Annotated in this window: 95 protein-coding genes and 2 tRNA genes (1 of these 97 running past the window's edge); 48 read left to right on the top strand and 49 right to left on the bottom strand. The window is 63.1% G+C overall.

Going from position 1 to position 92,923, the window contains the following annotated elements; all coding sequences use genetic code 11:
- The first annotated feature begins 346 nt into the window (after positions 1–346).
- Positions 347–1,111 carry a GIN domain-containing protein gene (locus NDK18_RS16795; RefSeq protein ID WP_250626560.1) on the top strand — a complete coding sequence of 255 codons (765 nt, stop codon included), beginning with the start codon at positions 347–349 and terminating at the stop codon, positions 1,109–1,111.
- 29 nt (positions 1,112–1,140) lie between these two features.
- Here the strand turns inward: NDK18_RS16795 and NDK18_RS16790 are convergent, their stop codons facing one another.
- The 5 genes from NDK18_RS16790 to NDK18_RS16770 all read right to left on the bottom strand — a co-directional run bounded on the left by NDK18_RS16790 (position 1,141) and on the right by NDK18_RS16770 (position 5,572).
- A complete protein-coding gene (locus NDK18_RS16790; protein WP_250626559.1) occupies positions 1,141–1,872 on the bottom strand; it encodes a LytR/AlgR family response regulator transcription factor in 732 nt (243 codons plus the stop codon).
- Positions 1,869–2,963 (bottom strand): sensor histidine kinase, encoded by a 1,095-nt coding sequence (locus tag NDK18_RS16785; RefSeq protein WP_250626558.1) that lies wholly within the window; start codon positions 2,961–2,963, stop codon positions 1,869–1,871. The genes NDK18_RS16790 and NDK18_RS16785 overlap by 4 nt, the downstream gene beginning before the upstream one ends.
- A 60-nt stretch (positions 2,964–3,023) precedes the next feature.
- Complete coding sequence (locus tag NDK18_RS16780; protein WP_250626557.1) at positions 3,024–3,527, bottom strand: nuclear transport factor 2 family protein; 504 nt, start codon at positions 3,525–3,527, stop codon at positions 3,024–3,026.
- Positions 3,528–3,675: 148 nt separating this feature from the next.
- The gene (locus NDK18_RS16775; protein ID WP_250628435.1) at positions 3,676–5,172 is read right to left on the bottom strand and encodes a YifB family Mg chelatase-like AAA ATPase; all 1,497 of its coding nucleotides are present in this window, start codon (positions 5,170–5,172) and stop codon (positions 3,676–3,678) included.
- A 145-nt stretch (positions 5,173–5,317) separates the two neighbouring features.
- Entirely contained in the window at positions 5,318–5,572 is a 255-nt protein-coding gene (locus NDK18_RS16770; protein ID WP_250626555.1) for an accessory factor UbiK family protein, read from the bottom strand.
- Between the two features lie 171 nt (positions 5,573–5,743).
- Here NDK18_RS16770 and NDK18_RS16765 point away from each other — a divergent pair, with 171 nt between their 5' ends.
- Positions 5,744–6,082, top strand: coding sequence for a P-II family nitrogen regulator (locus tag NDK18_RS16765; RefSeq protein ID WP_250626554.1), 339 nt, complete (start codon positions 5,744–5,746; stop codon positions 6,080–6,082).
- Here NDK18_RS16765 and NDK18_RS16760 read toward each other — a convergent pair.
- Both NDK18_RS16760 and gpmA read right to left on the bottom strand, forming a co-directional pair.
- Entirely contained in the window at positions 6,079–6,624 is a 546-nt protein-coding gene (locus NDK18_RS16760; RefSeq protein ID WP_250626553.1) for a CcdC protein domain-containing protein, read from the bottom strand. The two genes, NDK18_RS16765 and NDK18_RS16760, sit on opposite strands and share 4 nt — an antisense overlap.
- Before the next feature lie 107 nt (positions 6,625–6,731).
- Positions 6,732–7,472, bottom strand: coding sequence for a 2,3-diphosphoglycerate-dependent phosphoglycerate mutase (gpmA, locus tag NDK18_RS16755; RefSeq protein WP_343219730.1), 741 nt, complete (start codon positions 7,470–7,472; stop codon positions 6,732–6,734).
- Positions 7,473–7,619: 147 nt separating this feature from the next.
- Here gpmA and NDK18_RS16750 point away from each other — a divergent pair, with 147 nt between their 5' ends.
- On the top strand, positions 7,620–8,273 hold the full coding sequence (locus NDK18_RS16750) for a DUF4097 family beta strand repeat-containing protein (protein ID WP_250628434.1): 654 nt from the start codon (positions 7,620–7,622) through the stop codon (positions 8,271–8,273).
- Positions 8,274–8,276: 3 nt separating this feature from the next.
- Here the strand turns inward: NDK18_RS16750 and hemF are convergent, their stop codons facing one another.
- Both hemF and NDK18_RS16740 read right to left on the bottom strand, forming a co-directional pair.
- A complete protein-coding gene (gene hemF / locus NDK18_RS16745) occupies positions 8,277–9,179 on the bottom strand; it encodes an oxygen-dependent coproporphyrinogen oxidase (protein WP_250626550.1) in 903 nt (300 codons plus the stop codon).
- Between the two features lie 45 nt (positions 9,180–9,224).
- Positions 9,225–9,938, bottom strand: coding sequence for a YdcF family protein (locus NDK18_RS16740; RefSeq protein ID WP_250628433.1), 714 nt, complete (start codon positions 9,936–9,938; stop codon positions 9,225–9,227).
- Positions 9,939–10,021: 83 nt separating this feature from the next.
- On the opposite strand from NDK18_RS16740, the gene NDK18_RS16735 reads away from it, so the two are divergent.
- The 5 genes from NDK18_RS16735 (at position 10,022) to NDK18_RS16715 (ending at position 15,200) form a co-directional block, all read left to right on the top strand.
- Positions 10,022–11,224, top strand: coding sequence for a beta-ketoacyl-ACP synthase (locus NDK18_RS16735; RefSeq protein WP_250628432.1), 1,203 nt, complete (start codon positions 10,022–10,024; stop codon positions 11,222–11,224).
- On the top strand, positions 11,224–12,021 hold the full coding sequence (locus NDK18_RS16730; protein WP_250628431.1) for a beta-ketoacyl synthase chain length factor: 798 nt from the start codon (positions 11,224–11,226) through the stop codon (positions 12,019–12,021). Before NDK18_RS16735 ends, NDK18_RS16730 begins: the two co-directional genes overlap by 1 nt.
- Positions 12,018–12,761, top strand: coding sequence for a glycosyltransferase family 2 protein (locus NDK18_RS16725; RefSeq protein WP_250626546.1), 744 nt, complete (start codon positions 12,018–12,020; stop codon positions 12,759–12,761). The genes NDK18_RS16730 and NDK18_RS16725 overlap by 4 nt, the downstream gene beginning before the upstream one ends.
- A gap of 84 nt (positions 12,762–12,845) precedes the next feature.
- The gene (locus NDK18_RS16720; protein ID WP_250628430.1) at positions 12,846–14,432 is read left to right on the top strand and encodes an NAD(P)/FAD-dependent oxidoreductase; all 1,587 of its coding nucleotides are present in this window, start codon (positions 12,846–12,848) and stop codon (positions 14,430–14,432) included.
- Between the two features lie 45 nt (positions 14,433–14,477).
- Positions 14,478–15,200 (top strand): DUF6445 family protein, encoded by a 723-nt coding sequence (locus tag NDK18_RS16715; protein WP_250628429.1) that lies wholly within the window; start codon positions 14,478–14,480, stop codon positions 15,198–15,200.
- Here the strand turns inward: NDK18_RS16715 and NDK18_RS16710 are convergent.
- The 7 genes from NDK18_RS16710 to NDK18_RS16680 are packed head-to-tail and all read right to left on the bottom strand — an operon-like array spanning position 15,197 to position 20,790.
- Entirely contained in the window at positions 15,197–15,631 is a 435-nt protein-coding gene (locus NDK18_RS16710; protein ID WP_250628428.1) for a hotdog family protein, read from the bottom strand. The genes NDK18_RS16715 and NDK18_RS16710 overlap by 4 nt on opposite strands.
- The gene (locus tag NDK18_RS16705) at positions 15,615–17,933 is read right to left on the bottom strand and encodes an MMPL family transporter (protein WP_250628427.1); all 2,319 of its coding nucleotides are present in this window, start codon (positions 17,931–17,933) and stop codon (positions 15,615–15,617) included. The genes NDK18_RS16710 and NDK18_RS16705 overlap by 17 nt, the downstream gene beginning before the upstream one ends.
- A gap of 16 nt (positions 17,934–17,949) precedes the next feature.
- Positions 17,950–18,570, bottom strand: coding sequence for a LolA-related protein (locus tag NDK18_RS16700; protein WP_343219784.1), 621 nt, complete (start codon positions 18,568–18,570; stop codon positions 17,950–17,952).
- Positions 18,512–19,459, bottom strand: a complete 948-nt coding sequence (locus NDK18_RS16695; protein WP_250628426.1) for a lysophospholipid acyltransferase family protein — start codon at positions 19,457–19,459, stop codon at positions 18,512–18,514. The genes NDK18_RS16700 and NDK18_RS16695 overlap by 59 nt, the downstream gene beginning before the upstream one ends.
- Positions 19,456–19,743 (bottom strand): ApeI family dehydratase, encoded by a 288-nt coding sequence (locus NDK18_RS16690; protein ID WP_425600652.1) that lies wholly within the window; start codon positions 19,741–19,743, stop codon positions 19,456–19,458. Before NDK18_RS16690 ends, NDK18_RS16695 begins: the two co-directional genes overlap by 4 nt.
- A 2-nt stretch (positions 19,744–19,745) precedes the next feature.
- Positions 19,746–20,462 (bottom strand): xanthomonadin biosynthesis protein, encoded by a 717-nt coding sequence (locus NDK18_RS16685; protein WP_250628424.1) that lies wholly within the window; start codon positions 20,460–20,462, stop codon positions 19,746–19,748.
- Positions 20,463–20,520: 58 nt separating this feature from the next.
- Positions 20,521–20,790, bottom strand: coding sequence for a phosphopantetheine-binding protein (locus NDK18_RS16680; RefSeq protein ID WP_250626538.1), 270 nt, complete (start codon positions 20,788–20,790; stop codon positions 20,521–20,523).
- A 93-nt stretch (positions 20,791–20,883) separates the two neighbouring features.
- On the opposite strand from NDK18_RS16680, the gene NDK18_RS16675 reads away from it, so the two are divergent.
- The 6 genes from NDK18_RS16675 to NDK18_RS16650 all read left to right on the top strand — a co-directional run bounded on the left by NDK18_RS16675 (position 20,884) and on the right by NDK18_RS16650 (position 26,625).
- On the top strand, positions 20,884–21,915 hold the full coding sequence (locus NDK18_RS16675; protein ID WP_250628423.1) for a chorismate transformation FkbO/Hyg5 family protein: 1,032 nt from the start codon (positions 20,884–20,886) through the stop codon (positions 21,913–21,915).
- A gap of 269 nt (positions 21,916–22,184) precedes the next feature.
- Positions 22,185–23,255: an acyltransferase domain-containing protein gene (locus NDK18_RS16670; protein ID WP_250628422.1), complete on the top strand. Its 1,071-nt coding sequence runs from the start codon at positions 22,185–22,187 to the stop codon at positions 23,253–23,255.
- Positions 23,239–23,547: a phosphopantetheine-binding protein gene (locus tag NDK18_RS16665; protein WP_250626535.1), complete on the top strand. Its 309-nt coding sequence runs from the start codon at positions 23,239–23,241 to the stop codon at positions 23,545–23,547. The genes NDK18_RS16670 and NDK18_RS16665 overlap by 17 nt, the downstream gene beginning before the upstream one ends.
- A gap of 2 nt (positions 23,548–23,549) precedes the next feature.
- Positions 23,550–24,371: an alpha/beta fold hydrolase gene (locus NDK18_RS16660; protein WP_250626534.1), complete on the top strand. Its 822-nt coding sequence runs from the start codon at positions 23,550–23,552 to the stop codon at positions 24,369–24,371.
- 56 nt (positions 24,372–24,427) lie between these two features.
- Complete coding sequence (locus tag NDK18_RS16655; RefSeq protein ID WP_250628421.1) at positions 24,428–25,561, top strand: glycosyltransferase; 1,134 nt, start codon at positions 24,428–24,430, stop codon at positions 25,559–25,561.
- A 137-nt stretch (positions 25,562–25,698) separates the two neighbouring features.
- Positions 25,699–26,625 carry a class I SAM-dependent methyltransferase gene (locus NDK18_RS16650; protein WP_250628420.1) on the top strand — a complete coding sequence of 309 codons (927 nt, stop codon included), beginning with the start codon at positions 25,699–25,701 and terminating at the stop codon, positions 26,623–26,625.
- Here NDK18_RS16650 and glmU read toward each other — a convergent pair.
- The 12 genes from glmU to queD form a co-directional block, all read right to left on the bottom strand.
- Positions 26,615–27,979: a bifunctional UDP-N-acetylglucosamine diphosphorylase/glucosamine-1-phosphate N-acetyltransferase GlmU gene (gene glmU / locus NDK18_RS16645; protein ID WP_250626531.1), complete on the bottom strand. Its 1,365-nt coding sequence runs from the start codon at positions 27,977–27,979 to the stop codon at positions 26,615–26,617. The genes NDK18_RS16650 and glmU overlap by 11 nt on opposite strands.
- A gap of 70 nt (positions 27,980–28,049) precedes the next feature.
- Complete coding sequence (locus NDK18_RS16640) at positions 28,050–29,126, bottom strand: DUF748 domain-containing protein (protein WP_250626530.1); 1,077 nt, start codon at positions 29,124–29,126, stop codon at positions 28,050–28,052.
- A gap of 122 nt (positions 29,127–29,248) precedes the next feature.
- A complete protein-coding gene (locus NDK18_RS16635; protein ID WP_250626529.1) occupies positions 29,249–29,671 on the bottom strand; it encodes a F0F1 ATP synthase subunit epsilon in 423 nt (140 codons plus the stop codon).
- A 51-nt stretch (positions 29,672–29,722) separates the two neighbouring features.
- Entirely contained in the window at positions 29,723–31,135 is a 1,413-nt protein-coding gene (gene atpD, locus NDK18_RS16630; RefSeq protein WP_250626528.1) for a F0F1 ATP synthase subunit beta, read from the bottom strand.
- A 72-nt stretch (positions 31,136–31,207) separates the two neighbouring features.
- Entirely contained in the window at positions 31,208–32,104 is an 897-nt protein-coding gene (gene atpG, locus NDK18_RS16625; RefSeq protein WP_250626527.1) for a F0F1 ATP synthase subunit gamma, read from the bottom strand.
- Positions 32,105–32,164: 60 nt separating this feature from the next.
- Positions 32,165–33,715, bottom strand: a complete 1,551-nt coding sequence (atpA, locus tag NDK18_RS16620; RefSeq protein ID WP_250628419.1) for a F0F1 ATP synthase subunit alpha — start codon at positions 33,713–33,715, stop codon at positions 32,165–32,167.
- A 28-nt stretch (positions 33,716–33,743) separates the two neighbouring features.
- On the bottom strand, positions 33,744–34,277 hold the full coding sequence (locus NDK18_RS16615; RefSeq protein ID WP_250628418.1) for a F0F1 ATP synthase subunit delta: 534 nt from the start codon (positions 34,275–34,277) through the stop codon (positions 33,744–33,746).
- Between the two features lie 2 nt (positions 34,278–34,279).
- Entirely contained in the window at positions 34,280–34,750 is a 471-nt protein-coding gene (locus tag NDK18_RS16610; RefSeq protein WP_250626524.1) for a F0F1 ATP synthase subunit B, read from the bottom strand.
- An 85-nt stretch (positions 34,751–34,835) separates the two neighbouring features.
- Positions 34,836–35,114, bottom strand: coding sequence for a F0F1 ATP synthase subunit C (gene atpE, locus NDK18_RS16605; RefSeq protein ID WP_250626523.1), 279 nt, complete (start codon positions 35,112–35,114; stop codon positions 34,836–34,838).
- 95 nt (positions 35,115–35,209) lie between these two features.
- Positions 35,210–36,052, bottom strand: coding sequence for a F0F1 ATP synthase subunit A (gene atpB / locus NDK18_RS16600; RefSeq protein WP_250628417.1), 843 nt, complete (start codon positions 36,050–36,052; stop codon positions 35,210–35,212).
- A 3-nt stretch (positions 36,053–36,055) separates the two neighbouring features.
- Positions 36,056–36,421, bottom strand: a complete 366-nt coding sequence (locus NDK18_RS16595; RefSeq protein WP_250626521.1) for a hypothetical protein — start codon at positions 36,419–36,421, stop codon at positions 36,056–36,058.
- A 176-nt stretch (positions 36,422–36,597) separates the two neighbouring features.
- Complete coding sequence (gene queD / locus NDK18_RS16590; protein ID WP_250626520.1) at positions 36,598–36,969, bottom strand: 6-carboxytetrahydropterin synthase QueD; 372 nt, start codon at positions 36,967–36,969, stop codon at positions 36,598–36,600.
- A 44-nt stretch (positions 36,970–37,013) separates the two neighbouring features.
- Between queD and NDK18_RS19490 the strand changes: the two genes are divergently transcribed.
- Complete coding sequence (locus NDK18_RS19490; RefSeq protein WP_425600648.1) at positions 37,014–37,706, top strand: addiction module antidote protein; 693 nt, start codon at positions 37,014–37,016, stop codon at positions 37,704–37,706.
- Between the two features lie 48 nt (positions 37,707–37,754).
- Here the strand turns inward: NDK18_RS19490 and NDK18_RS16575 are convergent.
- A tRNA-Met gene (locus tag NDK18_RS16575) sits at positions 37,755–37,831 on the bottom strand.
- 159 nt (positions 37,832–37,990) lie between these two features.
- Between NDK18_RS16575 and NDK18_RS16570 the strand changes: the two genes are divergently transcribed.
- The 8 genes from NDK18_RS16570 (at position 37,991) to ampE (ending at position 42,878) form a co-directional block, all read left to right on the top strand.
- Positions 37,991–38,500 carry an RNA pyrophosphohydrolase gene (locus NDK18_RS16570; RefSeq protein WP_250626517.1) on the top strand — a complete coding sequence of 170 codons (510 nt, stop codon included), beginning with the start codon at positions 37,991–37,993 and terminating at the stop codon, positions 38,498–38,500.
- Positions 38,501–38,566: 66 nt separating this feature from the next.
- Positions 38,567–38,770: a (2Fe-2S)-binding protein gene (locus NDK18_RS16565; RefSeq protein ID WP_250626516.1), complete on the top strand. Its 204-nt coding sequence runs from the start codon at positions 38,567–38,569 to the stop codon at positions 38,768–38,770.
- Positions 38,771–38,887: 117 nt separating this feature from the next.
- Positions 38,888–39,367: a bacterioferritin gene (bfr, locus tag NDK18_RS16560; RefSeq protein ID WP_250626515.1), complete on the top strand. Its 480-nt coding sequence runs from the start codon at positions 38,888–38,890 to the stop codon at positions 39,365–39,367.
- Between the two features lie 73 nt (positions 39,368–39,440).
- Positions 39,441–40,184 (top strand): DUF6776 family protein, encoded by a 744-nt coding sequence (locus NDK18_RS16555; RefSeq protein ID WP_250628416.1) that lies wholly within the window; start codon positions 39,441–39,443, stop codon positions 40,182–40,184.
- Entirely contained in the window at positions 40,171–40,602 is a 432-nt protein-coding gene (locus tag NDK18_RS16550; RefSeq protein WP_250626513.1) for a bactofilin family protein, read from the top strand. Before NDK18_RS16555 ends, NDK18_RS16550 begins: the two co-directional genes overlap by 14 nt.
- 22 nt (positions 40,603–40,624) lie before the next feature.
- A complete protein-coding gene (gene erpA, locus NDK18_RS16545; RefSeq protein WP_250626512.1) occupies positions 40,625–40,993 on the top strand; it encodes an iron-sulfur cluster insertion protein ErpA in 369 nt (122 codons plus the stop codon).
- A gap of 77 nt (positions 40,994–41,070) precedes the next feature.
- Entirely contained in the window at positions 41,071–41,973 is a 903-nt protein-coding gene (gene nudC / locus NDK18_RS16540; protein WP_343219726.1) for an NAD(+) diphosphatase, read from the top strand.
- A gap of 38 nt (positions 41,974–42,011) precedes the next feature.
- Positions 42,012–42,878, top strand: a complete 867-nt coding sequence (gene ampE, locus NDK18_RS16535) for a regulatory signaling modulator protein AmpE (protein WP_250628415.1) — start codon at positions 42,012–42,014, stop codon at positions 42,876–42,878.
- Between the two features lie 10 nt (positions 42,879–42,888).
- Here ampE and NDK18_RS16530 read toward each other — a convergent pair whose 3' ends face one another.
- The 8 genes from NDK18_RS16530 to NDK18_RS16495 form a co-directional block, all read right to left on the bottom strand.
- Entirely contained in the window at positions 42,889–44,757 is a 1,869-nt protein-coding gene (locus NDK18_RS16530; RefSeq protein ID WP_250628414.1) for an MFS transporter, read from the bottom strand.
- A gap of 109 nt (positions 44,758–44,866) precedes the next feature.
- Positions 44,867–46,840: an RICIN domain-containing protein gene (locus NDK18_RS16525; protein WP_250628413.1), complete on the bottom strand. Its 1,974-nt coding sequence runs from the start codon at positions 46,838–46,840 to the stop codon at positions 44,867–44,869.
- Between the two features lie 134 nt (positions 46,841–46,974).
- On the bottom strand, positions 46,975–48,252 hold the full coding sequence (purD, locus tag NDK18_RS16520) for a phosphoribosylamine--glycine ligase (protein WP_250628412.1): 1,278 nt from the start codon (positions 48,250–48,252) through the stop codon (positions 46,975–46,977).
- Positions 48,253–48,331: 79 nt separating this feature from the next.
- Entirely contained in the window at positions 48,332–49,699 is a 1,368-nt protein-coding gene (locus tag NDK18_RS16515) for an AMP-binding protein (RefSeq protein ID WP_250628411.1), read from the bottom strand.
- Between the two features lie 36 nt (positions 49,700–49,735).
- Positions 49,736–50,305: an L-threonylcarbamoyladenylate synthase type 1 TsaC gene (tsaC, locus tag NDK18_RS16510; RefSeq protein ID WP_250628410.1), complete on the bottom strand. Its 570-nt coding sequence runs from the start codon at positions 50,303–50,305 to the stop codon at positions 49,736–49,738.
- A gap of 2 nt (positions 50,306–50,307) precedes the next feature.
- Positions 50,308–52,836: a DNA topoisomerase I gene (locus tag NDK18_RS16505; protein ID WP_250628409.1), complete on the bottom strand. Its 2,529-nt coding sequence runs from the start codon at positions 52,834–52,836 to the stop codon at positions 50,308–50,310.
- A gap of 95 nt (positions 52,837–52,931) precedes the next feature.
- The gene (gene dprA, locus NDK18_RS16500) at positions 52,932–54,077 is read right to left on the bottom strand and encodes a DNA-processing protein DprA (protein ID WP_250628408.1); all 1,146 of its coding nucleotides are present in this window, start codon (positions 54,075–54,077) and stop codon (positions 52,932–52,934) included.
- Between the two features lie 67 nt (positions 54,078–54,144).
- Positions 54,145–55,278 (bottom strand): LysM peptidoglycan-binding domain-containing protein, encoded by a 1,134-nt coding sequence (locus NDK18_RS16495; RefSeq protein WP_250628407.1) that lies wholly within the window; start codon positions 55,276–55,278, stop codon positions 54,145–54,147.
- Positions 55,279–55,477: 199 nt separating this feature from the next.
- On the opposite strand from NDK18_RS16495, the gene def reads away from it, so the two are divergent.
- The 6 genes from def to NDK18_RS16465 are packed head-to-tail and all read left to right on the top strand — an operon-like array spanning position 55,478 to position 61,258.
- On the top strand, positions 55,478–55,981 hold the full coding sequence (gene def, locus NDK18_RS16490; protein ID WP_250628406.1) for a peptide deformylase: 504 nt from the start codon (positions 55,478–55,480) through the stop codon (positions 55,979–55,981).
- Between the two features lie 2 nt (positions 55,982–55,983).
- The gene (gene fmt, locus NDK18_RS16485; RefSeq protein WP_250628405.1) at positions 55,984–56,922 is read left to right on the top strand and encodes a methionyl-tRNA formyltransferase; all 939 of its coding nucleotides are present in this window, start codon (positions 55,984–55,986) and stop codon (positions 56,920–56,922) included.
- Between the two features lie 4 nt (positions 56,923–56,926).
- Positions 56,927–58,249, top strand: coding sequence for a 16S rRNA (cytosine(967)-C(5))-methyltransferase RsmB (rsmB, locus tag NDK18_RS16480; RefSeq protein ID WP_250626499.1), 1,323 nt, complete (start codon positions 56,927–56,929; stop codon positions 58,247–58,249).
- Between the two features lie 15 nt (positions 58,250–58,264).
- Complete coding sequence (locus NDK18_RS16475; RefSeq protein WP_250626498.1) at positions 58,265–59,263, top strand: glycosyltransferase; 999 nt, start codon at positions 58,265–58,267, stop codon at positions 59,261–59,263.
- Complete coding sequence (locus NDK18_RS16470) at positions 59,250–60,269, top strand: glycosyltransferase (protein ID WP_250626497.1); 1,020 nt, start codon at positions 59,250–59,252, stop codon at positions 60,267–60,269. The genes NDK18_RS16475 and NDK18_RS16470 overlap by 14 nt, the downstream gene beginning before the upstream one ends.
- Positions 60,266–61,258, top strand: coding sequence for a glycosyltransferase (locus tag NDK18_RS16465; protein WP_250628404.1), 993 nt, complete (start codon positions 60,266–60,268; stop codon positions 61,256–61,258). The genes NDK18_RS16470 and NDK18_RS16465 overlap by 4 nt, the downstream gene beginning before the upstream one ends.
- Here the strand turns inward: NDK18_RS16465 and NDK18_RS16460 are convergent.
- Both NDK18_RS16460 and NDK18_RS16455 read right to left on the bottom strand, forming a co-directional pair.
- Positions 61,255–62,160, bottom strand: a complete 906-nt coding sequence (locus NDK18_RS16460) for a glycosyltransferase family 2 protein (RefSeq protein WP_250628403.1) — start codon at positions 62,158–62,160, stop codon at positions 61,255–61,257. The genes NDK18_RS16465 and NDK18_RS16460 overlap by 4 nt on opposite strands.
- Positions 62,161–62,267: 107 nt before the next feature.
- The gene (locus tag NDK18_RS16455; RefSeq protein WP_250628402.1) at positions 62,268–63,068 is read right to left on the bottom strand and encodes a glycosyltransferase family 2 protein; all 801 of its coding nucleotides are present in this window, start codon (positions 63,066–63,068) and stop codon (positions 62,268–62,270) included.
- Between the two features lie 50 nt (positions 63,069–63,118).
- Between NDK18_RS16455 and NDK18_RS16450 the strand changes: the two genes are divergently transcribed.
- Genes NDK18_RS16450 through NDK18_RS16440 form a run of 3 tightly spaced genes read left to right on the top strand, consistent with a single transcriptional unit; the run spans position 63,119 to position 66,218 of the window.
- Entirely contained in the window at positions 63,119–64,168 is a 1,050-nt protein-coding gene (locus NDK18_RS16450; protein WP_284691668.1) for a CDP-glycerol glycerophosphotransferase family protein, read from the top strand.
- Between the two features lie 35 nt (positions 64,169–64,203).
- The gene (locus tag NDK18_RS16445; protein WP_250626492.1) at positions 64,204–65,910 is read left to right on the top strand and encodes an ArnT family glycosyltransferase; all 1,707 of its coding nucleotides are present in this window, start codon (positions 64,204–64,206) and stop codon (positions 65,908–65,910) included.
- Positions 65,907–66,218 (top strand): tetratricopeptide repeat protein, encoded by a 312-nt coding sequence (locus NDK18_RS16440; protein WP_250626491.1) that lies wholly within the window; start codon positions 65,907–65,909, stop codon positions 66,216–66,218. The genes NDK18_RS16445 and NDK18_RS16440 overlap by 4 nt, the downstream gene beginning before the upstream one ends.
- Here NDK18_RS16440 and NDK18_RS16435 read toward each other — a convergent pair.
- Positions 66,208–67,113 carry an LpxL/LpxP family acyltransferase gene (locus tag NDK18_RS16435; RefSeq protein ID WP_250628401.1) on the bottom strand — a complete coding sequence of 302 codons (906 nt, stop codon included), beginning with the start codon at positions 67,111–67,113 and terminating at the stop codon, positions 66,208–66,210. The two genes, NDK18_RS16440 and NDK18_RS16435, sit on opposite strands and share 11 nt — an antisense overlap.
- A gap of 44 nt (positions 67,114–67,157) precedes the next feature.
- On the opposite strand from NDK18_RS16435, the gene dtd reads away from it, so the two are divergent.
- The 3 genes from dtd to NDK18_RS16420 all read left to right on the top strand — a co-directional run bounded on the left by dtd (position 67,158) and on the right by NDK18_RS16420 (position 70,911).
- The gene (dtd, locus tag NDK18_RS16430) at positions 67,158–67,598 is read left to right on the top strand and encodes a D-aminoacyl-tRNA deacylase (protein WP_250628400.1); all 441 of its coding nucleotides are present in this window, start codon (positions 67,158–67,160) and stop codon (positions 67,596–67,598) included.
- Positions 67,599–67,775: 177 nt separating this feature from the next.
- Positions 67,776–69,638: an RNA polymerase sigma factor RpoD gene (rpoD, locus tag NDK18_RS16425; protein ID WP_250626488.1), complete on the top strand. Its 1,863-nt coding sequence runs from the start codon at positions 67,776–67,778 to the stop codon at positions 69,636–69,638.
- A gap of 139 nt (positions 69,639–69,777) precedes the next feature.
- Positions 69,778–70,911 (top strand): glycosyltransferase, encoded by a 1,134-nt coding sequence (locus NDK18_RS16420; protein WP_250628399.1) that lies wholly within the window; start codon positions 69,778–69,780, stop codon positions 70,909–70,911.
- Between the two features lie 46 nt (positions 70,912–70,957).
- Here the strand turns inward: NDK18_RS16420 and NDK18_RS16415 are convergent, their stop codons facing one another.
- From NDK18_RS16415 to NDK18_RS16400, 4 genes are all read right to left on the bottom strand, one after another.
- Positions 70,958–71,329 carry a nuclear transport factor 2 family protein gene (locus NDK18_RS16415; protein WP_250626485.1) on the bottom strand — a complete coding sequence of 124 codons (372 nt, stop codon included), beginning with the start codon at positions 71,327–71,329 and terminating at the stop codon, positions 70,958–70,960.
- Between the two features lie 112 nt (positions 71,330–71,441).
- Complete coding sequence (locus NDK18_RS16410) at positions 71,442–73,415, bottom strand: SPFH domain-containing protein (protein WP_250628398.1); 1,974 nt, start codon at positions 73,413–73,415, stop codon at positions 71,442–71,444.
- A 152-nt stretch (positions 73,416–73,567) separates the two neighbouring features.
- Positions 73,568–74,095, bottom strand: a complete 528-nt coding sequence (locus NDK18_RS16405; RefSeq protein ID WP_250626483.1) for a DUF2170 family protein — start codon at positions 74,093–74,095, stop codon at positions 73,568–73,570.
- 222 nt (positions 74,096–74,317) lie between these two features.
- On the bottom strand, positions 74,318–74,521 hold the full coding sequence (locus tag NDK18_RS16400) for a hypothetical protein (RefSeq protein ID WP_250626482.1): 204 nt from the start codon (positions 74,519–74,521) through the stop codon (positions 74,318–74,320).
- Positions 74,522–74,649: 128 nt separating this feature from the next.
- On the opposite strand from NDK18_RS16400, the gene NDK18_RS16395 reads away from it, so the two are divergent.
- From NDK18_RS16395 to NDK18_RS16355, 9 genes are all read left to right on the top strand, one after another.
- Positions 74,650–74,725: transfer RNA gene (locus NDK18_RS16395), tRNA-Ile, on the top strand.
- A 350-nt stretch (positions 74,726–75,075) separates the two neighbouring features.
- On the top strand, positions 75,076–76,101 hold the full coding sequence (locus NDK18_RS16390) for a hypothetical protein (RefSeq protein WP_250628397.1): 1,026 nt from the start codon (positions 75,076–75,078) through the stop codon (positions 76,099–76,101).
- Complete coding sequence (locus NDK18_RS16385; RefSeq protein ID WP_250628396.1) at positions 76,101–76,610, top strand: hypothetical protein; 510 nt, start codon at positions 76,101–76,103, stop codon at positions 76,608–76,610. The genes NDK18_RS16390 and NDK18_RS16385 overlap by 1 nt, the downstream gene beginning before the upstream one ends.
- Positions 76,611–77,037: 427 nt before the next feature.
- Complete coding sequence (locus NDK18_RS16380; protein ID WP_250628395.1) at positions 77,038–78,159, top strand: hypothetical protein; 1,122 nt, start codon at positions 77,038–77,040, stop codon at positions 78,157–78,159.
- Between the two features lie 235 nt (positions 78,160–78,394).
- Positions 78,395–80,293, top strand: a complete 1,899-nt coding sequence (locus tag NDK18_RS16375) for an HAD hydrolase family protein (protein WP_250628394.1) — start codon at positions 78,395–78,397, stop codon at positions 80,291–80,293.
- A gap of 1 nt (position 80,294) precedes the next feature.
- Positions 80,295–81,440 (top strand): phosphoribosyltransferase-like protein, encoded by a 1,146-nt coding sequence (locus NDK18_RS16370; RefSeq protein ID WP_250628393.1) that lies wholly within the window; start codon positions 80,295–80,297, stop codon positions 81,438–81,440.
- Between the two features lie 5 nt (positions 81,441–81,445).
- Complete coding sequence (locus tag NDK18_RS16365) at positions 81,446–83,383, top strand: hypothetical protein (RefSeq protein WP_250628392.1); 1,938 nt, start codon at positions 81,446–81,448, stop codon at positions 83,381–83,383.
- Positions 83,380–84,519 carry a hypothetical protein gene (locus tag NDK18_RS16360; RefSeq protein WP_250628391.1) on the top strand — a complete coding sequence of 380 codons (1,140 nt, stop codon included), beginning with the start codon at positions 83,380–83,382 and terminating at the stop codon, positions 84,517–84,519. The genes NDK18_RS16365 and NDK18_RS16360 overlap by 4 nt, the downstream gene beginning before the upstream one ends.
- The gene (locus NDK18_RS16355) at positions 84,498–85,493 is read left to right on the top strand and encodes a PfkB family carbohydrate kinase (protein WP_250628390.1); all 996 of its coding nucleotides are present in this window, start codon (positions 84,498–84,500) and stop codon (positions 85,491–85,493) included. Before NDK18_RS16360 ends, NDK18_RS16355 begins: the two co-directional genes overlap by 22 nt.
- Here NDK18_RS16355 and NDK18_RS16350 read toward each other — a convergent pair.
- The gene (locus tag NDK18_RS16350; protein WP_250628389.1) at positions 85,468–85,839 is read right to left on the bottom strand and encodes a hypothetical protein; all 372 of its coding nucleotides are present in this window, start codon (positions 85,837–85,839) and stop codon (positions 85,468–85,470) included. The two genes, NDK18_RS16355 and NDK18_RS16350, sit on opposite strands and share 26 nt — an antisense overlap.
- A 61-nt stretch (positions 85,840–85,900) precedes the next feature.
- Between NDK18_RS16350 and ybiA the strand changes: the two genes are divergently transcribed.
- The 4 genes from ybiA (at position 85,901) to NDK18_RS16330 (ending at position 90,027) form a co-directional block, all read left to right on the top strand.
- Entirely contained in the window at positions 85,901–86,422 is a 522-nt protein-coding gene (ybiA, locus tag NDK18_RS16345) for a riboflavin biosynthesis intermediates N-glycosidase (protein WP_250628388.1), read from the top strand.
- Positions 86,423–86,666: 244 nt separating this feature from the next.
- A complete protein-coding gene (locus tag NDK18_RS16340) occupies positions 86,667–88,226 on the top strand; it encodes a recombinase family protein (RefSeq protein ID WP_250628387.1) in 1,560 nt (519 codons plus the stop codon).
- Complete coding sequence (locus NDK18_RS16335) at positions 88,223–89,119, top strand: plasmid partitioning protein RepB C-terminal domain-containing protein (RefSeq protein WP_250628386.1); 897 nt, start codon at positions 88,223–88,225, stop codon at positions 89,117–89,119. Before NDK18_RS16340 ends, NDK18_RS16335 begins: the two co-directional genes overlap by 4 nt.
- Entirely contained in the window at positions 89,116–90,027 is a 912-nt protein-coding gene (locus tag NDK18_RS16330; RefSeq protein WP_250628385.1) for a plasmid partitioning protein RepB C-terminal domain-containing protein, read from the top strand. Before NDK18_RS16335 ends, NDK18_RS16330 begins: the two co-directional genes overlap by 4 nt.
- Before the next feature lie 132 nt (positions 90,028–90,159).
- On the opposite strand, the gene NDK18_RS16325 is transcribed toward NDK18_RS16330, so the two are convergent.
- The 4 genes from NDK18_RS16325 to NDK18_RS16310 all read right to left on the bottom strand — a co-directional run.
- Positions 90,160–90,810 (bottom strand): hypothetical protein, encoded by a 651-nt coding sequence (locus NDK18_RS16325; protein ID WP_250628384.1) that lies wholly within the window; start codon positions 90,808–90,810, stop codon positions 90,160–90,162.
- A 527-nt stretch (positions 90,811–91,337) separates the two neighbouring features.
- Positions 91,338–91,607 (bottom strand): hypothetical protein, encoded by a 270-nt coding sequence (locus NDK18_RS16320; protein WP_250628383.1) that lies wholly within the window; start codon positions 91,605–91,607, stop codon positions 91,338–91,340.
- A gap of 320 nt (positions 91,608–91,927) precedes the next feature.
- Positions 91,928–92,218 carry a hypothetical protein gene (locus NDK18_RS16315; protein WP_250628382.1) on the bottom strand — a complete coding sequence of 97 codons (291 nt, stop codon included), beginning with the start codon at positions 92,216–92,218 and terminating at the stop codon, positions 91,928–91,930.
- A gap of 29 nt (positions 92,219–92,247) precedes the next feature.
- Positions 92,248–92,923, bottom strand: the 3' portion of a protein-coding gene (locus NDK18_RS16310) for a TniQ family protein (RefSeq protein WP_250628381.1). Its footprint extends 620 nt past the window's final position; 676 of the gene's 1,296 nt are visible here — the last part of the coding sequence; its start codon lies beyond the right edge, outside the window; it ends in the stop codon at positions 92,248–92,250.

The following is a 92,923-nucleotide window of genomic DNA, read 5'->3' as shown; positions in this document are numbered from 1 at the left end:
CCCCCCCCCCCCCCCCCCCCCCCCCCCCCCCCCCCCCCCCCCCCCCCCCCCGCTCCCGCCCTAGCCGCAAAAAAGGCCGGGCCTCGGTACCAGAGCGGGGGAGGGAGGGTATCTGGTACCGAGGCGGGGCAGGCAGTCCATTAAAGAACTGCTCGGTACAGGATTATAGGGCTGGGATTCCCGGCGTCAATAGGATCGATCTAAATTCTTTTTCATCAATGGCCGGAAACCGGCATGGCACGGGGCCCGCCCTGCCACTGGGCATGGGGACTTTCGGGCCATTGCGGCCGCTTGGGCTATGGGGGTATCCCTATGCGGTACGCCTATCCCTTATGGAACCCATCTCATGCGCAAGTACGCACTGCTCGCCCTCGCCTTCGCCCCGTTTGCCGCGGCGCACGCCGATCAATGCACGCACTCGGCTGACCGTTCGCTGGATGCGGACCTGCGCGGGGTGCGCACCGTTCGCCTGGAGACTGGCAGCCATGAGCTGAAGATCAACGCCAGTGGCAGCGGCACGTCGCTGGCGGCGCGCGGCAAGGCGTGTGCTTCCAGCGAGGATGCGCTGGCGGAACTGGTGATCACCCAGCATCGTGAGGGCGACACGCTGGTGGTGAAGCTGGGCGACGATCGCAGCCATTGGCACATCGGCTACACCCAGCAGTCCTTCAAGGTGGACGTATCCATGCCCGCCAACCTGCCCGTCGATCTGCAGGTAGGCAGCGGCGATGGCGAGACGCATGGCGTGGCGAGCCTCGTGGCCCACGTCGGTTCGGGCGACGCCAAGCTCTACGACACGGCCGGTGAGCTCAGTGCCACCGTGGGCTCCGGCGATCTCACGGCGGAAGGCGCCGGCAGCGTGAAAGTCGACTCCGTCGGATCCGGCGACGCGAAGCTGCGCAACATCCGCGGTGCGGTCAGCGTGGGCACCGTCGGCTCCGGTGACCTGGACATGCGGGGCGTCGGCGGCAATGTCGAGGTGGATTCGATTGGCTCGGGCGATGTCAACGTCGATGACGTGCGCGGCGACCTCACCGTGCACTCCAAGGGCAGCGGCGACATCAGCCACTCGCGGGTGACCGGCAAGGTTTCGGTGCCGTCGCGGGACTGATCGCCCCGGAAGCATGCGGGTAACCGGCCTCAGCGCGCCGCCAGTGCGGCGTGCAATTGCTCGACATACGTGCGGCTGGCCCGCAGGGGCGTGCCATCGCGCAGGCGGAGCAGGCAGTCGCGGTTGGAGAGCGCCTCAAGCTCGGCAATGCGATCGATGCGCACGATGGTGGAGCGATGGATGCGCGTGAACCGCCGAGGATCCAGGCGCAGACTGAGTTGATGCAGCGGCTCACGCAGCAGGTATACCCGCGTTCCCACATGCAAGCCTGCGTAGTCGTCGTTCGCTTCGATCCAGTCGATGTCGTTGGCGTCAACCACGGCAATGCGTTGGCCGACGCGCACCGTGAAACGCTCGGCCCAGGGCGGTGGCGTCCCGGCTACGCCGTCATGGGCGCGGGAACGCAAGGCCGCCCGCGCGCGGTCGAGCGCTTCGCGAAAGCGCTCATCGTCGATGGGCTTGAGCAGGTAATCCAGCGCCTGAAGCTCGAACCCGGCCACGGCGAAATTCTCGTAAGCGGTAAGCAGGACGGCCAACGGGCGCTCGGCTGGCGCGATCCGGCGCAGGGCGTCGATGCCGCTCATGCCGGGCATCTGCACGTCCATGAATACGAGGTCGGGCCGCGATTGCCCGATCATCTTTATCGCAGCTTCACCCTCCCCCGCCTCGCCGACCAGGCAGATGTCCTTATGCCGGGCCAGGCGGGCACGCACGCCATCGCGAGCAAGCGGTTCGTCATCCACCACCATCACGCGCATCATGCGCTGTCTGCCTGCAAGGGAGGCGTGGCGGTGGCGAGGCGAAGCGGCAAGGCCACGCGTACCGTGCACGCGCCGTCCGCGGCCACTGCGACATCCACGGCGTGATTTCCCGGATACAACGCTTCCAGCCGTTGCCGCACGTTGTTAAGCCCGATGCGGGTGGAACGATGCGAAGGATCGTCGATGGGACCTGCCACGCCATCGTTGTGCAACTCGATCACCAGCCTGTCGCCGTCGCTGCCGATGCCAAGCCGCATCGCCCCGCCGTCGGCGCGTGGCGCGATGCCGTGGCGGATCGCGTTTTCCACCAGCGGTTGCAGCAGCAGGGGCGGCACCAGGGCCTGCAACACCCCGGCACCAACGCGCATGTCGACCTGCAGGCGGTGCCCCAGCCGGGCCTTCTCGATATCCAGGTAGTGGTCGGTAAGCGAGAGTTCCTCGGCAAGCGTCACCTCGCGTACATCGCTGCGTTCCAGCGTGGCCCGCAGCAGATCGCCCAGGCGCGCGATCATGCGGGTGGCGCCACTGGCCCGGCCATCCACCACCATGGAGGAAATGCTGTTGAGGGTGTTGAACAGGAAGTGCGGATGCAGCTGGTACTGCAGTGCGCGCAGCTCCGCTTCGCGGGCCAGGGCCTTGGCCTCCGCTTCGCGACGGTGCGATCGTTGCAGCGCATCGTACTGGTGCAGCAGCGCATGAATGGCGCAATAGACGATGAGCGCAAGCCAGCAACCATCAAGCCCGGCGAAGATGCGAACGAATGAGTAGCCCGGCACCAGGTGCCAATGCACCGCTACGGCCTGCGCAACGGCATTGTTGATCGCCGAGGGCACGTAGGTGGCCAGCAGCAGCACCGCGATGGTTACCAGCCCGGGCACGCCACGCCGCCACATGGCGCGCTGTAACAGGGCGATGGGTACCACCCAGAAGAGATAACAGGCGGCATAGAAGGCACGGAACGCGCCTGCATGAATCTGGCCTAATTCGGGCAGCGCCATCACACCCATGCAAAGCGTGACAGGCAACGCTGCCAACAGCGAAATCCGCAGCGGCAAGCCGATGGGCCGTCCAGGGAACAAAGCGCGTGTCATCGTGATACCCGTGGGGCGCCGACCCCGCTGCCGGACGCCCCAGGCACCGTATATCGAACCTCAGCCGTTGTCATCCATGATGGCCGAGTACAGCATGGCGCTGATTTTCCAGCCCTCGTCGGTGTGCACCAGCTGCCAGGTCTCCGCACCGTGGTTGGTGGCCTTGCCTTCCACTTCGAAGCGGTAGTCGAAGTACACCGTGCCGACGATACCGTCGGTCTGGATGCGCACGTTGGAGAAGACTTCCTCGATCGGCTTGGGCGCGCTACCGACGAAGCCAGCGAACTCCTCGTAGCTGCCCGGCACGAGCTGTTTGGCTTCCGGATGCTTCGCACGGACCTTCGCCAACCCGGCCTTGTCCATGGCCATCAGCCAGGAGCCGCCCGGCAGGAACATTCCGCGCACGGCCTTGCCGTCCTTGGCGATGATGGCCGCCTTGAAACCGTCGACGACCCTCTGTATCTGCGCACGGTCGGCGGCATGCGCGTCGGCGGGCGCATCGCTGGCACGGACGGCCGCGGTGAACGACAGGGCAACGAACAGGACAGAAAACAAAGACCTCATGGCGCAACTCCATCGGTAGTGGGCTGTTGCGCGATTAAGGCCGCCCTTTCTTCGTGGACGCCACTGATTTGCGGCTGGCCGTGCACGGGACGCGGTAAGTCGTGATGAAGGTGCCGCCACCGGCACCTGACCGCAGCCAGGCTAAAGCTCACGACCGATATTGCAACGCCTCGGCCAGGTGCATGCGGCCCGGTGGCGATGCCGGATCCCCGGCGAGATCCGCAATGGTCCGGCCGACACGGAGGATGCGGTGGAAGGCGCGGGCTGAACCGCCCAGGCGTTCGACAGCCGCTTCCAGCCATTGGCGATCCGATGGCATGAGTGGGCAGTGACGTTCCACGCCACGCGCATCGAGTGCAGCGTTGGCGCATCCCTGTCGCGCGACGGCTGCCTCGCGCGCGCGCCTTACCCTCACACGCACCGTGGCCGTGCTTTCGTCGTGCGGCCCGGGCTCGCCGCGCAATTCGTTGAGTGGCACGCGTGGCACGGGAACGTGCAGGTCGATGCGATCGAGCAAGGGGCCGGAGATCTTGCCGCGGTAGCGGGTGACCTGGTCCGGCGTGCAGGTGCAGCGGCCGTGCGGATCGCCGGCGTGGCCGCAGGGGCATGGGTTCATCGCCGCCACCAGCTGGAAGCGCGCGGGGAACGTGGTTCGGCTGGTGGCACGCGAGATCACCACCTGGCCGGACTCGAGCGGCTCGCGCAGGGCTTCAAGCACGCTGCGCCGGAACTCGGGCAGTTCATCGAGGAACAACACACCTTCGTGGGCCAGTGATATCTCGCCGGGCCGCGGACGCGAACCGCCGCCCACCAGTGCCGCCGCGGATGCCGAATGATGCGGCGCACGGAAAGGACGGTAGCGCCACGACGCAGGTGCCGGCAGCTGGCCGCCGACCGAGCGCACGGCGCACGAGGCCAGGGCTTCGTCTTCGCTCATGGTGGGCAACAGGCCCGGCAGGCGTTCGGCGAGCATCGTCTTGCCGGTGCCCGGCGGCCCGGACAGCAGGACGTGGTGGCCACCGGCGGCGGCGATCTCCAGTGCGCGTCGCGCCTGGTACTGGCCGCGGACATCGCACAGATCCGGGTAGCTGGACTCCCCTTTGGCGTCCAGCAACGGTGGCGCATCCAGATCGCCGGTTTCGGTGAGCCAGGCGCAGACATCGCCCAGCGAATCGGCCACCAGCACGCGCATGCCACCGACCATGGCCGCTTCCCCGGCGTTGGCGCGGGGCACGATGGCGATACGGCCAGATTCGCGCGCCTGCAATAGCGCAGGCAGCAGACCGTTGACCGGGCGCAGCTCGCCCGATAACGCCAGTTCCCCTAAGAATTCGCAAGCCGCAACGCGTTCGGCCGGCAAGTGCTGCGCCGCGGTGAGCAGGCCCACCGCCAGCGCCAGGTCGAAGCGCCCGCCTTCCTTGGGAAGATCGGCCGGCGCCAGGTTCACGGTGACCCGGCCGTTCGGTGTTTCAAAGCCTGTGTTGCGCAGTGCCACCCAGACACGGTCGCGAGCCTCGCGCACGGCGGTCTCGGCCATGCCGACCATATAGAACGCCGGCAGGCCGCCGCCCAGGAAAACCTCGATGGTGACCTCGGGAGCCAGGATGCCATCCTGCGCGCGGCTGTAGGCCACGGCGAGGGTCATGGGGTGGAGCGCCCGGCAGCGGGTGTGGTTTCAAACATGGCGCCTTCCTTAGCGCAGGCTTTTTCCCTACGTACTTCCAATCAACCGCCCCCGGCTCTTCGATCTCGGGGTGAGTGACAAACCGGGGGCGGCTCCCGGGAGCTGACTAATGCCCGCGTGCGCCCTGGGACGCTTCGAGGTCCGCAATCCGTTGCTCCAGCTCATCGATCCGTGCGCGGGTGCGCGCTAGCAGCTGTAGCTGGACGTCGAATTCTTCACGGGTAACGAGGTCGAGGCGGCGCAATCCCTGCGCCAGGACATCACGGAAATTGACCTCCAGGTCGTTGCGTGCCTGAGCAAGACCGGGCGGGACCAGCGATGCGAGGCGCTGGGCCAGCTGATCGATACTTTGCACATCCATGAGGATTCACCCCGAATTCGTAAGTTCAGTCTAGGAAGCCGTCCGCAGCCCGGCCATCAGGTAATGCCGACTCATCTTGTAGGGTTTTTCCTACAAATCACGTCGGGCCATGGAGGGTATCCCAACCGGGTGGCACAATGATCCCCCGCCGCATACCCCACGGAGCAGGACATGAAGCTGGTCGTCGCCATCATCAAGCCTTTCAAGCTGGACGACGTCCGCGAGGCCCTGGCCGAGGTGGGCGTGCAGGGCGTGACGGTGACCGAGGTCAAGGGCTTCGGTCGCCAGAAGGGCCATACCGAGCTCTATCGCGGCGCGGAGTATGTAGTTGATTTTCTTCCGAAGATCAAACTGGAAGTGGCCGTCACCGAGGATATGGTGGAGCGCGTGGTGGAGGCCATCGGCAACGCCGCGCGCACCGGCAAGATCGGCGACGGCAAGATCTTCGTCAGCCCCCTGGAGCAGGTGGTGCGCATCCGCACCGGCGAACTCGACGGCGACGCGCTTTAGTCCAGCGCCACTGCGCCCGCCGGTGCGGTCGCCTTCCAGCGGCGGTGGTGCACCAGCAGGCCCGCGTAGTAACAGATGTAGTAGCCGAAGGTCAGGCCCAGCACGAGCATCGTGAGCGGGCTATTGCCAATGGGTGGATGGCCCTGCGCGGCCACGGCGGTGGCGCCGGTGGAGGCCACCACGAACCGGTAGGCCACCCGGCCCAGGAACAGCGCCGTGACCACCGCACCCAGCCATGGGTTGGGGATGAAGCGATCGCCTTCAGGCGTGGTCTCAAATCGCGTGAGCCTCAATCCCGCATAGCCCACGAGCGAGCCAACAAGCAGTCCCCCGAGAAGGCCTTCGACCAGTTGCACGCTGGCCAGTGGGCCGACCACCGCTGGAATGGCAAAGCCCACCACCACCAGCGACAGGATCACGATGCGCGCGACCATGCGCTTGGTGCGGATCGGCTGGCGGCCGAAGCTGCTGCGCACGCGGCGGTAGATGCCCCAGGCCATCAGCGGGACGGATATCAGCATGCCGATCAACTGCGGGTTCATGGGAGCAACCATGGGAAAGCCTCGGGCGGTTCTTGAAGTGGGGCCAGCTTAGGGTGCCGATCCACCCCGAACCATGGTCGAGCGCCATGACATCGGGGTGACGGCTGTCATTTGGCTTTGCCCTGCGCCGCCACGGCCGCCATTTTGGCTTCGATCGCGGCTGCGTCGCCCAGGTAGTAGTGCCTGATGGGCTTCATGTCGGCGTCGAACTCGTACACCAGCGGCACGCCGTTGGGGATATTCACGCCAACGATCTCATCGTCGGGAATGTTGTCCAGGTACTTCACCAGCGCCCGCATGGAATTGCCATGGGCCGCCACCACCACGCGCTGGCCCGAACCCACGGCAGGCTTGAGCACTTCGTGCCAGTAGGGCAGCACGCGCGCCACGGTATCTTTCAGGCATTCGGTCAGCGGCACCTGGCCGGGTGCGAGCTTCGCGTAGCGCGGATCGTCGATCTCGGTGCTCTTTTCCAGCGCCGGCGGCGGGATGTCGTAGCTGCGGCGCCAGATGTGAACCTGCTCCTCGCCGTATTTACTTGCCGTCTCGGACTTGTTCAGGCCCGTAAGCGCACCGTAGTGGCGTTCGTTGAGGCGCCAGTGGGTCACCACCGGCAACCACATCTGGTCCATGGTTTCCTGCACGTGCCACAGGGTACGCACGGCCCGCTTCAACACCGAAGTGTGGGCGACATCGAAGGAAAATCCTGCGTCCATCAGCAAGCGCCCGGCCTCGATGGCCTCTTCGATGCCCTGCTCGCTCAGGTCGACGTCGGCCCAGCCGCTGAAGCGGTTCTCCAGGTTCCATTGCGACTGGCCATGGCGGATGAGGACAAGCTTGTGCATGATCTTCCGGTGCCTCGGGGCTAAAGAAGTCGATGGTGGAGCGGGCCGGGCCCTGGCGTCAAATTCCGCTCCCCTGCCATGAGTCACACTAAACGCAGGGCCTTCCGCAGGCATCCTATGCCTACATCAGATCAGAAAAGGGAAACCATCATGAAGCGCAGCCTGATAGTCTTGGCCATGGGCGTAGCCCTTTCGTGCACCGCCTGTGCCGGCGGCAGCGACACGGACAAGGTCAATGGCTCGGTATCGGTCGCAGCCGGCCAGCCAGCCACCGACGTAAGCACGGTCAACGGCGCGGTCCACATCGCCGACAATGCCCAGGTGAAGGGCGCCAACACCGTCAATGGCGGCATCACCATGGGCGACGGTGCTCAGGCCACTGGACTGGACACTGTCAATGGCTCGATCACCCTGGGCGCCAAGGCCACGGTCAGTGGCGAGGTCGAAGCCGTCAACGGCGGCATCCATCTCGCCAACGGCGCGGACATCAAGGGCAAGCTTTCCAACGTCAACGGCGATATCAACCTCGAAAGCGCGCATATCGGCGGCGGCATCGAAACCACGGCGGCCGACATCACCATCACCGGTTCGTCGAAGGTGGAAGGCGGCATCCACGTGCAAAAGCCCAGCGGCATGAATTTCGGCGGCAACAACAAGGTGCCGAAGATCGTGATCGGCCCGGGTGCCACCGTCACCGGTGCACTGGACTTCGAGCGCGAAGTGGAACTGCACGTAAGCGACCGCGCCACGATCGGTGCGGTGCGGGGCGCCACGGTGCAGAAGTTCTCCGGCGACAACCCGTAAGGCTTATATCCAGTCGCGTGGCTTGAGGTATCCGGCCAGGCGCGCTTCGGCGCTGCCTGGCTCGGGCTCATAGCCATACTCGAAGCGCACGCGCGGCGGCAGGCTCATCAGGATCGACTCCGTGCGTCCGCCCGATTGCAGTCCGAACAGGGTGCCGCGGTCCCACACCAGGTTGAATTCCACGTAGCGGCCGCGACGGTACAGCTGGAATTCCCGCTCGCGTTCGCCATGGGGCGTGTCGCGGCGGCGCTCGACGATGGGTGCATAGGCATCCAGGAAGCCGTTGCCCACGGCTTTGGTCAGGCCGAAGCAACGCTCGAAACCGCCTTCGTTCAGATCGTCGAAGAACAATCCGCCCACCCCGCGCGTTTCCTGCCGGTGGCGCAGGTAGAAGTATTCATCGCACCAGGCCTTGTACCGCGCATAGACGTCGTCGCCAAAGGGCGCGCACAGGTCGCGTGCGGTGCGATGCCAGTGGATGACGTCTTCGTCCACCGGGTAGAACGGGGTGAGGTCGAAACCGCCGCCGAACCACCACACCGGTTCCACGCCTTCCTTGCGGGCTTCGAAGTAACGCACGTTGGCATGCGTGGTGGGCACATGCGGGTTGTTCGGGTGCAGCACCAGCGATACCCCGGTGGCGATGAAGCTGCCGCCGGCCAGTTCCGGCCGGTGTGCCGTGGCTGCCGGTGGCAGCGTGTCGCCATGCACGCGCGAGAAATTCACCCCGGCCTGTTCGAACACCGCGCCATTGCGCAGCACGCGCGTGCGCCCGCCACCGCCGGCCTCGCGGACCCAGGCATCCTCGGTGAATCGCGCCTGGCCGTCGAGGTTTTCGACGGCCGAGCAGATACGGTCTTGCAGGTCGCGCAGGAAGGTCTCGACGAGGTCGGCCTGATGGCTCATGGCGGTGCCGGTACGGGTGTAGGGAACGGCAGAGGATAGCAAGCGTCAGCTGACGCGGTCGGCCATGCGCCGATGGCCGATCAACCTTGCCCAGCGTACGGCGATGTCGATCCACATCAGGTAGCCGGCTTCCAGCGCAATCCGCCTGAGATAACGGACGTTGCGCGGCAGGGCGGCCTCGGCGCCCACCGTTTCGACGTCGAAGCCGAGCCTGCGTGCCAGCAACTGGCAGCGCGCCAGGTGGTAGCGGCTGGTCACCAGGCATACCGGCGGCAGGCTCTCGTCGTCCCGTGCCAGCAGGCTACGGGCGTGGCGGAGGTTTTCCAGTGAATCGATCGAGGCCTGTTCCAGTTGCATCGGCACCACGCCAGGGAAGCCTTCATCGCGCAACCAGCGCTCGCCGGCGGCGGCTTCGGTCATCGTGCTGCCGCCGCTTCGCCCGCCCAGCAGCATCACCCGCTCGGCCAGCCCCTGTTGCGCCAGCAGCAGGCTGCGCGCCAGGCGCTGGCGGTAGTCATGCTCCGGGCGGTCGCTCACCAGCATGCGGCCGAACACCAGCACCGCCAGCCGCCGGGTAGGCTCCAGCGGGCTGCGCAGCGCCACCCGCGCCACGTGAAGCAGGTAGCCCACGTACAGCAAGCCGCCAGTGCCCACCAGGGTCACCAGCGTCACCACGGCACCGTGGAGCACATCTGCGTCGCGCAGGTAACGCCAGATACCGCGGCGGAGAGGTTTCAGCAGGACAGATCGATGGGTCATGGGCCCCACCAAGCATGCCTCAACGGCGTTCACGCGGCGTACCTGACCTAGGAAATAGTTTCACCCAACGTTACGCTGGAGCGATGCCCGAACCCATGCTTCCCCTGGCCATCACAGCCTTTACCGCCACTACTGCGCTTGGACCGGGCCTGAAGGCTCAATCCGATGGCCTGGCCGCGTCACGCAGCGGCCTGCGCCGCAACGATTTCAGCCACGCCCCCCTCGACACCTGGATCGGCCGGGTCGACGGCCTGGAGAACATGCCCCTGCCGGTGGATGCCGCCGTGTGGGAATGCCGGAACAACCGCCTGGCGTGGTTGGCGATGAACCAGGACGGCTTTGCCGATGCCGCGCGCGAGGCCCCCCGGCGCCATGGCAGCGAACGCGTGGCCGTGGTGATGGGCACCTCGACCGCCAGTATCGGCGCCACCGAGCAGGCTTACCGAACGCTCACCGAAGGCGGTGCCTTCCCGCAGGATTTGCAGCGCCGTGACGTGCACCAGCCCAATTCCCTCACTGGTTTCATTCAAGCGGTGCTGGGGTTGCAAGGCCCTGCGCTCACCATCGCAACGGCCTGCTCGTCCAGCGCCAAAGTGTTCGCCGCGGCCGAGCGGTTGATTCGCCTGGGCGTGGTGGATGCCGCCGTGGTCGGCGGAGTGGATACCCTGTGTGAAAGCGTCCTCTTCGGCTTCAACTCGCTTGAACTGGTATCGAGCGAACCTTGCCGCCCGTTCGACGTCACCCGAGGCGGCATCTCGATTGGAGAGGCTGGTGGTTTCGCGCTGCTCGAACGGCGCGAGGTCGCACCGGATGCTCCGCGATTGGCCGGTTACGGCGAATCCAGCGACGCCCACCATATGTCCACGCCCCACCCGGAGGGCCTGGGCGCCGAACTGGCCCTGCGCGATGCGCTGGCCCGTGCAGGGCTCGATGCCAGCGAGGTGGACTACATCAACCTGCATGGAACGGCGAGCCTGAAGAACGACGAAGTGGAAGCGGCGCTGGTGGCGCGCAGTTTCCGCGCCGAGACACGTGCCAGTTCCACCAAGGGGTTCACCGGCCACACGCTGGGCGCTGCCGGCATTGTCGAGGCGGCGTATGCATTGCTAGCTATCCGCAATGGCTTTATTCCCGGGAACCTCAACGCCAGCCAGCCCGATCCTGCCTGCGGACCGCAGATGGCATGGCGCAACGAGCGGCAACCGGTGCGCGTGGCGCTGTCCAATTCCTTCGGCTTCGGCGGCAACAACGCCTGCCTGGCATTCGTCGCGGGCGAACGCGCCTGATGCGCGGCCTTGAGGTTTTCGTGCAGGGTGCGGGCCTGTGGGCGCCGGCCGTGGCGACGTGGGCGGATTTCAAACCCTGGCTTGACGGTGCGCTGGATGATGCCGAACCCGGCAAACCGCGTGCAGAGGTACTTCCTGCCAACGAACGGCGGCGCGCACCCGATAGCGTGCTGCTGGCCGCGACGGCCGCGGGCCAGGCCGTGGCCGCCAGCGGGCTGGACCCGGCCGCGCTCGCCAGCGTGTTCAGCTCCGCGCATGGCGACCAGGCCATCACCGACTACATGTGCGCCACGCTGGCTGAATCGCCGGCAGGCCTGTCGCCCACCCGGTTCCACAATTCAGTGCACAACGCGCCGGCCGGCTACTGGACCATCGCCACGGTGTGCCACGCGGCATGCAGCGCTGTTTCGGCAGGCGATGCCAGTTTCGGCGCCGGACTGCTGGAGGCTGCCGCGCAAGCCATCGCTGATGACCATCCGGTGCTGCTGGCCGCCTTCGATACCCGGGGCTACGGCCCCCTTCTGTCGATGACGAAAATTACCCTGCCCTTCTCCACCGCGCTGGTGCTCTCACCCTCGCGAACGCCACAGAGCACCGCGCGCCTGGTGATCACCACCACGCCAATGGCGCCGGTGTCCAGAACGCGCGACGATCGCCTGCAGGCCTGGGCAACGATGAATCCTTCTGCTGCCGGTTTGCCGTTGCTCGAGGCGCTGGCGCACGGCACTGGCGTCGATGTGGTGCTGGCGGCCTCTGCCGGCATGGCCCTGCATATCACCGGAGAAACGCTTACTTGAGCTGCTGCGTCCTCATCCCGTGTCTCAACGAGGAAAAGACCATCGCCAAGGTAGTCGGCGACCTGGTTGCGCTGGGCTTGCCAGTGATCGTGGTGGATGACGGCTCGGACGATGGCACCCCCGACGTGGTCGCCGCGATGCCCATCACCCTGTTGCGCCACGACACGCGCCGCGGCAAGGGCGAGGCCTTGCGCACGGGATTCCTCGAAGTGCTTCGCCAGGGCTTCGACTCAGTGGTCACCATGGACGGCGACGGCCAGCACTCACCTGCGGACGTGCCACGCCTGCTTGCCGCCGCCCACGCCTTCCCGGGCCACATCGTGATCGGCGCCCGGCTGCTGGACAAAGCCCAGCAACCACCAGGCCGCCGCCGCGCCAATGCCATCGCCGACTGGGGCATTTCCTGTGCCTGCGCGCAGCCGATTGCCGACACCCAGAGTGGCCAGCGCTTCTATCCGCGTGAAGTGATCGACCTGGTCGAGATCGGCGCGGAGCACTTCGTGTTTGAAGCGGCGCTGTTGATCAAGGCATCGCGCGAACTGGGCGTGGGCGTGGTTTCCGTGCCGATCGCATCGCGCTACCAAGGCGGCTTCCGGCCCAGCCATTTCCGTCCCGTGCGCGACGTCACCCGTATCACCTTGTATACGATCGGGCGGGCCTACCACTACGGAAACTTCGTCCGGAGCTATCGGAAGTCGCGGGCAACCCTGCCGGTGGTGGTGGACCTGCCCCTGGCCTGAACGGCAGGCCCATGCCCAGGCGGCGGCGTCCACGTTCATTCGCAAGAACGTGCACAATCAGCTGACGCCAACGAGGAGCAGGGCATGACGGCAAGCTCGCACGACGTGGTGATCATGGGCGGAGGCCTGGCCGGACTTACCCTTGCCATGCAGCTGAAGGGACGCTTCCCGGACCTAACCATCCTGGTGATCGAGCGCCACCGGCATCCGGTACCGCTGGCCGCGCACAAGGTGGGCGAGTCCACGGTGGAAATCGCCGCCCACTACTTTGCCCATACGTTGGGCCTGCGCGAGCACCTGGAACGCGACCACATCCACAAGTTCGGCTTCCGCTTCTTTTTCTCCGATGGCAAGGACGATCTGGCAAACGTCACCGAGTCGGGGGTACGCCGGGTATTTCCCACCCCCAGTTACCAGCTCGATCGCGGCGTCCTTGAAAATTACCTGGCCGAGGAAGCCTTGCGCCGCGGCATCGAACTGCGCGGCGGCGCTGTCGTGCGCTCATTCCAGATCATCCAGGGCGATGCGCCGCACACGTTGCGCTACGCCGATGCCGACGGCGAGCACGAGGCCCAGGCGCGCTGGCTGATCGATGCCTCTGGTCGCGCGGGGCTGATCCGTCGCAAATTCGATTTCACACGCGACAACGGCCACCACGCCAATGCGGTCTGGTTCCGCATGGAAGGACGGATGGACATCGATGGCTGGTGCAACGATGCCGACTGGCAGAGCCGTTGCGTGCCGCCGGAGCGTTGGCGCTCCACCAACCACATGTGCGGGCCGGGTTACTGGCTGTGGTTGATCCCGCTATCGTCGGGCGCGCATTCGGTGGGCATCGTGGCCGATGCGGCCATGCACCCGATCGAAGGCATGCGCACGTTCGACAAGGCCATGCAGTGGATGCACAAGCACCAGCCGCTGGTGGCACGCGACCTTGAAAAGCGCCGGGATGGCCTGCTCGATTTCGCCTTCCTGCGGAATTACTCCTACACCACCACGCGGATGTTCTCCGCCGACCGCTGGGCCCTCACCGGCGAGGCCGGTGCGTTCCTCGACCCGTTCTATTCCCCCGGCAGCGATTTCATCGCCATCGCCAATACCTACATCACCATGCTGGTCGGGCACGACCTGGCAGGCGAGCCGGTGGCGCCCTGGGCACGCCTGTACGAGCGGCTGTTCTTCTCGTTCTACGAGAACACGCTGGAGATGTATCGCGGCCAGTACCCGCTTTTCGGCGACCCGGAAGTGATGCCGATCAAGGTGGTCTGGGACTATGCCTACTACTGGGGCGTGCTGTGCCAGTTGATGTTCCAGAATCGGCTGGGCGATGCTGCGTTGTTTGCAGCGCTTGGACCTGAGCTTGAGACCGCGCGCGAGCTCAATATCGCGATGCAGGCTTTTTTCCGTCGATGGCACGCGGTGTCGCGGCAGCGGAATGCCGGCGTGATGCTCGACCAGGGTGAACTGGACTGGTTCCACCAGATGAACAACGGCCTGCACGATGAGCTCTCGCACGACGACCTCGTCGAGCGCCTGCGCACCAACGTCGCCCTGCTTCAATCGCTGGCCGGCGGCATCGTGGCCCGCGCCGCCGAGGACGATCCGGACCTTGCCGATGGCGTAACACCGGTGCCGACGCCGGGGCCTGCCCTGTTCACGCGCGTGGCGTGACGGGACGCTTGAGCTTGGGGATCACCATGCCCTAACGTGCCGGGCATGCAACCACCGACGATCTTCAATCCCCGGCCACGGATCGACCGCGTGGCGCTGGACCATGGCGGGCATTGTTTCGTCATCGATGATGTCCTGCTGGACGCCGAAGGACTCGCCCGCTGGCTCTCTGGCCAGCGCGAGGCGTTCCGTCCGGTGGACTTCAACGCCTATCCGGGCATCTACATGCTGCCGCCACCGGTCATCGGCCAGGCGGTGCAGGATTTCTTCAACCTGCACCTGCGGGGGTTGTTCGACGCGCGGCGGCTGGTGCACATGGAAAGCCGCTTCGCCATGGTCACGCTGCCAGCATCGGCCCTGCGGCCCTACCAGTGGCTTTGCCACAGCGACAACTTCAGCCTGCCGCCTGGCGTGTCGATCCAGGCTTCGGTGCTGTACCTGTTCGGCGATGAAAGTCTTGGCGGCACCAGCTTCTACGAGCCGGCGGTGGAGGCCGAAACGATCGCGAGCCTGTTCGCCGATGCCTCGTCAATGCCCGCGGCGGCATTCAGCGCGCGCCACGGCATGGAACCGGGTTACATGGTGGGATCGAACCGCTGGTTCCGCCAGGTGGGCTCGGTGCCGGCGCGCTTCAACCGGCTGGTGGTGTACGACGGCGCGCTGCTGCACACCGGCGACATCCTGGCGCCCGAGCGCCTGAGCGACGACCCGGCTACGGGGCGGCTTACCTTCAACGGGTTCTTTACCTGCCGCCGCAACGCGGCTTAAGCACCCTGAGGCGGATGGATCACCGCAGCGCGTCCGCTGGCAAGCAGCTCACCACCCTGCTCGATCCGGAATTCGTACTGCGCGCCACCGTCGTCCGCCGCGATGCAACACGCGTGGACATCCAGCGCACCGGCATCGGGATCGACATATTCCACGGCCAGGCGCACATCGCGCAAGCTCACTAGCCGGCCGGGCTTCACCGGCGCGCCGGGCGCCGCCTTCAAGCCACCATGGACGGCCATGGCCTGGGCACCGTACTCGGCCAGGTTCACCGCGTGCAGGCCGCGCGCCGCGCGCAGCGGATGATCGGCCAGCGCGTGGCTTTCGCTGCGTGCGTGGATGGTGTCGTGATCGAAGGCGACCACGGCATCGAGCAGGTTCATCGCCCCGGCGTGGGGAATAAGCCCGGCGAATTCATTCTTTCGAAGCATGCGGCGCCATCAGGATGGAAATGCAGAAGTGGAAGGCCACGCCCAGGCTTACCGTGAGGCCGATGGCGCGCAGTACCGGAATGGACGACCACGCCAGCATGCCGAATACCAGCAAGGCTGAGAGCACGCAGACGATGGTGGCGTGCAAGGTGCGCCGCTGCTCGTCGGGATCGCCGGTGTCCCGCTCGAAGAACAGCGCGTAGTGCAGGCCCAGGCCGCCGGCCAGGATCAGCGACACCAGGTGGAACAGCGACAGCGGGATGCCTGCCACGCGCTCCACCGCCAGCACCATGAACGTGGCCAGTGTCATCGGCGCCAGCACGTGCCAGGCGCGGCGGAAGCTGCGCAAGGCGAAGGCGATGGTGGCGATCAGCAACAAGGTGGCCACAGCCAGTGCCTTGAGGATGCGCGTGCGATATTCCGCGACCAGGGATTCGGAGGCTTCCTTCAGGTCCAGCAGGCGTACCGCGCCGCCAGTCTTCGCGGACAGGGAAGCGAAAGCGTCGGCATCGTGCACGCCCGAAAGCGTGGCCAGGCCCACCCAATGATCGCCACGGTTCACCAGCATCGCCGACAGCCGCTGTCCCAGCGGCGACGATGCGAAGCGTTCGGGGGTGAGCACCGGTGCGCTGCGTGCAGCGGCGACATCGCTTATGAACGGCGCGAACAGATCCTTCTTGAACGGCGTGTCCTTCAGCGCGGTGGCCAGCATCGCCTCCAGTGCGGCCGTGTCTGGCAGCTTCGCCTGGCGCGCTTTCTGCGTGGCAGCGCTGGGCAGGTACCGCGAAGGCAGTTCCACGCTGTCCAGCGCCTTGCCGGCCAGGAGCCTGTCGATGTCCGGCTCCACGCGTTCGGAGAGCGCAAGCACACCGTCGGCGTCACGGGCCTGCAGCACCAGCAGGTAACGCACGTCGGGCGCGCCCAGTTCGCCGCGCAGCCGTGCATCGGTCATCAGCATGTCGGTGGGAAGTGGCGTGAGCGCGGCGAGGTTGTTTTCCCAGAACGACCCGGGCGCGAAGTACAACATCGCCGCGGCAGCAAGGGCGATCGGCACGGGCAGCCAGCGTGGGCGTGGCAGCTCGTCGAAGAACGTGCGCAGACGCGCCAGGCCCGGCGTGGTGGCGACGTCACGCGCACGTTCGGGCAGCAGGTGCGGCAACAGGTAGCGCGTGGCCAATCCCGCGGCCAGCAGGCCGGTGATGGTGAACACCGCCAGCTGCTGCAGGCCGCCCACCCCCGACGCGTAGAAGGCAAGGTACGCGATGCACGCCGAGGCGATCGCCGTCATCAACAGCGGCCACAAGCCACGCACGCTGGCCAGCGCCGTTTCGCCGGCACGCCGATGGCTGAGCAGCCGGATTGGATATTCCTGCGCCACGCCCAGCAAGGTGAAACCGAAGGCAAGGGTGATGCCGTGGACTTCGCGAAAACAAAGCGCCATGACCGCTATACCGGCCAGGCCACCGGTGGCCACCGGCAGGGCGCCGAACAGCAGCGAGGTGACGCTGCGGTAGGCAACAAGCAGCAACAGGATGAACCCGATGGTGGAAATGCGGCCGATGACGTCCGCCTCATGGCGCGTCTGTGCGTTCACCACCACGCTGAAGTAACCCGGGCCGCTCAGCAGCAGATGCGCACCGTGGCTGCCCGGCAACGCGGCGAATGCCGAGCGGATGCCGTTGATCGCCGCTTCCTGTGCTTCCGGATCAAACCCCGCCGCCTGGGTCTGCACCAGCAACAGTGCCTCGCCCTTGCTCGAGAACCATACGCCGTCCTTCACTTCCGGCGACTTCGCCGGTGTCCATCGTTCGGCGAGCTTGAGCAACTCCAGCGTGGGATCGCGCGGCAGCAAGGACTTGAGCATCGATGCCGCGGGCGACGCCATGTCGTCCAGGCGCTGCTGCAACTGATCAGCGAGGAAAGGTGCGTCCATCGCCGTGGTATCGAGCGTGGGCGACAATAGATACCGATAAAACAGGAATTGGCCATCGAGCGCAGCCAGGTCGAAGTCGCCGTTGACCACCTGCGGGTAGGCGGGCTGCTTGCGCAAGCTTGCCGCCAGGCCATGGCTGAGCGATGCCAGTTGCGCCTCGGGCATGCCATCGATCGCCACCAGCAGCAGTCGCGATCCCGGGCCCTCGCCCACCTGGTCCATCAGTAGCTTCTGGTCGGGCGTGGTCGGCGCCGGCATGAAACTGCGCAGGTCCGTACCCACCACCAGGGTATGCGTGATCAGCAGGTACAGCAGGCCCAGGCAAACCAGCCAGGCCGCCAGGAGGGCTGCGCGCGGTGCGAACCTCATGCAGCCACGGCGTCCGTCATGGCGCGGCGCCCGTGCACAGCGCCACCAGGACCTCACGCGTGGGCTCGCTGGGCATCTTCGCAGCCAGCGGGCCGAGGAGGTCGATGGCCGTGTCGCCGTCGCCTTCTTCCATGCGCATGCAGCGCGGCTCGGTGCCCTGGCCATCCACCACGATGCGGGAGATCTGCTTGGCCACCTTGGCATCCGTAGGCGTCAATGCCAGCGACCAATGTTCACCATGGCGGTCGAGCTGGACGGTGAATGCTTCGCCCAGGCGCGATGCATCGCCGCCGAGCAGGGCGACGAAGCTGTCCAGCAATACCTTCAATTGCGGCGCGCGGGACAACGAGAAGCTGCGCGGGCTCTTGCCTTCGCGGGTCTGCGTGACCTTGTCGCCGGCGATGGCCGCCGTTTCCTTGTGCGGGGTGTCCACGCGCCGTTCCAGCTGGTCCTGGCCCAGCCACGCCAGTTCTCCCGACGACACCAGGGGCTTGTCCAGCACGCTGGAAAAACGTGCCTCGGCGAAACTCGTACGCGCCGGCGCAGGACGACCGAGCGAGGCGATCAACGCATTGGCGTCAGGCGCCGGCGCTGCTGGGCTGGATGTGGTCCATGCCAGCATCAGCAGCATCGTCATGCCAGAAATCGTAGAAGTTGAACCAGTTGTAAGGCGCCACATGGGCATAGTGCTCCAATCGCTGCGCGTAGCGGGAAATCAGCTGGTCAAGGGCATGGGCGCGAAGGGCGCGGGGAATCTCCACGCGGTCGGCCATGGTCTCGAAGATGAGCTTGTAGCGGTTGCCGCCCATGTACAGGCCAAAGCACAGTACCACCGGCACCTTCAGCACCGACGCTATCAGCCAGGGCCCTATCGGGAACGGCGCGCTCCTGCCGAGGAATTGGGCATGCCGGCAGTGCTCGCCCGGACGGGCACGATCGGCCAGCAACGCCACCATCTCTCCCCTGGACGTTGCCTCGGCCATGGCCAGGGTGATCGATGTACCGTCGCGCGAAGCATCGATGACACTGGCGCCTACCTGCGGCGCCAGCGCCTCGAGCAGTTTCGTCATCGCCGGTGTCTTTTGCTTGTCCAGCACCACGCGCAGTGGCACGTCAGGCCGGCGCTGGCTGACCGCACGCAAGGCCTCGAAGCTGCCCTGGTGCGAGCCGACCAGCAGCAAGCCCTTGCCCCTGTCGATCGTCTCGTGCAGCAGCTCCAGGCCTTCCACTTCGATCTCGAAATCGCGGTCGCCTCGGGCCAGCAGGAAGATGCGGTCGAGCAGCGTAGCGGCAAAGCAATGGATGTGGTGGATGACCTGCGCATGGCTGACCGGCATGCCGGTGATGCGCTCGAGGTACTGGCGCGAAGCGCGGCGCTCGGGCCCACGGCGCAGGAAGTAATAGAGGGCGATCGGGTGCAGCCAGAGTCGGGCGAAGCCTCGCCCGAAATGCAGCGAGATGAAACGGATCAGCCACAGCGAAAAACGGCCGCCGCCCTCGCGTTGCTGGCGCCATTGCGCACTCATGCGCGGCTTCCGGTAACGCTGCCGCGGACCAGCACGTCGTTGCCGCGGGCCACGATGAATTTCCAGCGACCCTCGCCGCCGGTCAATGTTACCGAGGCCGATTCACCCGGTAAAAGCGGCTGGACGAATTTCGCTTCCTGGACACCTGTCATGCGCTCGCCGGCGATGGCGCGCAGTGCATCGGCCACGTGCTGCAACAGCAACACGCCCGGTGCAATGGGATGACCGGGAAAATGTCCGGCAAACGCCGGATGGCTGGCATCTATAGTGAATTCGTGCGGCACGCTCAATGGTCCAATCCCTGCCCGCGGACGAGCATGGGCCAGCGTACCGCCACCTTCATCACCAGTTCGCGAAGGCCCGGATGCGATACATGGCGCAGATGGAACTGGCGAAACAGATGCTCGCCGGCAAACGTGAGGGCGATCATCACGTAGGCACCGGCATGCGCGTAGCCCATGGCCCAGGCGGCAGGTATGGCGAAGGGTGGCGTAACGCCCAGGTCGAAAAGAACGCCGCCAGGCACGGCGCAACCGAGCAGCACGGCAAGCAGCACGGCCTGTGCCGCCATGAAGCCGGCCCAGAATCGCGTGAGGTTGCGCGCGTACGGCGCAATGCCCGGTTCTTCCAGACGGGCGGGGCTTTCCACCGATGCGATGAGCCGGGCGATCAAAGGCGTGCTTCCAGCCAGCAGGGTGCGGCCAAATACCCACGACAAGGCCAGGTTGATCACCACCGGCACGCACGAAAGCAGGATGGGACCGACGCCAAGGAGGCCCGCACCGACGATGATCGTCGCGCCGACGAGCCATGCCGCCCACGCCCTTTTCTTGCCTGCGCTGAGCATCGGCAACGCGATGACCGTGAGCAGCACCAGCAACGCGGCCAGCGACAGCGATGGGCGGTGCCATACGGCGCCTGAGATGGCCAGCACCGGATAAGCCACCACCAGGGGCAGCATCAGGCGGCGCGAGCCGTGGCGGTTGACCGGGTTCGTGTTCATCGGTACGTCCATGTTACGGCGCGCGCCGGCGTGCCGGGCGCCCACCGGTGGCATCGGTTCAGCTGGCGCGGTGCTGTTCGATATGCTCGGACAGGGTGCGCAGGCTGGTGAAGATGCGCTTGTTGTCCGGATTGTCCGAGCGCAGCTGGAAACCGTAGCGCTTGGACACGGCCAGGGCGATTTCCAGCGCGTCGATGGAATCGAGCCCCAGGTCGCCGCCGAAGAGGGGAGCGTCCGGATCGATCTGGCCCGGTTGGGTGTCTTCCAGGTTGAGACTGGTCACCACCAGGGTGGCCAATTCGCTCTGCGCTGCCGTCTGCTCTGCCATGCCTTCTTCCGATACCCATGAAATCCTGCCCTCCCCCCCGGCGGCAGCGGTCGCGGAGTGTACCATAGCGACTGGATGAAGCCGGATCGGACCATGGTTCAGGGTTGTGAAAAACTGCACGCGAATCAGTTGACTGCATCGCGTGCACCCGAGGTTTCCTACCAATCTTCCCCCACCCTGGCCGGTAACGTGCTGGCGGATTTCCGTTTCAGCAGCAACCCTTCCCCGCAAGAAGATGCGCGCGTGTTCGAGGTCGCCCTGGCGACCCTGGCCGGCGACGCCCATGAAATCTGGACGGTCGAGGGTGAAGTCGTTTCAGGCCACGAGGGCGACCTGCGCTGGTCGCGGGGTGGCGGCTGGCTGTTCTGCGCGCTGGAAGCGGATGAACGTATCCAGGGTGGTCCGGAAGGCGCAGCGCGCCACGCCTACGCCACGCTTGCCCGGTTCCTTCGCCAACAGCCCGAATGCCATGTGCAACGGCTTTGGAATTACCTGGGCGGGATCAATCGCGGCGAGGGCGACGACGAACGTTACAAGCATTTCTGCCATGGCCGCGCGGAGGGCATGGGCGACTGGCTTGCCAGCGGATTCCCGGCGGCGACGGCGATCGGCCACCACGCGGGTGAACACCTGCTGCAGGTATACCTTCTGGCCGGATCCTCGCCAGGACGCCGGGTGGAGAACCCGCGGCAGGTAAGTGCCTGGGAATACCCGCGGCAGTACGGCCGCACGTCGCCCAGCTTCAGCCGCGCCACTTTGTTGTGTACTGGTGATGCCCTGGCAATTTCCGGCACCGCCTCGGTGATCGGCCATGCCACGGCGCACGAAGGCCTGGTTCTGGCGCAGCTGGATGAAACCCTGCGCAACCTGGACGCGCTGCTCGCCAGCGGAAGCATGCCTGCGGGCTTCGACGGCCATAGCCCACTCAAGGTGTATGTGCGCCACCGCGATCATGCCGCGCTGATCCACGACTCGCTGGCCAAACGCCTGCCGGGAGTCCCGCTGCTGCTGTTGCACGGGGACATCTGCCGCGCCGACCTGCTGCTGGAAATCGACGGCTGGCGTTATGGGCAAAGTTCGACAGCGGTGCCAACCGTTGTGGAACAGTACTCCCCGCAGGTGTAAATCCCCTACGCACGCCAAGCGCTGGGCCCACCAGCAGCACAACCTGCTGCCGATGTATGGCAGCCGTGCAAGTAGCTAATTTTTCCCGGCGTCGATTGAAGACGTAAACTCGAGCCAGGGACATGATCCAGCTTCACCAAGGTGGGCCTGACACAAGCCATCCCCTGGCTTATTCCGTCCACTCTGCCGAAGACATCCGCGGCGTCCTAGATTCCATCGCCCGCGGCCCGCAGCACCAAGCGCGTGCCGGCGGGAAAATCAGGGTCGCAGTGGCAAATCCCACGCCAGAGCGCATGGAGGTTGCCGCGCGCATCGCCGCCAGGGGCGTGCCACACGATGGTCCGCGGGGCGTCTGGTTCACGCCGTCGCCGCCTGAGCAGGGCAAATGTGCATTCCTTTTCCCTGGTGCCGAAATCCGTCGCCCGCGACTGGGTGAACTTGCTGCGCAGTTGGGTTTCGCGCCCCCCGGGGATATCCAGGACACAAGTGACCCCTTGTCGGAAGGCCGTCGCGTCACCGAAGCCAGCACGCTACTGGACCATGCCTTGCAACGGCTCGGCGTAAATCCTGATGCGCGCATGGGCTTAAGCTGCGGGGAGTGGGCGGCTCTCATCGCCGCAGGCGGCGTACACGATGCCAGCCGCATCCTCGATCGCAACCACGTCGGGCTCAGATGCCCTGACTGCGTCTATCTCGCAGTTCCCCGGGATGCACAAGCGCTGCACGCTGTCCTGGTACATGAGGGTCTCCAGGCCCGGGTATTCATTTCGCACAGGAATTCGCCACTGCAATCGATCGCCTGCGGCCCACCCCCTGACGTGGAGGCGCTCCGGTGCGCCCTCGCCACGCAAGGCATCGCAGCCACGCCGCTCGATGTCCGCTCGGGCTTCCACTGTCCAGCGTACGAGCCCTATGTGGACGAAGCGCTGGCGTTCCTCGGCCTTCGTGGACGTGCACCGCTCCAGGAAGTCTGGTCATGCGTCAACGCCCGACCCTTTCCCGAGGATCCCGATGGCTGCACGCGTCTGATACGGCGATCGTTCACAGAACCGGTCGATTTCGACAAGACCATTCGCAACATGCACGCCGCCGGCTACCGCACGTTCATCGACCTTGGATGCGGCTCACTGGCGCAACTCATTGGCGAGATCCTCGCCTGCGCTCCGCACGTGTCCACGGCGCTCGCGCACCATTCGCGGGACGGCGCATCCAGCCTGCAACGGGCCGTGCTCGCCCTGTGGACTTCCCATCGCGACGTCGAACCCGACGCGCTCGACAAGCTTTCACCCAGCAACCCTGACCCTAGAACAAGCCGGACATGCCATGAATTCCAAGATTGAACTTTCACCAGCAGAGGATGCCGCTCTTGCGACCGTGGTTTCGCTACTAAGCGATCTCACGGCGGATTACGACATCAGCATCCCCCATGATCCATACGTCGAACTGCAAGGGTCGCTTGGCCTGGACAGCATTGACGTTACGCAGCTGTCATCTGATCTGCAATCCCACTACGGACCAACGGTAAACCTCGCCGAATACTGCTCACGGCTGGATCTCGATGCCATTTATCACCTTTCGCTGGGCGATATCGCACGGTACGTGACATCAGTGCACAGCCCCGGGGCGAGCTGACCATGTTCATCACGACGGAGGGCACCAGGCACCACGTCATCGTCGCCGATGTTTGTGGCGAGCGCACGCGCGTCGACCCATCGACTCCCGTCGTGGTCATGAGCCACGGCGCGGTGGCCGACAGCTTCGCCAGCTTCTACTTCTCCCTGCATCGCCCCCTGGCGCAGATCGGATTTACCAACATCATGTACGACAGGCGCGCACATGGACGGACGCCGGACGCGCCCGGGACACTTAGCCTTCAGCAGGCTTCAGCTGACCTCGCTGGCATACTTGATTCCGTGGGAGCCAGCGCACCGGTGCATCTGATCGGCAACTCTTATGGCGCAAGCGTGGTGGTCGACTTCGCCGTGCACTATCCCAACCGGGCGGCGTCGATCGTGCTCATGGAAGGATCCCCACCCACGCGCGAGTGGCGGCAGTACATGCTCGACTCACTCGTACCGGCCCTGGACGAGTTCGACGCTGAGCGCAACCGCCTTCTTCAGATCGGCAACACCACATGGTACGGCCGCCGCGCCAAGGCCGCCATTGCCATGGTCGACCAGACCACGCTCTTCAGGGATACCGGTGCAAGCCGCGTCGTCGACGCCGGCATGCTGACCCAGTTGACCATGCCCATCCTTGGCATATATGGGGGCGCGAGCCAGGCGGGCGCCATGGAACGCGCACAGCACGACCTGGGGCATTTTTCAAACTTCGAGTTGGAAGTGATACCGGATGTCGGTCATCTCCTCCTTTTCGATGCAGCGGCGTCCGTGCGTCGGGCGCTGACATCATTCTATCGACGACACGAGCTTCGACTCGACGAGCATGCATCATGAGCCGCATATTGATCGCCTGCCCTCCGTGGGAAGGACACATGAATCCGGCCATTGGCATGGCCACGGTCCTTGAGTCCAATGGGCATGAGGTCGCCTGGGTAGCCCACGATGCCGTGCGGCACCTCCTCGGCAAGCAGCAGGTGTTCCCTGCCGGGGCCATGCCGGCGTTGCCTGCCCGCGAAGCCGACGTTCGCGGTATCGCGGCTCTCCGTCAACTGTGGTCCGAATGCCTGGCGCCGCTGGCCCTGGGTATGGATGACTCGACGCGCGAGGCTATCGCACGCTTTTCGCCCGACGTGATGTTGATCGACCAGCAAGCGGTCGGCGCGGCGCTCCGAGCCCACGAGGCCCGGATCCCTTGGGTAACACTGGCAAGCAGCCCTGGTGAACTGGCAACGCGCCGCGACCATCCGTCGATCCAGCAGTGGACGCAGGACTGCGTCGCCGACGTTGCAAGGCGACTGGATATCTTGTCGACGCCACAGGACGCGCTGTTCTCCCGCTTCGGATGCGTCATGCCCAGTTGCCCGGCGCTCATGGGGCCGGTTCCGCAGAACCTCCTGGTACGTGACGTCGGTTGCCTGGTCAGGCACCGGCGCTCGTCCACCGCCAGCATCGCTCCACGCCCACAAGGCGCCCATGTATTGGTGACGCTTGGAACGGTCAGCCACCACGCCACGGCGAAAGTGCTGCAGGCCGTGCTTCTAGCCGCGCGAGGCATGGGAAGTCGTCTGCACTGGACGATCATCGACCCGGATGGCTCCCTGGGCGAGAGCCATCTGGACCAAGTCAGGATCACAAAGCGCGTACGGCAGATCGACCTGCTCCCCGGGGTGGACGCGGTAATGTGTCATGGCGGCCACAACACCATCGCCGAGGCGATGCTTTTCGGCGTGCCGGTCGTCGTCGCACCCATCCGGGACGATCAACCCTATATTGCGCAGCGAGTCGTGGATGCCGGCGCGGGGCTACGCATCCGCTTCGCTCACGCCACCGCCGCGCATATTGCTGACGCCGTCGAACGCATCACCGGCGAATCCCATTTCCGTCAGGCTGCCCAGGTCATGGGAACCGAGCTCGCCGACGGAGAAGCCCGAGTCTGGGCATTGCTCCAGGCATGGCTTGAGAACCCCCAACGTCCGCTGGAACGACCCCCTTCGCAAGCGTCGCAGACGGCTTTGGTTTCATGACGCAGCCGGATTCCAACCGGGCATGGTATGCCGCCCGCGCAAACCTGCACCGTGCGTGGGCATTCGAAGACGCCAGGCTATCGTGCCCCTGGTGTGGAAGTCCCGACCTGGCGCCACACCTGCTAACGACCGACCTGTTGCAGCTCAAGCCCGGTGTATTCCGCCTCGATCGCTGCCGCCAATGCGGCCATGTCTTCCAGAACCCCCGACTCAGCGCCGAAGGCCTTCAATACTACTATCGGGACTTCTACGACGGCATGAACTTCAGCAAGATGCAGAAGGGTATGCGGCGCAAGCGAGCCACGTACCGCAGACGGGCATCGGCGTTGCTTCCCTTCACGACAACACCCGTGGCGTGGCTCGATGTCGGGGCCGCTCATGGACACTTCTGCAAGACCGCCCGGAACGTCTTTCCGGGCACGCTGTTCCACGGACTGGATGCGTCGGCGAGCCTCGCGGAGGCTGTCGTGCAAGGACACGTCGATCGCGCGTTCCAGATGGAGCTCCCCGCACTGCTCAATTCACCTCTACGGGCCACAGGCTACGACGTGATCAGCATGTTTCATGTGCTTGAACACGTGACCGACCCTCGCACCTATCTTGAGTGTGCAATGGAACTGCTCAAGCCCGGCGGCCTGATGGTCATCGAGGTGCCGAATCCTGCATGCCCGATGGCGCGTCTGCTCGGCCGGTACTGGCTTCCGTGGCTGCAACCGCAGCACCTTCACCTGGCGCCCCGCCACAACATCGTTCGCCTGCTTGGGGAGCTGGGCTGGGACGTCCTTCTTGCAGACGAAGGCGCAGCCCACGACCCGATCGATGTCACGGCCGCCGTGGCGCTTTTTGCCAACCAGCATCTGCCCGTGGCGCAGGCCCCGTGGCATGTCGCAGAACCAACACGATCCGGGCAACTGCTTCGTAGGGCGGGATGGCTGGTCGCACTGCCGTTACTGCTTGTGGGTCATGTTGTGGACAAGGCCATCGTGGGGCCGCTGCTCCGCATGAGCGGACAAGGCAATGCGATTCGAATCATTGCCCGGAGCCCACGCCGGGCTATTTCTTAGTCGGCCTTTTCCAGCCACTGATCGTAGCCTGGCGTGCACGGGCTACCGTCAGTTCGCCCGCAGGCGCATCGCGGTTGATCACCGAGCCCGCGCCGATGGTGGACCCGTCATGCAAGGTCACCGGCGCCACCAGTGCACTGTTGGAGCCGACGAACACATCGTCGCCGATGGTCGTGGTGAACTTGTTCACCCCGTCGTAGTTGCAGGTGATGGTGCCAGCACCGATGTTGGTGCGGCGACCGATCACGGTGTCGCCGATGTAGGAAAGATGGTTGGCCTTCGAGCCTTCGCCGATGGTGGATTTCTTCACCTCGACAAAGTTGCCCACGTGCACGTTGGCCGCAAGCTCGGTGCCCGGGCGAAGGCGCGCGAAGGGGCCGATCACGCACGGCCCATGGGTGACCACGCCGTCGAGGTCACAATGCGCGTGGACCACGGTGCCTGCCGCCAGGGATACGTTGCGCAACCGGCAGAACGGTCCCACCCGTACTTCGTCGCCCAGCTCCACGCTGCCCTCGAGCACCACGTTGGCGTCGATCTCCACGTCGCGGCCGGCCTTGACCTTGCCGCGGATATCCAGCCGTGCCGGGTCAACCACGCGCACGCCCGAGATCATCAATGCCTTGGCCGCCGACTGGCGGTGGAAGGCCTCAAGTTCGGCCAATTGCCAGGGATCGTTGGCGCCGGCCGCTTCGTATTCCGCGCACTCGATGCACAAGGCGGCCTGTCCTTCCTTGTTGGCCATGGCAAAGACGTCGGTGAGGTAGTACTCGCCCTGCTTGTTGTCGTTGGTCAGGCGCGCGCACCAGGCGCGCAGGCTGGGACCGTCGGCGATCAGCATGCCGGTGTTGATCAGGTCGATCTTGCGCTGGGTGTCGTCGGCGTCGCGTTCCTCGACCACGGCCTTGACCTTGCCATTGCCGTCGCGGAGCACGCGGCCGTAGCCACTCGGGTCGGCCACGCGGGTCGCCAGCATGGCAAGGCCGACCTCGGCATCGATCATGCCCTTGAGGGTTTCGGCATGGACCAGGGGGACGTCGCCGTACAGCACCAGCACGCGGATGTCGTCGGGCATCTCGGCCAGTGCCGTGCGTACCGCGTGTCCCGTACCCAGGCGCTCGCGCTGCTCGATCCAGTGGATATCATCGTGGCCGGCGAAGGCCTCGCGCACCTGCTCGCCCTTGTGGCCGTACACCACGTGGATGCCCGCCGCCCCGAGATCCCGGGCTGTGTCCACCACGTGGGCCAGCAACGGCCGCCCCGCCAGTGGCATCAATACCTTGGCGCGTGCCGACTTCATGCGCTTGCCTTCGCCGGCGGCGAGGATCAGGACGTGGACCGGGTGCTGGGACATGGGAAGCTCGGCGACGGGAATGGGCGCCACTGTGGACGAGGCAGCCCCGGAAGCCAATAGGCTCGGCGATCTACTTCTTTTCGGGGTCGGGCTTGAGCTTTTCCAGTGTCGGGGAATACGCCTTTACGAACGCATTGCGCAGGATGCCGGTAATGGCGTCCCAGGTGCTGACGTTTTTCTGGTCGAGCCGCCCGCTGATGGCGACCCGGGTGGCCAGCTGGTCCTTGTCGTGGTTCTTGAAGATCCACGAAAGTCCCTGGGCCGTGGCTTCCCAGGCAATCTGTAGGGGGTTCTTGTGGTCTTGCTCGACGTCCTGCTTCCAGCTGAAGATCTGCACGTCGTGGAACAGTGGCTTGGCGTAGCCTGAAAGCTTCCTGTCGTTGGATTCAAGCTCCATCACGAAGTCGCCCTTGCCCGCAGCGAAATCAAGCCCGGCGTAGGCGCGGATCAGATCGTTGGCCTTGGTCAGGACGATGTCCTTCACGACAAGCTCGTATTTGAAGTCGCCCAAGTTCTGCAGCGGGTCGAAGCTCGCCTTCATCGTCAGCGGCGCGTCGCCCAGGATGTTGGCCTTGATATCCGCGGTAGCCACCACCGTGCCGTTGGCCCGTGAGGCGTTGCTGAGGTTGGCCAGCGTGCCGTTGACGTCGGTGGCTTTCAGGTCCACCCGCGGGCTGGAGACGAAGTTGCGGAAGGTTACCGTGCTGTCGTGAACGTTGATCTCGTCAAGGCGGATCGGCGCCAGGTGCTTGATCTGCTCGCGCCAGTCCACGCCTTTGCCGGTCTGCGATTCGCCGCCACCGCGGCCATCGACGAAGTTGAGTTCCGCATTGTAGAAATCGACCTTGGCACGCACGACGCCATGGCGCAGGGCCTTCCAGCTGATGGCGGTATCAGTGTGCGGGGCATTCAGGAAATGGACCGGCACGTTGCCATCGACCTTCTCGATCACCAGGCCGTTGATGGTGTATGCACCCCGCCACAGATGGATGTCGATGTCGCCGATATGGCCGCGATACGCACCCATCGTCTGCATCCGGCCATTGAGGTAGTGCAGCACCGCGTACGGCAACGCCATGCGGCCGGCGATCACGAGCACGAGCAGCACGCCCAGTATCCACAAGGGGCGGCTGTAGCGCGCTTTCATCAGGTCAGGTCAATCGCTGCGATCATAAGTCCTGCCATTGTAAGCAGTGGGCAGGTTGTCGTTGCATGAAGAAAAAAGCCGGCGCAGTGGCCGGCTTTTTCGCAAACTGCCTGCGACGATGCTTAGTGGCGAACCATCTTGCGCATGCGCTCCAGGGCCTGGAGCTGCGCCAGGGCCTCGGCGAGCTTGGCCTGGGCGGCGCTGACGTCAAGCGTGTCGCCGCGGTTGGCCAGGGCCTGCTCGGCGTCCTTCTTGGCGGCCTGGGCGGCCGCTTCGTCGAGGTCCGTGGCACGGATGGCCGTATCGGCCAGCACCGTCACCACCTGCGGCTGCACTTCAAGGAACCCGCCGTTGACATAGAACGACTGGCGCTCGCCCGAGGCCAGCACCACCTCGACGAAACCCGGCTTCAGGCGCGTCACCAGGGGTGCGTGGCGCGGGGCGATGCCCAGCTCGCCCATCTCACCGGTGGCCACCACCAGGGTGGCGTCGCCGGAGAATTCCTCGGCTTCGGCACTGACGATGTCGACGCGGATGGTATGCATGGGGAGTCCTGATTCGTTGCGTTAGGGAGGATGCGAGCTTAAGAAGGGGCCTTAGGCCGCCTTCTTCGCGCCCATGTCCTCGGCCTTCTTGATGGCTTCGTCGATGCCGCCGACCATGTAGAAGGCCTGCTCGGGCAGGTGGTCCACTTCGCCCTCGACGATCATCTTGAAGCCGCGGATGGTTTCCTTCAGCGGCACGTACTTGCCCGGGGAACCGGTGAACACTTCGGCCACGTGGAACGGCTGGGAGAAGAAGCGCTCGATCTTGCGCGCGCGGGACACGGACTCCTTGTCTTCCTGGGACAGTTCGTCCATGCCCAGGATGGCGATGATGTCCTTCAGTTCCTTGTAGCGCTGCAGCGTGCCCTGCACCTTGCGGGCCACGTCGTAGTGCTCCTGGCCGATCACGGCCGGGTCCAGCTGGCGGCTGGTGGAATCGAGCGGATCCACGGCCGGGTAGATGCCCAGCGAGGCGATCGAACGGCTCAGGGTGACCGTGGCGTCCAGATGCGCGAACGTGGTGGCCGGCGACGGATCGGTAAGGTCGTCCGCGGGCACGTACACGGCCTGGATGGACGTGATGGAACCGGTCTTGGTGGAGGTGATGCGCTCCTGCAGAACGCCCATTTCCTCAGCCAGGGTGGGCTGGTAACCCACGGCGGAAGGCATGCGGCCCAGCAGCGCCGACACTTCGGTACCGGCCAGCGTATAGCGGTAGATGTTGTCGACGAACAGCAGCACGTCCTTGCCCTTGCCCGATTCGTCCTTCTCGTCACGGAAGTACTCGGCCATGGTGAGGCCGGTGAGCGCCACGCGCAGGCGGTTGCCCGGCGGCTCGTTCATCTGGCCGTACACCATCGCCACCTTGTCCAGGACGTTGGAGTCTTTCATCTCGTGGTAGAAGTCGTTGCCCTCGCGGGTACGCTCACCCACGCCTGCGAACACGGAAAGACCCGAGTGCGCCTTGGCGATGTTATTGATCAGTTCCATCATGTTGACCGTCTTGCCCACGCCGGCGCCGCCGAACAGGCCGACCTTGCCGCCCTTGGCGAACGGGCACATCAGGTCGATCACCTTGATGCCGGTTTCCAGCAGCTCGCTGGCCGCTGCCTGGTCGTCGTACGACGGGGCGGCGCGATGGATCACCCACTTTTCCTTCTCGCCAATCGGGCCCGCTTCGTCGATCGGGTTACCGAGCACGTCCATGATGCGGCCGAGCGTGGCACTGCCGACCGGCACCTTGATGCCTTCGCCGGTGTTGCGGGCGACGAGGTTGCGGCGCAGGCCGTCGGTGGAACCCAGCGCGATGGTGCGGACGACGCCGTCGCCCAGCTGCTGCTGTACTTCCAGCGTGATGTCGGTGCCGTCGATCTTCAGTGCGTCGTAAATCTTCGGCACCTGGTCGCGCGGGAATTCGACGTCGACGACCGCGCCGATGATCTGTACAACTTTGCCCTGGCTCATGGATCTGCTCCGGATGGATCTTTGTGTGTACGTGTCGGCGCCGCCGTGGCGTCGCCTGTGGATGTGCTGCCCTTAGACCGCCGCTGCGCCGCCGACGATTTCGGAAATTTCCTGCGTGATCGCCGCCTGGCGCGCCTTGTTGTAAACGAGGGTGAGCTCGTCGATGACCTTGTTGGCGTTGTCGGAGGCGGCCTTCATGGCCACCATGCGGGCGGCATGCTCGCTGGCAAGGTTCTCCAGTGCCGCCTGGTAGACGATGGATTCGATGTAACGGCCCAGCAGGTGCTCAAGCACCGTGCGCGCGTCCGGCTCGTAGATGTATTCCCAGTCGTGCGACTGTTCGGTCTTGATGCCCGCATCGTGGGCTACCAGTTCCTTGGCCACGACATCCAGCGGCAACAGCGTTTCCACCGTCGGCTTCTGCACGATCGTGTTGACGAAATCGTTGTAGACCAGCAGCACGCGGTCCAGGCGGTTCGCCGTATAGGCGTCCAGCACCACCTTGATCACGCCGATGAGGTCTTCCACCCGCGGCTTCTCGCCCAGGTGCGTGGCGGTGCCGATCAGGTTGACGCCCTTGATCCGGCGGAAGAACTGCACGGCCTTCTGGCCGATGGCAACGACGTCGACACCCGCGCCCTTGTCCTGCCACTCACGGATGGTGGTGAGCGTGCGGCGGAACAGGTTGGAGTTGAGGCCGCCTGCCAGGCCGCGGTCGGTCGAGACCACGATGATGCCGATGTTGCCGACGTTCGGCCGCTCGGTGAGGAACGGATGCGGGAAATCGGTGTTGGCCTGGGCGACGTGCGCGATGACCTTGCGCATGGCCTTGGCATAGGGGCGCGAGGCCTTCATGAGGTCTTGCGCCTTGCGGATCTTCGAGGCCGAGACCATTTCGAGCGCGCGCGTGACCTTGCGCATGTTCTGCGTGCTCTTGATCTTGGTTTTGATTTCGCGACCGCTGGCCATGTGCTCTTCCGTCTCGTTGGTTTACCGCGCCGGCGGGCGAACCCGCCGGTGGTGCATCAGTTACCAGCTACCCGTCTTCTTGAACTCGTCCGCCGCGGCCTTGAAGGTGGCCTCGATGTCGTTGTTCCAGTCGCCGGTCTTTTCGATCTTGCTCATCAGCTCGCCGTGGTTCTGGCGCATGAAGGCATGCAGGCCCTTCTCGAAGGGCAGCACCTTGTTGACCGGCAGGTCGTCGAGGTAGCCCTTCTCGGCCGCGAACACCGACACACCGAGCTCGGCGATGGACAGCGGCGAGTACTGCGCCTGCTTCATCAGTTCCGTCACGCGCTGGCCGCGGTCGAGCTGGGCGCGCGTGGCGGCGTCGAGGTCGGAGGCGAACTGCGCGAAGGCGGCAAGCTCACGGAACTGGGCCAGCGACAGCTTGATGCCACCGGAGAGCTTCTTGACGATCTTGGTCTGGGCAGCGCCACCGACGCGCGACACCGAGATACCGGCGTTCACGGCCGGGCGGATGCCGGCGTTGAAGAGGTCGGTTTCCAGGAAGATCTGGCCGTCGGTGATGGAGATCACGTTGGTCGGCACGAAGGCCGAGACGTCGCCGGCCTGGGTCTCGATGATCGGCAGCGCGGTCAGCGAGCCGGTCTTGCCCTTCACTTCGCCGTTGGTCATCTTCTCCACGTATTCCTCGCTGACGCGCGAAGCGCGCTCGAGCAGGCGGGAATGGAGATAGAAGACGTCGCCCGGATAGGCTTCACGGCCCGGCGGACGCTTGAGCAGCAACGAGATCTGGCGGTAGGCCACGGCCTGCTTGGAAAGATCGTCGTAGATGATCAACGCGTCTTCGCCACGGTCGCGGAAGTACTCGCCCATCGCGCAACCGGAATACGGTGCCACGTATTGCAGGGCGGCCGACTCGGACGCCGAGGCCACCACGATGATGGTGTGGGCCAGGGCGTTGTTTTCTTCGAGCTTGCGCACGACGTTGGCAATCGAGCTGCGCTTCTGGCCGATGGCGACGTAGATGCACTTAATGCCGGAGTTTTTCTGGTTGATGATCGCGTCGATGGCGACGGCGGTCTTGCCCGTCTGGCGGTCGCCGATGATCAGCTCGCGCTGGCCGCGGCCGATCGGGATCATCGCGTCGATGGACTTGTAACCCGTCTGCATCGGCTGATCGACAGACTTGCGCCAGATCACGCCCGGAGCGACCTTCTCGATCGCGCTGGTGCCGGCGGCCTCGATCGGACCCTTGCCGTCGATCGGGTTGCCGAGCGCGTCGACCACGCGGCCGAGCAGGCCCGGACCGACCGGCACTTCAAGGATGCGGCCGGTGGTCTTGGCAGTATCGCCTTCACGGATCGACTGGTAGTCGCCCAGCACCACGGCGCCGACCGAGTCGCGCTCGAGGTTCATCGCCAGGGCGTACACATTGCCCGGCAATTCGATCATTTCGCCCTGCATCACGTCGGCCAGGCCGTGGATGCGCACGATGCCGTCGGAGACACTGATGACGGTGCCTTCGTTGCGGGCTTCCGAACCGAGCTTGAACTGCTCGATGCGGTTCTTGATCAGCTCGCTGATCTCAGACGGGTTCAGGGTGGTACTGGACATGGTCGTTTCCTGGAATTTGAAACTGGGTTCAGTGCGTCAGCGCCGTGGCCAGGCGCGCCAGTCGGCCGCGCGCTGAACCGTCGATCACTTCGTCGCCGGTATCGATCACCACGCCACCGAGCAGCGCGGCGTCGACATGCGCCTCGATTTCGATCTCGCGCTTGAAGCGGCGCTTGAGCGAGGCCTTGAGCGTTTCGGCCTGGGCGGTATCCAGCGCCAGCGCGCTGGTCACCTTGACCAGCAAGGTGTGCTCGGACTCGCGCTTCAACTCATCGAACAGCTCTTCGACTTCCGGCAGCAGCGACAGTCGCCGCTGCTCCGCCAGGGCTGCCAGGAACGAGCCGAACGGCGCCCCGGCCTCGATGCCCGACGGCAGGTGCAGGCTGACCAGCTGGGCAGGCTGCACGCGCGGGTCGTTCAGGAGGTCCTGCACACGGGCATCGCCGGAGACGGCCGCGGCGAATGCCAGGGCCCGCGACCAGTCGACGAGCTTGCCTTCCGCAAGCGCGGTCTCGAAAGCCGCGCGAGCGTAGGGACGGGCGAGGGTGAGCGCCTGGGCCATGGTCAGATCTCGGCTGCGAGCTGGTCGAGCATGGCCTTGTGCGAGGCCGGATCGATTTCACGCTGGACGATTTTCTCAGCGCCCCGGACAGCCAACTGGCTTACCTGGGTGCGCAGTTGCTCGCGGGCCTTCTGGGCCATCGAGGCGATGTCGTCCTGGGCCGCGGCCTTCAGGCGATTGATCTCTTCGATGGCGTCCACGCGGGCCTTGTCGATGATCTGGTTGGCCTGCTGCTGGGCCTTGTCGATGATCTCGGCCGACTGCTGCCGGGCCTGCTTGATCTCGACGGCAACCCGCGCATCGGCATCCTTGAGTTCGGCGCGCGCGCGTTCAGCCGCGTCCAGACCATCGGCAACCTTTTTTTGGCGTTCTTCGATGGCGCCGTTGATCTGGGGCCAGATGAACTTGGTGGTAAACCAGACCAGTATCGCGAACGATAACATCTGGCCCAGGAAGGTCATGTTGATATTCATGATCTTACCGATCTCTCCCGAAACGCATTAACGATGCGGCCACCGCAACGGGCAAGCCCGCTGCGGTGGCGATGAACCCGCTGGATCAACCGCCCGTGGCGGCCTTGAGCACGCCCAGCAGCGGGTTGGAGAACGCCAGCAGCAGTGCGATGGCCAGGCCGATGATGAACGCGGCGTCGATCAGGCCGGCGAGCAGGAACATGCGGCCCTGCAGCAGCGGGACCAGTTCCGGCTGGCGGGCAGCGGCTTCGAGGAACTTCGAGCCCATGATGCCGATACCAAGGCAGGCGCCCAGGGCACCGAGGCCGATGATGATGCCGATGGCAATGGCCGTCAGGGCCTGCACGTGTGCGATGAATTCCATGGTGCTCTCCTACGATGCGATAGCGGGTTGGCTAGAACGAAACGAAACGAAAAAGTGGGTTGTAAATCGTGCTGCAGTGACGGGTACTGCCTTGCTCAGTGGTGCTCGCGCGCCATCGCGATATAGACGATGGTCAGCATCATGAAGATGTAGGCCTGCAGCGCGATGATCAGGATGTGGAAGATGGCCCAGCCGGTGTTGAACAGGACGCCAGGCACGAAACCGATCCAGCTGATCATCAGACCGGCGATCAGCATGAAGACCAGCTCGCCGCCGTACATGTTGCCGAACAGTCGCATCGCCAGCGATACCGGCTTGGACAGGTATTCAACGACATTCAGCAGGAAATTAAACGGCGAAAGCACGACTTTCATCGCCGTGCCCTCGGCATGGAACGGCGCGGTGAGCAGTTCCTTGCCGAAGCCGCCAGCGCCCTTGGCCTTGATCCCGTGTGCCAGCACGAGGAAGAACACCGACAGGGCCAGGCCGATCGTGGTGTTCACATCAGCGGTGGGAACCATGCGGAAATACGTGTGATGGGCCACTTCGTGGCCGCGGAACGTGGTAACCAGCCAGCCGGCCAGATCCACCGGCAGCAGGTCCATCGCGTTCATGAAGAACACCCACATGAAGATCGACAGCGCCAGCGGCGTGAGCGTGCGGCGGTCACCGTGGAAGGTGTCCTTGACCTGGGTATCGACGAACTCGACGATGATCTCGACCAGCGCCTGCGCCTTGGACGGCACGCCCGAGCTCGCCTTGCGCGCCAGCAGCCAGAACCACAGGCAGAAGAGCCCACCGAGCACCAGCGAAACCACGATCGAATCCAGGCGGATGTCCCAGAAGGAACCCGCCCCGGGACGCGTCGTCACCACCAGATGCTCAAGGTGATGCTGGATGTATTCGGTCAGACCACCGCCCTGCGGTTCACTTGCCATGCCTCAACCCTTGAATCTGAATGCGAGCAGATTTACCGCGAATGCAGCCGCCAGGCCTGCCAGGGCAGCCAACGGCGGCAGCTTCCAATGAACCAGAACCATGAGCAGTCCACCGACGATCACGACCCATTTCAGGATCATTCCCGCGATCAGACGCCCCAGCATCGCGCCGCCTGCTGCCAGTCCGCTGAAGGTTCGCGCTGCCATAAGCGCGTTGCCCAAAGCGACCAGCAGCGCACTCATCGAGGCGGCCAGTGCATAGCGCCAGCCCAACCCGAGGAATGCGAGGCCCACCAGTGCCGCCACAGCAACCTGCCAAATGAACAGGCGCAAGGCCAGGCGACGACCGACGGAAAGATTGTTAAGCACGCGATGGTTCCCGTGACGGTTTCGCACTAGGCGCCACCGAGTCAACGACGGGCCACGGTTTCGATCCGAGAAAGTATATCAGCGAGCGATTTGGCGTAACAAGCTGCGGGGCTGCGACAGGATGCCTCAGTGCGTGACGCAGCACGCATCGTTCTCGTTGTTTGTACGACTATTTCCTAGTGCGACGCAGCATCCTGGGCCCGATAACTGGCGCCCGAAGTGCAGGTTTCGTGCACCACGACCTGGTCGAGCCCCGGCAAGGACGGCCGCAGCCGCTGGAATATCCACCGGGCCAGGTTCTCGCTGGTGGGGTTTTCCAGCCCCTCGATGTCGTTGAGGTAGTGGTGGTCGAGCTGGTCGTAAAGCGGCGCGAAGGCCGATTTGATGTCGGCGAAGTCCATTACCCAGCCGGTGTGGGCGTCCACGGGGCCTTCGACGTGCAATTCCACTCGGAAGGAATGGCCATGCAGCCGCGAACATTTATGCCCCTCGGGCACGTTCGGCAAGCGGTGGGCTGCTTCGAGGGTAAAGGCTTTGAAAATATGCATCCCGCCATTCTAGTCGAGCGCGGAGTCACATCGGGTTTCTGACTGTGCCTGCGGCGCAGGCCGACAGCGCAAAGGGTAATGCGCTGATATGGAAACTGCTAACCACAGTTGACAATGTGTCAACTGTGGTTGACAATTCGATGCTCGAGATATTCAAAAGCCAAACTTACGGGCAATGGATCGAGTGCCTGCGCGACAACCAGGCTCGTGATCGCATCCAGATGAGGATCATGCGCCTGGCGCTGGGCAATCCGGGACATGTCCGCAACCTTCGGCATGGCGTGAGCGAGTTGAAGGTCGATATCGGACCGGGCTATCGCGTCTATTACCTGATCCACGGCAAGGCGCTGGTTGTATTGCGTGTGGAGGCGACAAGGCATCCCAGGCAAAGGACATCACCAACGCATACCGTATCGCCGACGACTGGAGGCATTCCAATGGCGCGCAAGAGAGAGCCCTTCTCCCGCTATGACACGGCGGACTACCTCAAGACCGACCGCGACATCGCCGGTTACCTGGCTGCATGCTCGGAGGAAAACGACCCGGCATTGATGGCTGCGGCGCTGGGCGACGTGGCCCGGGCGAAGAACATGAGTCGACTGTCGCGGGAGACGGGCCTTACTCGCGAGGGCCTGTACAAGGCGCTGTCGCCTGACGGCAATCCGAGCCTGGCTACGACCATGAAGGTTGCTGCGGCGCTCGGTTTCAAACTGATGCTGGTTCCAGCATCATCGTGAAGGACAACAAAAAACCGCGCCGGGGCGCGGTCTGATGAAAAGGGGAAATGGTGGCTAGAGGCGGGCTCGAACCGCCGACCTCAGCATTATGAGTGCCGCGCTCTAACCAGCTGAGCTACCTAGCCACTTGACCCTTCGAACCCCTGCGAGCTGGACGCGAGGGCCGCGCAGTTTAATTCGTCAGGCCCTAAAGGCACAAGTCTTGCCTTGCCGCGCCTTTGCGCGCTGTGGTTGAATCGGACGCGAGGCAGGCGTAACGCCTGCCGGGCGGCGAAGGAGGCCCGATGATCGACGCAGATGGTTACCGGCCGAATGTTGGCATTGTCCTGCTCAACCAGGATGGGCGGCTGTTCTGGGCCCGCCGCGTCAACCGGGACGGCTGGCAATTCCCGCAGGGCGGGATGCGTAGTGATGAAACGCCGCTGGAGGCCATGTACCGGGAGCTCGAGGAAGAAACCGGCCTTTCCGCGCATCATGTCGAAGTGCTGGGCGCCACCCGCGGCTGGCTGCGCTACAAGCTGCCCAACCGCTTCGTTCGTCACCATCAGCGGCCAACTTGCATTGGTCAGAAGCAGGTGTGGTTCCTGCTGCGTCTCACCGGGGGCGAAGACGCCCTTTGCCTGAACGCCTGCGAGAAACCCGAGTTCGACCAGTGGCGCTGGGTGGATTTCTGGTATCCGGCCGCCAACGTGGTGAACTTCAAGCGCGAGGTCTATGAACGAGCCCTGCGCCAGTTCGCGCCCCTGGTAGAAACCGCCTGTTGCGTGGAAATCGGCAACCTGCCCCGTCCCTGAACGACAGTCCTGGCAGGCATCGCGCGTAGTTGACAATCGTTCGCATTCGCGTTCAAATGCCGTCCCATGTACATCTGCCTGTGCAACGCCGTCACCACCCACGACATCCGCCGTGAAGTCTCCGACGGCGTGCGTGGTTTTGCCGATCTGCAAGCCCGCACTGGCTGCTCGGACTGCTGCGGCACCTGCGAGTCGGAAGCCCGCACGGTGCTGGCCCGCGCCATCGACGAACACGCAACCGCCCTACCCGCCTTCGTCCAGGTCGCTTAAGACCTTCCGCGCGCAAGCGCGAACCATCCCCATTTGCGTTTCTTCAAGGCATTTTCGCCTTGGGTATAGTGCCGGCTGTCAACGCATCCGCGCACGCAGCTACCCAGGGAGACGGCCATGAAAGGCGACGCAACGGTCATCGAGTTCCTCAACAAGGTGCTCTACAACGAACTGACCGCGATCAACCAGTATTTCCTGCATTACCGCATGTTCAAGGACTGGGGTTACAAGGAACTGGCCGAGCATGAGTACAAGGAATCGATCGAGGAAATGAAGCACGCCGACAAGGTGATCGAGCGCATTCTTTTCCTTGATGGACTGCCCAACCTGCAGCGCCTGGGCAAGCTTCGTATCGGCGAGAACGCCATCGAATGCCTGCGCGGCGACCTTGAGCTGGAATACGAAGCCCTGAAAGACCTCCGCGAGGGTATTGCCCATAGCGAAGGCATCCATGATTACGTCAGCCGCGACCTCTTCAAGAACATCCTTGCCGAGGAAGAAGAGCACATCGACTGGCTGGAAACCCAGTTCAGCCTGATGACTGATATCGGCAACGAGCGCTACCTGCTGAGCAAGGTCGGCGAACTCTCCAGCTGAAGCTGCGTCACGTTTCCTTGACGCTTCGCGCGAAAGCCGGGTATACCTCGGCTTTTGCGGCAATCCCCAACCCATGGCCTCCAGCCCCACACCGCGCTTCGTGGTGCAGACGGTCGACGCTCGAGCCGAGCGCCGCCGTCGGGTAGTCGTGGCCGCGGGGTTGGCAGGCTGCCTTGTGGCCGGCCTTTTGATCGGCTGGCTGGCCGGGCACGCCGGGGCCGTCCCGGGGGCCGTTGGCGACCATGGCGCGGCCAGGCAGCTGGCAGCCGACAACGAGGTGCTCCGGCAACAGGTGGCCAACCTCACGCGCGACAACCAGGTGGGGGCGGTGGCGGCCAACGAGCTCAAGCACACCCTCGCCGAGCGCGAAGAACAGCTCAACGGCCTGCGCAACGACCTTGGGTTCTATTCGCGGCTGGTCGGGGGCGGTGACCAACGGCAAGAACTTACCGTGCAGGATGTCCGCGTATCGCCCATCGCCGGCAGCCACGCCTGGAACCTCACCGTCACGCTTACCCAGAATGCGCGCCGCGGCGCGGACACCAAGGGCCGCATCACCCTCGCGGTGGAAGGCCTGCGCGGCGACAAGCTCGCCGTACTCGACGCCAAGGATCTCGGGGGAGCCGTCCAGGCGGGAGGCCTGGACTTCTCCTTCCGCTATTTCCAGCAGTTACACACCACCCTGGCCCTACCCGCCGACTTCCGACCGACGCGCCTGCGCATCGGCGTGGATGCCGACGGCAGCGACGCGGCAACCCGCACCGTCGCCTGGGCCGACGCCAGCCAGACTTCGGGGGATAACCATGTTCAACAATAACAAGCCCACCAAGGGCGCAGCGCCCTCACAACGCGCGCCTGAAACCAGCCTCATCGCCAGCGGCACCGCCATTACCGGCAATGTCCGCTTCAGCGGGGCGCTGCACCTGGACGGCAGCATCGACGGCTCGATCCAGGCCGAGCCCGACAGCCAGGCCGTCTTCACCCTGAGCGAGCACGGTCGCGTCACCGGTGAGATCCGCGTTCCGCATGCGGTGATCAACGGCGCGGTCAAGGGCGACATCCATGCCTCGGAAAGGCTGGAACTGGCCGCCCAGGCGCGCGTGGAGGGCAACGTCCACTACACGGTGCTCGAGATGGCCGCCGGTGCCCAGGTGAACGGCAAGATGTCCCACGCCGGCGTCGCCGGCCCGCAGCGCCAGCTGGCCGCTCCCGAGGAAGAACCCCAGGAGGCTTGACCTGCACGGTTTCGCCGCCATCATGATGGATATGGAAAACGCCCCCGACTACCGCGCCGCCCAGGCTCCCCTGGTATTTACCGAGGCGGCCGCGAAGAAAGTCCACGAGCTGATTGTCGAAGAAGGCAATCCCGGCCTGAAGCTGCGCGTGTACATCAGCGGCGGCGGCTGCTCGGGGTTCCAGTATGGTTTTACCTTCGACGAGGAAAAGGCCGAGGACGACCTCTCGATCGATCGTGACGGCGTCACCCTGGTGGTCGACCCGCTGTCCCTGCAATACCTTACCGGCGCCGAAATCGACTATGCCGAATCGTTCAGCGGTTCGCAGTTCGTCATCCGCAATCCGAACGCCCGCACCACCTGCGGCTGCGGTTCCTCGTTCTCGACCTGAGCCTGGCACCGATGCAGGCAGCGGCGGGGGCGCGCAAGGGGCGGACCAACACATTCGCCGGGACGATCCTGGATCGCGTGTCCGAACACCGCGACGATCAAGCATGGGTCGCGGCAAGGCTTGCCGAACCCGGCACCCGCTTCATCGTGATCGGCCCGTCGGGCGAAACGCTGAAAGTGGCCAACGGCGACGCACCCTTGTGGCTGGACGACGCCACGCGGCAGCAGTACCTGGCGCCATTGACGCCGACCTTGCTGGGTCTGGCCGATGGCCGCGCCTATTTCATGCTGGTGGCCGACGCTGAATTGACGAAGGCGCTCGCCGATAGTGCTGCAGCCACGTCCGTGGATCTTCGCCGCGCCGGCCTCAGCTTCGATCCCTTCGACGCTGGCATCTTCGCCTACGCCAAGGGTTTGGCCCATTGGCAAAACGAGACCCGCCATTGCGCCTATTGCGGCGCGCCGGGGGTGCTGGTGGCTTCGGGCCACCGCGTTCACTGCACCAACGTCAGCTGCGGCCGCCTGCATTTTCCCCGCACCGATGCCGCGATCATCGTGATCGTGGAGCACGAGGGCGCCTGCCTGCTGGGACGCCAGCGCAGCTGGCCGCCGGGACGGTTCTCCACCCTGGCCGGCTTCATCGAGCCTGGTGAATCACTTGAAGACGCGGTGCGCCGCGAAGTGGCCGAAGAGGCTGGCGTGGAAGTGTTGGATGTGCACTACCACTCGTCGCAGCCCTGGCCGATGCCGGCATCGCTGATGGTCGGCTTCACCGCCTTCGCGCGCTCGCGCGACATCCGCTATCGCGACCAGGAACTGGAAGAAGCCCGCTGGTTCACCCCGGAGGACATCCGCCAGGGCATTGCCGACGGCAGCCTGCTGGTGTCGCCTTCGGTCTCGGTGTCCTATCGCCTGCTCGAGCATTGGCTGGCCGATCGCGGCTACGACCTGGGCGCGATGGTCGCAGCCGGCACGCGCTGACTGGCACAATGGGCCAACGCTAAGCTCGACGACACGCCATGGCCCTACGCCTCTTTGCCATCCTGATCGCCCTGTTGCTCTGCCACCTGCTGCCGCAGCTGGCGCGGTGGCGCGACGAACGCTGGTTCCGCGCCTGGGCCGAAAAGCTTTCCGACAGCTCCGGCGCCAGCCGCGTGGCCATCGTGCTGCTCGCCCCGACGATGGCCGTGGCCATCCTGGCGGGGTTGCTGGCCACCACGCGGTTCCTGGACGTGCTGTGGCTGCTGCTGGCCGTAGCCTCGCTCTGCTATGCCCTGGGGCCGGGGGATCTTGACCGGGACATCGACGCGGCCTTGCAGGCCGTCGACCCGCGCGACCGCGACGCCGCCATGGCACGCCTTTCCACCGATGGTGAGCCCATCGCATGGGCCGCCGGGCCCGTGGTGGAAGCGACCTTCTTTGCCGCCCTGCGCCGCCGTTTCGGCGTGCTTTTCTGGTTCGTGCTGCTGGGACCGGCGGGCGCGGTGCTTTACCGGCTGGCGCAGGCGCTCAGCTTCGACGTGCATATCGACATCGACGCGCGCACACGTGCCCCCGCACGCCGCTTTGCCGAAGCCCTCGACTGGCTGCCAGCCCACCTGATGGTATTCGCCATGGCCCTGGTGTCGGATTTCGACGCCGTGATCGGCGCCTGGCGCCGTTGGCATGCGTCGGCCGAACACGCGCGTGGCCAGCTCGATCCCTCGTTCCTGGGTGCCGTGGCACATGCTGGTGTCGACGCCGACATCCAGGCAGGCGATGGTGTTGCCCAGGATGTCAGCGATCCGCTCGAAGAATTGCGCGACGCCAAGCGTGTGACGCATCGCGTGCTGGCCGTATGGCTGGCCTTGATCGCCGTCCTGGTGCTGGCCGGCTGGGCGGCCTGACGATCAATCCCTAGGCAAGCTCGCCGCGAAGCGAGCTGACGCTTTCCCGCAACGATGACGCGTCCGCATGCGCCATCGCCGGCGCTCCGACAAGCTCGATGCGCGACATGAAGCGCCGCGGCAGGCGCATGCGCTTCATCGCCGAATCGCGCCGGCTGAAGAAGCTGCCCCACATGCCCCGCAACGCCAACGGCACCACGGGCACGGGCCGGCGCGCCAGGATGGTTTCCACGCCAGGCCGGAACGGTGCAATGGCGCCATCCCGCGTGATCGCGCCCTCCGGGAAAATGCACACCACTTCGCCATCGGCCAGGGCCTGGTCCACGGCGTCGAACGCCTTGTTCATCAGGTTGAGATCTTCATTGCGGCCGGCAATGGGAATGGCCCCGGCCGTGCGAAAGATGAAACTCAAGATGGGGATGTTGAAGATCTTGTAGTACATGACGAAACGCACTGGGCGGCGCACGCCGGCCATGATCACCAGCGGATCGAGGAAGCTCACGTGGTTGCATACCAGCAGCACCGGGCCTTCCTCGGGAATGTTCTCCAATCCCCGCACTTTCACCCGGTACATCGCATGCACCAGCACCCAGGTCATGAAGCGCATGACGAACTCGGGGACCAGGGTGAAGATATAAATCGCCACGAACGCGTTCAACACCGCCGTGACCAGGAATATCTGCGGCACCGAGAGCCCGAGCACGCCAAGGCCAAGGCCAAGCCCCGACGCCACGCAGATGAAGATGGCATTGACGATGTTGGTGCCGGCGATCACGCGCGAAAGCCGGTCGCGCGGCGTGCGTGACTGCACGAAGGCAAACAGCGGTACCACGAAGAAGCCGGCGAACACGCCGATCATCGTCAGGTCCAGCGCCACGTGCCAGGCGCCCGCCGTTTGCAGGAACCCATGCCAGTCCAGCCCTGCCACGGGCGACTTTCCCGGCCGTGAGAAATACAGGTCGATGCCGAACGCGGTGAGCCCAAAAGCGCCCATCGGCACCAGCCCCACTTCCACCCGCTTGCCCGAGAGCTTCTCGCACAACAGCGAACCGATACCCGTGCCCAGCGAGAACAAGGTAAGCACCAGCGTGTTCACCGAGCCGTCGCCACCCAGGTTCACCCGCGTATACACCGGCAGCTGGGCGATCATCACGGTGCCGAAGAACCAGAACCAGGAAATGCCCAGGATCGCGTTGAATACCGCCTTGTCGGCCCGTGCGATGCGCAGCACGCGGCCTGTCTCGGTGAAGGTGTTGAAATTCACCTTCAGGTCCGGCGCGGCCGCCGGCGCCAGCGGAATCCAGCGGCTGACCAGGTAGCCGGCCACGGCCACGCCGATCGTGGCCGCCGAGGCCGCCGTCGGCCCGTAGCCTGCGATCAGCATCAGGGCGTTGCCGACGATCATGCCGATCAGCATGGCCATCTGCGTACCCATTTCCACCAGGCCATTGCCACCCACCAACTCCGTCGGCTTCAGCGCCTGGGGCAGGATCGAATACTTGATCGGCCCGAACATGGTCGAGTGCATGCCCATCAGAAACAGCACCACCAGCAGCAGGATCACGTGGTGGGTATGAAAGCCGATCGCCGCGATCACCATGGCGGCGATCTCGAACAGCTTCACGTAGCGGATGATCCGCGACTTCTCGTATTTCTCGGCGATCTGCCCCGCGGTGGCGGAGAACAGGAAGAATGGCAGGATGAACAGCGCCGGCGCCAGGTTGGTGTACAGCGCCGCCGTGTCGTTGCCCAGCGACATCTGGAACACCACCAGCATGACCAGCGCATTACGGAAGGCGTTGTCGTTGAAGGCACCCAGTGCCTGCGTCCAGAAAAACGGCGCGAAGCGGCGGGTACCCAGTAGCTTGAACTGGCTCATGCTCGATCCATGGAATGGCCCTGCCTGAAGCTTAGCGGGAACGCCCATGTGTCGTGAATCGACCCGTGGCGGCCTGGCCGCCACGGGTTGCCATCGAACGGAACAGCGGTCAGATGTTGGCGCGGATGGGAATCACACGCCAGGTCTCCTCAGGCCGGATAGCGCGGAACCTGAGCCAATCTTCCGGAATGGGCGATTGCGTGGATCCTGCTCCGATGTTGGGGACGGTGACGCCACGGACGGGCGCCGCGGGATAGTTCGACCAGGGATTGAGCAGGATCTGGTTATGGTTGGTGGGAAGGTCCTGGTAGACGGCGGGATCGGTCACCACACGGGCACGGCCATTGACCACATGCAGTCGCCAGTCGTCGGCTGCGCTATTGAACAGGGTGTAGATGCGGTCCGCCCGCCATTCCCATCGCTGGTTGAGCGCCAGGCTGCACGATCCTACCGTGGCGTCGCCACTGGACGTGTCAAATTGCAGGCAGTTTCCAGTCTGGCCGTTGACGTAGCGACCTTCGGCATCCAGGCGCCAATGGGCCACCCGCGTATTGAGCCAACTGGTCGGACCCGGGCATGAGACAAGCTGCAGGCTTCCAAACGAATCAGACAGGCATGATCCGCCTCCGGCCTGGGACTGGATCAACACGGTAGTCTCGCGACTGAGATAGGGAAGCCTGGACGGCACGTTGATGACCGAGTTCGGTTGTGCCCAGGTGTCACCGACACTGCCGATGGACGATCCAGTGAAGCGAAGATTGCTGACATTGGCTTGCGCGATGATGCGCATGCCACCGGGGTGCCTTGCTGACAGTACCCATCGCGCAAAGGTCTCGGCACTGGCCTGTCTCATCATGGGCGTCACTCGAGCCAGTGATGGTGACCCGCCGAAGTACCCGGCATTGGAAGAGATGGCAGCAGCCAGGTTAAGGTTCCACGTCGCACGGCTACCGAGCGTTGGGCTGGATGCAGCGGCCGCAACGGAATAGTCGCGTACGGAAAAATTGATCGACTGCTCATCCACGTATTCCCGTCCGAACGTAAATCCAAACGACGTCTTGGCCGATGCTTCGGGAACCATCCCTTGCAAGCCTCCCGACATATCCCGCGAGATGTTGAAGCCGTAGCTCGTCGTCGTACGCTGGGTGTCGGTGAATGAAATATCCGTGCTGCCGTTACTCGCGGGATACTGCGATGCCAGGCTGGGCAGCAACACGGGGGTTCCCTCGCTATCCACGATCAGTGTCTGATCAAGACGATAGCTGCCCGGGATGGTAAGCGCTCCCCCGGAAAGGCCATTATTGTTCGGTATGACGTTCCACCTGGACTTGGCTATCACGACGTATTGGTCACGACTGATCGTGGAGTCCCTGATGACATTCACTTCCTGCGTCACCGAGGAGCCCGATCCACGCGGGTCGGTTGCAGTATCGATCATGGTGACCCTTGGCAGCGCGATCGGCTCAACGTCATCTGCCAGGACGACCCGCTGCGTGCGGATGGCCTCACGGGTTTGTCCGGCAACGACCGAAATGGCCTTCTCAAGGCTCTGTGTCGACGAAAGATCCGCGTCGATCGAGAACGACCGGACATTGCCGGCCTTGTCATGGATGTACATGGCCACCGGGGCATTGGTCGTCAAGCCGACGATAGCCGTCGCGGCCTGGCTGGCATCGGTTATCCCGGTGCCATTGAGCACGAGCAATGGCAATCCCGACTCGTACATCCGGCCTGCTTCCTCGCGCACAGCGGGATCGGCAAGTGCACCGGCCCATACCCAGCCGACCATGTCGCCTTGCAAGGCACGGTTCTCCAACTTCGACAGCACCGAGCCGGACGCACCGGGCAACTTCGCCATTCGGGTTGCCGCCTGCACGCCACCACGGTCGAACATGCCCGGCAGCGCATCGAGCGACACCAGGCCAACCTGATCATGAAACGGCAGAGGTAAAGCCAGGCCGGCGTCCACGCCATTCCGGACAGGCGATGGATCCACTGCACCTAGCGGCGCCGCACCCGCCGAGGTGATGCCGACACCCGCTAGCGCAACGGCCGCGGCAATCTGGAGCGTCTTGAATTGCATAGCACTTCCTTGTTGACAGTGCTTGCAAGTTTCAACCATATCCGTGGGCGCCCACATAGGCGCTTTCGCTTACAGCTGTAGGTGATTGGCGGCCATACACTTCGCCTTCACCTACAAACACACCAGGCGCGTAGCTAGGCTAGTGCGCGGTGCGCGATGTCACGCCGATACTGCCGTCCCTCATACGAAATGCCGTCAATGGCCGCATAAGCCAGATCACGTGCCTGCCCCAGCGTGCTGCCCAGCGCGCATACCGTGAGCACCCGGCCACCGGCGGTCATGACGCGGCCATGCGGATCCACGCCGGTACCGGCGTGGAATACCTTGACGTCCGTACCGAAGTCCGCATCGTGCCCGCTGATGATGTCACCCGAACGAACCTTGCCGGGGTAGCCACCCGCTGCCAGTACCACGCCAATGGCGGGGCGATCATCCCATTCGGCAACAGCGGTATCGAGCCTGCCGTCAAGCGCGGCATCGACGAGGTCCACCAGGTCGGACTTCAGCCGCAACATGATCGGCTGCGTTTCCGGGTCGCCGAAGCGCACGTTGAATTCGATCACCTTCGGCGCGCCCTGCGCGTCGATCATGAGGCCTGCGTAGAGGAACCCGACAAAAGTGGCGCCATCGGCCGCCATGCCACGCAGGGTAGGCTCGATAACCTCCCGCATCACGCGCTCCTGTACAGCGACTGTGACGACCGGTGCGGGCGAGTACGCGCCCATGCCGCCGGTGTTGGGGCCCTTGTCGCCGTCGTCGCGGCGCTTGTGGTCCTGGCTGCTGGCCATCGGCAAGGCGTGTTTGCCATCGCTCATGACGATGAAGCTGGCTTCTTCGCCTTCGAGGAACTCCTCGACAACCACGCTCGACGATGCATCGCCGAAGACTTTCTCGCCCAGCATGTCATGCAGGGCCGATTCGGCCTCGGCAAGCGTCATGGCCACCACCACGCCCTTGCCCGCCGCCAGGCCGTCGGCCTTGATTACGATGGGTGCACCCTTCTCTCGCACGTAGGCAAGGGCCGGCGCCAGATCGGTGTGCACGGCGTAGTGCGCCGTAGGGATGCCGTTCCGTTCAAGGAAGGCCTTGGCAAAAGCCTTGGAACCTTCAAGTTGCGCCGCCTTCGCCGAGGGGCCGAAGCAGCGGAGCCCGGCTGCGCCAAACGCGTCGACCAAACCGGCCACCAGGGGCACTTCGGGGCCGACGATGGTAAGCCCCACGTTCTCGGCGCGGGCCAGGGCCAACAGGCCATCGATATCGTTCACCGCGATGGCCGCATTGCGCAGGTGCTTTTCCCGCGCGGTGCCGGCATTGCCCGGCGCGACAATCACTTCCTCGACCCGCGGCGACTGCGCAAGCTTCCAGGCCAGCGCATGCTCGCGACCGCCGCTGCCGATGACGAGGACTTTCATGCACCGCTCCTGAGGACGTACCTACGTAAAGAGGCGCATTGTAGCCGACAGGCGCGTCAAGGCCGCCGATACCGGGCAATTACCCGTGCCGGTGAACCATTTCCAGCAGGACCGCGCGAGGCAGCTTTCCGGTTTCGTTGCGCGGCAACGCATCGACCAGCCGCAACGGCCGGGGCAGGAACACCGGGTCCATGGACGTGCGCAGTTCATCGAGGATGGCGTGCTCGTCCATGCCCGGCGCCACGGCCAGTGCGGCGATGCGCCGGACGCCCATGTGGTCGGCATCGTCAAGCTGGAACACCACGCCGTCGCTCACGCCGTCTACTGCCAGCAGGCGCCGGGTGAGGTCAGCCAGCGAGGCTCGCTTGCCGGCGATTTCCAGCATGTCGGCGTTACGGCCGCACAGGCGGAAGCGGCGCCCGCCGTCGTGAAGCGTGACCAGATCGGCCAGAGCGATCGGCGCGTCCAGCTGCGGCGCATCCACCAGCGTGCCATCAGGCTGCGGGTGCAGGACCACATCGGCGTAGAGCTTCCAGTCTTCATCTTTCGACGTGCGCCGGCTGGCGAACACGCAGGTTTCGGTGGACCCGAAAACCTCGTGGAGCGGCGCACCGAAGCGTGCCTCGGCGGCGCGGGCGAGTTCCAGCGGCATCGGCGCCGTGGCGGAAACCATGGCCGATACGCCGGGCAGGCCGACGTCGGCCTCGACCAGCGCGCGAAGATGCACGGGCGTGGTCACCAGCACGCGCGGGCCTGGCACGCTTTCTAGCGCGGCAGCCACATCCGCGGCGAAGAAGGGACGGCCTGCATGCACGGCCACGTTACCCAGGAGCGGCATCACCACCGACATCTCCATGCCGTACATGTGCTGCGGCGGGACGGTGGCGACAATGGTGAAGGGCGTGCCTACGCCAGCCTCGAGCAGCGCATGATTGCCCGCATTGCTGCATACAAAGGAACCCCAGGTCTTGGGATTGGCCTTGGGCGTGCCGGTGGATCCGGAGGTGTACCCGATAGCCACCAGTTGGTCGGCGGGAACTTCCGGCCACTCCTCGATCAGCGGGATGTCCATATCCAGGACAGGCATCTGCACATAGCCGCGCGGCGACGGGTCGAGTGCAGTATCGCCGATCGCGTAACAGCCCGCGTGCGTGGCCATCACTTCATCGATGGCGCGCGGTGCGCGCGAGGGCGGCAGCAGATTGACCTGGCCGCGAGCAGCCAGCGCGCAGAAGGCCACCAGGAAGGCGTAGCGGTCCTCGCACAGGTTCACCGCGCTGTCGGCGTCGGGCAGGAGCGCTGCGACCACCGCCACATGCGCAACGAAGGTCGCCGCCGAAATCGCCTTGCCGCCTAGCCAGGCGAGCACGCGGTTCGGATCGTCGGCGACAACGAGGGGCAGGCGGCGCGACGCGGTGCCGCTGGCAAGGTCAATCACGCTCGACAAGCGATTATCTCCGGTACGCCACCATGGCGGCGTTGATCATGGACGGATGATAGCGCCCGTCAGCACGTCGCGGATCGACGTGGGACGGTCAAGGCTGCCCAGGGGGGCGTCCAGGATGCCGTCCAGGCCCGCACCGAAGGCTTGCTCCAGGTCGTTCACGCTGCGCGCCGGTGGCTGGCCATGGACATTGGCGCTGGTGGACACCAGCGCGCCGCCGAAGGCGCGACACAGCACCACCACCGGTTCATGCGCGGTGACGCGCACCGCGATGCCCGCATGGGCGCCCGCGATCCAGTCGGGCGCCGCTGCCGCCCGGGGGAAAACCCAGGTGCAAGGCCCTGGCCACGTGGACCAGGCCTCATCGAGCATGGGCAGTGGCACGGCTTCAAGGTCGATATAGGGTTCGACCTGGGCAAAATCCGAAGCAATCAACAACACGCCCATGCCGGCAGGACGGTGCTTGAGCTCGAAAATGCGAGCGAGGGCGGCCTCATTGCGCGGGTCGCAACCGAGGCCGAACACAGCCTCGGTGGGATAGGCCAGCACCCCGCCTTCGCGGAGCTGCTGGCCGGCCCGGTCGATGGTGGCGAGGTCGAAGCGCCGCACTCTCAAGCCTCGGCGGGGGCGGCCTTCTTCACCGCGGCCTTCTTGGTCGCCGCCTTCTTGGTGGCGGTACCGGTGGTCTTCTTCACGGCTTTTTTGGTGGCTTTCTTCGCCGTCTTCTTGCTGGCCGCTTTCTTCACCGTGGCCTTCTTTGCCGGTGCGTCGCCATCGGGCGCAGCCTTTTTGGCAGCGGCCTTCTTGGTAGCCGCTTTTTTCGTCGCCGTCTTCTTCGCTGCCTTGCCACCGCGCGGTTTCTTCACGGGCGCTGCTGCCAGCAACGCGACGCACTCTTCCAGGGTGAGCTCCATCGGCTCCTTGTCCTTGGGAATGCGGGCGTTTTTCTCGCCGTCGCTGATGTACTGGCCGTAGCGGCCATTGAGGATCTGGATGCCGTTGCCGAAATCCTTGGCAATGCGGTTGGCGATGGCCTCGAGCTTTTCCTGCACCAGCTGTTCGGCGCGGGGCAGTTCGATGGTGTACGGATCGTCTTCGGGTTTGAGCGAGGCGTAGGTGCTGCCCTGCTTTACGAATGCCCCGAACCGGCCGATGCCGACTGTGATCTCTTCGCCCGCGGCCGACTGGCCGAGCTTGCGCGGCAACTTGAACAACTCGATCGCCTCGGGGAGGGAGATCGTATGCATGCTCTGGCCCGGGCGCAGGCTGGCGTAGGTGGGCTTGTCCTCGTCGTCCTTGCTGCCGATCTGCGCGTAGGCGCCATACCGGCCCAGGCGCACCGACACGGGCTTGCCCGATTTCGGATCCGCACCCAGTTCGCGAGCGCCTGTAGCCTCGTTGCGGTCGACAGTTTCGGTCTTGTCGTCCACCAGCGCCTTGAACGGCTGCCAGAAGCGCTCCAGCAGCGGCACCCAGGCTTCCTCACCGCGGCTGACGGCATCGAGCTCGTCTTCCAGCTTGGCGGTGAAGTCGTAGTCGACGTATTGCGCAAAGTGGCCGGAGAGGAAATTACTGACCGCACGACCGACGTCGGTCGGCTTGAAGCGGCGGCTATCTAGCAGCACGTACTCGCGGCTCAGCAGGGTCTGGATGATGCTGGCGTAGGTGGACGGACGGCCGATGCCGTATTCCTCCAGCGTCTTGACCAGGCTGGCTTCGGAAAAGCGCGGCGGCGGTTCGGTGAAATGCTGGTCGGCCAGGATGTCGGTGAGGGACACCACGTCGCCCTTCTCCAGGCGTGGGAGGCGGCGCTGGTCTTCGTCGTCTTCGTTTTTCTGGTCGCGGCCTTCCTCGTACACGGCCAGGAAGCCTGGGTCGACGATGGTGGTGCCGGTGGCACGGAAGCTGGAATCGCGCAGCGCGAACTCCACCGACACGGTGTTCATGGTGGCGTGGATCATCTGGCAGGCCACGGTGCGCTTCCAGATCAGCTCGTAGAGCTTGCGCTGATCATCACTCAAGTAACTGGCGACGCTGCGCGGCGTGTGCATGGCGGAGGTGGGGCGCACCGCTTCGTGCGCTTCCTGCGCGTTCTTCGACTTGCTGCGATACACCTGCGGCTCGTCCGGCAACGCCTTGGCGCCGTAGTCGCGCTGGATCAACTCGCGAAGTTCGGTGACCGCATCGACGGAGAGTGCCGTGGCGTCGGTACGCATGTAGGTGATCAGGCCTACAGTGCCCTCGGTACCCAGGGGCACGCCTTCGTACAGGCCCTGGGCCACGCGCATGGTGCGGCTGGTGGAGAACCCGAGCTTGCGCGCGGCTTCCTGCTGCAGCGTAGAAGTGGTGAATGGCGGTGCGGGCCGCCGCTTGCGCTCGCGGGAGGTGACCTCGCTGACGGTGAGCCGGCCCTTGGCGGCCTCGATCAGGTGCTCGCGCGCAGCGTTGGCGTCGGCCTCGTTGGTGAGGTCGAACTGCTCGAATTTCTTGCCACGAAGCTGGGTAAGGCGGGCGGTGAAGGCGCCCTCGGCGTGGGCGAGGTCGGCGGTGACCGACCAGTACTCGCGCGCCTTGAACGCTTCGATCTCTTCCTCGCGCTCGACGATCATGCGCAACGCCGGCGATTGCACGCGTCCGGCGGAAAGGCCGCGCTGCACCTTTCGCCAGAGCACCGGCGACAGGTTGAAGCCGACGAGGTAGTCCAGGGCGCGGCGCGCCTGCTGCGCATCGACCAGGTCGTGCGACAGGCGCCGCGGGGAGGCCACGGCCTCCTTGATGGCACGGGGGGTGATCTCGCTGAAGACCACGCGATGCATTTCCTTGCCCTGGGAAAGCCCGCGCTCGCGCAGGATCTCGCTGATATGCCAGGAGATCGCCTCGCCTTCGCGATCCAAGTCGGTCGCGAGATAGATGGAATCGGCGACTTTCGCCGCCTTGGCGATGGCTTCGACGTGTTTCTCGTTGCGCTCGATCACCTCGTAGGCCATGGCGAAGCCGCGGGTCGGATCGACCGCGCCCTCTTTCGGCCGCAGGTCGCGCACATGGCCGTACGAGGCCAGGACGTGGAAGTCCTTGCCGAGGTACTTGTTGATCGTCTTGGCCTTGGCGGGCGATTCGACGATGAGGAGGTTCTTGGCCATTGACTTGCGATCCTGATGAAGCGTATTCGCGTGTGGGCGCATGCCCATGCACATATATCTAGTTGGAAGCACACTGTTGCCGAACGTGTCAAGCCCTATCGCGGCGGCAGGCGCTGGTAACGGTTCCCGGGCAAGGTGGCGACGATGTCCTCCAGCTCAAGCATCAGCAGCATCGAGGCAAGAGATGTCACTGGCAGTGACGTTCTCGTGACCAGGTCGTCCAGGGGCACTGGATCGTCGCCCATCGCGGCCAGCAGGCGCAGGTAGTCGGGATCGTCACGCCAGGCCGGGGCGGCCATGCCACGGGGCTTGGCGGCCTCGGCGCTGCCAAGGCGGGCGGCCAGTTCCCGACCCAGCTCCAGCGCGGCCGGAGCAAGCACCTGGACCACGTCGTCGGCCCGCTGCACCAGCCGGGCACCATCGGCGATGAGCTGATGGCAGCCTTCAGCCAAGGGGTTATGGATGGACCCAGGCACGGCGAACACCTCGCGCCCCTGCTCGGCGGCGAATCGGGCGGTAATCAGGGAGCCGGATTTTTCCCCCGCCTCGATCACCAGGGTGCCCAGGGACAGCCCGGCGATGATCCGATTGCGCCGGGGGAAGTGGTCCGGCCGCGCCGAGGTGCCGGGCGGAAACTCGGTGGCCATGGCGCCCTGGTCCACGATCGCCCGTGCCAACGCCAGGTGCTTGCGTGGGTAGACGCGGTCGGGGCCGGTGCCCACCACCGCGATGGTTGGCCCACCGGCTTCCAGGGCCGCCGTGTGGGCCGCGCCGTCCACCCCATCGGCCAGGCCACTGGTGACCACCAGGCCCGCGGCGGTGAGGTCGCGGGCGAAGGCACGGGCGTTGGCCAGGCCCACGGGCCCCGCGCTGCGCGAGCCGATCACCGCCACCTGGGGCCGGAGCAGCAATGAGGCATCGCCGGCCACCCACAAGGCCACCGGGGCCGGCGTGATGGCCTCCAGCTGGGGCGGAAAGTCTTCGTCGGTGCAACGGAGCAGGCGGTGTCCGGGTTCGGCCATCCAGGCAAGGTCGGCTTCGATCCTTGCTTCATCCGGTGCGGCAAGCCATGCAGCACCTGCCCCGGCGACGCGGTACGCCCCCGGGCGCCGTGCCACGCGATCCAGCGCCGACGTGGCGCTGCGGCCGGCATCGACCAGCAGCTGGCGAAGTCGGGAGGCGGAGAGGCCTGGAGTGCGCAACAGCAGCACCCAGGCGCGATCGTTGTCGAGGTCGGCCATCGGCTCGAGTCTAGAAAAAAAACGGCGCGGCCAGGGCCGCGCCGTCGTGTCAGCCGTGGCGGTTGCGTTACTGCGGGGCCACCAGGTTGTCGCCCTTGTGGATCGGCCGCAGGCCATCCATCACCAGCGCATAGCTGACCTTGTCGAAGGTGCGGAACACCATCACATGGCCGCCATATTCATCGGGAAGCTGCACGTCGCGGCCACTGCCACGGATGAAGCTGTCATGCCCGACGTCGTCGGGGACCTTATCGCCCTTGCTCATGATGGTGAAGGTCGTGCCGTTATCGATGCCATCGCGGGCGCCGACCGACAACGCCACCACCTGCTTGCTGCCGACAGCGGCCATGGCATCGCTGGTGAAGGCGATGACCTTGCCGTTGGCCGGCATCGTCTTGGGCGCGTGCGGGTAGTAGTAAGGATCGTAGGGATGGTCGTCGACCGGCAGCAGGCGGTCGCCCGGGCGGACTTCCCGAGTGGAATCGACCAGCAGCAACGAAGCCGGATCGCCTTCCTTCAGGAGCTCGGCGGTGCCGATGACGGTGACCTCGGTACCCAGCTCATCGCCGCGGCCGGTGTGGCCGTCGTGGCGGGTGTCCTCGGACCAGGGGGTGCTTTGCATCTGCACGCTGGCGTCGAGCTCGTCGCCCACGATCGGGCCGATGGAGCCGTCGCCCTCGTCGGCGAAGCCGCGGAAGATATGGGTGGGACGGACCACCGCGAAGCGCTGGCCCGGACTGCCGACCAGGTCGCCGCGGACGTAGATCTTCTGCCCCGGCGTGGCACGCAGCCGACCCTCTTCCGAGGCCATCACGTAGGGAGCATCCTTGACCTGGTCCGAGTCCATCACCCGCATGTCCTTGAGGAAAATCTTCAAGTCTTTCAGCGGGATGGCCGTGATCGCCTCGTCGTCCTCGCGGACACGGGGCTGCAGGCCCAGATGGGGATTGCCCCCCAGCATCGACAGGTTCAGGACGTCGCCCGGGTAGATCAGGTGCGGGTTACGGACCTGCGGGTTGGCCTGCCAGATTTCCGGCCATAGCCAGGGCTTCTGCAGGAACTTCGCCGAGATCGCCCACAACGTATCACCCCGGCGCACCGTGTAGGTGTCAGGATGCCCGTCGCGTAGCTGCGCAGCCGCCGCATATGCGGCCACGGTAAAAAACATGCTGCCCAGCAGCACGGTGAGCTTCTTGATCATGACGGGTTTTTCCCCCTGCCCCGGTTCCAGCGCGAGTGTAGCTTATTGGTTAAACGCTGCAAGATGAAGATCTTGCGGCCACAACGTTACAATGGACCCGACTTTACCCGCAGGCACGCCTTGGATTTCGCCGACCTGCCCGCATTTTTTCGGCTTCATCACCCTTTTTCTGTAGCTGCTACGTGCCCAGGTGCCCTTCGTGTCCGTCCTGACCATCATCGAATACCCCGATCCGCGCCTGCGCACCGTTGCGGAACCTGTCACCGTGTTCGACGGGGAACTGGCCACCTTCGTCCAGGACATGTACCAGACGATGTACGAATCGGACGGGGTAGGCCTGGCCGCGACCCAGGTGAACGTGCACAAGCGCGTACTGGTGGCCGACATGAGCGCCGATCGCAACGAGCGCCTTTGCCTGATCAACCCGGAGATCCTCGAGAAAGAAGGCTCCCAGGTGTACCAGGAAGGCTGCCTGTCGTTCCCGGGCATCTATGCCGACGTCACCCGCGCGCTGAAGGTGAAGGTGCGCGCCCAGGATGTCACCGGCGCCGAGTTCATCGTCGAGGCCGAAGGTCCGCTGGCGGTTTGCATCCAGCACGAGATGGACCACCTGGCCGGCAAGGTCTTCGTCGATCATCTCTCGCCGCTCAAGCGCAGCTTGCTGCTCAAGCGCATGGAGAAACAGCGCCGCCAGGCGAGCTGACGGTGCCTGCCCAGCCGCTTCGGATCGTTTTCGCCGGCACCCCGGACTTCGCCGTACCCTGCCTTGCCGCGTGCCTTGCCAGCGGCGCGCAGTTGCTGGCCGTCTACACGCAGCCAGACCGCCCGGCCGGACGCGGACGCAAGCTCAGTCCCAGCCCGGTGAAGATGGCAGCGCTCGATGCCGGCATCACGGTGGAGCAGCCAGAGTCGTTGAAAGACGACCAGGTGCGCGCGCATCTGGCCGCTTACCAGCCGGACCTCATGGTGGTGGTGGCCTATGGGCTGATCCTGCCGCGCAAGGTGCTGGCGATCCCGCGCCTGGGTTGCTGGAACGTGCACGGCTCGCTGCTGCCACGGTGGCGCGGCGCGGCTCCGATCCAGCGCGCCGTACTGGCGGGCGACCGGGAAACCGGCGTCGACCTGATGCAGATGGAAGCGGGCCTGGATACCGGCCCCACGCTGATTCGCCGTAGCACCCCGATCACCCGCGACGACACCGGCGGCAGTGTGCACGACCGCCTGGCGGAGCTAGGGGCCGAAGCGCTTGCCGAAGGATTGGCGCGTGTGATGGCCGGTGAAGTACTCACGCCCACGCCACAACCTGCTGAAGGCGCCACCTACGCTCATAAGCTGGACAAGGCTGAAGCGCTGCTCGATTTCAACCTCCCGGCGCTCGACCTGGAACGCAAGGTACGTGCCTTCGATCCATGGCCCGTGGCCGAAGCGGACATTGCAGGCGAGCGCGTGCGCGTGTGGGATGCGCGGGCCATGCCATGGGCCGGTGACACCGCGCCGGGAAGCGTCGTCAATGCCTCGCGCCAGGGCATCGACCTTGCCAGCGGCGAGGGCATGTTGCGCATCACCTCCGTGCAACGCGCCGGCGGCCGCCGCATCGCGGCGGCGGATTATCTAAACGCACGCACCGAACTGCGGACACCTTAGAGCCATGGCGCGCAAGCCGCCCACGCCTACCGACACCCGTGCCCTGGCGGCGCTGGCCCTCGCCGAGGTCGCCCTGCATGGCAAGTCGTTGCGTGATGCACTCGATCGCCACACCCGGGCCCTGCCCGACAGTCGCGACCGCGCCCTGCTGACCGCCCTGCTCAACGAAGGCGCGCGTTGGTGGATCCGCTTCGATGCCGCGCTCGACATCCTGCTCGAACGCCCGTTGCGACAAAACGAACCGGCGGTCCACGCCCTGATGGTGATCGGCCTGGTCCAGCTCGAAGTGCTGGAGATGGCGCCGTATGCCGCGGTGGCGGCCACGGTGGAGGCCGCTCGCGCGCTGCATCGCCCGCGCCACGCCAATCTCGTCAATGCCGTGCTACGGCGTTGGCAGCGCGAACGCGTAGCCTTGCTGGCGCGCCTGGATGAAGACCCGGCCACGCGCAGTTCGCATCCGGCCTGGCTGGTCCAGGCCATCCAGGCCGATTGGCCCGACCAAGCCGTGGCGGTGCTCGACATTGCCAATCTCGAACCCCCGCTGATGCTCCGGGTAAACCGCCGCCGCGCCCAGCGCGAGGCAGTGATCCAGGCGCTGGTGGGCGACGCCCATGAGGCCCACGCCCACTCCTGGCTTGCCGACGCCATCGTGTTGCCGCACAGCACCGACGTGACCCGCCTGCCCGGTTTCGACGAAGGCCTGTTCGCAGTTCAGGATGGTGCAGCGCAGATCGCCGCCGATGTGCTGGACCTTGCCGACGGCCAGCGCGTACTCGATGCCTGCGCGGCCCCCGGTGGCAAGGCCTGCCACGTACTCGAACGCGCCGACGTCACCTTGGTCGCCGTCGAGCACGACATCCACCGCGTGCCGCGGATCGAACAAAATCTGACACGGCTGGGGCTGGCCGCGCAGGTACTTGCCGGCGATGCCGGCGAGCCGGCGACATGGTGGGACGGCAAACCGTTCGACCGCATCCTGATCGATGCACCGTGCTCGGCCAGCGGCGTCATCCGGCGCCGGCCCGACGTACGGCTGCACCGCCGCCCTTCGGACATCGCCACACTGGGTTTGCAGCAGCGGCGCATCTTGGCGGCGTGCTGGCCGCTGCTGTCCCCCGGCGGCCGCCTGGTCTACGCCACCTGTTCGCTCCTGCGCGCCGAGAACGAAGCGGTGATCGGCGATTTCCTGCGCGACACGCCCGACGCACGCATCGTGCCCCTGTCGCTTGCCGATGGCCGGCCGGCCGGGGCGGGGTGGCAAATTCTTCCCGGCGATGGCGACCTCGACGGCATGTACTATGCAGCGCTTACCAAGGTGCCCGACTGACGGGCCAGGCGCCCGATGGTCCAGTCCGCTCCAGACCGCTTGAAGATCCAACTGATCGCCCGCGACAACGGCGCGGGGCTGACGCGCGACCTCGCCGTGCTTGCCGAGGTGCTCGAAGCCTCTGGCTGCCAGGTGACGGTGCGGGCGCTCGGCCACCGCGGCCGCATCGGCACGGCACTGCGCATGATGAAGGCGAAGCTCAGGCGGCGACTGAAGCTGCGCCCCCGCTTCGACATCAACCTGATGCTCGAGCGGGTACGCCCGGAATTCTTCGGCAGCGCGCGCCACGAGGTGCTGGTACCCAACCCCGAGTGGTTCAACGACGACTGGAAACCGTTTCTGCCGGCGTTTTCCCTGGTGCTGGCCAAGACCCGCCACGCCGAACGGATCTTTGGCGAACTGGGCTGCCGCACGCGTTACGTGGGCTTCGTGGCACCAGACCGTTACCGCCCCGGCCTGGTGGCGCCCCGCGCCGGATTCCTCCATGCGCCCGGCCGCAGCGGCAACAAGGGCAGCCACGCGCTGCTTGGGCTTTGGGCGGCGAACCCGCACTGGCCGATGCTTACCCTCATCTGGCGGCGCAAGCGCGTGGACATCGATCCGCTCCCGGCCAATGTCATCTGGCACCGGGAATATGTGCCTGACGACGAACTGCTACGGTTGCAGAACACCTTGCGCTTCCATCTGTGCCCGTCGCGCACCGAGGGCTATGGCCATTACCTTGCCGAAGCGCTGGGTGCCGGCGCCGTCACCATCACCACGGACGCCGAGCCGATGAACGAACTGGTGACCCCCGAACGCGGCGTGTTGGTGAAGGCCCATCCCGCAGGAAAGCAAGCCCTGGCCACGCTCTACGACTACGAGCCGGAGGCCATGCGCCAGGCCATCGAACACTGCTTGTCGATGGAACCAGCGGAAGTGACGCAGTTGGGCCGGGCCGCCCGGACATGGTTCGAAGACAATCGCCGCGATTTTGCCACCCGCCTTCTCGAGGCCCTGCATGGGCTCGACTAAACGCCGGGTGCAGTTGATCGCGCGCGACAACGGTGCCGGTCTTTCGCGCGACCTGCGCCTGCTCGAAGGCATCCTGAAAGATTTCGGCTACCGCGTGGTGGTGCTAAAACTCGGTAACCATGGTCGTCTGTCGCATCGCCTGCACCGGTTGGGCGTGCGCCTGTCGCGACTGGCCGGCGGATGGCTGCGTGGTGAGGGCAACGCCCGCTTCGACCTGAACCTGATGATCGAGCAGGTACGGCCTGAGTATCTCGGGCAGGCGCGTCGCAATGTGTTGCTGCCCCACCCGGAATGGTTCAATCAGGCCTCCCGGCGCGCCTTGCCTGGCATCGACCGGGTGCTGGCCAAAACACGCCACGCCGAACGCCTGTTCGGCGAACTGGGCTGCGACACCCAATGGGTGGGTTTTCTCGGCGCCGACCATCGCCGCGTGGGTGAACAGTACCGTCGCCGGGAATTCCTGCATGCGCCAGGTGTCAGCGGCAACAAGGGCAGCGAGCGCCTGCTCATGCTGTGGAACCGGCATCCGGAATGGCCCAGGCTCACCCTGGTATGGCGCCGCAAGCTCGAACACCCACCGACAGTGCCGGCAAACGTCACCTGGCTCACCCACTACGTGCCGCAGGATGAACTGCTGGCTCTGCAGAACGACATCCTGTTCCATCTTTGCCCCTCGCAAACCGAGGGCTACGGCCATTACCTGGCTGAATCGGTGAGCACCGGCAACGTGGTGATCACTACGGATGCCGAACCGATGAACGAGCTGGTCACCGCCGGGCGCGGCGTGTTGGTAGCGGCCCATGCGGTGGGCACGCAGGACCTCGCCACGCTGTTCGATTTCGACGATGCCGCGATGGAAGCAGCGATCGAACGCTGCATCGCCATGGACGATGCGCAAGCCACGCGCCTTGGCACGGCGGGGCGCGCATGGTACGACGACAACCGCCGCGGTTTCCTCGAACGCTTCCGACACGCCCTGGACAACCTGATGGCCAAGCCGCCATGACCACCGTGCGCATCGTCGCCCGCGACAACGGTTTCGGCCTTTCCGGCGAGATCGCCACCTTGCGTGGCGCACTGACCGAGCTCGGCTGCCATGTCACCGTGATTTCATTGGGCGAGGCCGCCGAACACGAACGCTGGCGCCTGGGCGACAAGCGCCTGCGATCGCGTCTGATGGCCCGGTGGCACCGGCGCCCGCGAGGCGGCCAGGTCGACATGAACCTGATGTTCGAGCACGTATGGCCAGCGCAAATGGGCATGGCCCGGAAGAACATCGTGCTGCCCCATCCGGAATGGTTCGACAACAAGGACGTACGCCACCTTCCATGGGTGGACCAGGTATGGACCAAGACCCGTCATGCCGGCGACCTGTTCGCACCGTTCGGCCGTCCGACGCGTTTTATCGGTTTCGATAGCCGCGATCGCATGGATCCTTCCGTACCGCGAGAACGAGCGTTCTTCCACCTGGCCGGGGCCAGCCCGCTCAAGGGAACGCTGCGACTGATGCACGAATGGGCCGCCAACCCGCACTGGCCCACGCTAACCGTGGTGCGCAACAAGCCGGGACCGAAAGATCCGCAGGCGCCCAATATCCGCGTACTTGCCGGCTACTGCGAAGAGTCGGAGTTGCAGCGCCTGCAGAACGCGCACCTGTTCCACCTGTGCACTTCGCGTACCGAAGGCTATGGCCACTACATCACCGAGGCGATGAGCGTGGGCGCCGTGGTGATTACCGTGGACGCGCCGCCGATGAACGAACTGGTGACATCCGAACGCGGCCTTCTAACCGCCGCCACCGCCGGCGACATGCATGCCCTGGCCACGCTGTACGACTTCGACAAACCCGCATTGGCCAGCTGCATGGCGCGTGCCATGACGATGGGCGACGACGAGATCGCACGGCTTGGTGGAGCGGCACGCGCGTGGTTCGCGCAGAACAAGGCCGGGTTCGGCGAACGCCTGAGCCAAGCGCTGGCTGGCGTGACCCTCTAGCCGACCGCGACCGACGCGCGCAGCGGTTCGTATCGCTCCGCGCGCATGCCATCGAGCTGGATGACGGCGTCGGCGGCTTCCTCGATATGGGTATCCAGGCCGCGCAACGCCCGTATCGTGCCTTGGGCCCGCGTCTGCGCGAGGATCTGGTTATTGGGCATGGACATATCGTTCGGGTCGGCCGGTGCCCGCGATGGATGGTCCAGGTGTACAGCGAGGGCCGCGAATTTCAGCTGCCTGCGTTGGCGGCCGAGGTTGTCCAGGCGAGCGGCCAGTTCCAAGTCTTCGCTGCCATAGCCCTCCATGCGCTCATCGAAGCCGTTGACGGCCATGAGGTCATCCTTCCAGAAACTCATGTTGCAGCTCATGACCCGCCCGCCGCGCCGTGCCCGCGCCTTGAAGGCGGCAAGCCAGGGATGGCGCAGGGCATACAGGCGCCGTGAGCCGCTGCTGCGGCGGAAGTCGCCATCCACCAGCGGGTGGTAATGGGCGCTACCACCGGCAAGCAATCGCGTGGTCTCGCGCGCCGTCACGCACAGGCGGCCGCCCTGCAGGTAGAAGCCCGGCTGGGCGAAACGCATGTGATCGGCGATGAAATGGGGGTGCAGCACCATATCCCCGTCGATGAGAATAATGTAATCGCCTTTGGCCGCCACGATGCCGCGGTTCCGCGCCCGCGCGGCACGGAAGCCCAGGTCTTCCTGCCACACATGGCGCAGCGGAATGCTGAACTCCGGCGCCTGCGACGCGATCAGCCCGGCGGTGTCGTCATTGGAGCCGTCGTCGGCCACGATGATCTCATCGGGCATGAGGGTTTGCCGGCGCAAAGACTCAAGCACCAGCGAAAGGGCCGAAGCCCAGTTATATGTCAGCACTACGATGCTTATGGTTGCTTCGCTCATGCCTTGACCCGCCCGGGAAACGAAAACCGGCACGCGGCCGGGAAATTGATCTTAGGTTTTCTCGTCCATGGTGCCCCTGGCTGCATTCATCCGGCTTTCCCCAACTCTTAAGGCCGGTATCCGTGTTGCAGCAGCCACAACTTTACGAACTTGCGTCGTACGTATTCGATTCTCACCAGCGCGTACAAAAGCCCGCGCCAGCCATCGAGGAATCCTGCGCGAAAAACGTAACCCCTCAGGAAACGCCACGCGGGACTGAACAGGATTTGCCCTACATTGGCGCGTTTTCCTGCCGCAAACAAGTGTTCGGCCATCATCTGGGCGTAGCGCTCCTGTTTTCCCAGCTGTTCAGCGAGCGAGCGATAGGGGTGGTGCTCGAGGTTTCCGGGCAGCCGGCCGATGGCGCCATCAACGCTTACAGCCTCATGGATCTCCCGTTTTCCGCGCCATCCGCCCTGCCTGCGATCGAACAGACGCAGCACGCGATCGGGGTAGGCATTGCCGTGGCGGAGGAACTTGCCGAAATATTCCGACAGGCGGGCAAAGCGATAGCCCGCCATGCCGGGGAAACCCTTCGCGTGGGCGGTTTGGATCGCCTGGCGCAAGGTTGCATCGACGCGTTCATCGGCGTCCAGGCACAGCACCCAGTCGTGCCGGGCCTGCGATACGGCGAAATCCTTCTGCGAACGAAATCCTGTGAAGGCGCGGTCGATCACGCGCGCGCCGCGGGCGCGGGCAAGGTCGGCGGTGCCGTCGGTGGAACCGGAATCCACCACTACGATGTCGTCGCAGAAGGCGAGCGAATCCAGGCACGCCCCGATGCGGTCGGCTTCGTTGAAAGTGATGATGCAGGCGGACAGCGGGATGTTGGTCATCGATGCGATGGTCGGGCCATGGGCATCGCGCATAATGCCAGCTTCGCCGCGACCGGACCTGATCGAACGTGCCCACCAGCCTGATGCTCGCCACCGAGCTCTATGCCCTGCCGATCCTGCGGCCGCTGGCTGCGGCAGCGCTGGCGCGCGGGCACGAGGTGGGCTGGATCGTCACCGACCGCGTGGCCGCCCAGCTGGCGCCGGACGAACGCAGGCTTGCCACCTGGCGCGCCGTCGAAGCCAGCGGCGCCCAGGCGGTGTTTTGCGCGGCCAACTGGGTATCGCCGCGCCTGCCGGGCACCAAGGTGCAGGTGTTCCATGGGTTCAACGCCGAGAAACGTGACCCCGGCCGCGGTCATTTCGCCCTGCGGGGATTTTTCGACCTGTACCTGACGCAAGGCCCCGCCACCACCGCGCCGTTCGAACAGCTCGCTCGCGAGCATGGCTATTTCGCCGTGCGTGAAACCGGCTGGCCCAAGCTTGATCCGCTGTTCAAACCGGCCGCACCGTCGGCGGACCTGAATCCGCACGATGGCCGCCCGGTGGTGATGTTTGCCTCGACCTTCAGCCATCGCTTGAGCTGCGCGCCGCTCGTGCTGGATACGCTCCGCCAGCTGGTGGCCCGCGGTGACCGCTATTGGCTGCTTACCCTGCACCCGAAGTGCCCGCCCGAGCTCTTCGAGGCCTATCGCAGCCTGGCCGGACCGCATGCCCGATTCGAGGAATCCGGGCGGTTGATGGACATGCAGCGGGCCGCCGACGTATTGCTATGCGATACCTCGTCGGTGCTGCACGAATTCGCCGTGCAGCTCAAACCGGTGGTGACGGTGCGCAACCGCCTGCCCAAGCCGTTCATGCTCGACGTGCAGGATCCAGGCGAGATCGACGGCGCCATCACTACCGCCTTGTCGCGTCCGGAAGCCCTGATGCAGGCCGTGCGCGACCACGCCGATGCCATCCATCCCTGGCGTGATGGACGCTCGTCCGAGCGCATGCTGGACGCGGTGGACGCCTTCCATCGGGGCGAACTTGGGGCCCTGAAGCGCAAGCCCTTGAACCTGGTGCGCCGCTACAAGGCCTGGCGGGACATCCAGGAACTGGTCGGCCACGTGGATTCCACTCCCGCGGGGTAGAATCCCGGCCATCCACCACGAGCGGACTCCCGCCCTTGCAGCCAAGCAGCTTTTCCCGTCGCGAACATCTCCGCGCCCTGTGGCCGTGGCTCCCTGTCTGGACCCTCGTGGCGCTGGTGGGAATTTTCTCCCATGGCCCGATGCCGATGTATTCCACGCGCACGCTGGCCGTGGCCTGGGAAATGTGGAACCAGCACCACTGGCTGGTGCCGCACAACAACGGCGAGCCATACAGCGAGAAGGTGCCGCTGGTGTTCTGGATGATCCACGCCGGCTGGCTCGTGTGGGGCGTGAACGACATCTGGCCGCGCATCCTGGAAGTGATCTACGGCGGCGCCCAGTTGATCCTGGTGTCGGTCCTGGGTCACCGCCTGTTCCCGAACCGCGCCTGGGTGGCCAAGGCGGCACCGTGGCTGCTCATGTCGCTGGCCTACGCCTTCTTCTTCGGCCTGCAGATCATGTACGACGTGCTGCTGGCGGTGTGGGTACTGGCGGCATTGCTATGCCTTACCCCGCGTGCCGATCGCAGCGAGCCGCGCTGGCTTTTCTTCGCGCTGTTCATTGGCCTGGGTCTTTTGACCAAGGGTCCGGTGATGCTGCTGCACGTGGTGTTCCCGTGGCTCCTGGGTCCGTTGTGGAACGATTGGGCGCGAGCGAACCGTGGCCGCTGGTATGGCCGTGGCGTGGCCGCCCTGCTGGGTGGTTTCGCCATCCTGCTGTGCTGGGCGCTGCCGGCGGGCTTCAGCGGCGGTGAGGCTTACCGCCAGCGGTTGTTCTTCACCCAGACGGCCGGCCGCGTGGTGGACGCGTTCGACCATGCCGAACCGTTCTGGTTCTACGCCATGTGGCTGCCGGCGCTGCTGTTCCCGATCATCGCCTGGCCGCGTGCCTGGGCGGCGGTGGCAAGCCTGCGCCGTCCGCTGGATCCTGGCGTGCGCTTCGCGCTGTGCTGGATCGTGCCGGTATTTGTGTGCTTCTCGCTGATCAGCGGCAAGCAGCCGTATTACCCTCTGCCGGAATATGCCGGCTTTGCGTTGCTGGTGGCGGGCGCGGTATCGAGTTTCCGCGAGAAGCGTCCGGACCTTGCCTTCAACTACGCCCTGGGCACCTGGCCGCTGGCGCTGGGCGGGTTCGCGGTGGCGGCGGGCATGTTCATCCTGCCGAACCTGGTGGAAAGCGGCCAGGCGCACGATTCCTGGTTCGTCGACTTCTCCCATTACAGCCGCTACTTCGCCATCGTCTATTTCATCCTGGGCGCCCTGCTGTTGCTGCGCGGTCGTGGCGAAACCCGTCGTCTGGCGATCGCCGGACTGGTGGGCACGCTGGCGCTCAATACGCTGTTCACGCTCAGCTCCTGGCAACGCTTCGACCTAACGCCCGCGGCCGTGTACCTGGGCCGCGCGCAGGCCGAAGGCAAGGCCGTGGGCAACCTTGCCTACTACGAAGGCCAGTTCCACTTCGCTGGCCGCATGGATCAACCCGTCACGCGACTTCGCGAAGGCCAGGAACTGTTCGATTTTGCCAAGGCGCATCCCGATGGCCTGGTGGTGACCTATGGCACCAAGCTCGACTCGGACGAACTTCGTTATGCCCAGCTGGTGCAGCCGTTCCGCTCCGACTTCCTGGTGATCTGGAAGGCGGCCGCATTGGCCGCCCTCCGCCAGGGCCACCAGCCGGCGGAACCGGCCACGTCCACCTTGATCTACCCCCCGGGCTACTGGCGCTACAAAGCCCTCAAATGAGCCGCGTCGAGGCCCTGCGCAAGCAACTGGACGGTCCGCGCGATGGTGCCCTGCTGCGGTTTTCGCTGGGCTCGGCCCTGTTAGAGGACGGTGATACCGCCGAGGGGATCGTGCAGCTGCATCGCGCGGTCGCTTTCGATGCGGACTACTCCGCTGCCTGGAAGCTGCTTGCCCGGGCACAGGCAGGCAGCGGCGACACCGCGGCCGCCATTGAAAGCTACGAGCACGGCATTGCCGCCGCGCAGCGCCGCGGCGACAAGCAAGCGGAAAAAGAAATGACGGTCTTCCTCCGGCGACTTACGCGCTAGCGGGCTGTTGCCGGCGCGAATACGGCGAAGGGCGGTCGTCGGCGCTATAGCGCTTGTAGTGCCACTGGTATTGCGCGAATGCCAGCTCCACGCACTGCTCCACGCCCCGGTTCAGCGCTGCACAGGCGATCTTGAGGTCGGCTGCGACAAGGCCGTCGGGCGCCGGCAGGATATGGATGCGGAACCCCTCGCCGTCGGGCAGGCGTTCGGCAAAGCTGAAGAGCACCGTAGCGCCGGTGCGCGCTGCCAGCCGCGGTAGCAAGACCATGGTTAGAGCCTCCACCCCGAAAAACGGGGCGAATTCACCCTCGCCGGCGCGGGGCTTCTGGTCGGGCAGGATGCCCACGGTGCCGCCGGCAGCCAGGCGCTTGTAGAGCGTGCGGACACCGGCACCTTCCGCGCGCACCTGTTCGGGCGCCAGTGCGCCGCGCACCTTGCGCAGCAGCGTTTCCACCGCCGCCACCCGCGGCGGACGGTAGAGGATGGCCATCGGCGTGCGACTGCATAGCCAGTAGTTCAGAAGCTCCCAGCAACCTAAGTGCGGCGCGGCGATGATGGTGCCCTTGCCGCTGGCGATCGCCGCCTCGAACAGCTCAAGGCCACGCACTTCGCGCACCAGGCCCAGCGCCTTTTGCGCGCCGCCGCCCCAGATATTGGCCATTTCGGTGAGCGAGCGGCCGCTTTCTTCCATGGTTTGCTTAAGCAGGGCGGCTTGCGCCGTATCATCCAGCGCCGGGCGCACCAGCTTCAGGTTCACCGCCGTATGACGTGCCGCCTTGCTGTGCAGGGCCAGCGACAACCGGCCGATGGCATCGCCCAGCCGGTGCATGGCCTTGAGCGGCAACAGGCTGAAAAGCCGCAACAACAGGTAGACGAGGTAGATGTCGGGACGCATCCGCCCATGGTAACCCGGCGCCGCTTGCCGCTAAATTCGCAGGCATGATTGCCCTTATCCAGCGTGTCAGTTCCGCCCATGTCGAAGTGGACGGCGAAAGCATCGGGGCCATCGGCGCGGGACTGCTTGCCCTGGTCGCGGTGGAGCCCGGCGACGGCGAAACCCAGGCCAGGCGCATGGTCGAACGCCTGCTCGGCTACCGGGTGTTCGCCGACGAGGCCGGGAAAATGAACCGTTCCCTTACCGACACCGGCGGCGGCCTGCTGCTGGTAAGCCAGTTCACCCTCGCCGCCGACACCCGGAAGGGCATGCGGCCTAGCTTTACCTCAGCCGCCGCCCCGGAAGAGGGCCGGCTGTGGTTCGACCGGCTGGTGGACTTGGCGCGTGCTGCCTACCCGGGGGTGGAAACCGGCCGGTTCGGTGCCCATATGATGGTTCACCTGTGCAACGACGGCCCTGCGACCTTCCATCTGGAGGTTCGCTGATCCCGGCCGATAACCGTGGCACCAGGCCTCGCCGGTGAAGTTGCCCGGGCCAAGGACATGGATACCGACGACATGGCGCGATTCTTGCGTGCCTGTCCGACCGCCCATGTTCTTGATACTGGTCATAAAATCACCATATTGGTATAATGGTTAGTCATGCAGATAGCGGCGGTCGGAATGAATAGCAAAGCCCACGAGCAGCAATCGGAAATCAAACAGCTCATTTCCAAGGGGCTCGAACAGGGCTACCTGACTTACGCTGAAATCAACGATCACCTCCCCGACGACATCGTCGATCCGGAGCAGATCGAAGACATCATGGCGGTGCTCAAGGGCGTCGGCATCGAAGTACACGACGCCGCCCCGGACACCGACACCATCGCCGACGGTGCCTCGCCGGGCGCCACCGGCGACGACGAAGCCGCTGCCGAAGAAGCCGTGGCCCTGCTGTCGGCGGTCGACGCCGAAGTCGGCCGCACCACGGATCCCGTCCGCATGTACATGCGCGAGATGGGCACGGTGGAACTGCTCACCCGCGAAGGCGAAATCGCCATCGCCAAGCGCATCGAGGAAGGCCTGAACCAGGTGCAGACCGCCCTGGCCAGCTTCCCGCTCACCATCCAGCTGCTGCTGGAGGAATACGACCAGCACCTGGAAGGCAAGCGTCGCCTGTCCGAGATCCTGGCAGGCTTCGCCGACCTTGAAGAACTGGCCGACCAGGAGAAAGCCCTGGCCGCCGAGGCCGCGCTGAACGCCCCGCCGGTGGAAGAAACCGACGAGGAAGAAACCGACGACACCGTCGAGGAAGAGGAAGCCGGCCCGACCGGTCCCGATCCCGAAGAGGTCAAGCGCCGCATGGAAGAACTGCGCTCGCTCAGCGCGAAGTTCCAGAAGGCAGCGCCCAAGGCCGAGATCAACGACAAGAAGGTGTTGAAGATCCGCGACCAGATGGCCGAGGCCTTCCTGAAGCTGAAGCTTCCGTCCGCGCTGATCGACGGCTTCGTGCGCAAGCTGCGCGAGGTGGTGAACGACATCCGTCACCACGAGCGCGTGCTGATGGACATCTTCGTCAAGCAGGTGAAGATGCCGCGCGCGGAATTCCTCAAGACCTTCCCCTCCAACGAAGGCAACCTGGAGTGGGCCGCCGAGCTCGGCCGCAAGCGCCAGAAGTGGTCGCCGAACATCAAGACCTACCGCGAGGCCATCGACGGTGAGCAGGAAAAACTCGCCACCATCGAGCGCACGCTGTACCTGCCGCTGACCGACATCAAGGACATCAACCGCGCGATGAGCGTGGGTGAGGCCAAGGCCCGCCGCGCCAAGAAGGAAATGGTCGAGGCGAACCTGCGCCTGGTGATCTCCATCGCCAAGAAGTACACCAACCGCGGCCTGCAGTTCCTCGATCTGATCCAGGAAGGCAACATCGGCCTGATGAAGGCCGTGGACAAGTTCGAATACCGTCGCGGCTACAAGTTCTCAACCTACGCCACGTGGTGGATCCGCCAGGCCATCACCCGCTCGATCGCCGACCAGGCACGCACCATCCGTATCCCGGTGCACATGATCGAAACGATCAACAAGTTGAACCGCATTTCCCGCCAGATGCTGCAGCAGTTCGGCCGCGAGCCGACGCCTGAAGAGCTGGCCAAGGAAATGGAGATGCCCGAGGACAAGATCCGCAAGGTGCTGAAGATCGCCAAGGAACCCATCTCGATGGAGACTCCGATCGGCGACGACGAAGATTCGCACCTTGGCGATTTCATCGAGGACACCAACGCCAGCTCGCCGATCGAATCGGCGACGGAGACGGGCCTGATGGAAACCGTCCGCGACATCCTGGCCGGCCTCACCCCGCGGGAAGCGAAGGTGCTGCGCATGCGCTTCGGCATCGACATGAATACCGACCACACCCTCGAGGAGGTTGGTAAGCAGTTCGATGTCACACGTGAGCGTATTCGCCAGATCGAGGCGAAAGCGTTGCGCAAGCTGCGTCATCCGAGCCGCTCGGAGCAGCTGCGGTCGTTCCTCGATATCGATTGATATCCAGGGCGTCTGGCAGTCAGGAATAAGGCCCGCTTCGGCGGGCCTTTTCTTTGGCTGCGCAAGGCGGTCTTTTCCTGCAAGCGTAAGGATGGCCCGGCGATACCATGGTTGTCGTTGAATCGAATGGCAGGACGCCATGCAGGACACAAGCCCACCGTCGATGGTCGTCGACATTCCCGTCGGCGGGATCGAGGTTGATTCCCATACGGGTGTCGATACCGCGCTGGTCGATGGGCAAAGGCTGCCTGTGCAGTTCGACCTCGACCAACGCGTCTGGACGACCGCGCATCAGGACGGCACCCCATCGCTAGCACTTGCATGCCTCAATGATGACTCGCGCCTGCGGCGAGTCGAACTCCCCGGCATGCCAGCCGTACCGCTCAACGCCAGGCCAATACCGCAGTTTCTTCACTTCGTGTGGGTAGGTCATCGCCTTATGCCCGAAGCGCTCGTAAACCGCGTGCTGCTGAACGCGTTGCGCACACCAGGCTTTCGGACCATCGTTCATGTGGGCATGGATGACCCTTCGCTGCTGGCCGCCATGCGTAACCGACTGACTGATCGAGTGCCATGGGTCAATGTGCTCAGTCTTGATGACGAGCCGTGCTTTTCCGCGTTCCGAGAATTGCCGGTCCATCGTTACTACCGCGCTTTCATTGAAGAGACAACGCGAAACTATGGCGCCGCCTCGGATCTCCTGCGGCTCTGGCTAGTTTATGCGTACGGCGGCGTGTACCTGGATGTCGACGACGTATTCGCCGACGAGGTCGATATCAATGCTCACCTGCTGGCAGCCCGGGGCGATCTTCTTCTTGGTAGCCGCTATAGCGATCCGCTACACGGCTTCGCCGGATACAACCAGAGTCATTTCGCCAGTCACGCGGGTAACCCCGTACTGATGTGCATGCTCGATGAAGCGTGCCTGCGCCTTGAAGCATCGCCTGCGTTCTTCGCCGATCGCCCATGGGGCAGGCCCGGGGAGCCGGAAGATCACCGGATGAATGCCTACATCCGTGCCGTGTTTCACCTGACAGGGCCCCAGCTATTCACTGACATGATTTCAGCGCTTCGACCCGACATAGCGTCTGTCGAGGCTAACCTCCTGCGCGCGATGGAAGTACTGCACTACTCCCCGGATCGACCTCGATACCGCGCCGAATCGTACCTGGCGACTGCCAACGCAGCCCTGATGCATTACCTACCGTTTCGTGATGGGCCGTTTCGGGTGGTAATCGGTAGTGCGGGATCATGGAACGATCAGAACGTCTAGAAGAAAGAGCCCGCGTTCGCGGGCACTTTCTCCACTACCCTAAAGCTCACCCCATATCGTAGAAGAACTGCTCGCGATCGATCTTGTCGTTCTTCACGTGATAGACGCAAATTTCGGTCATCTCTATGCGGCCGTGTTCCTTCATCGTCACGTCCAAGGTCATCGCGAGGCTGAACCAGTTGCCGGCCACGGTGGCGTCGCTGATCTTGACGCCGTGCATTTCCTTCACGCTCGCCTGGAAGGCCTCGCCCTTCTTGAAAATCGCGTCCAATCCCTTGACGTCGCCCATATCGGCCTGGTGTGAACCCGGCGCCTCGAAGCTTTCGGCATCCTGCGCGTAAAGCTCCTTTTGCGCCGCCTCGAACTCACCGCTCCGACACAGCTCCACCAAACGCTTGGCTACCGATTCAGTGCTCATCGCTGTCGCTCCAGGGGATAGGGACCCCGAGGGTACGCCCGGAGTCGTGACGAAAGAAGGACCAATTCGTGGACCTTCCCTGGTCCATCGCCATCCATGTCAACCGTAGGGCCTACAGCTGCGACACGGCCAGCTTGCGGTCGGGCTCGGCGTTGTCCACCTTCTCCGCCAGCAGAGAGCTTGCCAGCTGGATCAGCGAGCCCAGGCCGTTGCCGCCTTCGCCACCCAGGACGATCTTCGGCACGATGGCGACCTGGCCGTCGCGAATGGCATCGGCGAACTGTGAGCCGAGCGTGTTGATCAGCTGCAGGCGGGCGCCCTCGCCCGTCAGCGCCGTGGACTTGGCCTGGATGGCCTCGGCCTCGGCCTTACCCACCGCGGCGATGGCGGACGCGCGGCCGCTACCTTCAGCCGTCAGGCGGCCGCGCTCGGCATCGGCGTCGATGCGGATCACCTCGGCGCGGCGGTCGGCCTCGACCACCGCAGCCTCACCCACATTGCGCTTGATCTGGATGTGGATCATCGAGTTGGTGAGCTCGGCCTGGATGTCCGTCTTGGCGCGGGCTTCGCGCAACGAACGCTCCTTGGCGGTGGATTGCTCCTGCAGTTCGAAGGTGGCCACCTGCTCCAGTGCCACCTGGCGGTCACGCAACTGGTTCAGCAGCGCGTCGATGCGGCTGCCTGAGGCGTTGCCGGCACTACCGTGCGGCGTGCCGATCAGTACCTCCTGCAGTTCCAGGTTGTAGAGGGCGAAGCGCGACTTCATGTCGACGCCTGCGATCTCCTGGATGTCCGCGCGATTCTGGATCAGCTGGATCAAGGTCTTTGTCTGGCCGATGTTCTTGAAATAGGCACTGACCATCGGGTCGAGCGTCTGGTCGACCAGGCGCTTGATGTCACCGAAGCGCTGCACCACCAGCGGGGCTTTCCTATAGTCGATGTGCACCACCACCGACAGCGGGAGCAGCGGCTCGAAAGCATCCTTGGTGATCAGCGACACTTCGGTCAGGTTCTCATCGAACTTGTGCACGTTGGTCACCTCCGGCGTCCACTTCAAGATGAAGTTGGTGGTCGGCACCAGCTGGATCTTGCCGGCGTAGGTATTGAAGGCGTACTTGCCCGGCAGCAGCGGCTCCTTCCACACGCCGCGGCAATCGCTGTCTACCAATTCGCCGTGGGAATACCCCTCGCCCGAGCGGTCCGCGCCGGTCTTCCCGATGTAGGAAACCACCACGCCCACGAAACCCACCGGTACGACGGTCTTGGGAATGAAGTCCACCGTGGCGAACAGGCGATTGATGTAATACGTGCCCTCCACCAGCACCTGGTGCTGGCGGCCGCGGTAGCCGCCGGCGCGCAGGAAGGCGTCGATGTTCTGGAAGTTGTTGTGGAAGGTGGCCTTGTTGGCCGGGTCGTGGCCAGCGCGCGGGGCGACGATCTCGTCCGGCGGCAGCACCGGGCCGTCGTGGATGGTCACCACGCCCAGCATGTCGTGGCCGTTTTCCTCATTGGCCGTGGACTGCCGGCCGACGATCACCACCGGCGAAAAACCACCGCGCTGCGAGAGCACCGTGCCCATCTGCTCGATGGTGCCGCGTTCATCCTGCGACAACAGCAGGCCATGCACATGCGACGCGGTGATGATGGCGAACTGCGCCACGTTCAGTGCGTACGTACCTTCGCGCAGGATCATCCGTTGCGGGCCCTTCTGGCCGCCGGCCTTCAGGAACTCGGCCACGTCTTCCACACCGGTGTCCACCGTGCGGCCGAGCGCCTGGCCGTCGAGCAGGTCGTGGCCATCGCGGGCAAAGATGTAGCCGATCTCACCCTGCGGGATGGTGACCAGCTCCGCCTTGTGCACGCGGTACTGGAACGGGAAGAAATAATGCAGGCCGCCGCGCAGCACGGCCGGCTGGTAACCGACTTCACCTTTTAGTGCGATAAGGCCACGCGCGATCGAGGCGGCGCCCCACAGGCGCTCCACGATACCGACGCGATCGTTGGGGATGTAGACAATGGCGCGCGACGCATACACCAGCAGCGCCAGCACAGCGACACCTACCGAAGTTGCAACAAGCCAGGTCATTTCGAAGTTCCTTTGACAGGTAGAAGATCCGGCGCGATGCCGGGGAGTTGGAAAGTGGTCGTGGGTGCGCAGGCGAGCGGCCGACGGCGCCCGCCTGACGAACGCGGGCGGGAACACGGCTTTGCGTTGTGAGTGGCCCTTGCTTGCTCGGCTTACCCGATCAGGTGGGAGAGCTCGCCCATGGCGAGCGTTGCGTTCTGGCCCAGCACGTCGAGCTCCTCGACGATGTTGGCCAGCGGGGCATGCGAAGAGATCTGGCCGAACAGCACGTAGTGATTGCCCACCAGCCCCACGTTCGACAACGGCATCACGGGCCCCAGGCGCAGGCAGGCCTCGTTGAAGGCATCAGGGCGTTGCACCGACCGCTGTTCGCACAACGGCGTGGACACGTGCACCTCGTCCTCGCTGACGGCAATGCTCACCGGCTGGTCGCCGTAGTCGCGCAGGCGGAACGCGACGGACGGCGGCGCCTTGTGCAGGCGCAAGTCGGCCAGCTGACGGTGCTCGCCGGCATGACTGGCCAGGGCGTCGTGCAGCGTCTGGGTGGTCCATTTGTCGTTCATCGCGTTGAAGTCCATGTGCGCCACCAGGGCATCGGTGTGCGCGCCACGAACATGCCGCAGGAACCGGCGCACCAGTTCCTGCTCGGCCTCGGTCATGTAGATCCTGGGGATCGTCATGCCCATCCGGGTCATCCGATCACGGAACGCCCGCTGGCGCTGCGCTCCGGTGGTGACTGGTTTCTGGGCTGACATGGACGTAGGGTTCAGGTGTTACGCGTAACGTTAGGCGTAACTTACGCCTGTCGGTCGGCGTTACACAATTACGAGGCAAGTTTCCGAAGGCCGGATAAGACAAAGCCCGCACTGTGCGGGCTTTGTCGATAACGCCTGGCGCAAGGCTCAGTGATGGATGACGACCGTCCGATGGACCGGATGGTGCACCACGCGGTGATGAACGACGCGGTGATGGACCACCCGATGCGGCGGTACATGATGCACGGGGTGATGAATCACATGATGCGGCGGGTAAGGCTGGGCGAACACAGCCGGCGCGGCAAAGGCCGCGGCCAGGGTGAGGCAGGCGCTGGCAATCAGTCGTTTCATCGCAAACCTCCAGTGGGGGAACTGGAAGATAGAGTGCCGTGCCCACCGTGAACGGCGAGGCTTCGCAAGAACATGCGGAAGGGTATCGTTCAATTCCAAAGGTTTGGCTACACTTGGCGGCCGCACGCGGGCCTATAGCTCAATGGTTAGAGCAGAGGACTCATAATCCTTTGGTTCCAGGTTCGAGTCCTGGTGGGCCCACCAATCAAAGTGCAGGCCAGTGACGCCTGTAGTTATCCCAGCGTCAAACGTCACTTTTGACACTTTCGACTGGTTTTCGGATTGACGCTTTCGACTGGTTTCCAGTCGCGAACCTTTAATACAAGCGTTTTACGCACCCTCGCACGTCACCCAAACTTGGGAAGAGCGCTCCATTTCGGCTGCCCGTTTGCCACCGTAGACGTCGAGCTAAGCGTTGCCTGTTGAAAGCAGCACGCCATCAGGTCGGGATTCGTACCCGCATTCCGACCCCTCGTCCAGCTTGTAGGCTTTCGCTGATAGCGCGTAGTCCCTCCCGGGAGTAAATTGCCCCGAAACACGGATGGAGTTAGGGGATGTCGGTTAGAGCCGAGTTGGCAAAAATTGCCTTTTACAACATTGAAGCCTGTGGCTATTACGCGTTCGCACAGCCGACGAAAGAACAGTTTGGAGGTGCTTCAACGGTTCTGGGCGACACGCTTGCCTGGTCAGCGGGAAAAAACTTTGAGGACACATTGAGTCCGGGGTCTGGAGATGACGCTGGCACTTATCTTTTTGACATCTGCCAAAACTCTGGCGGAGACTTTCTCGTAACTACGTGGAACGAGGCCGCCTCGACGAACGGAAGAGTGGCGTCAGTGCCGCGCCAAGCGACGGTTGGCTCCGGCACAGTGGTTATGAACAAGGTATCAAAAAATACGATCCCCGGTCACGCCACGTATTTTTGGGTTATCCCGTCAAAAAACGTGCTGGCTACGGTCACCTTTCAGCATTCGCAGAATGGTCAGTCTGCGTTTCAAAAATACATGGAGTCATATTTAAAATGGAGCTCTTCGTTTGTAGTGCGCGACCCAAGTGACCGGACGAAAATTATCGGCTATTCCACCAGCCCTGGAAATCCAAATACACCAGCGCTTGATTTATACCCTCGTTTCCGTACGAAAGCAGCTGTCAATCAAGCTCATCACAAAGATCTAGTCGATAATTACGCTCGCATCACCAAGGTAATCCGAAAAACGCTGCTCAACTTAAGGAGTAGCGACGATCTCGAGTTATGGCAGCGATTCCTTAGGCGGGCGCACATGAGTGCGGTGCAACCTGGCGGTACGAAGGGCGTCCCGATCCAATATCAAGTCTCCAAGACAGTTTCGCGCTCCGAACTACTAACTATGATTAAGGCTTGGAAAGATTCTTCAAGGACTCGGTATGAGGATTACGGATTTGTATTGAAGGGCGACCCAAAAGTCTATTGGCTAAGCCACTCGCTCATCAAAGATGAGATCGAACTCAAAGTTAGTCGAGACAATGATGAGGCGGTAAATGGCAAAAGCCTGATTAAGGCTTTACATTCCAGAGCGTCACATCTGTTACAACTGTTCTAGTGAAAACTCGAAACGTCTTATTAGTTTTCCCACTGGCATTAGTTGCCGGCATAGCTTCATTTTATTTTGGCAGGGCTGTTCCTTTTGCAAGCCAGTGGCCATTGTTCGAGGCATTGCGTTCTACGGCGGCCATTATCTTTGCGGTTATAGGCGCGTGGTTCGCAATTATATACCCCGAAAAGCTCAAGTTTTCATTTGGAAAAGTCGCCGATACGTCTGGTGATGGCTCGCGCGCAAGCTCGCTATTCATGCCAATTGTACACTCGACATTCATTTTGTCGTCTGTTCTCGCGGTCGGTGTTATAGCGCCGATCCTGAAATATCTTCCGATTGTCCGCGAGCACGTGTCCACTTGCCGTGGCCTTTCCTATCTCGTGTTAGTAACGCTCACAGCCTGGCAGATTGGCACGGTCATAATGACGCTGATCCCTGCGGACCTTGTGAAAACCAAGGTTGATGAATCAAATAGAGCGAGACGAGCACTTGATAACCTCGAACATCGCGAGTGATGGCTTCGGGAACGTTAGCCGGTGTGATGTTTCGGCTCAAATAGGGCCCGCAACGGCACTGTGTGCGATATATCCACAATACGAGCCTTAAAATAGCGGCACCCGCGAGCTTCACGAGACCGCGCCGAATCGCATCGTCTACACAGCGTGCGAGCGAGCGGTCGGAGATGTGGCAGAGGTCAAGAATCCGCTGCGCCGTCCCTAGCGAATGCTAGGCATTTTCGGCACGAAATCCCAACGATTTTTAGGTGGCAGAAGATAGACACCGGATTTTTGGAAATACTCCGTGCGAACGGCACAGCGAGCCCGTTTTGCATATGCTGTGAACACAACGCTTCCTGGGGCCGCCGCGACCCCGCCGGACAGCAGCGCGATAGGGACAGTGACCACGGTCACGTACAACTCACAGGAACGAGCACGTACACGCATGCAAAAACTACTTGATCTACTTGGCCTCGTCGGCAAGTCTAGCGACGATCTGACACGTGCGGCAAAACTAGTGTTCTTCGCCGCCGTCCTGATGGGCGCCTATTATCTCGCCATCTATATCAACGCCATTGGCCTGGCACTCCCAGTGAATATTGGTTCAATGGTGACCCTGGTTTTAGTCTTTGGCCTCACGGCGGCTATTGTCGTAGCGGTCGTCGTCTTCTACATATGCGCTGGGGCGAGTACGACCCTGACCGCCTTTGGGGAACGCTTTGCTGATCTTCTGAATATCAGCCCAAGTGGCATGTACTTGCCGTCTGTGGGCCAGCAGCTAAAGACCCTAATGGTCATCTTCATCTTGCCCCAGATGATCGCTGGCGTACTGATGTTCGATTATCTTAATTGGACGCCCCGGCGGTTGGCGGTCATTGGCGTGGGAATATTCATTCTCCCTATTAGCTATGGCTGCCTTCGTCTACGATGTCGCGAACAGTGGGCCTCCACGCAGGCCGACCTGAAGAAATCACGGCGCCTTCTCAAGTCGTACTTGGCGGTAGCTGCATCGATCTTCCTGCTCAATGGGATGGCGTCCTTCAGTGGCTTCCTCTTTCTCTTCCTGCTGGATCTTCGGGGAATACTCACATCAGCATCCGCATTCGCCGCCGGCATATTACTGGTCATTTTTGTCAACACCATCGCAGTGACGAGTCGTGTGAGCCCGGGCCTGAAAACGGGCACTCCCGTCATCAGCAAGACCGGCGAAGTACTGGTACAGGACGGAACCTATCGGTCGAACGGTCCATTCGCGGCCCTCGTGCTTATCGCCATCAGTTCCTTTCCGTTGGTCGCCGAGCAGGTCACGGCAGCGACGCTCAACTTGCTCGGCCTAGGCGGAGGTGAAACTCGGACCCTCTACCTGCCAGCAGATGACAGGTCGTCGTTCCCGCCAGCTCTGATTGACCACTGCGACACGACCTACAAGACATGCACGTCAAAGCCTTTGCAAGTGCTTCTTGACGCAGGAGAGGTGATGTTCGTCCATCTTCCCGTTGGAAAGAATCAAACGATGTATCGAGTTCGCTCAGCCGACCTCTCCGAGTCATGGGAACGGCGGCCGTAACCTGTCGGCCTCTGGTACTACACACTGTTTTGGACGGGCGAACAACGAGGTCGGATCTTGTGCCGGCACTGTCACCGTGGCTCGAGTCTTGATATCCGTGGAGAGCATGTCGGCATTGATCGAAACTAGCGACCCCATATCCCAGTGGCCCATGACTCGTCGCCGCCGGGGTACGATCTCCAACCATGAGACAGCCTTGTTCAAGGCTGGAGCGTCGCACGACCAGGGAAATACTATGGGGAAGCCGTACCAACAAGAGCTCGCGCAACTGGTGAACACCACGCGAGAGGCTTTTTTGATTCCAATTGACCGCCTGAAACGAGCCGTTGAAGACAGCTCGGCGCACGGCTTGGTCATCGTGGCTTCCGGCGGGTCGCAGTCTGCAGCTCATTACCTCGCAGAACTGCACCAGGAAGCAGTGGGACATGCCTGCAGGATTGTGACGCCCCTAGTTTTTCAAAGTAGTCCAGCTTACGCGCAACGAAATGTTTGGCTGCTTAGTGCCGGAGGTCGGAATCCGGATATCCTTGATGCGGGTCGACATGCGATCGTATCGAATGCCCACTCGGTTACGGCGCTAGTCGCGGCTGAGGACACACCACTAGAACAACTGCTCTCGGCTTACGGTGCAAGCCGCACTATCTCCTTCACGTTGTCCGCCGGAAAGGATGGATTTCTCGCGAGCAATAGTCTTTGGGCGTACTGTCTGCTGCTGGAACGAGCATATCGTGCTGTGTTTGGGACTCAGGCACCGATAACGCAACGTGATTCTGAGGACGTACTGACGTGGGCTCGAAAGGCCGTCGATGATCTCCCGGAATGGACGGGAGATCTTGTAGGAATCGGCGATCCTTACACCATGGTCGGTATGGCCGACTTGGAAATGCGCACCACCGAAGCAGCGCTCGCTAATGTATGGGTCACCGATCTTCGTAACATCGGGCACGGCCGCCACTATTGGTTTGCCACGAAAAAGCGCGCCACCGCCGCGCTGTGCTTGGCTACGGGAGATTACAAGGCGCTTGCAGAGGAAACCGCGCGCTTAATCCGAGACGCGTCGCCGGCATGGGTCATCAATGTCCCCGGGGCTGGCTCCAAGGCTAGATTGGGTTCAATTGCATTCTCGATGCACTTAGCGCAGCTCCTTGGAACGCGCATACGCCGCGATCCCGGGCAACCCGGCATCCCGAGCTTCGGTGAAGCGCTTTACAACCTTTCCATCCCCACGCCCCGATTCGCCACAGACTTGGAGCAGGACGAGCAAGTGATTCTTGCCAAACTAGGACGCCACGCGGAGAAGCTAGGGCGAGGAGAATACGAATACTGGAAAGGACACCTGAATAGGTTTCGCGCCATTCTCGCCTCGACCCAGATACCCGCGGTCGTGTTTGATTTTGATGGGACGCTGATAGAGTCCTCTAGACGCTACGAGCCGATGGACCGCACGATCGTAGCCGAATTGCACCGGTTGCTATCGGCTGGGGTCCGCATAGGCATCGCCACTGGGCGAGGTGAATCCTGCGGAGCCGAATTGCGCAATCAGATCCCGCAAGAACTCTGGGGCCAAGTGGCCATTGGCTACTACAACGGTGCCCTGATCCTCCCGATGGGGGCAATAGAATTGCCTCCTATCGATATCGATCCTGTCATTCTCGAAGTAGAACACCGAATCGAACGCGACGTCCTGTGGCCGAACCGCGGACGCTGCCGCACCTATGCAAAACAGTGCTCTGTTTCCTTACTCGATGGACGTACGCTGAGCGAAGCATGGGCCCAGGTCTCTGCCGCGCTCCGGGACTTAGTCGAGGAAGGTCATATCAGGGTCTGGGTATCGTCCCATTCGATCGACGTTGTCTCCGCTGGCGTTACAAAGCAAAGCGTCGCCAGCTTCCTCGCCTCTCAAGCCAATTGCTTGCCCGAAGACCTCCTGTGCATCGGCGATCGAGGCAGGTGGCCGGGCAACGATTCCGAATTGCTACAGATGCCATTGAGTCTCTCCGCTGACGAATGCTCGAATACTGTAGATCGGTGTTGGAATCTGGCTGGAATTCATCGTCGCCAAGTTTCAGCAACATGCTATCAGCTAAGCCTATTTGATGCGGTCGGAGGAATGCTTCGTTTCAGGGGAGGATGAGATGAACGAGAACACGGCTTTGCGAATGCTGAGCGCCGTCATGGAGTGGGACTTGAACAAGTCTCAAGAGGAGCATCAATGGCTTCGACTTATTTCTGCCGTCAAGTACGATGGTTATCGCGACTTCCAAGCGGGCATGCGCTTTCTTGAGAGCCTCGTGGGTTGGCTCTTGCAGTTCGAATCGAAGGATAGGCCTGCGGCCTATGAGTTCGTCCGCAATCGTCTCGTGTTCATAAGTACGGTGGAGCGAGAGCGGCTCGTCGAGATCATGTATCCGCAGACAGTGCTGCCGAGGCTGCTCAAGAATGTTGCGATGACCAGAGGAATCGCGCCATGGCAGGTCTACACTGATCCTAAGGCAAAGCACCAGCTTGATGTGGCGCGACAACGCACCCTATTTCTCGGCTTGAGCGACGGTGCACGCCTTGATTCTTTCCGACACGTCAACGTTGGGCGAATCTCCAATGAGCAGGTCGTAGTTGGCACTCAGTTGGACGCTGAGAAGTGGCAGGACTTGCGCAAAGAGCTTCAAAAAAGTCTCGTCAAACTAAATTCCGAACAAGAGCCAACTTTCGACACGATCTATCTCGTGGATGACTTCGCTGGATCCGGAACTTCTTTCATTCGCACCGAGGAGGAAGAAGGAAAATCGGTCTGGAAGGGTAAGCTCCTTCGGTTCCTGCGGTCGCTTGGTCGCGCTAATGATGAATTGAAATTGAACTTTCAGTCTAAGGACTGGACGTTAGTCATCCACCATTTGATCGTTACCGATATGGCCGTCGAGCATCTGAAAAAGGCATTGAGCTTAGTTAAAGAGGAGATGAAAGATCTATATCCGTGGTTCGCTAACTTCGAAGTGACTTGGAGTTACCGTCTTCCCTCGAATTTTCCTCTAACACCAGAGGCAGATCCAGATTTCTTCGCACTCACCGGGAAGTACTACGACCCTAGAATTGAGACAGACGCAACCAGGAAAGGAGGCGTCGAACATTTGGGCATGGGATACGCGGGCTGTGCGTTGCCATTGGTACTCGACCACAATACGCCGAACAACACCGTTGCCTTGGTTTGGGCTGAATCCGACGACGAAGCGGGCCCGCATGAAATGCACCCTCTCTTCTATCGTCGCCAACGTCACACGAAGTAATCATCATGCCCAACCCATTCCAACAGCGAGCTAGCGAATACCGACGGAACGAAGCGGAGTTCCTCGCCACTTTGGCGCCATCTCTCTTTCGGATGACCCTCGATGCCTATGATGATCCGCAGGAGTTGTTAAGTAAGACAGCGATCTTCACTGCGCCACCGGGGACGGGAAAAACGACACTGGCAAGGTTTTTTCAATACACAACGCTCAAGCGATTGATGGAGCAGGTTCAGCGGACGTCGGACCACGTTTACCAGGAACTGCAGGATTTCGCAGAAGAGCGCGGTTTCATTCAGGATGGCAAGCTCGTTGTATGCGGCGCCCGTATCTCTTTTGAGCGCGACTACCGGGAGCTGGCACTAATCGGCTATTCACTTCAACGTTCGCATGAATTGATGTTGAGTCTCGTGGGTGCTCGAGCGGTCTTGGCTTGGCGCCAGGTGTTCCAGGACGCCGGAATTCCTATCAATCAGGTGCAGATAGTACCGACACCATTGGGTGACGCGCGCCTCGAGTATCTGGGGGGAAATCGTCTGAACCAGATTGCTGACCGCGCGACTCAGGTCGAGGCGATCATTTACGGGCTAACTGCGAGCTTCATACCACCCAAGGAGGAAGAGCTCCTCGCACAGTTGGGTGGGCAGTTCTACCCGCTTCTGGCAATCGATGGATTCAAAGTGGATGGGCAGGAAGGGACGCTGAAACCGCTTCTGATGATCGACGATGCCCACTGGGCCGATCGAGCCCAACATGACGCGCTAATGGGCCACTTGACACTGCGCGAAGTCACCATGGCGCGCTGGATTCTTCAAAGAATGGAGGCTCTGGACGCAAAGGACACACTTATTTGGGGGCAATCTGCAGCTACCCCCTCCACGGACAATATTCAGCGACGGCGAACGACCGTTGACATCCGCATGACGCAGGCGCCAGAGGAAAAGCGTGGGGCCGTCAGAAGATCATTTCGCCGAGCAGCGGCGGAGATCGCGTCTCGTTATATGGCTCACATTCCGGACCTTTCTAGGAACGGTATCACCTCTCTCGCGGGGCTGGAAATAAAGGCGGATGCAACTGCCAAGCAGAGAGAACTGATACAGCAGCTTCCGGAGAAAGCCGCTTATGAACTAAGGATTCCGTCCTCGCAAGTGGACCAGATTCGGCAGCGCGTCTACGCGTACGTTGGCCGGCAGGCGGACTTCGATACACAGACGATTGCACCAGCCATGGTGGCCATTTTGCTGCACCGGCAGTTCAATCGAATGCCTCAGCGATCATTATTTGACGCAAGCCACGATGAATCCCTTGCCGAGGAGGTGGTGGTCGAGGCCGATGCGGATGTAGCAGCCGGCGCGCAGGTACACCTCTGGCACAAGTTCAGAGTCCCCTACTTGGGCGGCCTAGACGTAGTCGCAGACTTGGGTACCGAGAACGTCGAAACTTTTCTTCAGTTGGCCTGGGAGTTGGTGCGGCTTTTGGAAACGCAGGAAGTCATTCGCGGTGATCGGTCCACGTCCTTGACGGTTAAGCAACAGCACGAGGCGCTTGCAAAGGTTGGTCAGAGAATTGTTAGTGAGTGGAGTTTTCCGCACGCCGTCTCGGTGCGCCGGTTGGTCGACGGCATTTCGGATCTGTGCCTCAAGCGCAGTCTTGAGCCCAATGCGCCGCTGGGCGGAGGCGCCAATGCCGTGGGGATTGAGCAAGTTGCCTTCTCCAAGATCATGGACTATCCGAAGCTGGCCGAAGCGCTTCGGTTCGGCCTCGGGTACAACGCGTTCACCTTGATTCCTGGAAGGAAGACGAAGGGGAAGCTCTGGACGATCCTGGAGCTCGGTGGGCCGATTATTGCCTTCAAAGGGTTGACGCCAAGGAGGGGGGGGTTCGTTCCCGTGCCGCTTAAAACTCTTGTCGAGATGGTAGAGATGATCGAGGGGGGGGCGCAATGAAACAGATGCGATGGCGCGAGGGCCTGAGTCACCGAGGCGCCGACGTGAATACTTTTTTTTCAAGCCTACTCGAACAGCCCGGCCGGTCAGTCCTATATATCGCCGGAGCGGGCTTTGATCCGCGTGCATCGCATCTGGCCCTACTTGTAAGCCAGACGGCCGCCAAGCGAAAGGCGATTCTGATCAGGGAAGATCGGCCTGAGCCTGCTCAGGTACTCGTGGACCGCGCTGAGGCGAATGAAGAGGAACTACGCCACGCCTTTCCCGACCACGAAGTCATACACATTGAGGTCTTCGACGAAGACCATGCCGTCGTAGGCGGTCACCGGATTGTGACCGAGATCCGCAAGCGCGTCCTTGACGAGAATGGCTTGGGCGGGGTCACGGATGTCATCGTGGATATGAGTGCGATATCCATCGGCATCAGCTTCCCCGTTGTTGGTCTTCTGTACAAAATGCTAACTGACAAGCCGCAGCCGAATCTCCATGTCGTTGCCGCGACGGGCGGCCCCGAGGTGGAAACCGCCATTGTTGCCGAGCATGCGGAGAACTATCAGAACCCTTGGGGCTTTAAGGGAAAGGGTTCACCGGGAGATTCACCGGTGCGTCTTTGGATCCCGCAGCTGGCCAACCCTAAGAAGAGAGCTTTCACGATCCTTTTCGAGGAGCTGGATCCCACTGAGACTTGTCCGGTCTTTCCCTTTCCAGCACGCAATCCGCGAAGCGTTGAAATTCTGCTGGATCAGTTCGGTCGCGAACTTTCGGATACCTGGCGCATCGATACCAGACAAATGCTGTTTGCGGCAGAAGATGATCCTCTGGATCTCTATCGCACCTTGTCGCGAATCCATACTTCGCGCGCGGAGGTATATCGGCGTGCGAGTCAGCCAGCGGAAACAGTTCTGTCGCCTATCGGTTCCAAAGCGCTGGCCATTGGCGCCCTACTCGCAGCGCTAGAGCATGAGCTGCCCGTGGCTTACGTCGAAGCACGTCGATTCGAGCCACCTAGTGGGGGCTTCAAGGACGTCGTCGACGAGGCGCGCTTTGTTCACGTCTGGGTGCTTGGCGAAGTGTATGCTGACGCTACCCTCTGCCCGGCATCCGAGCCACCGTCATGCACCGCCCCTACAACCTGAGCGCCCCGCGTTTCTTTGCTGCTGGTTTAGTAGCGCTCGACGTGTTGCGCATCACAGACACACCAGAGCGCATCAGCTTTCGGGCTGGGGGGACGGCGGGCAACGTAGCAGCCATTTTGGGAGCGTTGGGTTGGCCCGCGGAACTGGCCGGCCCCTCGGATGATTCGCTCGCTTACACGTTGATGCGCGATGACCTTCAGCTTTGCGGCGTTCAGTACCACGGGGTTCATCGCGCGGCTGTTCCGGTGATTGTGGAAGAGCTAGCCAAGTGCGCCGAACATCGGTTCCTATTCGACTGCCCGTCCTGCGGGCGAGCCCTGCCCCGCTATCGACGCGCGCAAGAGGTGCTGGCTTCCGGTTGGTCAACTGCGTCACGCGTGATCGATGTTTTTTTTGCCGATCGTCTATCCGATGAAATCATGACAATGGCCGACATAGCCAAAAAACATGGCGCGTTCGTAGTCTACGAGCCATCGGACTCCGCGGACGAACCTTGGACAGGCGCTATGTTGGCCATGGCTGACATGGTCAAATACTCGGCAGAGCGAGCGTCTGCATTGGCGTGGCTGACGAAAGGGGATTACCTGGAGATCCGTACCCAAGGAGCTCGAGGATTACAGTGGCGTTGGCCCAAGCAGCAGATAGCACGCTGGCAGTCGATGGACGCGGTGAGCGCGTCTCGCGTCGTGGATACATGTGGAGCGGGCGACTGGTTGACCTCCGGTATCCTGATCGGGCTGTTGGAGCAAATGAGGTCGCAATGGGGGTCGATTTCCGCACTGGAGCGCATCTTAAGCAACGCCCAGCAGTTGGCCGCCTGGAGTTGCGGCTACGCTGGCGCGCGCGGTGGCCTCTATGAATCGGGGCCGTCGGTCGCGCGTGCAGTGGTGCAACCCGGCGAGCCCTCACTGGTGGTACACGACCCACTCCCTGAGCCGTCAATTAGCGTCAGCTGCGCTGCTTGTCCGGATTGAACTGTCCCACCTCTGGGGCGCTAACCAGCAGATCCGCCAAATCCCGAAAAACCGCCGACAGCAGGGCCGCCGTTTCGGGTGCCTGCAGAGCCAGCTGACGCGCGTGCAGGGCCAGGGTCACCTCATCTTGAGGCGGAAAGAAATAATTAAAAATATCTTGAAGCGTGTCCGACTTTTGAGGAGGCGAAGCTCTAAGCGCGTGCCCTACCGCACTCACGGAGCGTTCGATTCGTTTCGCCAAGTCCTTCTTTTTTAATTTTCTCGCGCGCAGAGCCTCGATCGAACGCGCCTGCATTTCTGCGGCTTCGGCATCTCGAGCAGCGCGTGGACGTCCAGGACGTTTCAACTTTAGAATTCATTGATTGTTATTTTAAATTAGTTTAAGCTGACAGCGACAGGAGGGCAATATGGCCGCTGAAATCCGGTTCTACAGGGCAAACGAGCAACCCTATGGGGCGTTTAGCAACCTGTATAAACGCTCCATCGAACTCGATGGCGTGATTTACCCAACTTCCGAGCACGCCTACCAGGCGGGCAAAGCGCGTAAGCCAGCTGTTCGAGATTGGCTGTTGTCTGCACCGTCCCCGGCGCTACTCGCCATGGCGGCGCATGGACTCTATTACTGGGATATCACCCCCGGCTGGTCGACGAATAAGTTCGACCGTATGCGCCGAGTGCTGGTTGCGAAGTTCACTCAGCACGAGGATCTCAAGCAACTCCTGCTAAGCACTGGCGAGGCCCGATTGGTGGAATCAGCAACGGTTGACAACGAAGTGAACCGCCTATGGGGAGAGGTAAATGGAGTGGGCCGGAATATGTTGGGCCTGCTATTAATGGAGGTGCGTCAGCAACTGCACGCACAACATATTAAGCCTAAAACGCGCCGGCCCCGCAGTAAGCTAGCAGGAGCGTTGTCGGCAGCGGGCTGACCTCCGCCAACTACTCGACTAAGACTTGAAGTGCGCATTGCAGGGGACCGAAGAGTCCCGTATATGTGGCTACATAGGTGCGCTATCGATGGCGCGATGACCATTGCCCGGGCGACGTCGTTCACCGCGCCTGCTGGAACTGCCGTTCACAAGACAGTTCGATTTGCGTACTGCGTCACAGCACCGGGTGCGAGTCAGAGTAGCGTCGCCGATCTGGGGGACCATTTAGTACGTCGAGGTGCCTATGGCACCGCATCTTATTTCAGAAAGTTCAGCGCCAACTGGCCGGATTCAAGTGGCCGAATATGTGCGCATGTCCACGGACCACCAAAAATACTCTACCGCGAACCAGGCCGCGGCCATTCGGCAGTACGCAGTCGAGCACGGCATGGACGTGGTCCGTACGTACGAGGATGACGGAAAGAGTGGGCTTGAAATTGGCCGTCGATTCGGATTGCAGCAACTTCTGCGAGACGTCCAGGGCGGAAGGCTCAACTTCAGTGCCATCCTAGTATTTGACATCAGCCGTTGGGGGCGCTTTCAGAACTCCGATGAGTCGGCGCACTACGAGTACCTGTGTACAAAAGCCGGCGTGAGGGTAATTTACTGTGCCGAGCCTTTTGAGAACGACGGCACGCCTCTGGCGACGATCGTCAAAGGCGTAAAGCGGAGCATGGCAGCGGAGTACAGTCGGGAACTCTCGGCAAAGGTCTTTGCCGGGCAATGTCGACTGGTAAGCCTCGGCTTCCATCAAGGCGGGGCGCCAGGATTTGGTCTGCGCAGGGCGCTCATTGACGAAAATCGCTCGTTCAAAAGTATTCTCGTCAGGGGGCAACAGAAAAGCATCCAGACCGATCGGATTGTGTTGGTCGCGGGCCCTTCCGACGAAGTTGCCATCGTACACAGAATCTACGAGGCGTTCCTCAGCCGCCATCTTGGCGAGAACTCGATAGCAGCCGAGTTAAACGACGAGGGCATACTTACGGATTTCGAGCGGCCTTGGTCACGTGGCACTGTCCATCAGGTTCTGACAAATGAAAAGTACATTGGAAACAACGTCTACAATCGGACGTCAGCAAAACTAAAGAAGCCGACCATACATAACCCGCCAGAAGCTTGGGTGCGATGCGACGGTGCATTCGAGGGAATCGTTTCGCCGTCTGCATTTTTGCGTGTTCGAGAGATCATCGCCGATCGTTCGATACGCCTTCAAGATCACCAGATGCTGGAACTGCTTCGACGCCTCGCCGACCGGGTGCAGGCTCTCTCTGGGCTTGTCATCGACGAACAGGAAGACATGCCGTCCAGTGTGTCATACCGACAGCGGTTCGGTGGCTTGGTTCGTGCCTATGCACTAATCGGATACGACAGCGGGCGGGATTTTCGGTTTCTTGAGGTCAATCGGAAGCTTCGGGCGAGTCGGCCTAAGCTGGTCGACGAAGTCGTGCGCGCCTTGAGGGTCAACGGAAGTGTGCGGCAGCATCCGGACACGGACCTGCTCACGGTCAATCAGGAATGGACTGCGTCGGTCGTTCTTGCTCGGTGTTTCCAGCAGCCCCCAGCGTCATTGCGCTGGAACGTGCGCTTCGATGTCGAGCTTCGCCCCGATATCACTGTGGCCGTGCGAATGAACGAGGCAAATGATGCAGTCCGGGACTATTACCTCATACCCCGCCTCGATATGGCTATGTGGCCCCGACACGTCGGACTTGAAAATTCACCGTTCATTGATGGATACAGATTCGATGACCTCGACATTCTGGGGGAACTCGCTGCGCGGGTTCACCTGCGGGAGGCCGCATGAACGCAGTTGCGTCACCCAAGGGCCAGGTTCAAGACATACGGATATCAGATATCCATATCCTTAATCCCCGCTCTCGCAGTAAGAGGGTCCATACCGAATTGGTGGAGAACATACGGCTGACGGGCTTAAAGAGACCCGTCACTGTAAGTCGCACGCCGTCGACATCCGGTCACGCCTACCAACTGGTTTGTGGGCAAGGCAGGATCGAGGCGTTAGCCCTTCTCGGGCAGACAACGGTCCCTGCCGTTGTGATCGATGCGACGGAAGAAGATTGCCTGGTGATGAGCCTCGTGGAGAACGTGGCGAGACGATCTCATCCCGGCATTGACTTCATGAGAGAGATTGGGCGACTCCGGGAACGAGGTCATACGGACCAAGAAGTAGCCAATATCATTGGAGTGAGTTCCGCATGGGTCAGCTTGGTCGGAAATCTCATCGAGCGGGGTGAGGAGAAACTTCTCGCTGCCGTCGAGGGCGATATGATTCCGCTCAGCATGGCGACGGAGATCGCCAAGAGCAGCAGCAACGAGATTCAAGGAATGCTCGCCGATGCCTACGAACAAGGTTTTCGGGGCAAGAAGCTAACCCGGCTACGGCGACTACTAGAAGCCCGAGCTAAGAAGCGGCCTAAAATCGGCTCATCCGATAAAACTGGCCCCCGAGAGCGCAAGCAACTGACGGCTGCCGACATCCGAAGGATATTCGAGCGAGAGGCTGAGCGGCAGCGACTTGTTATCAAGAAGGCGGCATTCGTCCATGACCGATTGGTTTTTTCAATCCAGGCAATAAAAGAACTGCTGGATAACAGCGAATTCCTTGACTTACTACGGCACGAGAAGCTCGATTCGCTTCCTAAGCTCATCGAAGAGCGAATCAAGGGTGCGCAAGTATGAGCACAGAAAATTCCGCTATCGATGGGCCGCGTATCAAAACCAACTTCTCGGGGGCGCATGTACGAATTCCACTTTCGAACATTCTTCCGCTGAAAGTAATGCGGCCCAGTATTAAGAGCACCATTAAGTATCAGCAGATCCTAGCGTCAATTGAAGAAGTCGGGCTCGTCGAGGCGCCAGTTGTGACAAAGGCACCAAAGCAACCGGGCCAGTACTTTCTTGTAGACGGCCATCTCCGACTTGTTGCTCTACGCGATCTTGGTTGGAATGAGGCCGATTGCCTCGTTAGCGACGATGACGATACCTACACTTACAATAAGCGCGTAAGTCGCCTGTCGGCCATTCAGGATCATAAAATGATCGTCCGTGCTATGGAGCGCGGCGTATCCGCTGAGCGCCTCGCAAAGTCGCTTGCGATTTCCGCCGAGACCATTCTTCATCGATTCCGGCTACTGAATGGGATCTGTGAGGATGCCGTCGGACTGCTCGCCGATGCTCCCTGTCCTGGCAAGGTGTTTGACGTCCTTCGCCAGATGAAGCCCCTTCGCCAGATCGAAGCGGCCGAACTGATGGTAGGCAACAGAAATTTCTCCGTGCAGTTCGCGAACGCAATGCTGGCCGCGACACCACCCGCGATGCTGGCGTTCGAAAGCAAGGCGACTGCGGGGAACGCCGTTACGGCCGGTTCGATCGCCCGTATGGAACGGGAGCTGGCCGCGTTGCAAATGCAAACGAGCACAGTCGAAGATTCGTACGGTCCGGACGTGCTTCACCTAACAATTGTAAAGGGACACTTCAGCAAGTGGCTCGCAAATGCACTAGTGGTTGGTTGGCTCGCACGTCATCGCCCCGAGTACCTGAAGGAATTTCAGAAGATCGGCGAAATAGAAGACATTTCGGTTGACTAGGTCACATGGTTGTGGATTCATCGGTCCGTCCTTCCGCTTGCCGATGCCGCCGGAAGGCGACTGCTAAGTCTGCAGGGTTTCGACTATACCAAACTGTCTAAGCGGTGATGACGGGATGAGCTTTACCTCAGATCACGTATTGAGCCAGGCTCGTCGGGCAGTGAACCACCGCAGCTGCCAGAAAATGCTCCCTCCGGTTCCTGCCCCGATCAGTACACAAGCCACCTTACTTGCAGTGTCCCCAAGTCCGTAGAGGACTGCCGCCGAACTAAACAGCCCAAGCCAAAGAATCGCCCAGCGCATAAGGTTTGGTTTCATTTGCGGTACGTCGCAGAGCGCAACCGCCACCTTCTCTTCGCCTCGTCGCAAATCCTCGAGGATTTGTTCTAAGTCGGGCCGACCAGCGCTTGGGTTGGAAGCGTCCACGATCATCTCTGGGGAAGGGAAGTTCCGCGGCCAAGGGGTCAACGGCGCAACGCCATAGGATGCCAAAACAGCCCTACCTAGCCAGTACAAGGGAATAGGCTCGACCCACCGATCGTCGAGCACGCCCCAGACCTCCTCCCGGCCGTGAACATGGACGTTGTACGCGGAAATTCGCTCGGCACCTGGGTAGTCGATCAAGGTAACTGACGCAGGCATGCTGGCCGCCCCTATCTGGCGCAGGAAGGCAATGCGGTTCTTCCCCTCGTGAGCAATCACTAGTCCCAGCGCAGGCCAAGCGAACTGGGAAGCACACTCTTTCGCACCGCGCTGACTTCGTACGTCATCGAGAAAAAACATGGTTAGAGCCTCAGCATTCTCCGAATCCACATGCTCTGGTCGCCACCTCCAACTCTCACCCATCACGCAGCGCACTGGAACGCGCAGAGGTATGTCGGAATTAGAGGGAAGGTCCAGGAAAGGGAGGCAAGCACGGGCAAATGCAAAGCTATCGATCGTGCTGTAGTTCGCACCTGGAATAGCTCGATCGAGCAGAAGACCGACCTCCGTTCGACGAGCTGCCTCAGCGGCGTATTTGGCCGTTACTAGTTCGGCGACAGCACGCATGAGCTCGTCGCTAACAGTCGGGAAATCGGGTAATGAGGAGGTCGGCGGACTAACGTCGACGTGCAAAATCTGCTCTGTAGTCATAAGGCCTGGGAGAGAACGAGGTCACGGTCAATGCTACACATTCCAAAGACTGACACCACAAGAGACCACAGGCTGTCGCCATCAGGCGATTCCTGCAGGTGCCTAGTTGAAGACCAAAGTGCGGATTGGTCTGTCTTCCCGGGCTGTCCCGTAAGAGCTGATGCGCGTTCGACGCCCTACTGGTGGCGCAGCGGCTTCAAAACCACGTCCAGCTCGGCAAGCAGATACGCCAGAAGATCTTCATAGGCCTCACTTGGCAGGGTATCCGCATCGCGAAGTGCCGCTTCCAGGTTCGTTGCGGCGTTGCCGACAGCAGAGTTACCGTCTGCCCATGCAAGGTCGCCGACCTGGCTGGCTCGAAATTGGGCCTCGGAAAGGTCACCCTCGCCGACCGCTCGGACCAGGTTGACGCTCTCAATCAGCAGGAGTTCGAGACGGATGGCCATAGTAGCCATTCTACCGAAGCTCCGATTCCGGACAACGGGAAGGCGAAGACACCCATACGTCGGCGCCCAATTTCGAGAGGTATTTGGGCTGCCAGGCTTTAGGTGGTGTACTCGGCGGCTCGCTGGCCCCGCGGTTACTGTGGCTTGATATTTAACGTAGCGCGCCGCAGGAAAATACATCAGAAAGCAAGCCGAAGCCGCAAGACAGATCAGTACGCACACCCGAGCTTGGAGCACCTGTCCAATGCCTAGGAAAGCGAACAATACGGCGCGCGATGACTTCAGCATAAAGATTGTCGTGTTCGCAAAGAGCGGCAGCTTTATCCACCGCTGGTATCCGGTTCTTCGTTGACTCCACGCACGGAGATCGACTCACATTCGCGAGCGATCACGAAGGCAGTGAACTGAACGCCAAGCCCGTGATCTGGCCGCGAGCGAATCGCGCGGAGTAGCGTTGAATTGGCGAAGCCAATTGGAACTGCCGTCGCGCTGATCTCGGCATCGATGCCGCCCGCCAGGTAGCGTCCCCATGACTTTCCGCAGGTACATCGTCGAATATCAAGCGCAAGTTTGAAAACATCTTCGCACGACGGACAAAGGATCAGTTTCATGGCCTTGGACCTCTAGAACATCACGTAATTCAGTCGACGCGTTGCTTCAAGCGACTCCGCTGTACGCCCACCGAGGGCCGTCGGCCGCTTCGCTGCGGCCGTAGCAGACCGTCCAACGCATCAGCCAGAATGTGTTTCGGAAGTCCCGTTTCACCCATCAACCCACGCACAGCCTCGCGCTCGTTGCTTGGGCTTCCGTAACGCGCGATATACTGTTCGCATGCCTTCAGTGCGGACCTTGCCCGGTCCGCTGCTAGTTCGTTGAGACGCTGCGCCCTCTTGGCCGCGTATTCTGAAGATTCCAGCGGGAGTGCATACCGTATATAGCCAGGCGTGACATTGAAGGTCCGACCAATTTCTTTGAGAGAAGCCGGTGCAACGTTGCCGGACAGAGCCCTTTGAAGAACCTTCCTGATTTCCGCTTTTGTTCGCTCTGGCGCGCGGGGCTTCTTTATGAACCGCGGTGGTGGCCGCGGCGCTGCAGACAAATCGAACATGTCTTCAGCGCAAAGAGCTTCCGCGCCCAGCGTCAGGATATCGAGCGGGCTTATAGCGCAGGCCGCACCAAACCGAAATACAATCGACAGACTTGGTCGATTAACGCGATCGACCAGTCGCTCGTAATTCGGTTTGCTCACTCCCAATAGGGCCTCAAAGCCTTTGCCCGTCAGTGTTTCGTATTTTGGCCGTAGGGCAGCGAGAAAT

Source organism: Pinirhizobacter soli (assembly GCF_015905305.1).
Taxonomy (GTDB): Bacteria; Pseudomonadota; Gammaproteobacteria; order Xanthomonadales; family Rhodanobacteraceae; genus Pinirhizobacter; species Pinirhizobacter soli.
Note: the sequence above shows the minus strand (reverse complement) of the source record. Positions and strands in the feature narration are given on the sequence as shown.

Bases quoted from the DNA above. Each gene is read 5' to 3' on its own strand.
- NDK18_RS16795 (WP_250626560.1), top strand. From the start codon at position 347: ATGCGCAAGTACGCACTGCTCGCCCTCGCCTTCGCCCCGTTTGCCGCG.
- NDK18_RS16790 (WP_250626559.1), bottom strand. From the start codon at position 1,872: ATGATGCGCGTGATGGTGGTGGATGACGAACCGCTTGCTCGCGATGGC.
- NDK18_RS16785 (WP_250626558.1), bottom strand. From the start codon at position 2,963: ATGACACGCGCTTTGTTCCCTGGACGGCCCATCGGCTTGCCGCTGCGG.
- NDK18_RS16780 (WP_250626557.1), bottom strand. From the start codon at position 3,527: ATGAGGTCTTTGTTTTCTGTCCTGTTCGTTGCCCTGTCGTTCACCGCG.
- NDK18_RS16775 (WP_250628435.1), bottom strand. From the start codon at position 5,172: ATGACCCTCGCCGTGGCCTACAGCCGCGCGCAGGATGGCATCCTGGCT.
- NDK18_RS16770 (WP_250626555.1), bottom strand. From the start codon at position 5,572: ATGGATGTGCAAAGTATCGATCAGCTGGCCCAGCGCCTCGCATCGCTG.
- NDK18_RS16765 (WP_250626554.1), top strand. From the start codon at position 5,744: ATGAAGCTGGTCGTCGCCATCATCAAGCCTTTCAAGCTGGACGACGTC.
- NDK18_RS16760 (WP_250626553.1), bottom strand. From the start codon at position 6,624: ATGAACCCGCAGTTGATCGGCATGCTGATATCCGTCCCGCTGATGGCC.
- NDK18_RS16750 (WP_250628434.1), top strand. From the start codon at position 7,620: ATGAAGCGCAGCCTGATAGTCTTGGCCATGGGCGTAGCCCTTTCGTGC.
- hemF (WP_250626550.1), bottom strand. From the start codon at position 9,179: ATGAGCCATCAGGCCGACCTCGTCGAGACCTTCCTGCGCGACCTGCAA.
- NDK18_RS16740 (WP_250628433.1), bottom strand. From the start codon at position 9,938: ATGACCCATCGATCTGTCCTGCTGAAACCTCTCCGCCGCGGTATCTGG.
- NDK18_RS16735 (WP_250628432.1), top strand. From the start codon at position 10,022: ATGCCCGAACCCATGCTTCCCCTGGCCATCACAGCCTTTACCGCCACT.
- NDK18_RS16730 (WP_250628431.1), top strand. From the start codon at position 11,224: ATGCGCGGCCTTGAGGTTTTCGTGCAGGGTGCGGGCCTGTGGGCGCCG.
- NDK18_RS16720 (WP_250628430.1), top strand. From the start codon at position 12,846: ATGACGGCAAGCTCGCACGACGTGGTGATCATGGGCGGAGGCCTGGCC.
- NDK18_RS16715 (WP_250628429.1), top strand. From the start codon at position 14,478: ATGCAACCACCGACGATCTTCAATCCCCGGCCACGGATCGACCGCGTG.
- NDK18_RS16710 (WP_250628428.1), bottom strand. From the start codon at position 15,631: ATGCTTCGAAAGAATGAATTCGCCGGGCTTATTCCCCACGCCGGGGCG.
- NDK18_RS16705 (WP_250628427.1), bottom strand. From the start codon at position 17,933: ATGAGGTTCGCACCGCGCGCAGCCCTCCTGGCGGCCTGGCTGGTTTGC.
- NDK18_RS16700 (WP_343219784.1), bottom strand. From the start codon at position 18,570: ATGACGATGCTGCTGATGCTGGCATGGACCACATCCAGCCCAGCAGCG.
- NDK18_RS16695 (WP_250628426.1), bottom strand. From the start codon at position 19,459: ATGAGTGCGCAATGGCGCCAGCAACGCGAGGGCGGCGGCCGTTTTTCG.
- NDK18_RS16685 (WP_250628424.1), bottom strand. From the start codon at position 20,462: ATGAACACGAACCCGGTCAACCGCCACGGCTCGCGCCGCCTGATGCTG.
- NDK18_RS16680 (WP_250626538.1), bottom strand. From the start codon at position 20,790: ATGGCAGAGCAGACGGCAGCGCAGAGCGAATTGGCCACCCTGGTGGTG.
- NDK18_RS16675 (WP_250628423.1), top strand. From the start codon at position 20,884: ATGGTTCAGGGTTGTGAAAAACTGCACGCGAATCAGTTGACTGCATCG.
- NDK18_RS16665 (WP_250626535.1), top strand. From the start codon at position 23,239: ATGAATTCCAAGATTGAACTTTCACCAGCAGAGGATGCCGCTCTTGCG.
- NDK18_RS16660 (WP_250626534.1), top strand. From the start codon at position 23,550: ATGTTCATCACGACGGAGGGCACCAGGCACCACGTCATCGTCGCCGAT.
- NDK18_RS16655 (WP_250628421.1), top strand. From the start codon at position 24,428: ATGGCCACGGTCCTTGAGTCCAATGGGCATGAGGTCGCCTGGGTAGCC.
- glmU (WP_250626531.1), bottom strand. From the start codon at position 27,979: ATGTCCCAGCACCCGGTCCACGTCCTGATCCTCGCCGCCGGCGAAGGC.
- NDK18_RS16640 (WP_250626530.1), bottom strand. From the start codon at position 29,126: ATGAAAGCGCGCTACAGCCGCCCCTTGTGGATACTGGGCGTGCTGCTC.
- NDK18_RS16635 (WP_250626529.1), bottom strand. From the start codon at position 29,671: ATGCATACCATCCGCGTCGACATCGTCAGTGCCGAAGCCGAGGAATTC.
- atpD (WP_250626528.1), bottom strand. From the start codon at position 31,135: ATGAGCCAGGGCAAAGTTGTACAGATCATCGGCGCGGTCGTCGACGTC.
- atpG (WP_250626527.1), bottom strand. From the start codon at position 32,104: ATGGCCAGCGGTCGCGAAATCAAAACCAAGATCAAGAGCACGCAGAAC.
- atpA (WP_250628419.1), bottom strand. From the start codon at position 33,715: ATGTCCAGTACCACCCTGAACCCGTCTGAGATCAGCGAGCTGATCAAG.
- NDK18_RS16615 (WP_250628418.1), bottom strand. From the start codon at position 34,277: ATGGCCCAGGCGCTCACCCTCGCCCGTCCCTACGCTCGCGCGGCTTTC.
- NDK18_RS16610 (WP_250626524.1), bottom strand. From the start codon at position 34,750: ATGAATATCAACATGACCTTCCTGGGCCAGATGTTATCGTTCGCGATA.
- atpE (WP_250626523.1), bottom strand. From the start codon at position 35,114: ATGGAATTCATCGCACACGTGCAGGCCCTGACGGCCATTGCCATCGGC.
- atpB (WP_250628417.1), bottom strand. From the start codon at position 36,052: ATGGCAAGTGAACCGCAGGGCGGTGGTCTGACCGAATACATCCAGCAT.
- queD (WP_250626520.1), bottom strand. From the start codon at position 36,969: ATGCATATTTTCAAAGCCTTTACCCTCGAAGCAGCCCACCGCTTGCCG.
- NDK18_RS16570 (WP_250626517.1), top strand. From the start codon at position 37,991: ATGATCGACGCAGATGGTTACCGGCCGAATGTTGGCATTGTCCTGCTC.
- NDK18_RS16565 (WP_250626516.1), top strand. From the start codon at position 38,567: ATGTACATCTGCCTGTGCAACGCCGTCACCACCCACGACATCCGCCGT.
- bfr (WP_250626515.1), top strand. From the start codon at position 38,888: ATGAAAGGCGACGCAACGGTCATCGAGTTCCTCAACAAGGTGCTCTAC.
- NDK18_RS16555 (WP_250628416.1), top strand. From the start codon at position 39,441: ATGGCCTCCAGCCCCACACCGCGCTTCGTGGTGCAGACGGTCGACGCT.
- NDK18_RS16550 (WP_250626513.1), top strand. From the start codon at position 40,171: ATGTTCAACAATAACAAGCCCACCAAGGGCGCAGCGCCCTCACAACGC.
- erpA (WP_250626512.1), top strand. From the start codon at position 40,625: ATGATGGATATGGAAAACGCCCCCGACTACCGCGCCGCCCAGGCTCCC.
- ampE (WP_250628415.1), top strand. From the start codon at position 42,012: ATGGCCCTACGCCTCTTTGCCATCCTGATCGCCCTGTTGCTCTGCCAC.
- NDK18_RS16530 (WP_250628414.1), bottom strand. From the start codon at position 44,757: ATGAGCCAGTTCAAGCTACTGGGTACCCGCCGCTTCGCGCCGTTTTTC.
- NDK18_RS16525 (WP_250628413.1), bottom strand. From the start codon at position 46,840: ATGCAATTCAAGACGCTCCAGATTGCCGCGGCCGTTGCGCTAGCGGGT.
- purD (WP_250628412.1), bottom strand. From the start codon at position 48,252: ATGAAAGTCCTCGTCATCGGCAGCGGCGGTCGCGAGCATGCGCTGGCC.
- NDK18_RS16505 (WP_250628409.1), bottom strand. From the start codon at position 52,836: ATGGCCAAGAACCTCCTCATCGTCGAATCGCCCGCCAAGGCCAAGACG.
- dprA (WP_250628408.1), bottom strand. From the start codon at position 54,077: ATGGCCGACCTCGACAACGATCGCGCCTGGGTGCTGCTGTTGCGCACT.
- NDK18_RS16495 (WP_250628407.1), bottom strand. From the start codon at position 55,278: ATGATCAAGAAGCTCACCGTGCTGCTGGGCAGCATGTTTTTTACCGTG.
- rsmB (WP_250626499.1), top strand. From the start codon at position 56,927: ATGGCGCGCAAGCCGCCCACGCCTACCGACACCCGTGCCCTGGCGGCG.
- NDK18_RS16475 (WP_250626498.1), top strand. From the start codon at position 58,265: ATGGTCCAGTCCGCTCCAGACCGCTTGAAGATCCAACTGATCGCCCGC.
- NDK18_RS16470 (WP_250626497.1), top strand. From the start codon at position 59,250: ATGGGCTCGACTAAACGCCGGGTGCAGTTGATCGCGCGCGACAACGGT.
- NDK18_RS16465 (WP_250628404.1), top strand. From the start codon at position 60,266: ATGACCACCGTGCGCATCGTCGCCCGCGACAACGGTTTCGGCCTTTCC.
- NDK18_RS16460 (WP_250628403.1), bottom strand. From the start codon at position 62,160: ATGAGCGAAGCAACCATAAGCATCGTAGTGCTGACATATAACTGGGCT.
- NDK18_RS16455 (WP_250628402.1), bottom strand. From the start codon at position 63,068: ATGCGCGATGCCCATGGCCCGACCATCGCATCGATGACCAACATCCCG.
- NDK18_RS16450 (WP_284691668.1), top strand. From the start codon at position 63,119: ATGCTCGCCACCGAGCTCTATGCCCTGCCGATCCTGCGGCCGCTGGCT.
- NDK18_RS16440 (WP_250626491.1), top strand. From the start codon at position 65,907: ATGAGCCGCGTCGAGGCCCTGCGCAAGCAACTGGACGGTCCGCGCGAT.
- NDK18_RS16435 (WP_250628401.1), bottom strand. From the start codon at position 67,113: ATGCGTCCCGACATCTACCTCGTCTACCTGTTGTTGCGGCTTTTCAGC.
- dtd (WP_250628400.1), top strand. From the start codon at position 67,158: ATGATTGCCCTTATCCAGCGTGTCAGTTCCGCCCATGTCGAAGTGGAC.
- rpoD (WP_250626488.1), top strand. From the start codon at position 67,776: ATGAATAGCAAAGCCCACGAGCAGCAATCGGAAATCAAACAGCTCATT.
- NDK18_RS16420 (WP_250628399.1), top strand. From the start codon at position 69,778: ATGCAGGACACAAGCCCACCGTCGATGGTCGTCGACATTCCCGTCGGC.
- NDK18_RS16415 (WP_250626485.1), bottom strand. From the start codon at position 71,329: ATGAGCACTGAATCGGTAGCCAAGCGTTTGGTGGAGCTGTGTCGGAGC.
- NDK18_RS16410 (WP_250628398.1), bottom strand. From the start codon at position 73,415: ATGACCTGGCTTGTTGCAACTTCGGTAGGTGTCGCTGTGCTGGCGCTG.
- NDK18_RS16405 (WP_250626483.1), bottom strand. From the start codon at position 74,095: ATGACGATCCCCAGGATCTACATGACCGAGGCCGAGCAGGAACTGGTG.
- NDK18_RS16400 (WP_250626482.1), bottom strand. From the start codon at position 74,521: ATGAAACGACTGATTGCCAGCGCCTGCCTCACCCTGGCCGCGGCCTTT.
- NDK18_RS16390 (WP_250628397.1), top strand. From the start codon at position 75,076: ATGTCGGTTAGAGCCGAGTTGGCAAAAATTGCCTTTTACAACATTGAA.
- NDK18_RS16380 (WP_250628395.1), top strand. From the start codon at position 77,038: ATGCAAAAACTACTTGATCTACTTGGCCTCGTCGGCAAGTCTAGCGAC.
- NDK18_RS16375 (WP_250628394.1), top strand. From the start codon at position 78,395: ATGGGGAAGCCGTACCAACAAGAGCTCGCGCAACTGGTGAACACCACG.
- NDK18_RS16370 (WP_250628393.1), top strand. From the start codon at position 80,295: ATGAACGAGAACACGGCTTTGCGAATGCTGAGCGCCGTCATGGAGTGG.
- NDK18_RS16365 (WP_250628392.1), top strand. From the start codon at position 81,446: ATGCCCAACCCATTCCAACAGCGAGCTAGCGAATACCGACGGAACGAA.
- NDK18_RS16360 (WP_250628391.1), top strand. From the start codon at position 83,380: ATGAAACAGATGCGATGGCGCGAGGGCCTGAGTCACCGAGGCGCCGAC.
- NDK18_RS16355 (WP_250628390.1), top strand. From the start codon at position 84,498: ATGCACCGCCCCTACAACCTGAGCGCCCCGCGTTTCTTTGCTGCTGGT.
- ybiA (WP_250628388.1), top strand. From the start codon at position 85,901: ATGGCCGCTGAAATCCGGTTCTACAGGGCAAACGAGCAACCCTATGGG.
- NDK18_RS16340 (WP_250628387.1), top strand. From the start codon at position 86,667: ATGGCACCGCATCTTATTTCAGAAAGTTCAGCGCCAACTGGCCGGATT.
- NDK18_RS16335 (WP_250628386.1), top strand. From the start codon at position 88,223: ATGAACGCAGTTGCGTCACCCAAGGGCCAGGTTCAAGACATACGGATA.
- NDK18_RS16330 (WP_250628385.1), top strand. From the start codon at position 89,116: ATGAGCACAGAAAATTCCGCTATCGATGGGCCGCGTATCAAAACCAAC.
- NDK18_RS16325 (WP_250628384.1), bottom strand. From the start codon at position 90,810: ATGTTTTTTCTCGATGACGTACGAAGTCAGCGCGGTGCGAAAGAGTGT.
- NDK18_RS16320 (WP_250628383.1), bottom strand. From the start codon at position 91,607: ATGGCCATCCGTCTCGAACTCCTGCTGATTGAGAGCGTCAACCTGGTC.
- NDK18_RS16315 (WP_250628382.1), bottom strand. From the start codon at position 92,218: ATGAAACTGATCCTTTGTCCGTCGTGCGAAGATGTTTTCAAACTTGCG.